Consider the following 115,343-nt stretch of genomic DNA (forward strand, 5'->3'; position numbering starts at 1 on the left):
CTTCTGTTGATGTGTTTCCAGTTTTGTCTGTTGCTTTTGCACTTACTTCTGTACCATCTTTTACTTTGTCTGCTGGAATTGTAATTACTCCTGTGGTTGGATCTACTGTTGCGTCTGATCCGTCTGGTACTGTCCAAGTGCCATCATCACCTTTTGTTGCTGTAACTGTCTTGTCGTTTCCATCGTTGTCTTTGTATTTTACAGTTACTGTCTTTGTATCTTCATCTGTTGGTGGTGTTACTGTTACGCTTCCATCGTCTTTTGCTTCTACTTTTGGTGCTCCTGGTGCTGTTGTGTCTTCTGCTTTCTTAACAGTTTGTGCTGGTGTTAATTTACCAATTTCTTTGCCATCTTTATCTGTTACAGTTACTGTTCCGTCATTGCCTACAGTTACTGTTGCATCTTTTGGTAGATTTGGATTTGCATCTTTAACTGCTTTCTTAACAGCTTCTTTTTCGTCATCTGTTAAGCTTGATGGATTTATTACTGGAACTGGTGCTTTTGGAGCTTTAATCTTTTCATAAACTGTATCATCTTTTGAAAGTTGTCCAAGTTTTTGATTTGCTCCTTCGCCTTGTGTTACTGTTACTGATCCGTCATTTGCTACTTGGATATCATAGCCAGTTGCTATGCTTGGATTAGCTTTGATAACAGCTTCTTTAACTTTATCTTTTTCATCTTGTGTTAAGTTTGTCTTATCTGCAACTTCTGTTTTTTCTGGTGCTTTTAATGGAATCATTTTATCATCATCTGTTGCTTGTTTAACTGTTTTATCAGCTGTAATAGTTTGATCTCCAGCTGTTCCCATTGGCACTGTTACTGTACCATCATCAGCAACTTGGATTTCGTCATCTTTGAAGTCTAAGTCTTTATTAGCTGCTTTTACTGCGTATTTTACAGCTTGTTTTTCTGCATCTGTAAGTTTAGCAAGATTTCCTACAGGTGTTTTTTCTGGGTCATTTAATGTTTTGCCAGCTCTGTCAAATGGTTTTACTGTATCTTTTCCTTCTAATTTACCAGTCTTCTTACCATCTGCAGTTGTAACTGTTACATTACCCTTGCTGTCAACTTCAATCTTATCGCCATCAGCAAGACTATTCTTTTCTTTAACTGCTGCTGCAACCTTTTCTCTTTCTTCTTGTGTTAAGTTTGCAGTGTCTTTTACTTCTGTTTTGTCTGGTGCTTGAAGATTAAGGATAGTATCTTTTTGTACAACTGTCTTGTCAGCTGGGATTGTTCCTGTCTTACCACCTTGATTGATCTTTACAGTACCGTCATTTTCTACAGTAATATCATCATCTGTAAAGTTTCTATCTGGGTTAGCATCTTTTACAGCTTGTTTAACTTTTGTTTTTTCGTCATCTGTTAGTGAGTTTTTATTTTCAACAGGTACTGGTTCTTTAGGTGGGTTGAATTCATTAGCAACTTCTTTTTGTTTTACAGTTTTTTCATGTGCTAATGTTCCAGTCTTGCCATCTTTAGTTTTTACTGTTACTGTACCGTCATCTGCTACTGTGATTTCATCCTTTGTTAAAGTTGGATTTGCTTTTATAACAGCATCTTTAACCTTGTCTTTTTCATCTGATGTTAATGATTTTAGATCTTTTACTTCAACAGGTGTTGGATCATTTAATGTTAATTTTTCAGCAGTCTTTTCCCAAACTGCATATACAGTTTTTGAATCAGTTACATTTTTCAATATATCAGCATCAGCTTTTGTAGCGTCCTTTGTTGCTGCCCAACCTAAGAATTTATATCCATCTCTTGAAGGCTTTTCAACATTTGCTAAATCGCTGCTTTGCTTAGTCATTTCATCTTTTCCGTCTGTAAATTTACCGCCATTAGCATCAAATGTTACTACCTTATCATTTGTATAGATAGCATATACAACTAAGTGTTTTGTAACAGGTGTAGTTGCTGTAAATACTTTATCCTTGCTAAGAGCATTAAATTGAGCAGTTGTTACTACTGCATTTCCTAAAGCTTTTTTACCTTCTTCAGTAACCCAACCTAAGAATGTTTTTGTTCCTGATTTTGGTGCGTCTGGGAATTTGTCTCCAGTGTTTGCTTCAACATTATCGCCTTCGAAGCCGTTAGCTGTGTAGCCTTTTTCTCCGTAGAACTTAACGTTGTCTGGTACAATCTTAACAGCTTTCTTTGTATTATCTGCAAATTGACCATCTGTTGTATCAAATAATACTCTTGCTCTAACTCTTGTTTCATATAGGTCAGATGGAAGTGATGAACCGTCTGATGCAGTTGAAACAAACTTCATATCCTTTTTAAGTTCAAGTTTTGTTTCAGTTTTATCATCTGAATGATAAGGAAGCATCTTTGTCAAATCTACCTTATATTCATAAACCTTATATGTTTTTTCTTCTTCATTAAATTGAGCATCGAAGATGTCTGCTTTTTTAATAGTTACATCTTTTCTTACATCGCTGCCGGCTAAATTACCATCTTTATCATATTCGTTTTCGTCAGCTTCAACTTTTGCGTAAAGTTTGCCAACTCTTCCTTCTTCATAAAGTGTTCTTACTTTACCGCCATCATATTTAGTGTAACCAACAATTTCTTTTGTGTCTTTCTTAAAGTCATCATTAGTTCCAGTAAATGCTCTTGGATCTCGGTAGAAATCATCAGTTCCTTCTGCATAGTCATTTGTAAATAAAACTTGATATGGAACATAAAGTGATTTGTTTATAGAAAGGATTGCTGACTTATCAGAGTGGTCAGTCCATGCTATTTTATTTGTATTTTCTATCTTATCTATATTTACATACTTAAACCATGATGTTTTAGAATCAATCTTATTGCCGTTATTATCATAAGCTTCTACAATAATGTCTTTTCCCGGCTCTAATTTTTTAGTGTTAATCCAGAAGTTACCACCAGAGTTTAAGATTGATCTGTTTGGTACTCCTGTCAAAACCTTATCACTGTCAGTATATTGCCATAAAGTTCCTACTTTAGGTGTAGTGAAAACTAATTCTTTTTGTTCAGTTGCATCTTTTAAAGTGTATTTTAATTTAAAGGATGCTCCTCTTGGAAGATCTGTATAAAGGTGCATATTGATATTTCTATCGTTTTGTAATGTTAATGTTGCTGCGCCTTCATTTAGCTTACTGCCATTGTGCGTTTCAAGAAAGTTTACAGGGCCGGTAAAGGTTGAATCATAAGGCATGTAAATCTTTAGACTTTGTCCAGCCTTTATTGTAGCACCTTCTCTAAGTGTAAATTTATATACACCTTCTGCAAATTTTGTGATGCTATCAACAGCGTCCTTGCCGGTAACGAAGCCATTGTAATAACCTTGTTGCTTTCTTGATATTGCTTGGTCACCACCGATGTGGATCATAATTTGATCTCCAGCAGGTTTAGAAGTTGTATCTATTAAGTATGATTCTCCCTCTGGAACTACATAATCATTAGCGTATTTCTTTTCAAATACAGTCCATCCTTTGTTGTTAGGGTTAGTCCAGCCAGACATCATTGAGTAGTTAAGTTTTCTTACTTTATCACTACTAAATGTATTTTCAAACTGACCCTTGTCTACTACATAATCAATAGCTGTGATGTAGAATCCAGATAACATGGTGTATTGGTCATGTTGAGGTACTTGTACTACTTTTACGTCACCTTTACTGAAATCACTTGTTCCAATAACTATATAAGCTAATTTCCCATCAGCAGAGTAGTTTATCTTATCTTTTGGTATTCCAACATTTTTAGTATATGGAGATAGTTCTCTAGCGACAGTCATAACATTGACATATCCAACATTTCCCTTAGAATCAGCTTTCAAATAATTAACAAGATTAGCATCAAAAACTTGTGTAAAAGCAATTGGTTCTTCACCAACTGTATTTCTTACAATAGTGTTTGTTTGACCCATGTATTGAGTTCTAATTATACCTAAGTTTGATGTGTCGCTATAGTTTTTCGGATTTGCAATAAATTCTGACATAAAAAACTCTTGATTTGTTGCATTATTACTATCTGCTTGCAAACCGCCCTTTAAAAATAAAGAGTTTACCTTATCAGCTATTGAAACACCTGTAGTCTTAGTATAAGTTGAGTAGTCCATAGAGGATTTACCCGGTGCATAAGCGTATACTTTCGAATAATCATCAGTTGTTAATCTCATTTGGACAATAAAGTTTTCTTGTCCTAGAGTATCAAGATTAACCCCTTCTTTTAAAACTAAGTTGATAGGTAGATTCTTTCTTTGGTTAGCTCTACCTCCAACAGCGGATGGCAAATCAAAAGACCTACCGACAATTCCGTTTACATTTTCAAGTTTGTATTGAGTCGTACCGTCTCTGCCTACAACACGTGATAAATCAAAGTCGACGAACTTTTCAAGATCCCCAAAATTAATTAAAGCCTTGTGCCAAACAACCGAAGCAGCTTGTGTCTTTTCTTTGTAAACAAGCCTAATTACGTATCTGCCGTTTGCATCAATGAACATACCATCATAGTCGATGTCGTTCATTTGAATTGGATCAGATGTAGTTACTCTAACTAATGTTTGAGAGTCCTCCACCTTCCAACGGGATTTGTCCTTGATTTTGTTTTCCCAGTTTGCCTTAGTGTAGTAGGTTGCACTTGAAATAGCATCTGCCGGTACACCTCCCCTCATGGGTTGCCAAGGTGCCATGTTATTTGCCGCGGGTTGTTCTATACGACTTGTCGGTTCATTTGCCATAACATTGTATGGTATTGATCCGAAAGCTAAAGACACTGCCATGGCCATGGCAACTGGCCTTACTAATTTTTTCTTCTTCATACCTTCTCCCCTCTCTAATCCATATGCTAAATTAAATTTTATATGTTGTAAATTTTACTAGGGTTTAGCATAAAATATTTCATTTCATATAGATTAAATTTAAATGTGAATTTAGGTTTAATGCTTATAAATACATAAGCATTATTGCTTTTATACCCCCCATAGCTAAAGGGTATTTTAATATATAGCTAGTACTATTATTATACCCCATCCAAAGGTTAAATTAACTATAAAAGTAATAAAATAATAATAGTTTCCTTATTTTCCAAATAATTAAAAGTGTATAGAAATTTATAAAAAAATACCAGAGAAAAATTATCTTCGGTATTTTTTAACTTTATATGTTACTCAATTTTAGTTTTTTATTTTATTTGAAAATCACTTTCTGCTATATCCACTTTCAAATTTTTAAATTCATTTAAAAGTAATTTTTTTAATTTTTCCAAAACAAATTTTTCGCTTGTATAATGACCCATATCCACAAGAGTAAGGTTATTCTCATAGGCTTTTTGTCCATCATGATATTTTACATCTCCTGTTATAAAGGCATCACACTTTTTTGCTTCTTCAAAAAAATCCATGCCGCTTCCTCCGCAGATGGCAACTTTTTTTATTTCTCTTGGTCTTCCATAAATTTTTACATTATATTTTTTTAGACTTTTTTTAAATTCTTCAAAGGATAAAGCTTTTTCATACTGGCAAATATATCCCATTGTATAGCCTGATTGGCCTTTCCCTAAGGGACTCATTATTTTTAACTTTAGTTCTTCACATAGGGCATCATTTACTCCCCCTTTTGCTGAGTCTAAAGAGGTGTGGGCTGAATAAATGGATATTCTATTAAAAATTGCTTTTATTATATTATCTGAAAGATACTGACCCTCTACAATGGATTTTAAGCCATCAAATATCATAGGGTGATGACTTAGTATTAATTTATAATTTTCTTTGATTGTAGCGTCTATTACACTGTCTGTAACGTCAAGTGTAAGCATGACTCCAGGGGTATCTTGATCAAAATATAATTGACTTCCAGAATTGTCCCAATCTTCTTGCATATATTCTGGTGCAATACTTTTTATAAACTCAATTATTTCTTTTACTTTTGTCATTTATAACCTCCTTAAAATAATTATTTTCTCCCTTAAGCTCCATGTATCTTATTAAGGGTTTTTTTGTGTTACCTTTTAAATTTTCCATAATTTTAAGGTTTTTTTCTATTTTAAATTTTACAAAGTTTATGGCTTCTTCCTTCTTTTTTTCTAGGGCTTTTAAGGGCAAGAAATTTTCATATTTTTTTAATTTTCTAATTTTTCCGTCATATTTTGCTACTATTATTTCAAAGTATCTTTTATCTTCAAATATTACTTCTTCATCAATTATTTCAAAGCCTCTTTCGCAAAGATAGGTTCTAAGTTCTTCGCTTGCTTGCATAGGTTGAAGAATAAGTCTTACATTTTTTGCAATTTCAGAGGATTCTTCCAATATTTTTGAAATTAAAATTCCTCCCATTCCTGCAATTATAATGGTGTCTACTTCATTTTTTTCTAAGATTTTTATTCCATCGCCCACTCTAAAATCTATGTCCTTTATATTTTTAATTTTTGCCAGTTCTATAGATTTCTCCAAGGATGCTTTTGAAATGTCTGTTGCTATTATTTTTTTTATTTTTGTATTTTCTCTTAAAAAAACAGGCACAAATCCGTGATCTGTGCCTATATCTGCAATATTTTCGCCTTCTACATATTTTGCAAGGCTCAAAAGTCTTTTTGATATCATTCTAAATAATCCTTTAATTTTCTGCTTCTGCTTGGGTGTCTTAATTTTCTTAATGCTTTTGCTTCTATTTGTCTTATTCTTTCTCTTGTTACATCAAATTCTTTTCCAACTTCTTCAAGAGTTCTGCTTCTTCCATCATTTAAACCGAAACGAAGGGTCAAGACTTTTTTCTCTCTGTCTGTTAAAGTTTCAAGAACTGATCCTAATTGTTCTTTTAAAAGTTGAAATGTTGCTGCGTCTGATGGAGATTGAATTTCTTCATCAGGTATAAAATCTCCAAGATGTGAGTCTTCTTCTTCTCCTATGGGAGTTTCAAGAGAAACTGGTTCTTGAGCGATTTTTTGTATTTCTCTTACTTTTTCAACTTCTATATTCATTTCTTTTGCTATTTCTTCTGGTTGTGGATCTCTTCCTAACTCTTGAACAAGTTGTCTTTGTACTCTTACAAGTTTATTTATTGTTTCTACCATGTGTACTGGTATTCTTATTGTTCTTGCTTGGTCTGCTATGGCTCTTGTTATTGCTTGTCTTATCCACCAAGTTGCATAAGTTGAAAATTTAAATCCCTTTGTATAATCAAACTTTTCAACTGCTTTCATAAGGCCCAAATTTCCTTCTTGAATTAAATCAAGAAAAGACATTCCTCTACCTACATATCTTTTTGCTATGGAAACTACAAGACGTAAGTTTGCTTCTGCCAGTTCTTTTTTTGCAAGAAATTCTCCCTCTTCCATTCTCTTTGCTATGGACACTTCTTCATCTGCTGTTAAAAGGGGAATTTTTCCAATTTCTTTTAAGTACATTCTTACTGGGTCATCTACACTTATGCCCTTGGGAACAGAAATTTCCTTTTCATCTTTCTTTTCATCTTCGTCTTCAAGTTTATCATCATCTAAAAGTTCAATTCCAGATTCTTCAAAGTTTTTATAAATGTTATCTATTTCATCGCTGTCCATTTGAACTTCATCAAGAGCATCTATTATTTCATCATAAGTGAGGTTGCCCTTTTTTTTACCACTTTGCATAAGTGTATCTATTATTGATTCTTTTGATTCGGGAATATCATCATATTCAATCTTATCAGTCATATAAGCCTCCCTTTAGTTTATTATTAAGCTCTGTAAGTTTCTTTGATAAATCTTCAAGAGAAGGACCCTTGGGGTCAAAATTTTTGATTTTATTCAAAATTTCATCTCTTTTTTGCTCTATTTTATTGATTTTAATTGCTTTTACTAAATCTTTTATAATTGCATCTGCATTATAAGTATCAATCATCACTTCATCAAGTTGTCTTTTGAAACTTTCAGAAATATACTTTTTCTCCAACAAGTATCCTATTTTATCATTTACTTTTTTTTCGTACAAGTCATCTAAATTTTCAAAAACCCTTTTTGCATCGGGATCTTCAAAATCTTCAAGATCCAATTTTGCCTTTAAATTATAATATAAGTCGCTACTATAGAGGGCGTATTTTATAAGTAGAAGCTCTCTTTGATTTTTCCCTGAAAATATTCTTTTAGGCTTTATAAATTTTTTTTCAGTTTTAAAGCTTCTTAACTTATTTTTTTTGCTTTCTCCATAATTTTTAGAATAAAGAGAAATATAATTCATTATGGCCTGTCTTGTAATTTTATACTCTGAAGAAATCTTTGTAATGTAGACGTCCCTTTCTATGGGATTTTTAAGACTTGAAATAAGTTTTGCCACTTCTGTTGTAAAATTACTTTTTCCAAGGGATGAATTTAAATCAAAATTTGCTTTTATATTTTCGATTTTATAATCCATAAAATTCTTGGCTTCTTTTAAACAAAGTTCAAAATTTATTTTTCCATACTTTTTAATATACTCGTCAGGGTCTAAATTGTTTGGCAAGCTTACAATTTTAGGCGCTATATCTTCGGATCTTAAAATTTCAATTGCTCTTTGAGTTGCCTTTATTCCTGCCGCATCTCCATCATAACAAATTAAAACTTCTTGTCCGTATCTTTTAATTATTTTCGCCTGATCACTTGTAAGAGCAGTACCAAGACTTGCTACACTATAATTTATACCACTTTTGTAAAGAGAAATAACATCCATATAGCCCTCAACAAGTAAAATTCTTTTTCTTTCGCTATTTTGTGAAACTAAATTTAAGTTGTAGAGATTTTTCCCCTTGTGAAAAACTATTGTATCTCTTGAGTTTAGGTATTTAGGTTCTGATTTATCCATTACTCTTCCGCCAAATCCTAGGACTCTTTTTTTTGTATCAATTATAGGAAACATTATTCTATTTCTAAATCTATCATAATATCTACCCTTATCCGACTTACTTATTAAGTTGTAGTCTGTAAGTTCTTCTTCGGTAAAGCCTTTTGATTTTAAAAAGTTTTTTAAACCGTCCCAAGAGTCATCTGCATAGCCTAAACCAAATGTGTTTATTGTTTTTTCTTGAATGTCCCTTTTTTCCAAATATGAAAGAGCTTCTTTATTTTGTTTTAGCTTATTCATAAAATAAAGGGCAGCAAGCTTATTTGCCTCATAGCATCTTTCTCTTTTATTAGTTTCTTCTTTGTAGTTTACGTTTTGTTTTGATTCTGCAAGTTCAATACCATACTTATCTGCAAGAAAAATACAGGCTTCTCTAAAATTCATGTTTTCTCTTTTCATTACAAAAGTAATGACATCTCCACCTGCATGGCAACCGAAGCAGTGAAAAATTTGTTTTGAGGGGCTCACTGAAAAAGATGGGGTTTTTTCACCATGAAAAGGGCACAATCCCATATAGTTTGCGCCCCTTTTTTTTAAGTTGACATATTCAGAAATTAAATCTACAATATCCGCTCTTGATCTTATTTCATCAAGAACGTCATCATTTATTATTAAGCTCACGATTATCCCATCCCTTAGGAATATATATTTCTGCAAATACATTTATAGCATAAGTATCTGTCATTCCTGCTATATAATCAGTTACTATATCATCGTCTGTATGATCTATATTTTCATAGATTTTTAAATGTTCTTTAGGAATTCTATTTAAATCTTTTTTATAAAAACGATATAAATTTTCCAAAAGTCTATTAACTTTTTCATCTTCTGCTTTTACAATTTTATCTAAATAGACCCTATTAAACATAAATTGTCTTAGTTTCATTGTTGCTTCATAGTAATCTCTATCCATTTCTATAAGAGCTTTGCCATAACTTTTTCTAATAATGGCTGTTATCATGGAGTTTATTCTTTTTGAGTGAGTGTCTCCCAAAATTTCTATTAATTCTTTAGGCAGATCTTCATTGGATAAAATTCCTGCTCTTATAGCATCGTCTATGTCATGATTTATATAAGCAATTCTGTCTGCATATTTAATAATTTGTCCTTCAAGACTTGAAGCTAAATTACTTCCACTGTGATTTAAAATTCCGTCCTTAACTTCTTCTGTAAGATTTAATCCTACTCTATCTATTTTATTTTCAAGAAGCTCTACTACTCTTAAACTTTGTTCATTGTGTCTAAATCCATTGGGATGAAGTTTATTAAGGACTGCCTCTCCACTATGACCGAAGGGTGTGTGGCCTAAGTCATGGCCAAGTGCTGTCGCTTCTACTAAATCTTCATTAAGTTCCAAAGCTCTTGCTATTGTTCTTCCAATTTGAGCAACTTCGAGGGTGTGAGTTAATCTTGTTCTAAAATGATCTTTTCCTGGAGATATAAAAACTTGAGTTTTATGTTTTAGCCTTCTGAAAGATTTTGAATGAATGATTCTATCTCTATCTCTTTGATATTCAGTTCTTATTAAATCCTTTTCTTCTTCTTTTTTCCTTTTTGTCCTGTCGGCAAAGGAGGCATAAGGTTTTAAAATTAAATGCTCAAGTTCTTCTCTTTTTTCTCTTAAATTCATTAAAGACCCTTTCTCTTAATGTGTTCAAGAATTATTTCTGCAGTTTCTTCAATAGCCTTGTCAGTTACATCTATAACTATACAGCCTATTTCTTCCATTATTTTTTTTGAATACTCAAGTTCTTCTCTGATTCTATCAAAATTTGCATATCTTGCTCCTGATGAAAGACCCAAAGACTTTAATCTTTCTTCTCTTATTGTTATAAGTTTTTCTGGTCTGCATATAAGTCCTATTACCCTATCTACATCTTTTTCAAAAACTTCTTTAGGAACTCCTACTTCCGGCACAAGAGGTATATTTGCAACTTTATAAAATTTATTTGCAAGATACATGGAAAGAGGAGTTTTTGATGTTCTGGAAATTCCTACAAGACAAATATCAGCTTTTCTTGCTCCTCTGGGATCTTTTCCGTCATCATATTTTACTGCAAATTCAATTGCTTCAACTTTCTTAAAATAATTTTCATCAAGTCGTCTTATTAATCCTGGTTCACGCAATGGAGGATAGCCGAAAATTTTTTCTATTTCAGCCATAGGCTGACCCATTACATCTACAATGTGTAAATTTAATTCTTTAGCTCTATTTTTTATAAAAGTTCTTGTTTCATCTACAACATTTGTGTAAAAAATAATAGATTTTTCATATTTTGCAGCTAAATCTAAAATCGGTCCTATTTGTTCAACGCTGTTATGGTAGGGAAATCTCTTTATCCTAAAGTTTGATGATTCAAATTGTTTTACTGCGGCTTTTGCTATTAATTCTCCTGTTTCTCCTACAGAATCAGAAATAACAAATATATTTAAAAAATTATCCATTACTTTTCCTCCATTTGTCCAAATTCTACAAATAAATCCAATATATTTGTCTTTGTCCACCTGCCAAGAACTTTTCCATCTTCATCGACTACAGGCATGCCGTCAAACTCGTGAACAAAAAGTTCTCTTGCGGCTTCATAAACATTCATTTTAGGATCTATTGTTATTATGTTGGGCATTCTCGTCATAATAATATCTATAGGAGTTTTAGTAAGTTCCATATTTCCAAGACTTGCTCTGATTAAATCTTTTCTTGAAACCACTCCCTTTATATAAGAATTTTCAACAATAAATAAAGTTCCTATATTATTTATAAACATTTCAACTATTGAATCATAAATACTAGTCCCGGTTTCAACAGCATAGGGAACGCTCATATAGTCTTCAACAAGATTATTTCTAACTCTATCACTAAATGATTTTAGCTCCACCATGCCCTTATAAAAATAGCCATACTTAGGTCTTGCTCCTAAAATATCAATCATTGTTAAAACTGCCAAATCAGGTCTTATAGTTGCTCTTGATAATTTTAATGTATCGGCAATTTCATCGCCTGTTATAGGCTGAGATTTTTTAACTATATCTACAATTTTTACCTGTCTTTTGGATAATTCCATTTTTCACCATCATTCCGTTATTTTTTCAATATTTAAAACTTCTTTCAGTGAATTGTCAATTTCTTTAAGCATTGCCAATCTATTATTTTTAAGTTCTTCGTCCTCTGTAAGAACCATAATATTGTCAAAATAGTTGTTTACTTCTTTTACAATAGTTTTAAAAATATCTAAAGCTTCAGTGTATTTCTTTGTTGCTATTGAGTCATTAAAGGAATCTTTTATATTTTCATAGGCTGAGAAAAATTCCTTTTCTTGTTCTTCTTTTAAAAGAGCACCATCAAATGTTCCCTCAGTATATTTTTTTGCTAAATTATGAATTCTCTTTATAGCGTCAACTAATTCCCCTTTATCTTCTTTAAAGTATTCTTGAAGTTTATCAGCTTTTATACTTACATCTACAATTGATTTTGAATCATCTATAACAGCATCAATTATGTCGTATCTTATGTTTCTTTCTTCAAGTATGTTTTTAAGTCTTCCCTTGAAAAATTCTATGATTTGTTCCTTTACTTTTTCATAATCAAAGGTTAAGTTGTTTTCTTGAACATAATTATAAAGTGCATAATCAGTAATTTCTTCTAAATTTACATCCCAATTTTTTTCAAGAATAATATTAATTACACCTATAGCAAGTCTTCTTAAGGCAAAGGGATCTTGAGAACCTGTTGGCACAAGACCTATGGCAAAAAGTCCCACTATGGTATCAATTTTATCTGCAATTGCAAGAATTGAACCTGTTGTTGATTTTGGCAATTCATCTCCTGCAAATCTTGGTAAATAATGTTCGTAAATTGCTTTTGAAACAATTTTTTCTTCCCCTGAAAGCTCTGCATAAATACTTCCCATAAGTCCTTGAAGTTCAGTAAATTCAGTAACCATATGAGTTGTTAAGTCAGCCTTTGCAAGTATCGAAGCCCTATCAAGAGCATCTATTGTTTCATCAGCTACTTTAAGGTATTCTCCTATTTGACCGCTTAGTTTTTTTATTCTTTGAGACTTTTCATACATTGTTCCAAGTTTATCTTGAAAAATCAAACCATGTAAAGCATCCACATAATCTTCAAGAGGTTTTGAGATGTCTTCCTTGTAGAAAAACTTTGCATCTTCAAGTCTTGCTCCTAAGACTTTTTCATTTCCTCTTGCTACAATTTCTTCATGATCTGATGTGCCGTTTCTAATTGTTATAAAATATGGAAGCAATTCTCCATCTTCAGCATATATAGGAATAAATCTTAAATGGTCTCTCATAGGAGTTGTTATTACCGCCTTAGGAAGAGATAGATATTCTTCTTTGACATTTCCTACAATAGGAGTTGGATATTCGTTTATGAAAGTAAGTTCTTCTAAAAGGTCTTCATCTTCATAAATTTCTCCGCCTAAAGATTTTGCCTTCTTTTTGGAGCCATATTTAATTATTTCTTTTCTTTCTTCTTGATTTAAAATAACATAGTTTTCTTTTAAAAGTTTTTCATAATTGTTGACATGATCTATAAGGATATTGTCTGAGCCCAAAAATCTGTGTCCTCTTGTTACATTTGAAACTTTAATGCCTTCAAAATCAAAGCCCCAAACTTCAGAATCGGCCATGGAAACAATCCATCTTATAGGTCTTGCAAATCTTATGTTTTTTCCGCCCCACCTCATGTTTTTAGGGAAATTTATAGATTTAATTAAATTAGCTATTTCTGTTTTAAATAAATCTTTTGTTAAAAGACCTTTTTTATGGATAAAACCATAGGCGTATTCAGTTCCTTTAAGATCTCTAAATTCTATATCATCAAGGCTTAATCCTTGTGATTTCATAAAACCTTTTAGGGGTTTACTTGGCTTATTTTCTTCATCAAAACATATTTTTTTAGAAGGTCCTTTAACCCACTCTTCAATATCTTCTTGATTATTATCTATATCATTTATAAAAAGAGTAAGTCTTCTTGGGCTTGCATAAACCTCAGTTGAACTAAATCCTATTAAATTTTCTTTAAGAAGTTTTTCAGCTTTTTCTTTTAATTGGCTAAGTGCCATTTTAACGTACCTTGCAGGTAATTCTTCAACTCCGATTTCAAGTAAATATCTCACTAAAATTCCTCCTTTAAGCTGTCCTTTAAAGGATATCCCATATCTTCTCTTTGTTTTAAATATCCTCTTGCAACTTTTGATGCCAAGTTTCTAACCCTTGAAATATATGAAGCCCTTTGAGATACAGATACGGCACCTCTTGCATCAAGTAAATTAAATGCATGGGAACATTTTAATACATAGTCATAGGCAGGCAAAACTAATCCAAGATCAATAACTCTTAAACTTTCTTTTTCATAAATGTCAAAAAGTGATTTTAACATTTCTACATCTGCCACTTCAAAACTGTATTTTGATTGTTCAAATTCATTTATTTTAAAAATATCTCCATAAGATATTTTTTCATTCCACATAATGTCATAAACAGTTTCCACATTTTGTAGATACATGGCTATTCTTTCAAGGCCATAAGTTAATTCAGCTGATTCCAATTGACAGGGAACTCCACCTACTTGTTGAAAATAAGTAAATTGAGTAACTTCCATTCCATCAAGCCAAACTTCCCAACCGAGGCCCCACGCTCCTACTGTAGGAGATTCCCAGTTGTCTTCAACAAACCTTATGTCATGAATTTTTGTATCTATTCCTATTGCTTCAAGGCTTCCTAAATAAAGTTCTTGAACATTTTCAGGAGATGGTTTTAAAATAACTTGAAGTTGGTGATGTTGATAAAGTCTATTTGGATTTTCTCCATATCTTCCATCTGCAGGTCTTCTTGAAGGCTCTACATAAACAACTCTCCATGGTTCCGGTCCAAGGGCCTTTAAAAAGGTATATGGATTCATAGTGCCTGCACCTTTTTCAGTGTCGTAGGCCTCCATAATAACCGCTCCTCTTTCCATCCAATAATTTTGTAATTTTTTAATTAAATCTTGAAAGTATAACATTTACTCCCCCTCTTTTATAACAATTTCAATGAATTAAAATCTTTTATCTCAAGATTATACTTTATATATTTTAGTACAATTTCAAACAAAAAGTCATCTGATAAATTTTTTTCGTATTCCCCGCTAAGATCGCTGTATAATAAAAATTTTAAATAATCTTTTTGTTCTTCCTTAAGTAAATATGAATCCAAACTTACATCACTTTCATTAACCATTCCCCCATTTTCAATGGAAAAATAATTTCCCACCATAGATGGACGAAAGCCCATGAAGCTAATGTATTTAAGAAAAAAAGCTGTTGTGATTGCCTTTTTATTTTTACTGTCCGGCAAAACTTTTAAATATTTTGCAAGTAAATCAAAAGTTTTTTTATTTATTTCAGATTCAAAATTACTTTTTTCGTAAAGCTCAACAATCATTGACCCATAAATAAAAGATTCATAATCTTTTCTTAAATCATAATTTAAGCTAATGATTGTTGCCTTTTGTATATAGAAAAAATTTCCTTGCTTTTTTAGTCTGTAACTGTTGTGAGAAAATATTTGAGATGAAGCTGTAAAAGGAGAAGATTTTCTTAAAGCACCTTTTGCGTAAATGGAAATAAGTCCCAGTTGCCTGGAATATACTTTTAAAATCTTCGAGCTTTCTTTTATTTTCAGCTCATTTAATACAATCCCTTCAGTTTCTATCATTTATAGCCAAGTCCTTTTAATCTTCTGTCATTATCTCGCCAATTTTTATCAACTTTTACCCAAAGTTTTAAATTAACTCTGCCTTCAATTAAATTTTCAATGTCAAGTCTTGCTTCAGTGCCGATTTTTTTCAACATAGAACCATTTTTTCCTATTAAAATTCCCTTGTGAGAATCCTTTTCACAATAGATAACAGCCTCTATTTCAGTTAAGCCTTTTTCATTTTCATGCATAGATTCTATTGTTACAGCCACTCCGTGAGGAACTTCTTCCTTTAAATTTAAAAGGGCTTTTTCTCTTATTATTTCAGATGCAATAAATTTAACTGGTCTGTCAGTTAAAATATCATCGGGATAATACTTGGGTCCCTCTGGCAATAAGTCTTTTAAAATTTTCATAAATTCTTCTATGCCGTCGCCCATCATTGCACTTATAGGGATTATCTCTTCAAAGTTAAGCTCATCTTTGTATAAATTTATAATGTCTAAGAGTTCTTCCTTCTTAACTTGGTCAATTTTATTTATAAGCAAAATAATTTTCAAATTTTTCGGTGCTTTTTTTAAAAGATCTATTATCATCCTGTCAAGCCTTCCGATTTTTGTTGAAGTATCTACAATATAAGTTACTATATCAACTTCATCTAAAGAACTTTCAGATTCTTTTTGCATAAATTTTCCAAGCTCATTTCCCGGTTTTTGCATTCCCGGTGTATCCAAAAATATTATTTGTGAATCTTCATCATTATAAATTATTGAAATTTTATTTCTTGTTGTCTGAGGTTTGCTAGAAACCGCAGAAATTTTTTCTCCAACTATTCTATTAAGCAGAGTGCTTTTCCCTACATTGGGTCTTCCAAGCACTCCCACATAACCTGATTTAAACATCATTACCTCTCTTTAAGTATTCTGGGCCAAAACTGTGGGGCAAAAGTTCTTCTAAAGTATAAACTTTATAATCGTCCACTGAATTTGCAACAACTATCATGGGATTTTCGGAAAATTCTCTAATAACTTGTCTGCACACTCCACATGGAAATGTGTTTTTTGCATCCCCTGTTATGACTATTTTTTTAATTTCACGCTTACCTTCGCTTACGGCTTTAAAAATTGCCGTTCTTTCAGCACAGTTAGTCGGAGAATAAGAAGCAATTTCTATATTGCCTCCGGTGTAAACACTTCCATCTTCCATTTCCACGGCTGCTCCTACTCTAAAGTGAGAATAGGGCGTGTATGTTGACCTATCTTTTGCTTCAAGGGCAAGCTCAATTAAATTTTTTAATTCCATAAGACCTCTAACTAAAAATTTTAAAGGCAAATATTGCAACACTTATGCCTACTATGGCACCAAATATAGCTTCACTTGCCTTATGTACTCCTGTTTCAACTCTGCTTTCAGCTACAAGAAGGGCAAGTCCTAAAGAACATGTTGTAATAAGACCCTTTTGAGCTACTAAACTTATTATAGTTGCAGCACAAAAGGCAATTGCCGAGTGACCGGAAATTGCTCCTCCCTGAAAATATGAACCACCATTTTTCTTTGCCATAATATATTTTCCTATTATGACAAGTATTAAAACTATTATTAAAGAAACCAAAGCAAGGTGATCTGAAGAGTTTCTTATTTTCATAAGACCTATTTCTCCAAGCTTTGATAATTTTTTATAAAATAAAAAATAAGCAACAACTATTGCATTTAAGGCAGAAATTAAAACTGCTCCTGCAGAAACGTCTTTTACATATTTTGCAATTGGATTGTAATCCTGAACAATTAAATCTACAGCTCTTTCAATAGCTGTATTTATCATTTCAGATACAATAACAAAACTTATTGCAAATAAAAGGATCATAAATTCAACCTTTGTAATATTAAAAAACAAAGAAAAAATTAAAATCCCAAGACAAGCTGAAAAATGAAATTTTAAATTTTTTTCAGTCTGTAAAGCGGAAATAATTCCCTGAACAGCATAGTTGAAAGAAGCTATAAATCTGTTTTTCTTCAAATTATCAACCTCAATTTTTATATATTTTAAGCTTATCCATTATTTCTTTTTCTTTTGCTCTCATTTCTATTTTATCTTCTTCATTTTCGTGGTCATAGCCAACTAAATGAAGAATTGAATGAACTGTTAAATAAGAAAGTTCCCTTTCTTTTGAATGACCGAACTCCTCAGCCTGAGATAAAACTCTTTTAGTGTTAATTACCACATCACCTAAAATGTTACTGAACTTATCATCTATGGGAAAAGATAAGACGTCCGTTACAGAATCAACCCCTCTGTAATCTCTATTAAGTTCTTGTATTTCATTATCATCCACAAAAGAAACTGATACTTCAGCATCATCGAAGCCTAAAATATTAAGGGCTTCTTCAATAGATTTTTTTACAATTTCAATCACACCATTATCTATTTCAAAATTTTCTTGTCTATCATCAAAATATATATCTATCATCTTTTGTTCTCTTTTTCATTTTTCTTATTTTCATATTTTTCATAAGCATCTATAATACGTTGAACTAAAGGATGTCTTACAATGTCATTTTTACTTAAATAAACAATTCCTATACCCTTAACATTTTGTAAAATTTTAAGAACTGTTTTTAAACCCGACTGCTTGCCCCTTGGCAAGTCTATTTGAGTTATATCCCCTGTTATAATAGCCTTTGAACCATATCCAAGCCTCGTTAAAAACATCTTCATTTGTTCATTTGTAGTATTTTGAGCTTCATCTAATATTACATAGGCACTGTCTAAGGTTCTTCCTCTCATGTAAGCAAGAGGAGCAACTTCAATAAGACCTTTTTCAAGATATTTAGTATAATTGTCATGACCCATTATTTCAAAAAGAGCATCATATAGAGGTCTTAAGTAGGGATCAACCTTCATTTGCAAATCCCCAGGTAAAAATCCTAAAGATTCACCAGCTTCAACTGCAGGTCTTGTTAAAATAATTCTATTTACTTCCTTATTTTTAAAAGCTCTTACAGCCATAGCCATTGCTAAATAAGTTTTTCCTGTTCCCGCAGGTCCAATTCCGAAAACAATATCATTGTCCTTTATAAGATCTATATATTGTTTTTGCCCAAGAGTTTTGGACTTTATTGGTTTTCCCATAGAGGTGTAAACTATAACTTCATTTAAAAGTTCATTAATAGGTCTTTTTTCTCCAAACTTTATTAGTTTTATGGAGTAGTCTAAATCTTTTCTTTCGATTCCTTTTTTTTCTCTTATGAGTTCCAATAAATTGCTGATTAATAAAATGGCATCTTCAGCATCATTTTCATTGCCTTTTACTATTATTTTATTGTCTCTTATATCAATTTTTACTGAAAATTCTTTTTCTATTTTTTTTATATTTTCATCTAAATTCCCACATAAGAGATCAATGTTGTATTCTTCTTTTATAGGAAGAATTTTTTCTTGGTTTTCTAACAAATAAATACCTCCTGATTTAGTTAATAATATCATATTAAGGTCTTTTTTTCCATAAAGCCGGTCTTATTAGAAAAATAAAAAAGCCTCAATTTGATGCTTTTTATAAATAATGTCTTAAATAAATATTTAATATTATCTTTCATACAAATAAAAAAAGCTCCGAAGAGCTTTTTTTTGAAAACTTATATTTTTTAAAATATGGTGATTGTTTTTTAAAAACCTTTTGTTTCTCCAAAGAAGTAATATCCAAGTGGTGTGTAGAATAGTCCTTCAATGTTAGGTTTAATCATGTGTGGACTTGTGTAGAAGTAAATTGGTGCAACTATTGCATCATCTTTAACAGCTATGTCTTCAGCTTTGTGAAGATCTTCAAATCTCTTTGCTGTGTCATCTGTAGTTTTTGCTTCTTTTACAAGTTTATCAAATTCAGGATTTGAATATTGTGCGTCATTATTTCCGCCGCCTGTCATCCACATATCAATAAATGACATAGGATCATTATAATCTGCTACCCATCCGTGACGAGCTATATTATAGTTACCTTCTTTTCTGTCTTTTAAGAATACATTCCAGTCAGAGTTTTGAAGTGTTATAGTAACTCCAAGTTCAGTTTGCCACATATTTTGAAGTGCTTCAGCTACTGCTTTGTGTCCTTCTGATGTGTTGTAAATATATTCAATTTGTGGGAAGCCTTTTCCATCTGGATAACCTGCTTCTTTAAGAAGTTTTTTTGCTTCTTCTACATTTTTAGTGTAATCGTCAGCGTTGATTGAATAGAAATCTCCACCTTTTGTTCTAAAGTCATCTCCACTTGCTCCATCTTTATCGCTTACTCCAGATGGAACAAATCCTGATGCCGGTTGTTGTCCTTTACCTGTTACTTGTTCAACTATAAAGTTTCTATCAATTACAAGACTGAAAGCTTTTCTAACCTTTGCATTATCAAATGGTGGTTTTGAAGTGTTAAAGCATACGAAATAAGTTCCTACTTGAGGATTGATTTTAAGTTCGCCGTTGTCTATTAACTTTTTAACTTCTTCTGTTGGGACACTTTCTATAAAGTCAAGTTCTTTTGCCCTATATGATGCATAAATTGCATTGTCATCATCTTTCAAGTGGAAGGCTAATTTTTCTGCAGTAATTTTATCTGCGTCATAGTATTCCGGATTCTTTTCCATATTTATTACTTGATTGTGTTCCCAAGAAGCAAGTTTGTATGGTCCATTTGAAATATAAGTTTCTGGCTTTAAAGTCCATTTGTCATTTCCTTCAACTATATCTTTTCTTACAGGATAAGTTGCTGCGAAAGCACAAATTTCTTCAAAATATGGAGTTGGTGTGTGAAGTTTAACTACAAAAGTTTTTTCATCTGGTGCTGAAATATTTAATTTTTTAGCATCATATCCATCAACCATATCAAGCATATATTCATAGTCTGCTCCTGTGTTAGGATCTACAAGTCTGTTCCATGAATATAAAAAGTCATTTGCTGTTACAGGTTTACCATCTGACCACTTTGCACCATCTCTTATGTGGAAAGTGTAGGTAAGTTTATCATCTGACACTTCCCATTTATCAGCTTGACCAGGTTTTAATACTGCATTTCCATTTCCATCATTTTCCCATTTAATTAAACCTTCAAACATGTGTTGAATCATAGTTGCCCCGTCAAGAGAAGTGTTTAATGCGGGGTCAATTGAATCCGGTTCAGATGCTATACAAATATCTAATATACCATCTTGTCTTCCGGGTTCTTCTTGTATTACTTTCTTTTCTTCTTTTCCTTTGTTTCCTTCTGCTTTTTTGTTATCGGTTTTTGAACCGCAAGCTGTTAATACTAATATTAACGTTAAGCAAAGAACTAATAATTTACCTTTCCTTTTCATAATCTCCTCCTAAATTTTATTTATATTATGACAACTTACATAATGACCTTGTTCATATTCACGAAATTCTGGTTCTTCTTCTTTACATATTTCTGTGGCATAAGGGCACCTTTCGTGAAATCTACATCCCTTGGGCGGATTAATTGCCGATGGGATTTCTCCTATTAATTTTATTCTCGATTTTTTTCTATTTATCTCAGGATCTGCAACTGGTATTGCCGATAGTAAGGACTTGGTGTATGGATGAAGAGGATTGTCATAAAGTTCATTTGCCTCTACAAGTTCTACAAGTTTTCCAAGATACATTACTCCTATCCTATCTGAAATATGTTTTACTACAGATAGGTCATGGGCTATAAATAAATATGTCAATCCAAATTCTTCTTGCATGTCTTGAAGCATATTTACAATTTGAGCCTGAATGGAAACATCCAAAGCTGATATGGGTTCGTCGCAAACTATAAATTCTGGTTTTACTGCAAGAGCTCTTGCAATTCCTATTCTTTGTTGTTGTCCGCCGCTAAATTCGTGGGGATATCTGTTTGCATGTTCTCTATTTAAGCCGACCCGATTTAATAGTTGACCGATTTTATCTTTTCTGTCTTCTTTATTTTCGTATAAATTATGAATATCAAGAGCCTCTCCTACAATTTCTCCAACTGTCATTCTTGGGTCAAGAGATGCTGAGGGGTCTTGAAATATTATTTGCATTTTTCTTCTTAAAGGAACCATGTCCTTTTTTATATTATTTTCAGAATCATAAATTACTTGTCCGTCATAGGTTATTTTTCCCCTTGTTGGTTCGTGTAATCTTAAAATTGTTCTTCCGAAGGTTGTTTTACCACAACCGGATTCACCTACAAGTCCTAGGGTCTCTCCTTTTTTTATAAATAGACTTACATTATCTACTGCATGGACAGTATTTATTTTTCCGAAACTTCCTTTAACTTTAAATTGCTTTACTATATTTTCACAAACAAGGAGTTTTTCATCTGTTTTTTTCATTTAATTCCCTCCCTGTTTAAATGTAGCCAACATTTTGAATAGTGATTTTCTGAAATTTCAAACATTGGCGGTTCTTTTCTAAGACAAATTTTCATGCAATGGTCACATCTTTGTCCAAATCCGCAACCTTCAGGAGGGTTTAACATGTCCACAGGGTTCCCTTCAATGCTTTTAAGTCTTTCATCTTCTTTTGAATCAATTCTGGGCATTGATTTTAAAAGTCCCTTTGTGTATGGATGATTAGGTTTATAAAAAATCTCATCAACACTTCCCTGTTCAACAATTTTTCCTGCATACATAACGCTTACCTTATCACAAATTGCAGCAACTACCCCCAAGTTATGAGTTATAAAAATAATACTCATTTTAGTTTTGTTTTGTATTTCTTTCATAAGTTCCAATATCTGAGCTTGAATTGTTACGTCTAAGGCCGTAGTAGGCTCGTCAGCGATTAAAAGTTTGGGCTCGCATATAAGACCCATACCTATCATTACTCTTTGTCTCATGCCCCCTGAGAGCTCGTGAGGATATTGTTTCATTCTCTTTTCCGGATTTGATATTCCAACAAGTTCAAGCATCTCTACTGCTTTTTTATAAGCTTCTTCTTTTGAAATTTTCTTATGGACTAAAACTGCTTCCATAAGTTGATTTCCAATTGTATATACGGGATTTAAGCAAGTCATTGGATTTTGAAAAATCATAGAGCATTTATTTCCTCTAAAATCTTCCATTTGTTTTTTGTCGTAATCTAAAATATTTTCATTTTCAAAAATAACTTTTCCGGATTTAACTTTTCCAGGTTCTTGAAGCAAGCCCATTATTGAATAGGCTTCAACACTTTTTCCACTTCCTGATTCTCCAACTATTCCCATTACTTCGTTGTAATTTAAATCATAATTTATTCCGTCAACGGCTTTTACTTCTCCTACAGGTGTATAAAAAGAAACTTTTAAATCTTCTACGCTTAATAATTTGTTTTCCATAATTCACCTACTTCTTCAATCTTGGGTCAAGAGCATCTCTTAAACCGTCACTAAATAAATTTAAACTTAAAATAATTAAACTTAATAAAATTGATGGAATAACAAGCCTGTAAGCATAGGAGTAAATACCTCCAAGAGCATCTGCCGCCATGGCACCAAGAGATGTCATAGGAGCTGAAACCCCAATTCCCAAGAAAGATAAAAAACTTTCAAGAAATATTGCCGATGGAATTTGCATAGCAGTCATTACAATTATTTGACCTATACAATTTGGAAAAATATGTCTTTTTATAATCCTTTTTTTACTTCCCCCCAAGGCTCTTACGGCTGTGATAAATTCCTGCTCTTTAAGCATAAGAACTTGTCCTCTTATTATTCTTGCCATACCTACCCAATATAAAAGTCCAAAGACTATAAATATTGAAATAAGTGCCGGCCCTAAAACTCCAATTTTTTTTGCAAATTGGCTTCCGCTATTGTTAACCCAATCTTTTAAAGGTTTGTTAATTGCTATTGAAATAAGGATTACTACAAGTACATCTGGCACCGAATAAATAAGGTCCAATATCCTCATCATTATTGAATCAACTTTTCCACCTAAGTATCCTGAAACAGCTCCATAAATACTGCCTATTACAAGTACTATAAGTGAGGCGAAGATGCCTACTATAAGAGAAACTCTTGTGCCGTACATAACTCTTGTTAAAATATTTCTTCCTAATTTATCTGTTCCGAAAGGATATTGCAAACAAGGAAATAAATTTTCGTCACCTCTAAACTGAGTTGTATAATCTCCTTTTACAAATAAAGGTCCTAAAAAGGCAAATATTACAACAAATATTAAAAATACCAAACTTACCATGGCAACTTTATTTGATTTTAGCCTTCTCCAGGCATCTTTCCAATAGGATACTGAAGGAGCTTTTGCATAAAAATCTTCTCTATCTTGTAAACTTGCAGGTTCAAAATCATCTGCTGCAAAAGTTATACCTAAATCTTCAGGATCTTGTTGTAAACTAAAAAATTTTTGCATCATTGAGTCTCCTTTGTAACATCAATTCTGGGATCTACAAATTTATATAAAATATCTACTATTAAATTCATAGTTATTACAAGAGCGGCAAAGAAAATTGTTGTCGCCATTATAATAGGATAATCTCTGTTTAAAATAGAATTTACAAAATATCTTCCAAGGCCTGGAAGAGAAAAAACAGATTCAATTACGAGAGATCCTGTAATAATTCCTGCCGTTAAGGGCCCTAAATAAGTGAGAACTGGTATAAAAGCATTTCTTAAAGCGTGCTTAAATAAAATCTTCCTTGATGGAACTCCCTTTGATTTTGCAGTTCTTATATAGTCTTGATTTATTGCATCAAGCATAGATGATCTTGAAAGTCTTGCTATATAACACATAGGATAAAACCCAAGAGCAAAACAAGGCATAATATAACTTCTTATATTGCTAAGACCCATAGTTGGTAAAATATGAAGTTTAACTCCGAAAAATACCAACAAGAGAGTAGCTGTAACAAAACCTGGTACTGATATACCTATGGTTGTTAAAACTCTTAAAAAATCATCAATTTTTTTCCCTCTGTTATAAGCTGCAAGACAACCTAAAGGAACTCCCACCAGGGTAGCCCAAATTACGGCTATAATCCCAAGTTTTGCAGAAGTGGGAAGCATTTCTTTAATAATGTCAATTACAGGTCTGTTTTTTTGCATTTTTAAAGAAACACCAAAATCCAGTTTAAGAGAATTTTTAATGTAATTTATAAGTTGAATATGTGTTGGCTTATCTAAACCGTATTTTTTATACAGGGCAGCCGTAACTTCAGGAGATTGTGCTTTTTCTCCTAAAAATGGACTTCCCGGTACACTTTTCATAAGCAGAAATGTTATACAAGTTACAACAAGCAAAACAAGAATCGATTGTAAAATTCTTTTAAAAATATACTTTGCCATTTTTTCTCCTTTATCTATTTATCTGTTTTTTGCTTTACTAAAATAAACTTTCATTAATTATACGCTTTAATGTTTTATATTGCAAATGATGTAAATCGTTATCTTGATAAATTTTAGTGAAAATTTTTTCATAAAATAGATAAAATAAAAAGGACCTTATTTAAATAAAGTCCTTTTATTGTTTTAAATAAAAAAACATTCCTAAAATATAAAACTTCAGGAATGTTTCTTGGTGCCCAGAGCCGGAATCGAACCAGCGACACGAGGATTTTCAGTCCTCTGCTCTACCGACTGAGCTATCTGGGCATAATGGTGGGCCTTCAGGGACTCGAACCCCGGACCTACCGGTTATGAGCCGGGCGCTCTAACCAACTGAGCTAAAGGCCCTCACCATTTAATATTTAATTGGCGGAGAAAGAGGGATTTGAACCCTCGCGACCCTAACGAGCCCTACTCCCTTAGCAGGGGAGCCTCTTCAGCCTCTTGAGTATTTCTCCAAAGTGTTCATAAATCCATCTCGGTTTATTTTTTCCGCATCACTCTTAACAGTATATAGGCGGAAAATAACTTTGTCAATAGATTTTTTTATAATAAATTTACCAAAACTTTAAATTGCTTACCCTTTCAAAAGTGTAAACAATTTAAAGTTTTTTTAATCTACACTATTTTTTTGTTGACACCCTTAACCCATAGATTGAATAAATTGAACAAAATCTTGATCTTCTTCAAAAAATGGCAACTGATTATCTTTATCCAAACTTTTTTGAATAATTACAAAACTTAAATCCTGCAAAATTAGAAAATCAAATTCATTTTTTATTTCTTTTCCATCTTTGTTTTTTATATCCAGTATTAATTTATCTTCCGATACAATATAAGTCCCTGAGTATTTGTTTATGTGTTCAAAATCTTTATCTGATATCTGATAAATTGCTATATTTCCATCATAACCTTTTAAATTTTTATCTTCAGTTAAATCCATATACCAGCCTTCGCTATTCCAGGTTGTATTTTTTAATTCATCCTTTTTAGCCTTTCTCCATCCACTGTCATATAAAAATCCCTTTTCTGCCTTAACTCCTTCATCTCCATATTGACTTAAATCTAAAAACTTAGACTTATGAGCTAACTCTTGTGAAACTAAATCCCACATTAACAATGGATCCCACCTTATGCTTTCTTTACCTTCCGGAACCAAATTTACCTCAACATCTGGAAATTCAAGGGAATCAGACACTAGGAGAAGGGGTTCTTCCGAAAAATCGCTTTTATATAGAATTTCATCAACTTTAAGTTCAGAATTATCCCCTAAAGTTAGTCTGTTTACGGCTATTGAACTTTTTGGATCAGCTGTTATGAAGAGAAAAACTTCTCCTCCGTTATTTTCCCTTGGAATTATATTTTCACATTTTAGATTTTCTATGAAGTTATATTTTTTATACAATTTAGGATTATTTTCTTTTATCCAATTTTTAAAGTTTTCCTTTAAAGATTCTTGAGAAATCCCAAGATAAGCAACTCCAAAATCTTTAGATTCCTTTTTTAAGCTTTCTCTTAAAGCTTCAAGAGAACCTTCTTTTTTTACCTCTTCTTCTTTTTTCTCTGAAATGTTTTTATTTTTTGTATTAAGCTCTTTTTTCTCAGTTATTTGATTTTTCTCAATTTTATTAGTATTTTCAGGCTTTTTATTACAAGAAATCAAGGAAAAGAAAAGCGGAATTACCATAAATATGTAAATAATTTTTTTCATTATGTATCCTCCTTTTTTCTTATTATATTACTTTTTTCTACTATTTAAAAATAAAAAAAGAGATCCTTTCAGATCTCTTAAAATTTTTTATTTTGTAATTGTTCCTTTTTTAATTGTGCCTTCAGAGCAATTCATTGTTATTATCTCGCCGCTTTTGATTTTTTTAATAGCATCTGCGACTCCAAATATTGTCGGTATTCCTAGGTTAAGACCAGTTATTGCCGATTGAGATGTAAAACCTGCTTCCTCAACAATTAAGCCCTTTGAACGCTCAATATATTTTACCATATCATTGGTAACTCCGTCAGTTACAATAATATCTCCATCTTCAAAGTATTTTACATAATCTTGGTCAGACTTCATCACAAGAGCTTTTCCTGTAACCTCAACATCTCCTATTCCTGTTCCCTTTGTCATAATTTCACCGACAGTTTGAACTTTTATTAAGTTTGTTGATCCTGCAAGTCCAACAGGAACTCCCGCTGTAATTATTACAGTATCTCCCGGTTTTATAAATCCGTTTTTTCTTGATTCTTCTTGAGCTACACTAATAACTTCATCAGTTTCAACGGCACTTTTTATTAATATGGATTTAACTCCCCATTCTATGTTTAGTTGTCTTTTTACTTTTTCTTTAGTTGTTGCCCCTATTATTAAGCATTTAGGTCTGAATTTTGAAATTGCCCTTGTAGTAAAACCTGAAGTTGTAGCTGTAATAATTGCTTTTGCATCTAAGTCTTCTGCAATTGTACAAGTTGATTTTCCTATGGCATTTGTTGTAGTCATAGAAATTTCATCAATTTTCTTTCTTAAAATTTCGTGAAAATCAATGGAGTTTTCTGTTACTTCAACAATTTTTCTCATAGTTGTTACTGCATTTACAGGATATTTACCACTGGCAGTTTCTCCTGAAAGCATAACACAACTTGTTCCGTCAAGAACTGCATTGGCAACATCATTAGCTTCAGCTCTTGTAGGTCTTGGATTTCTAATCATAGAATCCAACATTTGAGTGGCTGTAATAACAACTTTTCCCTTTTCATTACAAAGATTAATAATATCTTTTTGTGCTATAGGTACTTCTTCAGTTGCAATTTCAACTCCTAAATCTCCTCTTGCAATCATTATGCCATCAGATACATCAAGGATGTCTCTAACATTTTTAAGACCTTCCCTTGATTCTATTTTAGAAATTATTTTTATGTCATAATTGTTGTTTTCTTCAAGTATTCTTCTTATTTCAACAACATCTGCAGGAGTTCTTATAAAAGAAGCTGCTATAAAATCCATGTCATTTTCAATAGCAAATTTTATATCTTCCTTATCTTTTTCAGTAAGTGCCGGAAGTTTAACATGGGCATCAGGAACATTTACTCCCTTTTTAGATGAAATTTCTCCTCCGTTATAAACTGAGCAGTGAATTTCATTTCCTTCAATTTCTTTAACATGAAGTTCTACAAGACCATCATCAATTAAAATCCTGGAACCTATTTTTACGTCCTTAGGAAGATTTTTATAAGAAACGGAAACTTTTTTTTCATCTCCTATAATATCTTCTGTTGTTAAAGTAAATTCATCTCCTGGATTTAAATAAAGGCGCATGGAATCTTTAAAATCTCCAAGTCTTATTTCCGGACCTTTAGTGTCAAGAATAGTAGCAATTGGTAAATTTAGTTTTTCTCTTACTTTTTTAATTTTTTTAAGACGAGCAAGATGTTCTTCATGACTACCGTGAGAAAAATTCAAGCGGCAAACATCAAGACCTTCTTTAAAAAGTTTTTCTAAAACTTCTTCAGAATCACTTGCCGGTCCTATTGTGCAAATAATTTTTGTTCTTTTCATTTTTTTCCTCCATAAATAATACCTATGTGAATTATACCCTAAGTTCCCTTTAATAGTCTACAAAAATATGCTTTAATATATCTTGTGTTTTTTTATTATATCTATTGCTTTATTACACAATATATAGTATATTTATTTTAGTAAAAAATATATCTGAAAGGAAGAGTCCCATGATAACCGTTAGAAAAAGAAATGGAAATTCAGTAGCTTTTGATTCTGAAAAAATTAAAATTGCTATTGAAAAAGCTATGCATTCTCCAAATGGAATCTACATAGAAAATCAAGCACAAAAAATTGCTGATGAAATTTTTGATTATGCTCAAACTTTAAACAAAGAGCTGAGTATATATGATATTGAGGAACAAGTTTACTATAGACTTATTCATTACAATAATCCCGCCACTGCAAGAGCCTATGAATCTTACAAGTCCGTTCAAGCTTTTAAGCGTGAAGCAAACACAACAGACGATGAAATTCTCGGCCTTTTAAATCAAACTAACACTGAAGTTATTGATGAAAACTCAAATAAAAATGCAATAATAGCTTCTACTCAAAGGGACTTGATTGCGGGAGAAGTTTCAAAAGATATTGCAAAGAGAAAGATGATTCCAGCAGATTTAGTTGAAGCTCACGACAGCGGTGCAATTCACATACACGATTTAGATTATTTTATCCAACCTATCTTTAATTGCTGTCTTGTAAATATGAAAGATATGCTGGGAAAAGGAACTGTTGTAAATGGAAAGATGATTGAATCTCCAAAATCTTTTCAAGTTGCTTGTAATGTCATGACGCAGATAATAGCCCAAATTGCGTCAAATCAATATGGGGGCCAATCTATAGATATTTCTTGCTTAGGAAAATATTTAAGACGTTCCTATGAAAAAAATTTGAATTTAGCAGTTGAAATTATAGGTGATCTTGATCTTGCACAAAAAATGGCAGATGAAATGACTAAAAAAGATTTGCAAAGTGGAATTCAAACAATCCAATATCAAATCAACACCCTTATGACTTCAAACGGCCAAGCTCCTTTTGTAACTTTATTTATGCACATAAAAGACGGAGAAGCCTATGAAAATGAAATTGCTCAAATTATTGAAGAAATATTAAAACAAAGAATACAAGGTATTAAAAATGATGCAGGCGTTTATGTAACTCCGGCTTTTCCGAAACTTATTTATGTTCTTGATGAAAATAATGTAAATAAGGATTCCAAATACTATTATTTAACATCTCTTGCTATTAGATGCACTGCTAAGAGAATGTATCCTGACTATATTTCAGCAAAAAAAATGCGTCAAAATTATGAAGGCAATGTCTTTTCTCCTATGGGTTGTAGGGCCTTTTTGCCTCCTTATAAAAATGAAAATGGACAATATGTCTTTGATGGAAGGTTCAATGTAGGGGTTTGTACAATAAATCTTCCTCAAATAGGAATCCTTTCTCAAGGAGATGAAAATAAATTTTTTGAAATCTTAGAAAAGAGAATGGAACTTGTAAAAAGAGTGGGAATTTTAAGATATAAACATCTTAAAAATGTAACAAGTGATGTTTCTCCTATTCACTGGCAACATGGTGCCATTGCAAGACTTCCTAAACATGCAAAAATAGAAAGCCTTTTAAAGGGTGGCTACTCCACTTATACAATAGGTTATATAGGAATTTATGAAGCCTCAATGCTTGTTAAAGGCGTAAGCCACACAGACCCTAAAGGAACGGAATTTGCAAATAAAATTATGGACTTCTTAAACAAGAAAAAAGAAGAATGGACAAAGGAAACAGGCTTACAATTTGCAGTTTACGGAACTCCTGCAGAAAGTTTAACTCACAGATTTAATTCCATAGACAGAAACAGATTTGGAATAATTGAAAATATTACAGATAAGGGCTACTATACAAACTCTTTCCATGTTGATGTAAGAGAAAAAATTTCCGCTTTTGAAAAATTTGCTTTTGAAGCAAAATTCCAAGATAAATCTTCAGGCGGATGCATTTCTTACGTAGAGATACCAAACATGGAGCACAATCTGGAAGCTCTTGAAACAATGGTTAAATTTATTTACGATAACATTCAATATGCAGAGTTCAATACAAAAAGTGATTATTGTAGCGTTTGCGGTTATGACGGAGAAATTAAAGTAAATGAAAATAATGAATGGCAATGTCCTCAATGTGGAAACACCGATAAGGCTACTTTATCCGTCGTTCGAAGAACATGCGGTTACCTTGGTGAAAATTTCTGGAACGAAGGTAGAACTAAAGAAATAAAGGACAGAGTTCTTCACATATAATGAATTACGCACAAATAAGAAAATATGACATTGCCAACGGACCAGGAATAAGAAGTTCAATTTTTGTTACAGGTTGCAAAAATAACTGTCCCGGATGCTTCAATAAAGAATATCAGGACTTTGATTTTGGAAATAAATGGACTGAAAAGGAAACAAGAGAGATTATAGAATATTTAAAAGATCCTGAAATTGAAGGTCTTACTCTTTTAGGTGGAGAACCTATGGAACACCCTGTGGAACTTAGGGAAATTCTTCTACAAATAAAAAAAGAAGTTCAAAAAAATATCTGGGTTTACTCAGGTTTCACTTACGAAATAATTTTAAAAGACGAAAATAAATTCAATCTTTTAAAAGAATGTGACTTTCTTGTAGATGGACTTTTTAATGAAAATTTAAAGGATTTAAAATTAAGATTTAGAGGAAGCTCAAACCAAAGAATAATAGATATAAAAAAATCCTTAAAGGAAAATAAAGTTGTCCTTTGGGATCAAACAGTAAAAAATAATTTTCATTAATAAAAAAGGATGGAGTCTTAAAACTTCATCCTTTTATTTTTTATAATCTAAAATTTCCATAGACCTTTTATAATTATTGTCCAGTCTTACTTTTTCCCCTTCAGGTAAATCTCCCCTGTATTTACCTCCCTCAAGTAAATCTTTCATAGCGTAAACATAGTATCTGTAAATCCCGTCAACAATTCTTCTACTCGTGTAAGTGGGAATTAAGTCAACATCAAAATTAATTTTTTCGCTATCTTTTTTTAAATTAATACTTACAATAACTCCACACTCTGTATCATAAGTGCCCATCCACTCTTTTCTTTGATTGGCTATGGAATTTCCCATGGAATAAATTAAAAACTTATCTCTTCCGTCAACATTGAACTTTAAAGCTTTTTGTAAAACATGAGGATGGGAGCCTAAAATAATATCAGCACCAGCTTTAAAAATTTCATTTGCATAAAGCCTTTGTCTTTCAGCAAAGTCGGTATGGTATTCATCTCCCCAATGGCAATAGACAAGAATAATGTCTGCTCCAGCTTTCTTTGTATCTTCAATATCTTTTTTAACCATATTTAAATCAAGAGGGCTTACAACATAAGACTTATCCTTTAAAATTCCCTCCATGCCGTTAAACATTTCACTGTAAGATAAAAGTCCAACTTTTATCCCCTTTATGTCCACAACATTTATTCTGTCATTTTCTTCTTTTCTTGTGCCAAAAGGTAAAATATTGTTTTCTTTTATTGCATCAATAGTTGTCAAAACTCCTTCATAGCCTGTATCAAGGCAGTGGTTGTTGCAAGTTGAAAGAGCATCAAAACCAAAATCTTTTAAAAATTTTACAGCTTCTTTAGGAGCATTAAACATGGGATGACCTGCAATAGGTCTGTTGGGATTTATAGTTGCTTCAAAATTTCCAATTGCATAATCAGAAGAAGTAAGATATTCCTTTACCTTTTCATAGTAAGTGGAAAAATCATACTTACCCTCAGCATCTTTGGTTTTTATATAAAGAGGCTGATGAAACATTATATCTCCCGTTGCCATAATATTTGCCTGGATAAAACTTTTTTCAGATTTTTCTTCTTTAATAATTTTTTCTTTTTTATAATTTTCCTGATTTTTATTTGAAGGCAAAAAAAAGTTTGAATAAATAATTACCAGAAGGCTTGCAAGGATAAGCCAAACTAATGATATAAATCTCTTCATAAGCTCTTATTCCTATTTCTATTTTCTGCTTCAATTTTTGAAAATTTACATCCGCAGTAGTCTTGTCTGTATAAATTATATTGTTGAGAAAGTTCCACAGACCTTTTAAAGCCGTTTTTCTTTTTAAAATCACTCATTAAAAATTTTGCTCCCGTTTTTTTCTCAATAGCAAGTCCCATTTTATTTATAATTTGCGAATCCTTATGGGGGCTTATAGTAAGACTTGTTGTCCAAAAATCACAGTCCAAATCCCTTGCACAAAGACCTGTATATAAAAGTCTCAAGTAATAACATCTCATACATCTTTTGCCACCCTCAGGAGCCTTCTCTGTGCCTCTTATGACACTTAAAAATTCCTCTGGTATAAAGTCTGGAACAATTAAATTTATTTCTTCGTCTTTTTTTAAAGCATCAATAATTTTTCTTTGTTCTTTAATTCTTCTTTCCCATTCCATTTTTGAATCAAGGTTTGGGTTGTAAAATAAAATGTTAATTTGAAAATTTTCCATAAGTCTTTCAATAACTGCCGATGAACAAGGTCCACAGCAAGAATGAATTAAAAGCTTTGGCTTATAGTTTAATTTTTTAATTGTATTTTCCATTTCTAAATTGTAATTAATTTTCATGGAATAATTATAACACAATATTATTTTTAAAATAAAAAAGACGACTTTCGTCGTCTACTTTTATATTTTTTATAAGAAATTTAACCTTACATAAGAGGACCAAAAATTTTCATAAAGGCTCCAAAAAGCCTGTAATAAATTGGTAGAGCCTCATAGTCTTCCATGCTTACCTCTTTTGAAATCAAAAGAGTATTTCTAAAATCTTCCCCTATGTCAAATACACTTTCTTCTCCGCATATAAAAATTCCATTTTCATAATTTAAATGAAAAGAACGAAAATCCATGTTTACAGTTCCTACAGTTGCCACTTTTCCATCTACCATCATAACTTTTGAATGAATAAAACCAGGTCTGTATTCATAAATTCTTACGCCCTCTGGAAGTAAGTCTTTAAAATGGCTTCTTGCAACGGCGAAGGGAATTTTTTTATCTGGAATATGAGGGATTATAATCCTCACATCCACTCCCCTTTTTGCAGCAAAAGTTAAAGCTACAATCATTTCATTATCGAGTATAAGATAGGGACTCATAATGTGAATGTATTTTTTTGCAGAATATGCCATGTGCAAATAAACATTTTTAGCAAGACTTTCTCCATCTCCTGGAGCATCTGAATAGGGAATAATATAATCTTTGGAATAAATCTCTTCAAATTGGTCCTCTTGCAACCTTTTTTCGTAATCTTTATTTCCATCCTTAAAAATATTCCACATTTGCAAAAATATTGCCGTCATGGTTTTTACTGCAGGTCCTTTAATTTTTATAGCATTGTCCTTCCAATTTCCATAATAATTTACAAGGTTTGCATACTCGTCTGCAAAATTTATTCCTCCAGTGAAGGCCACTTTATTATCTATAACAAGGACCTTTCTGTGATCCCTGTTGTTTTGATAAGTTGAAAGTATTGGTGCAACGGGAGAAAATACTTTTACATCTATACCCGCTTCTGTTAAATCTTCCTCAAAATCCTTAGGCAAGTTAAACATTGTAATGGCATCAAACATAAATCTTACTTCAACACCCTCTCTTGCCTTTTCTTTTAAAATAGAAATGTATTGGTCTAAAATTTCTCCGGATTTTAAAATAAAATATTCAGAATAAATAAAATCCTTAGCCTTTCTAAGCTCAGCGAACATTTCATCAAAAGCATATCTGCCTTCGCTGTAATATTCCACTGGAGAATTGTCATAAACTGGATAAGGACCCAGATTATATAAATATTGTGCCAGTTCTTTAAAGTTTTCCTTTTCTTCTTCCATTTTTTTTAAAACTTTCTCATTTTGTTTTAAATAGGGTCTTGTCCTTTTTATATTTAATTTTAAATTTTCTATTGTAATTTTATTTCCCGGTATTGTGTGCAAAAATAAATATAAAAGAGATCCAAATATGGGAAAAACTGCAATAGGAATTAGCCAAGAAATTTTATATGCTGGATTCATATCCTTATCAACAATATGAACCGTCATAAAAATTGTAAGCAGAGCCATAAAAGGCGCTGAAAAATTAAGAAGTTTATCTTTAAACCAAATAAAAATTGCCATAACAACTAATATTTGAATTAAAAGTAAAATTCCTATTAAAACAATAGGTCTGTCCTTAAAATTTCTACTTAATTTTTTAGCCCTTTGCTCATATTTTTGTCTAAATTCCTTCTTTACCTTTTTAGGCAATAAATTACTCAATTACCTTCAGCTCCTTGGGATAATTGTTTAAAACTTTAACTCCATCTTCTGTTACCAAGACGAGGTCTTCAATCCTTACTCCACAAACTCCTGGTTTGTAAATTCCAGGCTCAATAGAAAAAATATTTCCAACTTTTGTAAAATTGTCATTTGTAGATGAAATATCGCCGCTTTCGTGACATTCCATACCTATAAAATGACCTGTCCTATGGGTAAAATATTGGCCATATCCTGCATCTTCAATAACTTTTCTAACAGCCTTATCTATGTCTGAAATTTTGACGTTGGGTTTTACCATGGATATGCCTTTTAAGTTTGCCTTTAAAACAGTGTTATAAATTTTTTTCTGTTCAGAACTTACAGACTTGTAAAAAAATGTCCTTGTCATATCTGAACAATATCCATTTTTAACACAGCCCATATCAATAACAATACTTTGGCCTTCTTCTTTTTTATTGTCATTTGTCATATGGTGGGGGTCCCATGAACCTTCCCCATATCCTACAATAGTTTCAAAAGATTTATCTTCTGCTCCAAGATCCTTATAAACTCTATCTAAAAAATCGCACATTTCAAGTTCACTTAAATCTTCAGAAAGTTTTTCTTCCATTTTGCCCATAGCTTCATCATTAAGTCTTGAAGCTTCTTCCATAAATTCTATTTCTTTTAAATCTTTTACAGCTCTTAAATCATCTATCATAAAGGAACCTAACTTATAAGTTTTATCCCCTTCCATAAGATTTAAGAGAAATCTTGCAGGCATATTTTTATCAATGCCTAGGATTTTTGCCTCTTTTATTAAATTTTTAAGACTTTCAATAGGCTTATCTGTGTCTGTATAGACAACAGGATTTAAATCTTCTTCAATTGGTGGAAATAATTTATTTGCAAAAACATTTATTTCTCCTTTAGAATTAATCCTTAAAGCATAAAATCTTTCCCCTGGTTCAATATAAATTGAAGTTAAATATTTTATAGCAAAGGGGTCTGTAATAATTATTTCATCAAAATTATTATCTTTTAATTTTTCTATTAGTTTTTGTATTTTTTCTTTTTTCATAATTTTTTATTAATCTCGCATTTCACTATAAGAGAATTTTTTGGAATTTCAATAGGAAATTCTTCCGGCATAACTTGGCATGAACCTTGAAATAAAATTCTCTTGTCATCTTTATCTTTAAAAGATATAAGTACATTTTTACATTTTTCTATCATCTCACAAATATTTTTTTTGTAGGGAATATAAAAATAAAGATAATCTCCTAAGAAAAATTCCATATCCAAATTTACAGGAGAATCTCCATCTAAGAAAGAAACTCTCAAACTTCTCATACTTTTTAAAAGTTCAGTATCCATGCTACCTCCTTATGTTTTTCTATATGCTATAATATCACAAGGAGGTAATTATGAAAAACTTTAATTTAATAGATGAAAAATATATAGAAGATGTTCATTCAAAAGTTTCTTATTATGAGCATATAAAAACAAAAGCAAAAATAGTAACTCTTGAAAATAATATGGATAATCTTGCCTTTGGAATAGGCTTTAGGACTCCTCCTAAAGATTCCAGCGGAGTTGCCCATATAATTGAACATTCTGTTCTTGGAACTTCAAGAAAATATAAAACAAGAGAACCTTTTTTCGACCTTGTTAAGGGAAGTCCCAACACTTTTTTAAATGCTATGACTTTCCCGGACAAGACAATTTATCCATTTTCAAGTAAAAATAAAAAAGATTTTTATAATCTTTTAGATGTTTACTTAGACTGCGTTTTATATCCTGGAATTTATGAAACCGATAAAATCTTTAAAAGAGAAGGCTGGCACTATGAACTTAGAGATAAAAATGATCCTATTATAATAAATGGAATTGTCTACAATGAAATGAAGGGTGCCTATGCTTCAGAAGATGAGCAAGTTTTTGATGCCTTAAACACTAGCTTATTTAAAGGCACAACTTATGGGGTTGATTCTGGTGGAAATCCTCAAGATATTCCAAATTTAACTTATGAGGCCTTTTTAAATTTCCATAAAACTTATTATCATCCTTCCAATTCTTATATTTACCTTTCAGGTAACCTTAATATGGAGGAAGCTTTAAGTTTTATAGACGAAAATTATCTTTCTCATTTTGAATACAAAAAAATAGATTCTCAAATAAAAACAAGAGAACCTATAAATGAAATTCGCCAAATTAATTTTGAATATCCAGCCTTAGAAATTTCTAAAAATAAAGATTATCTTGGCCTTGCCATTCTTACGGGAAAATATGACTCTGCCTTTGATTGTATAATTAATCAATTTTTAGTTGAGCTTCTTTTAAACACTGATGCCTCTCCTTTAAAAAATGCTCTTTATAAAAAAGGACTTGGCCTTGATGTTTATGGCACAAATATTGATAATTATGAACTTGCTATAAGCATTATGGCAAAATATGTTGACGGAAATAGAAAAGATGAATTTTTAAATACCATAAATGAAACTTTAGAAGATTTAGTTAAAAATGGAATTGATAAGGATCTTTTAAGGGCAACTTTAAATAAGTTTGAATTTACCATTAGAAATGGTGGCGGTGCCAATGCACAAATTTATCGTTTTATTTGGGCAATGAGCAGATGGCTCTATGATGGAAGCCCCTTTGAAGGTTTAAATTTTTCCAAGGAATTTAAAAAACTTAGAAATTATATAGATGGAGATTTCTTTGAAAAATATATAGAGGAAAAATATTTAAAAAATCAGGATAAGGTCCTTTTAATTGCAAAACCTTCCACAGAAAAAAATAAAATTATTGAAGAAAAGCTAAGAAAAAAACTTGAACTTTACAAAAATTCTTTAAGCGAAGAAGAAATTGAAAATTTAATAAATTCAACCCTATCTTTTGATGAGTTTTTATCTAAGGAAGATAGTCCCGAAGCAAAGGCTAGCATGCCAAGACTTTCTTTAGATGATATTTCAAAGGATGTGGAAGAAATAAAAAGGTCTGTGGAAATTTATAAAGACTCTGAAATTTTAAAACACGATCAAGCTACTAACGGAATTACCTACGCCAATTTTTATTTTGACTCCTCTTTTATAGGAAATGAAGATTTATTTATTTATTCTGTAATGGATCTTTTAATAGGAAAACTTGACACCGAAAATTATTCTTATAAAGATTTGGATAATGAAATTTATAAAGTTCTTGGTAGTTTTTCTACAAGTCCCATGGTAACTTTAAAAAATAAAAGTAATGACCTTATTAGAAAATTCTTAGTTTCCTTCCCATTTTTAAGTGATAATGTTTCAAATGTTTTTAAAATTGTTGAAGAAATTATTTACAGAACAAAATTTGAGGATCTTAAGAGGATCAAGGATGTTTTAAATGAAGCTAAAAGCAAAATGGAAGATGACTTTATAAGCAAGGGACACCTTAAAGCTTCAGGTCTTGTTTCTTCTTATTACAGTAGGGTAGGAAAATATAATGAAATTATTAATGGCATTGAATTTTATCACAATCTTTGTGATTTAATTGAAAATATAGATAGGGATTTTGAAAAAATAAAATTAAAAATTCAAAAACTTTATGGAGAAATTTTTAACTCCAAAAATTTAATCCTAAATATTACCTGCGAAGAAAAATATTTAGAAGATTTAAGTCCCTTTAAAAAATTTATAGATGGACTAACTAACAAAAAAATTTCACCAGTTCCCTTTGAATTTAAGGAAGAAGCAAAAAATATTGCCTACACTTCCAGCAGTGATGTTAATTTTGTTGCTAAGGGTTATAACTACAAGGCCTTCTCAGAGGACTTAGACGGCTCTGTGGCAGTTCTAAAAAATATTTTGAGTAATGAGTACCTCTATAACGAAATTCGTGCTAAGGGAGGAGCTTACGGTCAAGGAATGTTAATTAACGATCAGGGTGATATGATTGCCTTATCTTATAGGGATCCTCAACTAAGTAGAACTTTAAAAGTTTATGATGAAATTCCAAATTATTTAAGAAATTTAAAAATGGATAAGCAAGATTTAATAAATGCAATTATAGGAGGAAGCATCTCTTATGATCCCAACCTTGCACCTGAAGATAAGGGTTTAGTTTCTGGTCTTAGATATATTAGAGGAATTGAAATCTCTGAAATTAAAAAGAAAAAAGCAGAAGCCCTTGCTACAAATCTTGAAAAATTAAAATCCTATGCTGATTTAATTGAAAAAGTTATGAATAAAAATTATTTAGGAGTTATAGGTAATAAAAATATTATTGAAGAAAATAAAAACATCTTTAAAAATATAAAAAGTCTTAAAAAATAAAAATATTAAAAAAGCTGATCGAACTTAAATCGGTCAGCTTTTTAAATATCAAATTTATATACAGGCCTTATTTTAAAATCTGTAAATTTTTCAGCATTTGTATAAAAATCTTTCCTATTTTCGCTTACTATATATTTTATATTTCCATTTAAAAATTTGAGAGTCCATTTTTTGTCCTCCATGTATTTTATAAAATAATTTTCAGCTAAATCATTAAGACTAATAACTTCTCCACTAACATGTTTTTTAAATCTATCTTTTATAAGAGAAAGACCTGTGTCAAATAAAAAAACATCTTTTTTGCCTCCTACAAGACTTTCAATTATCTTGTCACTTATATAAAGATTTCCTCCATCATTAACTGCGTTTATTAAAAGTTGCCCATCTACAAAATCATCTATTGAATAAAAATTTTTTAAGTTGCTCGCTCCTATAACTGTGTGACTTTTTAGCAAGTCTTTATAACTTTCAAAAGCCGTTACAACTTTTTGAATGCCATTTAAATAGTAAGCAAGAGTTGGATTGACAACTAAAATCACCTTGGGATTTTGATCTAAAAAATAATTTGCCCGAGCAAGGGCAATTGTCGATGCGGATTTTCTTCTTAATGCCATGGGATAAGATATGGTATCTGCAAAAAATACAAAAGATTCCCTATATAAATTTTTTCTTAAATTTTTTACCATTCCAATAGAGCCTATGGAATCATCATAGATGAAAATTTTATACATCTTCTCCTCCAAACCCATATACTTTATCATAAATATCCTTAAAATAATTATAGGCCCTTTTAAGATCTTCCTTATTCATAAAAATTCCAAAAAGACTCGAACCGCTTCCGCTTAATAGTCCTGCGGCATTAAAACTTGAAATTTTTTCTTTTAAATCATAAAGGTCCGGATGTTTTTCAAAAACCGGCTCTTCCATTTTATTTATTAGATTTTCCCTAAGACCATCCAAGTCCTTTGATAAAATAGAGGACCTTATTTTATTAAAATCAACCCTCTTATTATCTATCCTTATTTTTTCATAAACCTCTTTAGTAGAAATTTCATATCCAGGATTAATAAGTAGGATATTAAGCTTAGGTATTTGAATTTTTTGTAAAATATCGCCTATGCCCTCAGCTAAGAAAACTCCTCCATTTAAGCAGTAGGGAAAATCTGCCCCAATGTTTTTACCTATTTTTTCCAGTTCCTTTAAAGATAGATCTAAATCATAGGCAGAGTTTAAAAATTTTAAAGTATTTGCTCCGTTAAAAGTCCCCCCTGCAAGCCCTGCTCCATAGGGAACATTTTTTATAACCTTACAAGTAAAGGGTAAATCTTTATTGGTAAAATTTTTAAGAGCCAAATATGATTTATAAATAATATTATCTTCCAAACTTAGATTTTCTATACCCACCATTTCAATTTTAAGTTCAGTGGATTTTTCGAAAAACATTTCTTCAAATAAGGGAATTTGATACATTATTGTTTTTATATTATGATAGCCGTCTTGTCTTTTATTTATAATGTCAAGACCTATATTTATTTTAGCTTGAGAATAAACTTTCATAAGATGATTTTAACATAAATTTTACAATAAAAAAAAGAAGGCTCAGCCTTCTTAAGAAATTTTTTCTCTATATTCTTCTAAATCTATATCATCTTCAATAACAGAAATCATAACTGTTGAAGTGAGTACATCAGAATAGGTGTAAGATGAAGTTGTCATTTCAATTCCATTTTCAACTTCAACTACAAACAAACTGGGATACACCGCTTTAATTTTCCCAAATCTTGTGACATATTTCTTCCTACCTTTATTGGCTTTTAAGACAACTTTCTTACCAATATGTTGCGTAAGCTCTCTCTTGATCATTTCCATCTGGTTCATCCTATATCCCCTCTACTCTCTTTATTTTGTTTAAGTATACTATATTTAGTGGTCTATGTCAAGTAAAACTTTATATTGTACTATCTTCATTTTTGCTTGTCAATACGTTTTCACAAAATTTTTACAATTTATAAGTTTAAATTTTTTTCTTAAAATTTATAAAAATTTTAATCTTATAAATAATCCTTATGCTCTTTTAAAGCTCTCTTTTATAATATAAAATATGTTATAATTGTTTTAGTAAGAAGGTGATAATTTGTATTGCCCAAATTGTGGTCATATAGTAAATGCAGAAGACAATTATTGTAAAAACTGCGGAAAAAATCTCAGAAATGTCAAAGTTACCATAAAATCAAATGACAAAGACCAAATTGATATGGAAGAAACGAGAATCTTTAAGCCCCTTAGAAATGATGGTATTGATTCAACTTCACAAATCAAAGATATTATTAATGCAGTTGACAAAAAAGTCAAATCAAATATAGAAAATTACAAAAAAAACATAAATCTGAAACCTGAAAATCCCACTAAATTAGACAAAGAGATAAATGATTTATCAAAAGTTTTTGAAGAAGACATAAAAAAAGAAAAGAAGTCGGATACTAAAGTTGATTTTAATAAAGAAGACTTAACTTCAAAAATTTTAGAGGAAGAAAAAAAACCTATTTTAAAAGATTCAAAGGATATTAAAAATTCAGAAAATTTTAAGGAGAAAAGAGAAGAAATCGTAAAAAATCCTGAAAAACCTGAGGTTTCTCAGGAAAAAACAGATTTTTCCAAAAAGCCTGAAAAGAAAAAGAAATCCTTTAAAGAGCTTTTTAAAGATTTTATAAATGAAGAAGATGATGAATTCTCTATTTTTTCAGGTTTAGATAAAAAAAATAAAAACACTGACCATCTTCAAAATCAAAATATGAATGAAACTTTAACTGATCTTAATCCTATCAGCATGGAAAACACCATGAGCATTCCTAAGGTTGATTTGGAAGAAGAGTTAAAGAAAGCGGAAAAATTTCATCCTGATAAAAGTGATTTGATTTCTGATGATTTTAAAAATGTAGAAAATTTTATTAAAAAAGAATCTTCAAAAAATCTAAATAAAATTAAGCGTCACAATGAAGATATTACAGAAATCTCTCAAAATTTTGTAATAGATAAAGATGATACAAGTCAAGATTTTCTTTATAAGGACAAAGAAAAGAAAAAAAGTTCCTCTTCAAATACCAATAAGCCTTTAGACCAAAAGGAAGATTCAAAAAAAGTTTACCATTCAGATGCAAAAACTTTTTTTGAGCAGGTTAATGAAGCTTTAAAGGAAGAGGAAATTAAAAAAGCTGAAATCGAAAGAAACAAACCTATTAATAAAATTAAATCTTTTTTTGGAGATGCTGTTTCAAAAAATAAAGATAATTCTAAAAAACCAAAGAATTCTTTCCAAGAAAAGGAAACAATCATTTCTAAAGACAAATTTAAACATTCTAAAAGTGAGAAAACTAAAAAAAATTTAGAATTTAAAAATTTAGATTTGGAAAATATGGGAAATAAAATTTCTCTTGTTGATGAAAAAATTGCAAAAAAAGATAAAAATGCAAAAATTGCAATGATAATCATAATGTTTATCTTAGATCTTATTGCTGTGAGTCTTGCTTACAAAAAATTTTTTATAGGAATAATTTTCATTCCTATTTTAAAAATTGTAATTAGTTTATTTGACCACTATCTTGCCTTTTCCATTGCCAGTGACAAAGTTTGGATAAAGGCAAACAAGGATACAATTTTAGACAAGGCTTTCTTTAATTGGTTTGTTTGCAGAGTTTTTATTTTTATATTATTTTTAATAAATCCCTTTGATGGAATTTTAAATTGGAGACCTATAGAAGCGATGACTCCAGGGCTTATCTCAACTGTACTTTTGTTTTTGCTTACTATTTTTATTGCTCTTAACCAATATAAACAAGAGCTCGAGTCTGCAGATAGAATCAATTTTATTGGTTGGTATATAGTTCCCTTTATAATAATAGAAATTGTTTCAAAATTATTTTTTATGCTTATTAATTTCATAATAATTTAAATTAAAATTGCTTTTTTTCTGCAATTTATAAAAAAAGAGATCTCTTTTCGAGATCTCTTTTTATTTATAAAATTATTTTTGTTCCAGTGTTCCTGCTTCATCATAACGAATATAGTTTTCGTATCTTTCTTTAGCATTCTTTTCTGCAATTTCATATAAAGTTTCTGCTCTTTCAGGGAATTTCTTCTTAAGTGAAGTGTATCTAACTTCTCCGTCAAGGAATTCTCTATATGGTCTTGTAGGTGCTTTAGAATCAAGAGTGAATGGGTTCTTTCCTTCTTCTTTAAGAGTTGGATTGTATCTGTATAGATGCCAATATCCTGTTTCAACTGCTTTCTTTTCTTCTTCAATTGAAACTCCCATGCCCTTTCTAATACCATGGTTGATACATGGAGCATAAGCAATTATTAGAGATGGTCCCTTATAAGCTTCTGCTTCTTTTATTGCCTTTAGTGCATGGTTTTTGTCTGCGCCTATTGCTATTTGAGCAACATATACATAACCGTAAGTTGTTGCCATAAGTCCTAAGTCTTTCTTTCTAACTTCCTTACCTGCTGCTGCAAATTGTGCAACTGCTGCAGTTGGTGTTGCTTTAGAAGATTGACCGCCTGTATTTGAATAAACTTCAGTATCTACAACAAGTACATTGATATCTTCTCCAGATGCAAGAACGTGGTCAAGTCCGCCATATCCAATATCATATGCCCAGCCGTCTCCACCTAATATCCATTGGCTCTTCTTGATTAAGAATCTCTTTAGACCCTTTAGATCATAGATAATGTCGTCTGCTTCTTTATTTCCATAAGTTTTATCTAAAGCTTCTTCAACTTTTACTGCTGCTGCTTTAGAAGCCTTATAGTCATCCATTCCTTCAATCCATGCCTTAAATGCTTCGTTAGCTTGATTATCAACATTTAATTCAATGAATTTTTCCATGTTAACTTTTATTAATTCTCTTGTTTGAGTTTGAGATACTGCCATTCCATATCCATATTCAGCATTATCTTCAAATAGTGAGTTTGCCCATGATGGTCCACAGCCATTTGAATCTTGGCAATATGGCATTGATGGTGCTGATCCACCCCAAATTGAAGTACAACCTGTTGCGTTTGCTATACTCATTCTATCTCCAAATAGTTGAGTTACAAGTTTTACATATGGAGTTTCTCCACAACCTGCACATGCTCCTGAGAATTCAAGGTGAGGCATAAAGAATTGTGAATTTTTAACATTGTTAGGTTCAAAGTTTTCTTGTTTAGAAGTTACGCTCATAGCGTAATCCCAATTTTTAGCTTGAACTTCAAGTTCACCTTCATATGGAACCATAACTAAAGCTTTTTCCTTTGCAGGACATACTTGAGCACAGTTTCCACATCCTGTACAGTCAAGAGGTGAGATTTGAATTCTATATTCAAAATCGCTTGCTCCCTTACCCATACCTTTTTTAGTTTCAAAAGTTTCAGGTGCGTTTGCCTTTTCTTCTGAATCAAGTAAGAAAGGTCTTATAACTGCGTGAGGACATACAAATGAACATTGGTTACATTGTATACAATTTTCAATTTGCCATTGTGGTACATTTACTGCAATTCCACGTTTTTCATAACGTGATGTGCCTGCTGGGAATGTTCCGTCTTCCATGCCTAGGAAAGCTGAAACAGGAAGTAAGTTACCTTCTTGTCTGTTTACAGGAATTAAAATCTTGTTTATGAATTCAGGAGCGCCTTCAATTTTGTGGCCTTCTTCAACTTCAGAGTTTTTCCAAGATTCAGGAACGCTTACTTGATGAAGAGCATCAATTCCTGATTCTACGGCTTTATAGTTCATGTTAACTATATCGTCACCCTTAGCACCGTAGTCTTTAACAATAGCTTTCTTTAATAGATCTACTGCTTGGTCAATTGGAAGTACTTCAGAAAGTTTAAAGAATGCAGATTGCATTACCATGTTTGTTCTTCCGCCTAATCCTATTTCAGCAGCGATTTTTGTTGCATTTATTGTATAGAATTTAATTTGATTTTCAGCAATATATTTCTTCATTGAGCCTGGTAGATGTTCTTCAAGAGAAGCATCATCCCAAGTAGTATTCATTAAGAATGTACCACCTTTTTTAAGGCCTCTTAAAAGATTGTATTGATATACATAAGATTGTTTTGAGCAAGAAATAAAGTCCATTTCACTTAATAAATAAGTTGATGTGATTCTATTTTTACCAAATCTTAAGTGAGACATTGTAACACCACCGGATTTCTTTGAGTCATAGTCAAAGTAACCTTGAGCGTACATATCAGTGTTGTCACCAATAATTTTAATTGCAGACTTGTTGGCACCTACAGTACCGTCTGAACCGAATCCCCAGAATTTACATCTGATTGTTCCTTTTGGTTCTGTTGTAATAACTTCATCAACAGGAAGTGAAAGATTTGTAACATCATCTTCTATGCCGATTGTAAAGTTATGTCTCGGATTTTCTTTGTTAAGATGTTTATAAACTGCAAGAATATGAGATGGGTTGGTGTCTTTTGAACCAAGTCCGTATCTTCCGCCTATAATAAGAGGTCTTTCTTTTTCATCATAATAAATATCTCTTACATCAAGGTAAAGAGGTTCTCCAATTGATCCCTTTTCCTTTGTTCTGTCAAGAACTGCTATCTTCTTTACAGTCTTAGGCATAGCATTCATGAAGTGTTCTTTAGAGAATGGTCTGTAAAGATGAACTTTTAATAGACCTACTTTTTCGCCTTTATCCATTAAATAGTCAACTACTTCTTCTATACATTCAGTAACTGAACCCATAGCTACTATGACTCTTTCAGCGTCTTCTGCTCCGTAGTAGTTAAATAGACCGTATTTTCTTCCGGTTAAATCAGAAATTTTATTTAAATAATCTTCTGTAATTCCAACTACATTTTCATAAAATCTATTTGAAGCTTCAACTTCTTGGAAATAGATGTCTGGGTTTTGTGCAGTACCACGAATTTGTGAACCATTAGGATTTAAAGCTCTTTCTCTAAATTCTCTTAGAGCTTTTTTGTCTACTAATTTTGCAAGATCATCGTAATCTAAAACTTCAATCTTTTGTACTTCGTGTGAAGTTCTAAATCCGTCAAAGAAGTGACAGAAAGGAACTCTTGATTTAATTGCAGATAAGTGAGCAACTCCTCCAAGATCCATAGCTTCTTGAACTGAACCTGAACAAAGAAGGGCAAATCCTGTAGCTCTTGCTGCCATAACGTCTTGGTGATCACCAAAAATTGATAGGGCATGTGAAGCTAAAGCTCTTGCTGCAACGTGAAATACGCCTGGTAAAAGTTCTCCTGCGATCTTATACATATTTGGAATCATTAAAAGAAGTCCTTGTGATGCTGTATAAGTAGATGTTAGTGAGCCTGCTTGTAAAGCACCATGAACTGCTCCTGCAGCTCCTGCTTCTGATTGAAGTTCTTTAACTAAAACTTCTTGTCCGAATATGTTTTTTCTTCCCTGTGAAGCCCAAGCATCAATGTGCTCAGCCATAGGTGAAGATGGTGTAATAGGATAGATACATGAAACATCGCTAAAGGCATATGCCACGTGAGCAGCTGCTTCATTACCATCCATGGTTTTAAATTTTTTTGCCATAATAACCTCCCATAAATATACACATAACTACAAAATAATTATAAAGCTAATAAATTATTTTTGCAATTTTTAGGTTTTAACAATCGATTTCATCGCGTATAAAAAAATTATATACTTTAAATTTTTTCTTTTATGTGACATGTATCACATTTGCTGATATTCACATTATCCTTTGAAAAATTTGTGAAATTTAAAAGATTTTATTTTAATAAATAAAAAAGGAGGATAAAATCCTCCTAATAAATTTATTAAATTTTTAAATTTCTCTAAGCTTATTTAAAATCATTCTTTGTTCAACAGATGCAATAAGCCTTCTTGTATATTCAACAGTGTCTGGATTTACTGAAATTGAAGTTATTCCACACTCAACTAAAAATTCCGCAAGTTCAGGATATTGACTTGGACCTTGTCCGCAAATAGAACAGGTTATTCCTTTTTTCTTTGCAGCATTTATAAGAATTTTTAAGGCTCTTTTAACGGATTCATTTCTTTCATCAAAATATCCCATATTATTAAGAACACCGTTATCTCTATCGGCTCCCATAACAAGTTGAGTTAAATCGTTGCTTCCTATGGAAAATCCGTCAACTAATTCTGCAAATTCTTCAGCTTGGAAAACTACTGCAGGAACTTCTGCCATTATCCAAATTTTAAAATTCTTAGATTGTTTTAGACCTTCTTCAGCCATGATTTCTTTAACTTTAATAAGTTCTTCTGGAGTTCTTACAAAGGGAAGCATTGCTGTTACATTTGTAAGACCGTATTCTTCTCTTACTTTTTTTATTGCACGACATTCAAGTCTGAAACCTTCTTCATATTCAGGTGAAATATATCTTGAAACTCCTCTCCATCCTATCATAGGATTTTCTTCAATGGGTTCAACTTCTTCTCCACCTTTTAAACCTCTAAACTCATTAGTCCTGAAATCACTCATTCTTACAGTTAAATTTCTTGGGAAGATTGCCTGAGCAACTTTTGAAATTCCCTCAGATAGTTTTTCAATCATTAAGTCGCCCTGACCAGTCTTTACTAAATACATAGGATGGGCTCCTATCATATTTGTAAAAATAAATTCAGTCCTCATAAGTCCTATGCCATCAAAGGGTAAATTTTTATACTTATTTATTAAACCTGGTTCTCCCAAATTCATATAAATTTTTGTAGCTGTAATAGGAGCACTCATTATTTGAACTGGAGAAACTTTAGTTTCTTCTGTTTTTTCTTCTTTTAAAACATCTCCCTCGTAAACAACTCCCCTTGTTGCATCAACAGTAACTGACATTTTATCTTTTAAAACATCAGTTGCATTTCTTGTGCCAACAATACATGGAATTTGAAGTTCCCTTGAAACAATTGCAGCGTGGCAAGTTCTTCCACCTTCATCCGTTACAACTGCTGCAGCTTTTTTCATAGCTGGAACCATATCTGGGTTTGTCATTTCAGTTACAAGTATGTCCCCTTGACTAACTTGATCTATTTCTTTTAAATTTTTAATATTTCTGACTTTTCCCCTTCCTATGCCGGGGCTTGCAGGTAAACCTTTAATAAGGGCTTTTAATTTTTCTTGACTTATGCCTTCATTATTTTCTTCTTTTTTATTTTGAATAGTTGTAATAGGTCTTGATTGTAAAAAATAAAATTCATCAGTATCGCTGTCAAAAGCCCATTCTGTATCTTGAACTTTGCCATAAATTTTTTCAATTTTTAAGCCCATTTCAATAAGTTTGTTAAGCTCTTTTTCAGTCAAACATTCTTTTTCAACATATTCGCTACCTAAATAATTTTTTACATCTACATATTCAGTGCCCACAGTTTCTTTTTTCTTAACAACCATGGTAATTTTTGAAGCTATATTTTTTTCTATAACCTCTTTTGTCTTTTTATTTATAATATATTCATCAGGAGTTACAGATCCTGAAACAACTGCTTCTCCCAATCCCCAAGATGCGTTTATCATCATTTCGTCAGTATTGTTGTTTATAGGATTTGCAGTAAACATTACACCTGCTTTTTTTGCATTGACCATTTTTTGAACTACTGCTGAAAGTTTTACATCAAAATGATCATAATGTTGTTTTTCTCTGTAATAAATTGCTCTTGAAGTCCATAGAGAAGCCCAGCACATTTTAACGTGTTTAATTAATTCTTCTTCTCCTCTTATGTGTAAGTAAGTATCTTGTTGGCCTGCAAAAGATGCATCAGGTAAATCCTCTGCTGTTGCCGAGCTTCTAACTGCAACTTCCGGATCCGTCATAGATATGCTTTTTGAAAATTCTCTATAAGCTGATCTTATTTCTTCTTCAAGTTCCGGTTTAATTTCAGCAGACATTATTTTATTTCTGATTTCCATGGAAATTTCATTCAAGGCATCAACATTGTCAACATCTAAAGATTCAATTAAAAATTGAACTACATCATCAAGTTCACCGTAATCTATAAATTCTCCATATCCTTCTGCAGTTACACAAAATCCAGGAGGAACAGGCAAACCATTAATTGTCATTTCTCCTAAATTTGCTCCCTTTCCACCCACTATTGACACATCATCTTTTTTAATTTCTTTAAAAAATTTAATAAATTTGTAATTCATTAGAGCCTCCTTAATAATATTATAACACTTTCAAATAATATGTCATCATATTTATTCTAAACCCAAATCTTTTCTAAGCTCTGCAATGGATTTTGTTGTAATATTTTTTTTGTCAATTTTGAATTCTTTTAAAAGGTCCTCCAAATCATTTTTATCTTTTAATTCAATTTCAAGATAAGGGCTTGGATATGAGTTTTTGTCCCATGTATCGAAATCAAATCTGGCATTTTTATAGGAGTAGGACTTCCTTATTTTATAGCCTCTATTAAAAATATTAAAACCTATAAGTTTTAAAATACTCATCATTTCTTCTAAGTTATCAAATTGTATTGTGTGTTCCAAACTTTGTCTTACCTTTAAATCTTTAACCTGTTCCTTAAAAGTAAGTTGGTAAATAGTTTTATTTGTTATACTGTTTAAACTTTTTCTAATTCTAAAGTAACCTTTTTCGCTTTTTATCTTTAATTTTTCCGAATTAATTCTAATATTTTCCTGTTCTTCTCTGCCTAAAAATTTAGCACCTGAAGATTTAAGTTTTTCTTCAAGTGCATCAAAATCAATTCCCAATACTTTTACTTCTAATTCTCGCTCCATATTTTTACCGCCTTAAAATCAATAAAATCACTGGAAACACATATAAATTGTGTTTCTTCAAATTTTCCTTCTACAACTTCGCTATGGCCCTCTCCATGGAGGTGCCCATAAATACAAATAAAGGGTTTGTACTTCACAATTAATTTTCCCATTTCATTTAATTCTTTATCTGCATTAAAGGGCGGATAGTGAACCATAGCAATAATTTTTTCCCCGGTTCTAGATTTAAAAGAATTTTCCATTCTTAAAAGTTCCCTGTTAAATATTTTTAAATCTTTACCCTGAAAATCTCTTGAGCTTTTATCAATCCAACCCCTTGTCCCGCAAATTGAAATATCTTTCCAATTAATACTGTTATTATTTATAAATTCTATAGTCTTATAGCCAAGTCCCTTTAATTTATTATTTGATGCCCACCAATAATCATGATTCCCCTTTGAAATAATTTTCTTTCCCTTTAATTTTTCAATTTTATCTAAATCATGGGTTACATCTTCTAAGTGTAGAGCCCAAGAAATATCTCCAGGTAATAAAATTAAATCATCCTCTTTTATATTTTCTTTCCAAAATTCAAAAATTTTTTCTTCATGGTTTATCCACTTAGGACCAAATACATCCATGGGTTTTTCTCCACTATTATCCATGTGAAGATCTCCTATTGCCCAAATATTCATAATTCTATCCTCTTTATGTTAAATTCAACTGCCTTTTCATAATCCCTTTTTGATGACGAAAATATAATTACTTGCCTTTCTTTTGAAATTTCTTTTAAGGTTTCATAAGTAAATTTTAATCTGTCATCATCAAAGGTTCCAAAAACATTATCTATAAAAAGGGGTAAGTTTTTTTTGGAAATAAATTTACAAAGGGCGATTCTAAATACAAAATACACCTGGTCGCAAGTTCCCTTTGAAAGAGAACTCAGTTCAACACTTCGTCCATTTTCCCTGTCAAAAACACTTAAATTTAAATTATCATCAAGATTTAAATTCTTATATTTTCCCCCGCTTATAGTTTCAAATAACTTTGATGTTTCTTCAATAAGTCTTGGAAGATAATTACTTTTATTTTTTTCCAAAACTCCCTCTAAAGCTTCAAGAGTTAAAGAATATACATTTAATTTTTCTTCCCTATCCTCTAAATCTTTTTCTAAAACTTCCAAATCTTCAGAAAGTTTCTGAGCTCTATCTAAATATTTTTCAAGATAGTTTATATCCCTATTAAGTTCTGAAAGTTTTAAGTTTAAATTGTTGAGTTTTTCTTTTAAAAGAGGTCCATCAAAATCTAAGTTTAAATCTTTCTTATTTAAACTTTCAAAATTCCTTCCCCTTAATTTTATATCAATTAAATTTTTAAGATCTTCTCTTCTTTTTCTTATGCCCTTTTCAGAATCGCTTTCTGAAAAAGCATTTTTAAGCTCATAAATATTGTCGAAACCCAAGTCATTTAGATAAATCTCAAGGTTTTTTAAAGATTCATCTCTTTGAGATTTTAATTGTAATAATTCCTCTTCATAATCTCTTTTTTCTTTTTTTGCAGTTTCAATTTTATATTCCTCAAGTTTTTTTTCTGCAACTTTATCCCTAAAGATATTTTCTAAATCTTCAATATTATCTGCCCCATACTTTTCAAACATGGATATAAAAAATGTATCCATATTTTTCTTTTCTGCTTGCTTTTCACGACTTTTTTGGGACATGATTTCAATTCTATCCCTTAATCTTTTATATACATCTCTTGAAACCCTGTATTTTATAATTCTAAGATAAATATAAATTCCCGACGGTAAAGTTAAAATAAGAAGAGGGTAAATTTTAAAAATTATACTTAAAATTATTAAAGCTAAAATTATAATTCCCTGTAAAGACATAAGGCTTATCATAGATTTTTGCTTAGTTTCCAAGTTTGAAACATCATTTTTAAGAGCAATGATTTCTTGGGAATAGTTTCTTGAGTTAAGTTGTCTTAGTCTGTCGAAAAGTTTTTGAGCTTTTTCATAATCATCTTGAAAATCTTTTTCCGGAAAATTTTCTTCAAGATTTTCTATGGATTTCTCCTGTAAAAAATCCATGCGATTTTCCAAATCATGAATCTTTTTATTTAAAAGAATTACCTTTTCATATTTTTCCCTGTCAATGGTTTTTATTTCTTTTAAATTTTCTAATTCTTTTTTAAGTTCTTTTACCCTATTAAAAGTTTCAAATTCTTCTTGTAGGTCGGCTTTTTCTATTTTTTCTGACAGATTCCCTATTTCTTCTTCTAACTCATTTAAGTTTTTTAAGCTTTCCCTATAGAGCTTTAACTTATCTTCTAAGTTTAGAAGCTCAGTTTTTTTATCATTTATTTGAGAATAAATTTTCCCGATTTCCGAAGATCTTAAAGACCTGTCTCCTAGTTTTTTTATCTGATCTTTTAAGATTTTAACTGCATTTATTCCTCTATCGCTGTTTTTTAAACTTGAACTTTGATTTATTATTTTTTTGCCAATAAATTCTTTTGCATTTTGATTTATAAGAAGGCTGTCTTCATTGATAAAAAGGGTATTTCTAAAAACTTCCGAATTTATATCCAAAAAAATTTGTCCCGGTTGAGATACTTTTGAATCTTTAAATAAGTTTTTATCCTCAGATAAATTTTGGCCTCTAGTAAGATTTAAAATCTTTGTTTCATCTCTTGCAAAGTCCCTTTCAATTCTAAAAAGATCTCCATCTTCTATTTCTATATAACCCCTATAAATTTCACTGTTCCAGGGTCTATACTTATCTAATTTTTCCGTATAAAGCCTTCTTTTTAAAGAGTCTTTTGAAAATCCATAGAGAACCCCTTCTATAAAGCTGTGGATTGTTGATTTTCCATCTTCATTTTTCCCATATATTAAATTTATATTTTCATCTAAATTTATTTCTTTTTCTTTAAATTTTCCAAAGGATAATAAGTTTATTTTTTTTATTATCATATTAATCTCCCAGCAAAAGTTTCACTGCAAGGTCAAGGGCCTTATCCTTATAGGGACTTTGAGAATTTTTAAGATCTTTAAAAACATTTTCTATATAGGTGTTTTTATTTTCTTCAATTAATTTATCTATTTCATAATATTTTTCTGTTTTATCTATAATTTCAAAGTCAAATCTACTTTTTATAGTTTTTATATAAAAGTCTTTTTCAGAATTTTTGCCTAAAAGTTCCAATCTGTATATTGTATCTTTATTAAGACCACTAAGCTCTTCCAATATTTCATTTATATTTTTTTCACTAATGTCAACCTTATAATTTTCAAGTTTTTTTATTTGGCATTCAACTTGTTTTGTAGTTAAAGTTTTATCTTTTAAATTTCCATAAATGTAATATCTGGGCCCTGTTTCTTTAAAGCTTAAGCCTTCAGGAGAACCTGGATAAAATATTTTTTCATTGATTTTCATAAATTTGTGAATATGTCCTAAGGCTACATAATCAAAGTCTCTTATTTTTTCAATATTTATTGGCAAATAGTCATCAAGACCATCAACTGTTCCATGCATAACTAAAATATTGTTATAATTTTTATCTAAATCAAAATTTAAGTCATAATCCTTATAAAGATCTTTTTCCCATGAAAAACCATAAATTCTAAGATTAAATTCATCAAATTGAAAATATTTTTTATAGGGCGGAAATACAAATACATTTTCAGGAAGTTTTATATTTTTAAAAACCGAATCCTCTTTATAATGGTCATGATTTCCAAAGGCTATAATAATCCTTGCCTTTGTATTTTTAAAGGCCTCTGAGAGCCTATGAATGTCTGAGAGAGTAAAATATTCCCTTTCATATAAGTCGCCACTTATCATTAAAAAATCAACTTCATTTGAAGCTTCAATTATTTTTTCAAGACATTTCCATTGATCTTCTCGTCTCAAATTTTTATCTATATTTATATTTTTAAAAATTCTCTTTAAATGTAAGTCTGCAGTATGTATAAATTTCATCATATCACCAAAATAATTATAACATAGTAAACAAAAAAATAAGTGTAGGGCTTTTACCTACACTAATTTTTCTTTTTTATTTAAATTATAAAATTTTATTCTAAGGGAAGCAAAATAGCTGCAATAACATAAACCCACAAACTTAAACCGCCGAACATAAATAAAATGACTGCTATAAGTCTTACTGTTGATGAGCTTATTCCTAAATATTCAGCAAGTCCTCCGCAAACTCCTGCAATTATCCTATCTGATGATGAACGATGTAACTTATCCATATTATTCCTCCATATAAGTATCATTGATATTTTTATTATACCCAAATTTTTTTGCTATAAGCAAAGCTTCTTTACTATTATTATTAAATACTTAGATTAAGAACTTATTAATTAATTCTAAAAATTTTCTAAAAAAAACTCGGACTGAATCCGAGTTAATTTTTTTATTTTATTTTACAATTCTTGTTGCGTTTGTATAACATGATGCATAATAATCTTCTGTTAAATTATTTATTGTTACTTGTTTTTTTCCTGTAGAAGAGTGAACGAAATCTCCGTTTCCTATATACATACCAACATGGGATACTCTTGATGTGCCTGTTGTTGCAAAGAAAACTAAATCTCCTGCTCTTAAATCATTTTTATCAACTTGCATTCCATATTGAGACATATCTGATGATGTTCTTGGTAGATTTACTCCTAAAGTATTTTTATAAACACTGTATATAAGTCCAGAACAATCATATCCTTCTTTTCCTACATCTCCCCATACATAAGGTGATCCTATTTTATCAAGAGCAAGTTCAACTGCTCTTTTACCTGTTTCAGATCCCTTTAAATCTTTAGATTCAAAAGAATTTGCATTTGAAGCAAGTTTTCTTAAAGTATCTTCATCTTTTTTAAGAGTTTCTTCTGTTACAAGATTTACTTCTCTGTTGATTTTTTCTCCACTCTTTAAGCTTAATTTATCTGCTTTTACTGTATAAAGTATATTATTTAAATTTATTATAAATTTACTGTCTTTGTAATCAACTATGTTTACATTTAAATCTTTATCAAGCTTTACAGATTTCTTTCCATCAGTTGAATTTGCATTTGTAGCTGAAAGTATAGAGGCCGGTGTTAAAACAGGTCTATTTCCTTGAGATTTTAATTGTACAAACTCTTTGGAAATTGTTCCCGTTTCATTGTCAAGGCTTCTTACTTTTAAAGTTTGGCCTAAATCTTCAACAAGAACAACATCTTCGCCTACAAATAAATTCCTAATAAGGGCGTCTCCATCTTTTAAAGCTGTAGCTTTCGTTACTGTATATGTAACAACATTTACATTCTTTAAAAGAATTTTTGACTTAGGCACAGTTACTTTAGCCTTGCCTTTTTGAACTATGTAGCCATCGTCAACAGCTTTTATTATGTTTGCCTCTTCTTCCAATTCAAAATAAATTTTATTACCTGAATAAGTCGGCTGAACGTGTTCATTAATAAAAATCCCTGTATCTTTAAGGCCTAATAATGATACTGCACAAAGTGCTATGACCCCAAGGGGAAACTTTCTATTCATCTTAAACATTACAACTCCTTATTAATTTAATAATTTTGCTTAATTAAGTATAACAAACTGGTTACAAAAATTCAAGAAAAAGTAACAAAAAGGTTAAAATTTCACAATTGAAATTTTAACCTTTTCAAAAAAACTTCTATAAAGCTTGAAAATTGGAGATTCTTTAAAAAACTATTTTTTAATATTTTTTTAAAATTTCACAATTCTCCCTATGTATTAAAAACCGACTTGCGGTTTTTAAGTAAATCTATAAGCTGCGTTCTGTCTGTTCGACCATCTATCTAATCTTATAGTTGCCTATAAGCTCAAGCGACCTACCTACCGGGAGATACGAGCAGCATCTCTATTCCTATTTGGTCTTGCTCCGAGTGGGGTTTACAGGGCATCTATATCACTATAGATCCGGTGAGCTCTTACCTCGCCTTTCCATCCTTACCTTTTCAGGCGGTTTATTTCTGTTGCACTTGCCTTGGAGTCGCCTCCACCTGTCGTTAACAGGCACTCTTGCTCTGTGGAGCGCAGACTTTCCTCGCTTACGCGCGGTCGATCGATTTACTTTTAAAGTATAACAAAAAATTCTAATTTAAACAATTTTCAAATTCTAATTTTCGTCTTTTAAGGAAAGAGGTTTATCTATAATTTGACTGAAAATAAATCCTTTTACAAAATTTTCTCTCATGTTTTCTTTGTAATTATTTTCTTCAAACATTTCTTTTTCTTTTATAATTTGTTGATTTAAAGCTTCTTTTTGTTTTTGGTCTTCTTCTTCTTTTTTTACCTTATACTCAGCCAATCTCTTATTAAGAGGCTTATCTAAGTCAAGACCAGATTTTTCGCTTTTTTTATTTAAGTATGGATCAGTATTTCTGAGGGAGCCTTGAAAATAATCATCATCAACTTCGTCAAATTTTTTATAAACATCGCTTCCTTCACATTCATCATCGGATTTATAAATATTTTGAGAAAATTGGGAAGATTTTTCCTTTATATTCTTTTTATTTTTATTTATATTTCCAATTACTTTTCCAAGTTCGATTTGTTCTTCATTAAGGGCAAAAGATTCTAAAATTTGATCTACAAAGGTAGAATTTTTTTTATTCCCCTTTGCTCTTGTTTTATTAATATCACTAATATCCTGAGATTTTCTCATTTGATTCGTTTTTTTATTTTTAACATTTCTTTTTTTCTTTTTTTTGTTTATTAATGAATAAAGATCATACCCTAAAACAAAAATGAATACTAATAATCCAAAACTCATAAAATCTCACTCCTACAACTTTAAAAACTTATTTTTCAAGAACTTCAATAGCCTTTTTTAGTTGATTATCTGTGTCTAAATGTTCTATTCCTATTCCCTTTACATTTTCAGGCAACTTTACTTCAATGTCAGGCTTTATACCTTTTTTGTGAATATTTTCTCCACTTGGTGTGAAATATTCAGAGGTTGTTATTTTTAAACCACTTCCATCTGGAAATGGGAATACAGACTGAACAATTCCCTTACCAAAACTTTTTTCCCCTATTAATGTACCCATTTTAAAATCTCTTATAGCACCTGCAAGAATTTCAGAAGCTGATGCACTTCCTCCGTTAATTAAGACTGCCATGGGTAAATTTACATATTCTTTGTCGCTCTTGTAATCAAAAACTACTTGACCATCTCTATTCTTAGCGGAAACAATGGTTCCTTCCGGTAGAAGTTCGTTGGCAATTTTTTCAACACTGTCAACGGTTCCCCCTGGATTTCCCCTAAGATCAATTATAAGTCCCTTTACGTTTTTTTCTTTTAAGTTATTAAGAGCTTTTGTAAATTCATCATAAGTGTTGTCATTAAATTGAGTTATACCTATATAGCCTAAATCTTTAATTGTATTTGAAATTACCGTTTCCAGTTTAATTTCATCTCTTTTTACGTCAATATCTTTTGTTTCTTTTGTAGAGGGTCTATAAATAGTAATCTTTACACTTGTACCCTTATCTCCTTTTATTTTAGCAACTGCAGCTTGCAGGTCATTTCCCGAAACAGGTTCTCCATTTACTTTTAAAATAAGATCTCCTGTTTTTATGCCAACCTTTTCAGCCGGTGTATCTTTAATAGGAGCAATTACTAAAATCTGACCTTCTTCATTAGATGAAACGGAAACTCCTATTCCAAAAAATTTTCCATTTGTCTGTTCAGCAAGAGCATCAAAGTCTTCTAAAGTTAAATATTCAGAATAAGGATCTCCTAAGGATGCAACCATACCTTTTAACTCTCCCTGGCGAAGTTTTTCCTTATCAACCTTATATAAAAAATCATCTTCTACTTTTTTTTCTAAAAATTTCATTTTTTGAAGATGCATTTTTTCTTCATCTTTTGTTAAATTATAAAAATATCCTGAACTTGCTAATTTAAAAGTTCCATAGTTTGTAAAAACAAGAAGAATTAAAACAATAATAATATTTCTAATTTTTTTCATTTATTCCACCTATACATAATTTACGGGATTTTGAGGTATCCCGTTAACTCTAACTTCAAAATGTAAATGAGGGCCTGTAGAAAGACCTGTAGAGCCTACTAATCCTATAACTTGTCCTTTTGCAACTGAACTTCCCACTGATGTTTTTATTGCAGATAAATGGGCATAAACTGTAACACAATTTCCATGATTAACCATAACCACATTTCCATATCCACTCATATGTCGAGCAACAATAACTGTTCCTCCTTCAGCAGAAACTGCAGGAGTTCCCGAAGGTGCAGGAATATCAATTCCCGTATGCATCCTTTGTATTTTTAAAATAGGGTGCATCATAACCCCAAAACCTCTTGATAGTCTTGTATGTCCCGGGACAGGCCAGCCAAGTTTTTTTCCAACTCTGTTACCGGTTCCTAAAATTGCTCCATTTGAAGCTTCAAGTTTTTTTGCAGTTTTAATATCTTTTGTAAGCTTTTCAATTTCTCCAGATAATTTATTCCACTCATCTTCAGCCTTTTGATACTCTGCTCTATACTTTTCCACATCTTTCATAAGGCTTGCCATATAAGCTGACTTTTGATTACTTGCAAGATTTAAGGCATTTCTTTGAACTATAACTTGATCCTGAGATTTTTGTAACCTATCTTTGTCTGTAACAAGTCTTACTTTTGTTATCCTTATGGTGTCTATTTGACTTGCAATGTACTCTATAAGCTTATTATCTTCATCGGCAATTGTCTTTGCAAGCTCAAGATTGTACATCATATCCTCTATGTTTTTAGAATTTAAAATTACTTCCAAATATCCCACTTTGCCATTCATATAAATAGCTCTTATCCTATTTTCAAACTCAGCCTTATTTTTATCCAAATTATTTTGGGCTTCTTGTAATTTTTTTTCAGACTCTTCTATTTCTTTTTGTAAAGCTGAAATTTGATTATTTAAAGAATAGATTTTGTTATCGGCAGCGGAAATTTTCTCATCAAGGATATCTATTTCATTTTTAACGGTCTTAGCCTGATTTTCTTTTTCATTTGCCTTTTGTTTTTTTTCTTTAATTTGTTCAGTTATCTTTTTTTGTTGACTTTCTTTTTTCTTTTTTTTCTCTTCCAAAGACTTTGAACTTGCAAATACACAAGTAAAAATTGTAGAGATTATTAAAAGAAAAGAGATAAATTTTTTAAAATTCATATTAAACATCCATAAACTTCTTTGTACTCATTAAACTTCCTAAATAGCCTATGCCTACACCAATTGACAAAAATATTGTAAGTAAATCAAAAGCAATTAATTTAGGATTGGCAAGTTTTAAATCCATAGAGGAAATCTCCCTCATTATAATAGTATAAAGTTTAGAATATCCAGTATTTATAACTAAAAAAGCTAAAATTGCACCTAAAATTCCAAAAGTTATACCTTCAATTAAAAAGGGCCCTCTTATATAAGAATTACTTGCTCCTACATACTTCATAATACTTATTTCTTTTTTTCTGTTTGATACTGCAACTTTAATAGTGTTATTTATAATTACAATGGAAACAAAAACAAGGACTGCAACTATACCTGCGCCTAAAAATTTCACTCCTCTTTTTATGCTTGCCATTTTGTCAACTAAATCTCCCATAAAGCTGTACTTATCTATGCCTTCAAAATTTTTAACCTTTTCAATTAAATCTCTTGATTTTTCAAGGCTTTTCATTTCAACAACTAAAGATGCTGGCAATTTATTTATATCAAAATTATCAAAAACAGAGCTTTTATCTTTAAACTGTTCTTTTAAAGAATCCATGGCCATTTCTTTTGACACATAGGAAATATTTCTCACATTTTCTTCTTTTCCTATGTTTTGAATAATATCATTTACTTGATCAGCGCCCATATTATCCTTTAAATAAAAAATTACCTTATCAACTTTTCCTGTTGTCTGATATACAATTGTATTTAAATTTAAAACCATAAGAGAAATAAATCCGAAAAGTATAAGCATGGCAGCAATGGAAATTGTAGATGCAAATCCCATGGCTTTATTTCTCCAAAGACTTTTTAAGCCCTCTTTAAGGACATTTATGCACTGTCTAAGAAACTTCATAATAGCCCCCTTCTTTTACATCGGAACTTATTTTTCCGTCATTTAAAGTTATAACTCTCTTTTTCATTTTATCTACAATTTGAGTTGCATGAGTTGCCATTATGACTGTTGTTCCTTCTTTATTAATTTTCTCCAAAGCTTCCATAATTCCCATGGCAGTTTCTAAATCCAAATTACCTGTAGGCTCATCGCAAACTAAAATCGGAGCTTTATTTACTATAGCTCTTGCAATGGAAACTCTTTGGCTTTCTCCGCCTGACAATTGATCGGGATAAGAATTTTCTTTTCCTTCAAGTCCCACAAGGGCAACTGCCCTTTTTACATTTTCCCTTATAAAATCTTTGGACATGCCTTGAATTTCAAGAGCATATGCAATATTTTCCGCAACAGTTTTTTGCGAAATAAGTCTAAAATCTTGAAATACAACTGATATTAAACGTCTTAATTTAGGAATTTTGCTTTTTCTTAATCTTGTAATATCGGTCCCGTTTATAATTATTTTTCCCCTTGTGGCTTCCTCTTCTCTTATAAGAAGTTTTAAAAGAGTTGATTTTCCAGCTCCTGATGAGCCCACCAAAAAAACAAACTCTCCATCTTCTATTTGCAAATTTAAACTTTGAAGAGCAAGAGAACCATTAGGATATTCTTTAAATACATTTTCAAAAGTTATCATACTATTCTCCTTTAATTACTTTATTATAACTTAATTGACCTTTAAATACCAAATATCAAAAAGTAATTGATATTAATATTTGAAATTTTTTTCTGATTTTTTCTAACTTTTAATTTTTTATTGCTAACTTATAATAAATTATGTAGAATAAACTGTAAGTATATTGTTGTTAGTTATTAACGGGAGGTACTATGGATAGATTAGTAGGTACAGTAGTTAGAGGTATTAGAACACCCATCGTAAAAAAAGGTGATGATGTTGCAAAAATAGTAGTTGATTCTCTTTTAGCAGCAGCTGAAGCTGAAAATATTACTTTTAAAGATAAAGATGTAGTTTGCGTTACGGAAAGTCTTTGTGCAAGAGCTCAAAATAACTATGCAAGTATTGATGCAATTGCAGAAGATGTAAGAAATAAATTTGATGGAGAAATAGGAATAGTTTTCCCAATTTTATCTCGTAACAGATTTTCTGTTCTTTTAAGAGGAATTGCAAAATCAGGCAGAAAACTTCATTTATTACTTTCATATCCTTCTGATGAAGTGGGAAATCACCTAATGGATGAAAGAAAACTTTACGACAAAAAAATCAATCCCTATAGTGATGTTTTGGAAGAAAGTGATTATAGAAGACTATTTGGACAAGAAGTTGCCCATCCTTTTACAGGAATTGATTATGTAAAACTTTATAAAGAAATTGCTGAAGGTTGCGATATTCATTTTTCAAATGATCCAAAAACAATCCTTAAATATACGGATCAAGTTTTAGTATGCTCTACTCACACAAGATTTTTAATAAAAGATGAACTTAAAGATGCAGGAGCAAAAATTGTTTTAGGTCTTGATGATATTTTAAACGAATCTGTAAATGGGTCAGGATACAATGAAGAATACGGCCTTTTAGGTTCCAACTTAGCAGACCTTGATATGGTAAAACTTTTCCCAAGAGACGGATCAATACTTGTTAGAAAAATTCAAAAGGATTTAATCGAAAAAACCGGTAAACAAATTGAAGTTATGATTTACGGCGATGGAGCTTTTAAAGATCCTGTAGGAAAAATTTGGGAACTTGCAGACCCTGTTGTAAGCCCTGCCCACACTGACGGTCTTGTAGGAGAACCTAACGAACTTAAGATAAAATATATTGCCGACACTGAGTTTAAAGACCTATCAGGTCAAGAATTAACAGATGCCATGGCTAAAAAAATTGCAGAAAAAGAAAATAATCTAAAAGGAAAAAATGAAACTTTAGGAACTACACCAAGAAAAATTACAGACCTTTTAGGATCTCTTGCAGATTTAACTTCTGGCTCTGGAGATAAGGGAACCCCAGTTGTTTTCATTCAAGGATATTTCGACAATTATTCAACAAAATAAAAAATTTACCCATCCTAAATCAGGATGGGTTTTTTTTACATATTTTTGTAATAAGCATTTCCATTAAAAGCATTTGGTCAAGGTCTGTTGATTTTAATTTCAAATCAATATCCTCCATAAAAGAATAAATTTCCTTAAGCTCTTCAAGTTCAAAATTTTTTTGGAAATTTGAAACTTTTGTAAATTCATAATTTTTAATCTCCATTATATTCATAATTGAACTAGGACTATATTCAGCTTTCTGTAAAATCTTATAAGCTAAAAGAAGCCTTATCTGTCTTTGGATAATTACAAAAGTTTTTTGAACTGGCTCATTTATCTTGTATAAGTTGTGAAGTTCTTTAAAAGATATATCTAAATTTCTATCACCTATTGCATCAGTAAGAGCAAAGACATTTGTATCAATATTATCGGTCATTAAACTGTCAATTTTTTCCTTAGTAATTTCTCCCAAAGCAATAAGTTTGTCCATTTCATTTTTTAAATCATAAAGAGTCATATCAAGATTTCTTGAATTGTAACCTGATTTTTCAATCATATAACTTGTTAGAGCCTTTGAAACTTTAATCCCCTTTCTTAAAAAATATCCATCAACAAAGGAATTTACCATACTCCCCTTTAATTTTGAAAACTCAACATTTCTATTTTGCCCTTGAAAATATCTGTAAAATTTTTTTGTCTTGTTAAAAGGATTTTGCCCTTCCATAATAATTAAAATATTATAAGGAAAAAAATTATCCAAAAAATCTTTAAATTTTTCAAAATCTTCCAGTTCTGATTCAAACATGGCTCCATCATCAATTAATATAAGTTTTTTTTCACTCATAACAGGAAGGGTCCAAGCAGACTTGTAAAGCTCATTAAAATTGTTTACCCTGCTTAAATTAAAAGCATAAGTCCCCTTGGGAATATACTTATTTATAATATATTTAAGAGTATTTTCCATTAAAAGTTTTTCGCAACCGAAAAACAAATAAAAACCACTCAAATCTTTTTTATACAATTCTCTATAATCCATACTACCTCAACTTTAAATTTACTTGTCCCTTGCTTGTTAATTTCACTATAGCTCCCTCCACCTCGAGAGCTTTTATAACTTCTTGAGAAGGCATGCCATAATTATTTTTCCCAACACTTATAACTGCAAGATCTGGTCTTAATTTTTTGTAAAAACTTTTTGAAAGAGAATTTACAGATCCATGGTGGGGAACTTTTAAAACATCAACTTTTTCTTGTTCTATTTTATCACAGATATTTTTTGAAATATCCCCTGTAAATAAAAAGGTCTTTTTTCTTAAAGTGACTAATAAAACCATAGACCTATCATTAGGACTCTGACCACAGGGATAATAAATTCTTTTAATCTTTAAATCTCCCTCTTCATATGGAGTCTCAAAAATTTCATTTTTATAATTTTCCTTAATATATCTATAAAACTGATTCTTTTCCTCAACCCCTGACAAATAAACTTTATCAACTTTTATATTTTTAAAATGCCTTATGCCCTCCACATGATCAGCATCCATATGAGAAATAAAAATACCCTTTATCCTATTAATTCCCTTACTTTTTAAATAGGGTATTAAATATTTTTTAGAAAGACTGTTTTCCACACTTCCACCTGTATCAATTAAATAGTAGGAATTTTTATTTTTTATAAGGCAAGAATCTCCTTGACCTATAAAATTAAAACTTACCTGATAAAGAGGATTTTCCTTTATATAAGCAAAACTTGTGATTAAATACAAAATCCCTATAAAGCATAAAAATTCTTTTTTATATTTTTTTAAATAATCTTTTAAAAATAAAATTTCTCCCAATAGGAAATAATAAGTTGCCATTGTTATAGGAAGTGGTCTTCCTAAAATAAATGGATTTATTATGGAGTTTAGATAAATTCCTATTTCTCTTCCCAAGTCAAAAATTAAATCTAAGCTTCCAGCAAAAACATAATTTGGAATTATTAAAAGAAGACTTGCAAAACAAAGACCCAAGCTATAAAGAGGTATTAAAATTAAATTTGCAATTATAGAAATTATGTTTACTTGATAAAAAAAGTAAAGCTGTATAGGAAGCGTTCCTATAAAAATACTTAAACTTATATCTAGGCCCTTTCCCAAAAAAGTCTTCCCCGTATAAAGTTTTAATTTAGGATAAATTATTACAAGAGAAAGGACAGAGGAATAAGATAAAATAAAACTTGGAGAAAAAATATTGTAGGGATTTATTCCTAAATTTATAAGGGCTGAAAGTATTAAGGCAGTGGAGGTTTTATATTTTAAGCCTATAAAAAATGACAAATTTAAAAATAAGATCATTAAAAAAGCTCTCACTGCTGATATGGGAAAGCCTATTAAATATATATAAAAGAAAGTTAAAAAAAGGCTTAGTACTTTTTTAATTTTCTTAGGTAAAAAAAATAAGGCTTTTGAAATAAATAAAAATATAAGACCTATATGAAGCCCTGAAACTGCAAAAATATGAGCAAGTCCAAAGTTTAAAAATTCTTCCTTATCTTCACTTATGGAACCGTCACTTAAAAGAATACTTTTAAAAAGTTCTCCATTCTTTTTATTTAAAAGTAGAGATGTTTTTTCAATCCTATTTCTGAAATCATCTTTTATATTTTTCTTAAAACTTATTTTTTCTAAATTTTTTATGTAAAATTTTCCCTGTAAATTTTTTGTTTTATAATAAAGTCTTTCGTTAAAACCATTTTCATTTAAGGGAAGACTCCCCTTGTTAAGGCTACCTTCAATCTCAATTTTTTCTCCTATTCTTAAGGGTTCTTCATAGTAAAACAAAATTTTATAGGGTCTTTTAAATTTTCCCCTTGAAATATTTATTGTATAGGCTCCATTTTTTATATCTGCTATTTTCCCTCTAAGTATATAGTCTCCCTCTCTGAGATTTTCTTTAAAATTATTTATTAAAAGAGCAAAAAATATTGAAAAAATTAAAAAATAAAGAGCCTTTTGACTTTTCTTTTTTAAAAAAATATAAATTCCAAAAAAAATTATAAATACTGAAAATATGTAAGTCATAGATTAATTATAAATCTTCTTCTTTAAGAAAAATAGTTATGTTACAATTTAAATAAAGAGAGGTAATTAGATGAAATATATTGATAATCCTTACGCTAAAGAATTTCAGAGTGAATTTTCTCACATTTTTGAAATTGAGGGAGAAAAATTTGGCTTACTTAATGATATTTTTTCAGGCACAGATAAGGTTGAAGCTGATGAATTTACTATAAATCTTCATGAATCTTATAAAAAAATTAAAAATGGAAAAGTTTTTTATAAAATTCAGGATTCAGAAAAAGTAAAAATAAATATTGATTTTGAAAAAAGAATGGACCTTGGAGAAAGAGTCTTATCAAATGCAATTGTAAGACTTCTTCTTAAAAAGACCTTTAATATTGAAAGTGATTTTTATATTTTTGAAGACAATAAAATAATAATTTCCCAAACAGACATTGCTTTTTCAACTTTGGAAAAACTTGAAGAACTTGCAAATCAAATTGTAAGAAGTAATATCTCAACTAAATTTTCAGAAAATTTTTTGTCTTTAACAGGCCTGGGAAAAATTTATTTTGAGGGTCCCCTTCTTAAAAGAACCGGTGAACTTGCCCTTATTAAGATTTTGCCGCCTGAAAAAATTGAAAATAAAATTGTCTTAAATATTCTTTCAGGAAAAAGAGCTTTTGATGATTATAAAAATAAGTCAAAAATTTTTGATAATATGATAAAAACTTTTAATGTTGATTCAGAAGACCAGCTTTTTAAAAAATTAAAAGTTCTAAAGGCTTCAAAGCAAAGTCTTGTTGCTCAGAATAAAAAAATGGAAATGGAGCTGGGATATGAAGCTGTAAAAGATTTTAAAAATGTCGCCACAAATTTTAATGGAATAAATTATATTTATAAAATTTTAAACAATGTTAATTTTAAAGAGCTTAAGCTTATTTCTTCTAAAATTATGGATGAAGCTGATTATGTTCAAATTTATGGAATTCCCAATGGAAATATGGGACAAGTTTTAATTTACAGAAGTAGAAATTTAAATATAGATCTTAAAGGCATTTTAGATAGGGATTTTTCAAACTTAAATGGTAGCGGCAATATGTTATCTATAAAATTAAATTGTTCCATCAATGAACTTTCCAATGTTATGGAAAAATTTTTATTAAAAATAAAAAATTCTTTAGAAAAGGGCGGTAAAAATGTATAAAATTAAGAAAAAATTAAACCTTGCTCCCAACATCTATTTATTTGATGTGGAAGCACCTCGCATTGCAGCTTCTGCAAAGCCCGGACAATTTATAATTGTAATAGCCGATGACTATGCTGAAAGGATTCCTCTTACAATTTCAGATTATGATTTAAAAACTGGTTGTGTTGAAATAGTCGTACAGGCTTCAGGAGACTCTACAAAAAAGATTTGCTCTTTTGATGAGGGAGAATCCTTTAAAGATTTTGTCGGCCCTCTTGGACGCCCCAGTGACTTCTTAAGCATGGATTTAGAAGAACTTAAGAGTAAAAAATATCTTTTTGTTGCAGGCGGTGTTGGAACAGCTCCCGTCTATCCTCAAGCAAAATGGTTTAAAGATCATGGACTTTCCTGTGACATAATAGTTGGTGCAAAATCAAAAGAATTTGTTATTTTAGAAGATAAATTAAAAAGTGTTTGCGATAATCTTTACATCTGTACCGATGATGGTTCTTACGGTTTTAAAGGCTTGGTTACCGATAAAATTGTAGATCTTATTGAAAATGAAAATAAAAAATATGATCAATGTGTTTCCATAGGACCTATGATCATGATGAAGTTTGTATGCCTTACTAACAAAAAGTTTAATCTTCCAACAATAGTTTCATTAAACCCCATAATGGTTGACGGTACAGGAATGTGCGGAGCTTGTCGTGTTTCCATTGACGGAGTTACAAAATTTGCCTGTGTTGACGGTCCTGAGTTTGACGGATATAAAGTTGATTTTGATGCAGCTATAAAAAGGCAAATGCAATATAAAAATAAGGCCTCTGCAAGAAAAGTAAAAGATCACGCCTGCAACATTGATTTTGAAATAGAAAGACAAAATCACGAATTAGACCTAAATGGCGTTGAGGCTCCTAAAAATAGATTTACAAAAGTTCCTGTAAGAGAACAAAAACCTGATATAAGAAATAAAAACTTTGAAGAAGTTTGTTACGGTTATAATGAAGAAGAGGCAGTTTTAGAGGCAAAAAGATGTTTAAATTGTAAGGTTCCAAAATGTAGACAGGGTTGCCCCGTTAATATTGACATACCTGGTTTTATAAAAGAAATTTCAAATAAAAACTTTGAACAATCTGCAAAAGTTCTTTCTCTTTACACTGCTCTGCCGGCAGTTTGCGGAAGGGTATGTCCTCAAGAAAGTCAATGTGAAAAATATTGTGTTTTAAATGCAAAGGGAGATTCTGTCTCCATAGGTAAACTTGAGAGATTTTCAGCTGACTATGCAAGAAATCATAAGGTTAAATTATTTGAAAGTCCTGAAAAAAACGGCAAAAAAGTTGCAGTTATAGGAGCCGGTCCTGCAGGCCTTACTTGTGCAGGAGAGCTGGCAAAAATGGGTTATGAAGTTACAATATTTGAAGCTCTTCAAATGTCCGGTGGGGTTTTAGTCTATGGTATACCTGAATTTAGACTTCCTGATGAAATTGTTGAAGCTGAAATAAATAATCTAAAGAGTCTTGGCGTAAAAATTGAAAATAATGTAGTAATTGGTAGAACTTTAACAATTGATGAGATTTTAAATAAAGGATACGAAGCTGTATTTATCGGTTCCGGAGCTGGTCTACCTATGTTTATGGGAATACCTGGTGAAAATTTAAATGGAGTTTATTCTGCCAATGAATTTTTAACAAGAAACAACTTAATGAGAAGTTTCGATGAAAAATTTGACACCCCTATAAATGTTGGAGATAAAGTTGCAGTTATAGGCGGTGGAAATGTTGCCATGGACGCTGCAAGAGTAGCAAAAAGGCTGGGTGCTAAGGTTTCAATTTTATACAGGCGTACTCAAAAAGAACTTCCCGCAAGAATTGAAGAAGTCCATCACGCTATTGAAGAAGGCATAGAATTTCAAATGCTCACTGCTCCAATTGAAATAAAGGGAGATGAAAATGGCTGGGTAAAATCTTTAATTTGCGTTAAGAATGAACTTGGAGAACCTGATGAATCTGGAAGAAGACGCCCTGTAAAAATTGAAGGCTCAGATTATGAAGAAGCTTTTGATACGGTTATAATGGCCCTGGGAACAAGCCCAAATCCCCTTATTGCCCATACAACAAAAAACCTTGAAGTTAATAGAAAAGGTGGAATTGTTGCAGATGAAGATGCTCAAACTTCAAGAGAAAATATTTTTGCAGGAGGAGATGCAGTTACAGGGTCTGCAACTGTAATTCTTGCAATGGGAGCCGGAAAAACAGCCGCAACTTCCATCGACAAATATATAAGAGAAAAAAATAATAAATAAATTTTAAATTAATTTATTAAAAAAACTCCACAATTTATAAAAAATAACGGAGTCTCTAAAAATTGACATAAAAAAAGTTGAGGAAAAAACCTCAACTTTTTTTATTATGAAATTTTATATTCCTGCATATTTTCAAGAGCCATTACAACTGTAGAAGAATTATGAAGGAAAGATGAGCCTGTATTTGGAAGAATTTGGTAAAAACCAAGTAAAATCAAAAGAGAATTGAAAGAAATAATCTTTCTATAATCATCTTTTATTCTTTCCTGAAGCTCTCTTGCAATCTTTATAGTATATATAATAGATTTTAAATCATCATTCCCAATGGAAATATCAGCTATTTCCCTTGCAATATCAGCACCCTCGTGCATAGATATACCTACATCAGCATTTGAAAGGGCAACGGAATCATTTATACCATCGCCTATCATAATGACTTTTCTTCCACGCTTTTTCTCTGATAGAACATATTTTGCCTTATCTTCAGGAAGAACTCCGGATTTGTAATAATCAATATCTAATTGCTCAGCCACATATCTTGCTGCATTTTCAGCATCACCTGTGAGCATAGCTATATTTTTAAAGCCTAATTTTCTAAGTTCTTTTATAGTATACTTTGCATCTTCCCTAATAGGATCTGAAATGCAAATAACTGCAATAAGTTCTCCATCATACGCTAAATATAAAAGAGAATAATTTTCCTTAAGTTTGTCAATCATTGTTTTCTTTTTCTTAGGCAAATTTACTTTTTCATCTTCAAAAATAAAATGCTCAGAGCCTATTAAAGCAGGCTTGCCTGCAATCTTGGAAGAAATACCGTGGGCAACAATATATTCAGTTTCAGAGTGCATTTCCTTATGGTGCAAATTCTTTTCAAGGGCAGCATTAACAACTGCATTTGCTATAGAATGAGGGAAATGTTCCTCAAGACAAGCTGCAATTCTTAAAGCTTCATCTTCGCTATAACCTTCAAAAGCTATAACCTTTTTAACTGTCGGTTGAGATTTTGTCAAAGTTCCTGTCTTGTCAAAAATAATAGAATCTGCCTCAGCTATATTTTCAAGATATTTTCCACCCTTAACTAAAATTCCATTTCTTCCCGCTTGACTCATTGCCTTCATAACGGAAATAGGAATAGTAAGTTTTAAAGCACAAGAAAAATCAACCATCAAAAAGGCCTTTGCCCTTGTGAAATTTCTTGTGAAAGCATAAGCTAAAATTGAACCTAAAAATGAATATTTAACTAAAGAATCGGCGGCGTTTTCTGCACGTTTCTGAGCTAGTGATTTATTCTTTTCACTTTGTGCAATCAATTCTATTATTTTTTTAATTCTCGAATCATTGTAAAGTTTTTCAGTCTCTACTACTAAAATACCTTCCTCAAGCACAGTTCCTGCAAAAACAGTACTGTTTTCAATCTTTTCTACAGGAATACTTTCCCCTGTAAAAGAAGACTGATTAACCATGCCCATACCTTTAACAACTTTTCCGTCAACAGGAATAGTTGTTCCCATAGTTACTTCAATTAAATCTCCAATTTCAACATCTTTTAGATCTTTTACATATTTTTCATTGCCATTAACTACAAATACCTTATCAACATTAAGTTCCATAGTTCTGGCAAGATCTCCTTGAGATTTCTTTAATGTCCATTCCTCTAAATCTTCGCCTAAGTTTAGTAAAAACATTATTGAAGATGCAGAAGCATAATCCCTTGAAACAAGAGAAACAAAAATAGCACTTGCATCTAAAAGATTAACATCTATTCTTCTATTAAAAATCGAATCTATTCCCTTTTTAATAAATTTATAGGCACGACAAATAGTTACGATTTCTCTAAAAGGAGAAGGAATAAAAGTTTTAAAAACAAACCTCATTTCAAAAGCATCTCTTAAAATATGAAAAAGACCATTTTCATCAAGAGGTATGAAAGACTTATCTTCAATTTCAAAACTTTCTAAACTTTTAAGATCTATCTCCAAAAGTTTTTTTGCAAGTTTCGACAGGGAGCTTTCCTCATAATCCAATATAATACTTGAAGAAAGAGTTGAAACTTTACAAGAATGAACTCCTTCAACCTTTTCAAGTATATATTTAAGCTTATTAGCTGTGTCATAATTTAATTTTTTCTTAGAGGAGACTCTCATTCTCCCTCTTGTTCTGTGTAATATTTTAACTTGCATAATTAATTATTTTTCTTCTGCTAATTTTTCTATAGTTTCTTCTTTTTCTTCCCTTGCTTTTTCTTCACTTTCATTCTTTACTTTTGCTTCAGCGACTATATCTTCAGTGCTTTCTTTTACTTTTTCAATAGTCTTATCAAGACTTTCCTTAGCCTTTAAACCACCTGCTACTGTTGATACGGCAACTTTTTTAACTGCGTTAGATTTTAAAATTTTATCTCCAAGAACTCCTATTAAAATTCCTGCTCCCATACTTAATAATTTTTTCTTCATAATATCACCTCATAAAAATTTAATATATTATCAATAAGTCTTAGCTTCAAATAGCAAGGAAACTTTAAAGCTAATCTATGTATAGTAATATAGCCTGTTTTAGCTTTAATTGCAATAGCGAAAGTTAATTTTTTGCAATAATAGCATTATCATTTATCATAATCTTATTAAAAATATCATTATCATTTACCCTAATCTTATTAAAAAAAGGCCATTCATAACGGCCTTTTTTTAATCTCCACCTATAGCTATCTGCTATAAGCGCTTTGTAAGTTAAGTAAATAAATAGTTAATGGAAGAGATTATAGCTTTTAATTTTCATCTTATAATTTTAAAATAAAAAAGCTTAATCAAAAAGAGCAAGCATAGTAATTTAACCTGCTTCTAAAAGTATTGGACCATATTTTCTTATCTATTTCTTATTAAGAATATGAAAAAAGAAAAATTTCCTTACTTTCAAATTAATATTAACACAATTTATTGATAATATCAATCATTTTTAAAAAAAGTTTTTATATCACTTTACCAATGTGCTATACTTTATCTAAGCAATGTAAGCTTATAAAAATATCACAAAAGAAAGGAATGATTTTATGAGTAAAAAGAAAGGTTTAAGTTTACCGCTCCAAATTTTAATTGGTTTAATAGTGGGCGTAATCGTTGGAATTATGATGCAAGGAAATCCTGATGCGGCAAATAAATTTATAAAACCAATAGGAACCTTATTTCTTAATTTAATCAAACTTGTTATTGTACCTTTAGTATTTTCTTCACTTCTTATTGGAGTTGCGGACTTAAAAGATGCAAAACAAATAGGAAAAATCGGTGCAAAAACCTTTGTCTACTTCTTTGCAACAACAGCAATTGCAATTGTTATCGGACTTGGGCTTGCAAACTTATTAAATGTAGGAGGTAACTTCGTATTACCTGCAGATCAACTTACTTATGAAGCAAAAGAAGCTCCTCAATTTATTGACACACTCATCAATATTGTTCCGTCAAATCCGCTTAAATCATTAGTAAACGGTGAAATGTTACAAATTATTGTATTTGCCCTATTTGTCGGCGGCGGACTTCTTGCTGCAGGAGAAAAAGGACAAGCAGTATTTAATTTCTTTGATGGTATGACAGATGCAATGATCCATATTACAAATGGAATTATGAAAACTGCACCAATAGGTGTATTCGGACTTATCGTTCCTGTTATAGCAGCAAATGGACCTAAGGTTTTACTTCCTTTAATAAGAGTTGTCGGAATAGTATACTTAGGATGTTTCTTACACGCAATAATAGTTTATGCAACATCTATAAAAATCTTTGCAAAATTACCTGTAGGAACATTTTTTAAAAAAGTTTTTGAACCATGGGCTCTTGCTTTTACAACTTCATCATCTTCAGGAACACTTCCAGTTTCTCTTGAAGTTGCACAAAAAGAACTTGGAGTATCAAAGCCAATAGCAAGTTTTGTACTTCCCCTTGGTGCAACAGTAAATATGGATGGTACTGCAATTTATCAAGGTGTATGTGCCCTATTTATAGCTCAAGTATACGGTTTATCACTAACTCCTTCTCAACAACTTACAATAGTTTTAACAACAGTTCTCGCATCAGTAGGAACAGCAGGAGTTCCAGGCGCAGGTATGATAATGCTTGCCATGGTACTTCAAGGAGTAGGAATTCCTGTAGAAGGTATAGCCCTAGTAGCAGGAATAGACAGAATATTTGATATGATAAGAACTTCAATAAACGTTCTTGGTGATATAGCTTGTTCAGTAATAGTAGCAAAGAGCGAAGGACAACTTGACGAATCAGTTTACAGAACAGAAAAAAAAGAATTAAAGAAAGCATAAATTTAATGGAAAAATTAGCAATACTTGGTGGCATGGGACCTCTTGCCACCAAAGTTTTTTATGAAAAAATAATAGCCCACGAAGATGCAAAATCAGACAATGAACACTTGGACATTTTAATATCTTCCCACGCAAGTATGCCTGATAGAACTCAAGTAATCTTAAAAGGTCTTCATAAAAGCTTAGTATTAAAGGAAGTAGAAAAAGATTTAAAAATTTTTGAAGCCTATGGAGCAAAAAATTTAGCAATTCCCTGCAACACCTTCCACTATTTTTATGAAGATGTAAAAAAACTTACAAAAATAAACATCATAAACATGCCCTATGAAACCTTAAAAGAATTGTCAAAAAGAGGAAAAAAATTTATAGTCTTGGGAACAGACGGAACGAAAAAAGGAAAAGTCTATAAAAAATTTAACGCAGAATTTCAAATGGAAGAAATAGAAACCGACCAAAAAACCCAAGAAAAAATAATGGAAATCATCTACAAAATAAAAGAAACAAACATGACAAAAAGTAAAGAACTAAACGACATAATAAGAACATATAAAAAGCTTGGAGCAATCTCCATCCTTGCCTGCACGGAACTATCCTGCATAGAAATAGAAGATGACCTAAAAGACACAATAATAGATCCTCTTGAAATTTTGACAAAAAAATCCATAGAATTATCCGGACAAAAATATAAATAGGAGGAAAAAATGAAAAAAATATTATTAATATTAAGTCTTATTCTTACATTTTTAGGAGTTTACGCAAAAGAAAACTCTAACGTAACACTTTATGTAAACGGAGAATTGGTAGGCTATAACAGATTTGGAAGTATAGAAGAAAGGGACTCTCCAGCAATCTTAAAATACGGAAAAACCTATATAGAACTAAAAACTCTTTTAAGAAGAATGCCTTACTTAAAATATGAAAAAGAAAAACTAAGCTACAAAGAAAGTGAATATCAAAAAATAGAAAGCATAGAAATTAAAGGCAAAAAATATTTACCAATAAGAAAATTAGCAGACACATTTGGAATCAAAATAAATTGGGACGCCAAAACAAAAACAGCAATGTTGGGTCAATATTTAAATTCTCCTCTTGAATTATTAAAATCATCAGGAGAAAAAATCAACTTTGAAAAAATAAAAGCAAGCTTTATCTTGCCAAAAGATTTCAAAGACAATGTAGAGATAAAAGAAATAAAAGACGCAGTGGAATTTAAAGATAAAAAGAATTTAAAAGCAGGAGGCCGTCTCTTCACCATATCATGGAACAAAGGTCCAATATCCAGCATGGTGCCAGGAGTAATCTTAGACTATAAGGACGGAAAATTTTTAGAAGCCTACTTTTCATCAGACGTTCAAGTAGACACAAGTAAAAAAGAATTAGAAGAATCCTATGTGAAATTAAGAGAAATGTCCTTCGACGTTTTACAAACTTATGAAGAAATAAAATAATAAAAAAAGTGTTTGGAAAATTCCAAACACTTTTTTTATTATTTTATCTTTTTAAATACTCATTAATAAGATTAGAAAATTTATTTCCTAATAATACCAATGCTATCAAATTTGGTATAACAATAAACCCAACTGCCATATCAGCCATATCCCATATTTTTTCTATTTCCATTGTTACAGCTATCAAAGGCATTATAAAAAATATCCACTTTAAATATTTTTCGGTTTTTTCACCAAATAAGTAGGCGACGCTTGTTCTAAATTCAACATAAAATCCCAAATATGATGAATATGTAAATAAAATTACAGCGATTCCTAAGACATAAATACCTATTGAACCCCACGCACTTCTAAAAGCATCAAAGGTTAGTATAGCTCCAGTATTTCCATTGCTCCAAACACCACTTGCAAGTATAGATAAAGACGTTAATGAGCATATAATTATTGTATCAATAAATACCTCTAATATTCCAAACATTGATTGATGTATTGGATGATCTGTTATAGCAGTAGCGTGTACGGTTGCTGCAGTTCCTTCTCCTGCTTCATTAGAGAAAATACCTCTTGATGCTCCCCTGGCCATTGCTAAAGTTATTGTTGCACCAGCAAAACCACCTATCGCAGGAGCAGGCTGAAAAGCATATTTAAAAATAGATGAAATTGCTGATGGAACATTAGAAATATTAGTAAATATTACATACAAGCTTCCAATTATATATACTATTATCATAGGTGGAACAATTTTTCCGCAAAAAGCTCCAATCTTATTTATTCCTCCTGTCAATACTACTGCTAAGCTAATAGCAACTAATAAAACTCCAGATAATATTAAGGGAATATTAAAAACATCTTTAGCAGTTGTTGCAAGAGTATTAGCTTGTACAAAACAAGCATCTGTTAAAACTAAAATTAAAAGACCTATAGCATAAATTGAGGCTAATATACTTCCAGTTTTTCCTAAAGCTTTTTTCATATAATACATAGGGCCACCATAATATTCACCGTTTAATCCTTTTACCCTATATTTTACAGATAAAGAAACCTCTGCCATTTTTGTAGCCATGCCAAAAATAGCTATCAGCCACATCCAAAAAACTGATCCTGGACCTCCAACAGCAATTGCTGCTGCAACTCCTGCAATATTTCCACTCCCTACAGTGCCTGCTAATACTGCACTTAAGGCTTGATAAGAGTTCAATTGTCCATCCCCTTCAACTTTTTTTGTTTTGTTGAAAAGTTGACCAAGTGTAAGTTTAATCCACATTTTAATATGCAATATCTGAAAAAATTTTGCTTTAAATGTTAAATATATCCCTACTCCTATAACTAAAATCATTAGTGGGATTCCCCATAAAAAGTCCGTAATACTATAAATCTTTGACCAAATTAATTCAAACATACTAATTTCTCCTTATTATAAATTTGGATATTTTCCATTCCATACAATATTTTGGAAATTCTCTTTATCAGTATCTCCCTCAGTGCTAAAAAATAAAATTATGCTATCTTCATCAATTTTTAGTTTTTCTTTTATGGAAGATAGAGATTTGTCTTCTAAAATTTTCATTACAGTTCCAAATGGAGCCGCTCCACTTTCTCCTGAAATTATTCGTACATCGCCTGATAAAGGCGCATTTAAAACTCTCATCCCATGTGCTGCTATTTCATCAGACACACTTATAAAATTTTCTGCATAAGACATTAAGACTTTTAGACCTACGGTATTTGGCTCTCCACATGCTAATCCAGCCATTATTGTTTGCATATCTCCATCAACGCAAATTCTTTTATTTTCTTCAATACTTCTAAAAATACAATTTGCATTTTTAGGTTCTACTATTGTAATTATTGGTTTTTCATCTTTATATATGTTAGAAAAAAATCCTGTAACTGCAGCTGCAAGAGAACCAACTCCTGCTTGTAAAAATACATGACTCGGCTTTAAATTTTTTTGTTTTAGATCTTCATAAGATTCAAACGCCATTGTCATATAGCCTTGCATTATCCACTTAGGTATATCTTCATATCCATCCCAAGCAGTATCTTGGATCATCACCCAACCATTTTTTTTGGCATTTTCATCTGCAAGTCTTACACACTCATCATAATTCAAATCTTGAACAGTTACTTCAGCCCCTTCTAACGCTATATTTTCTACTCTTTCTTTTGCACTTCCCTTAGGCATATATACAATACATTTTTGTTTTAGTTGATTAGCTGTCCAAGCAACACCTCTTCCATGATTTCCATCAGTTGCAGTTATAAAAGTTATATCTCCTAATTTGTTTTTTACTTCATCACTAATTAGATAATCAAAGGTTATTTCAGATATATCTTTACCTAATTTTTTAGCAATATACCTGCCTATTGCATAACTGCCACCAAGAACTTTGAAAGCATTCAAGCCAAATCTATAAGATTCATCCTTCACATAAATATCTTTTACTTTGTATTTTTCTGCTAAATTTTTAAGTTCAACTAATGGAGTTTTTTTATATTGTGGAAAAGATTTATGAAATTTAATTATTTTATTAACCTCTTCATAATTTAAAAAATCAATATTAATTTTTTCTTCATTTTTTCTTCTTTTGCCTATAAATTTTATTTTGTCATCCATAATAATTCCTCCTCAAAAAATAAATTTATATTTATACTGGTATGTAATATATTACATACCAGTATAAAGCTTTTTTTATTATTGTCAAGCGTTTCCCATGAAATTTTTTTATTTTTGTTGTAAAATGATTATTATGATAAAGAAAGAGAGTGTTGATTTTGTTAAAGAATAATGTAATTAACAGAACTTTTATAAAGGATGAAGTTTATAAAATTTTATTGCATCTGATTGTGACTGGTAAGCTAAAACAAAATGAAAAAATTAATATTAATGATATTGCTGATGAACTTAATGTAAGCAGGACTCCTGTGAGGGAAGCTGTTTTAATGCTGGAAAATGACGGATTTATTATTTCCAATGCTAACAAATCAACTGTCATTGCTCCTGTTAATATAAAGCAAGCTGAAGAAATTTATCCTTTGGTTTTTACTCTTGAAATTTTAGCTCTTAAGGAGGGTTTTAAAAATATAGGAGATCAGGAAATTTCTTTACTTAAAAAATATAATGATGAACTTATGAATACTATAAGCTCTAATGATTTTGAAAAATTTGTAGATTGTGATTATATGTTTCATAAAATCATTATTGATTCTGCTAAAAATTCTGAACTTTCAAATATTTTAGATGGTTTAAAGAAAAAAATACAAAGAATTGAATTTTGTTATTACGAAAAGGTGGAACATAAGATGACTTCATTTGGTGGTCATGAAAAGATCATTGAAAGTCTTGAAAAAAGAGATTTGGAACAAAGTCTTATTAATCTTAAAAATAATTGGCAAGATTCTTTAGAATCTTTAAAGGCTATAAAAAATCTTGAAAAATAATGTTTTATGTAAAAAATAAAAGGACAAGCTCTAAAATTTTGAGTTTGTCCTTTTTTTATTTTATATTATCTTTTCTTTTTCTTTTTCTAAGTTTAAAGAAAATTCTTTTGCGGCTTTTACTATTTCTTCAGGATAGTCATTTATTTTTAAAATTTCTATGGCGTTTCTTGTTTTTGCGTAGTCTTCTTTGAGTTTGTAGTCAAAGAAAATATCTCCATCTTTTATATTTTCTTCAAAATGATAGTTTTTAAAGCCTTCTGCAAGCCTTGTAAGCTCAATGTCGTGAGTGGCCGCTATTACAAAACCTCTTTTGGATAAATATTTTAAGGTGAAAAGAGCCGCCGAAATTCTGTCAATGGTGTTTGTTCCTTTAAAAATTTCATCTAAAATGTAAATTCCGTCTTCATTATCTATCATCCTTTTTATGGCGCTGGTTTCAGCCATAAAATATGATTTACCACTTTCTATGGAATCTTTTATGTCTATTGCCGAATAAATATTTTTCTTTGGCAGGGTAAATTTTTCTCCAAAGGCAAAACCTAAGGACATGGCAAGGATTAAATTAATACCAAAAGTCCTCAAAAAAGTGCTCTTCCCCGATGCGTTAGAACCCGTTAAGAGTATTGATTCTTTAAAATCAAAGGAGTTTGCCACGCTATTTCCCCTATAATATAAAATGGGATTATGGATTTTTTCTCCTATAAATTCATATTTATCTGTAAATTCCACAATGCATTTATCTTTAAGATCTTCGTAGGCTATGGCTATCCCCAGTTCCATGTCTATTTTTGCAAGGCTTTTATATAATTCATTTATTTCATTTATTTTTTCATTTATTAATTTTGTGGTTTTGTATAGAAGTCTTGCTTTAAATAAAAATAAAGAATTTAATATTATATATGCTATGTCCGAATCGGAACCGGTTTTAACATAAAATTTTCCCATTTTGCTTTTTATCTGCTTTGAAACTTGTTCATAGTTTTTTAAATTTTCTATTAAGCCGCCCATTTTCAGGTCAGATTTTAATATTTGTTCTCTTAAACTTACTAAATTTCTTATGTAAGAAAAAGATTTTGTCTTTCCCGCAACCAGGTCTTCTATTTTCATGTTTAAAAAAATATTTGTCAAAACTATTGCAAATAAAAACATAATAGCAAAGCCTTTGTTTATAAAAAATATGGGAATTGACATAAGTGGACCAATAGACAAAAGATAAATTGGAATTTTTAGGGGCAAAATCTTACTTGCATCCGTTCCGTTTTTTAATAGGTCGAAGAAGTCTTCCCTGTCAAGCCTTCCATATTTTAAAAATAATTTGCCCAGTTTCGATGCTTTGTCTTTGTTATTTATTATTTCATCTCTAATGTTTTTTTCTTCTTGATTATAATTTAGTTCATGGAGCTTTTTATAGAGGGCCTGTCTACCTAAGATTGAAAATGATCTGTCAAAATAGGAAAAAAATTTATCCATTTCCAAATCATTCCAGCTTATACTGTCAACTTTTTCTTTATTGTCTATTAAAAAGTTTATGGTTTTAAAATTTCTTTTTATTTCTCTTTTTTTATTCCAGGAATCTTTTGCAATTTGATTAAGGGCTTTGTCATATGTTTGAGATTGATAAAAGTTGTATAGGTACATTGCCAAAATTATTCCAGATATAAGTATTAATAGCATTAAAAATTCTTGTTCCATTTTTCACCTCTTGTTTAATTCTATCATAATAATAATAGAGGTTGTAAATTTTTGCGGTTATGCATGGGGCGGTCCGCGTGTTTAATGTTGGAGAACAAATTCAATTTTTTATAAATTATTTTTTTACGCTTTACGTGGAGCATTTTTATTTTAAAATTTTTTCAACATACATTTTTTCTCCATTTATTCTTTCTCATTTTTTATTTTACATATGTAACGCGAGGGGGACTAATGGACTTGCGATTGTCCCTAACGTCCCCCTCGCGGCTCCCCCTCCTTACCCCTCGAAACGCTTTTTATTGGTGGAAAAGCTTACGCTTTTCATTCCTATTGCCTTCATGGAGGTTTAATCTATCTTTATTCTTTTTCATTTTTTTATTTTGTTTTAAATCGCTCGGCTTACGCCGCCGGACCAATAGCAGATATTTGCAGCCAAATCAAAGATTTGGGCAAATAGTTGCATGAGACCTACCACGATTTTTTTTTCAAAAATCGGGTTAGGTCTTCAAAGTTGGTCCCTACATTCGCTTGCAAGGGTTTAATTTTGTAAAATCTCTTCGCACAAACAAACCCAACATTCCCATGTGTCTTCCATGTTTGGATAAAATTATAATAAATTTGTGTGTGGGTTTTTGTGGGCTGTGTTTTTTGTGGGAGAACAAAATAAATATTTGATTTAAAATTTATTTTAAATTTTTTATGCTCTACGTGAAGCATTTTATTTTAAATTTTTCCAATAAATCTTTTTTCTGAATTTATTCTTTTTCATTTTTTTATTTATTTTAAATCGCTCGGCTTCGCCGCCGGACCAATAAATTGGTCCCTACATTCGGTTGTAAGGGTTTATTCTTTTGAAACCTCTTCGCACAAATTTACCCCACATTCCTGCGTGGATTCAAAATTACAATAAATTTATACGTGGGATTTTGTGGGTTGTAGGGACCGGTTTACCGGTCCGCGTGTTTAATGTTGGAGAACAAATTCAATTTTTTTATAAATTATTTTTTTACGCTTCACGTGAAGCATTTTTATTTTAATTTTTTCCCATATCGTAAGTTATTTCTAAGTTCTTCTACATATTTATCTACTCTATCGAGTTCTTTTAATACTTTAAGTTCTTCATCTTCTCTTTCTATTACTTGTTGCACTGCTCCGTTATTTATTACGATTCTTCTTTTTGCCATTAGGGCAAGGGTTGGATCATGGGTTGCCATTAAAACTATTTTGTCTTTTGATATTAAAAGTTTTACTGCTTCTTTTCTATCTATTCCTGCATTTTCTATTTCGTCTATTAAGACAATAGGGCTTTCTGATAAGTTTGCTGTATCACTTATCATCAATGCTCTTGATTGGCCCCCTGATAAGGATGTTAAATATGTGTTTAGGCTAAATTTTTCTCCTGCAAGTTTATTTGCGTCTTCTATTATTTTATCTATTACATTTTCTGCTTCTATAAATCTTGCTTTTGCATGAAGTTCTATAAATTCTTTTACTGTCAAATCCATTATAAAGTTCATGTTTTGGGAAAGTTGAGCTACTAATTTATGGTTTCCATGAAACCTGTCTTCTTCATCTGCTTCTTTTCCGTCTATTAGTATTGTTCTTTTTGTTGGTGTGTCTTTTTTCGCCATCCATTCTATGTCTGCTAAGAATCTGGATTTGCCCGATCCTGTTGGTCCTACTATGGCAACTATATCTGATGACCTTAAAACTATTTTTTCAAATTTTTCTGGCTTTTTATCCTTATCAATTCCTGGCAAAATTATTAGTTCTCTTACTTTTTCTTTTATGCCTAAAAATTCGTTCATAGATTTGATGAAATCATTTAAAGATTCAAATATGCTTTCTCCCAAAAGACCAAGGTCTTCTCTTTTTTCTTGGTCTAAGTTTTCTACATTTTCTCTTAGGGATAAATTTTTATTTAATTCTAATTGATTTGCCTCAAAATATTCTCCTACATATGGGAATTCTTCTTCTAAGTCTTTTATTTTTATATTTTCGTATTTCATAATTTTTAATTTATTTTCTTTACATTACCAAGTTGATATTTCTCTCCTACTCTCATTTCTCCTAAACAATAGGAGCATAGAGCTGTGGGCATAGGATATCTAAGTTTCATTTCTTCTTCCTTTACATTGGAGTCTGTGTTTGCAATAAGTCTTGCAAGTTCAAAGCTTCCTTGTCCTGTCAAGCCATTTACGTTTAAAATTTTTGCTTTTGGATTTACTATATGGACTTTTGATGCAAAGACTTCTCTTTCTCCCTGAGATACTATATCTCCTTTTGTTATTAGGACAAGGTCTGCCATTCTTAACATAGGTCCTATTTTCATGGGAGTATTTATTCCTGAAAGATTATCTATTACGCAAACTCCCATAATGTCTTTTAAATAGGGTGAACACCTATTACACAGACCTGCTGATTCACTTATTAGTATGTCTAAGTTTTTTTCTTTTCCCCATTTTATTATTTCTTCTATATTTGAAACAAAAAAATGATCTGGGCAAAGTCCTCCTGACAGACCTTTTTTTACTTCTATTCCATTGCTTTCATAGGTTTTGTCATCATCTGTCCAGAGGCAGTCAAATTTTATTACTCCTACTTTTAATTTTTGTTTTTGTAATTCTTTTATTGTTTTTATAATTATAGAAGTTTTTCCTGTTGATGGAGGTCCACTTACTGTTATAAATTTCATATTTACTCCTATAATTTAAAAATTTCTTCTATTTTTTCAATTTTTTTGTCTATGTTTTTGTTTAAAAAGTCCCAGCCGGGAAACATTAATTTTTGGTCTGAACTTATGCCTAAGTCAGTATTTGGGTTTGTTGAGGGAAATTTTCCATTGGCTGAAAATATTTTGGCTACTTTTTCGCTTAAAAAGATACCTATAATTTCTTTTAATTTTTCTAATTTATCTTTTTTTGCCGTCATAAATATAGGTGAAACTATGGCTCCATCTTTAGGCCAAACCATTTGTAAATCTTGAGATTGTACCATTGCTGCAAAAAAGTAGGGTGCCACTGAAATTGCTGCAAGTTCTTTTTCTTTTACCATTTGAGCTGGATGTGCCGATGTATAGATTGCATCTTTTAATTTTTTCAGTCCGTCACTTCCATATCTTTCATAAATGGAAATTACAAGGGCATTGTATAAGTCCAAGTCTGACATGGGTATTGCCAGTGAATTTTTGTAATCTCCACTTAAAAGTTCTTCCCAAGATTCTGGTATTTTTTTATTTCCTAAGACCCTTTTATTTACAATAAAAACTGCTGGCACTATGCCTATTATATGAAATGTATTTTCTCCATCTTTAAGGTCTGCTCCTCTTTCTATAAATCCTTTATTTATTTCAGCTTGGGGACTTATATAATCTCTTTTTAAAATCTTTCTATAATTTTCATTTGTTATCATTTCATAACCTGCACTTATAATAAGATCTGGATTTTCATCTTTTTCAAAGCTTTCTTTCACATGATCAAGTCCTAAGTTTGCACTCTTTAGATTAAAAGAAAAATTTTTAAGATTATTTTTATTAAGTTCATCTACCAATGGAATTCTTATGGGACAGGGCAAAACTCCCGCCACTTTTAATTTTCCAAATTTTTTTAATTCTTCTTCGTTTTTTATGCTTTCTCTATATTCATCAAATGCTTTTATAAAAACTTCTTCAGCTATGTTTTTTGCCTTTAGTGCTGATTTTAAACTTATAAATTTACCCATTGTTGAAAGTTCTTTTTTGTCAAATCCTATTAGGACAAGATAGTCTGAAAGATTATTTTCTTCTTCTATAAGTTCTGCGATTTTTTTATTTAAGTCCATATTAGCCTCCTAATTCATTTCTATTTGATATTATATATTATTATTCTTCTTATTTCAGTAATTTATTTTGCAAATAAAAAAACCACCGTATAAAACGATGGTTTTGAAAATTTTTTTATCAACCTATTCCGCCAAGCATTGCTCCTGCTATTAAAGCAGTAATAGCTGCTAATACGTAAACGTATTTTGCAAGAGGATAATACCATCCTCCTATTGGTTTTATTGTTCCTTCATTTACTCCATTAAGGGCAAATTCTTTGTCTGCTACCCATAGGAACATTATAGCTGCAAGAGCTGCTCCCAATGGACAAATGTAAATTGAAATAACGTCCATCCATTGTGATACTATTGCTTGAATTAAAATTGCAATTACACATCCTATTACATGTATAGCCCCTGTTGCAAGAGGTCTTGAAAAATTAAATTTTTCTTGTAAATATGCAACTGGTGTTTCATAAAGATTGATTATTGAGCTTACTCCTGCAAAAAGAACGCAAACGTAGAAAATAATTCCTACTATTCTTCCTGCTGGCATTCCGTTTAATACGTTAACCAAGAATATAAACATAAGTCCCGGTCCTCCTGTATCAAGAGGTGCCTTGGCTGCTGCCATTGCAGGGATAATTACAAAGGCTGCAAGAAGAGCTGCTATTGTATCAAATACTGCTACGTTTCTTGCTGAAGATGGTATTGATTCTTTTTTGCTTAAATATGATCCGTATATTACAGTTCCACTTCCTGCTACAGAAAGGGAAAAAAATGCTTGTCCAAAGGCAAATACCCATACTTTAGGATTTTTTATTCCTTCAGGATCTACTGTAAATATATATTTGTAGCCTTCGCTTGATCCTGGAAGAGTAAAGATATAAATTCCAAGTCCTACAAAAAGTATAAAAAGTACAGGCATCATTATTTTGTTTGCCTTTTCAATACCGTTTGAAACTCCCAGTACCATTATTATAAAACTTACAATAATTGCTACAACAATCCATAAATTCGCTCCACCTGCAGTGGCTGTGGCTCCGAAAGTGGATCCTATTACATCCATATCTTGTCCCATTTTAGCAAGATCTCCTGTAAAGGACATAAAAGTATATTTAAATACCCATGACATTACGCAGGTATATCCTATTGCAAGGGCAAGAGATCCAAGCACTGGTATAAGTCCTATAGTTTCTCCTATTGTTTTATTTCCAGTTCTAAGCTCTGTACATTTTCCAAAAGCTACTACTGAACCTGCTTGAGTACTACGGCCTAAGGCCATTTCAGTTATTACACCTGTAGAACCTATTAGTACTACAAATATAAAATAAGGTATTAAGAAAGTCATTCCACCGTATGTAGAAACCAATATGGGGAATCTCCAAATATTTCCCATTCCAACTGCGGAACCTATACAAGCTAAAATAAAACCCCATTTAGTTTGAAATCCATCTCTCTTTTTTACTGTATTATTTTCCATAAGGCTCTCCTTATTTAATATAGAGCCTCCCCTTTTAAGGGGAGACTAATTTTATTCATTTTTTACTTTTCTTCTTCACTTGGTGCATATGGTTCCAAGAATGCGTGGAAGTGACGCATTGGTAGATTATGACCTTTAACAATTTTTATGTTTGGAATTGAAGCTCTGTCTTCATAAAGAGCTTTTACAGCTGCTATTACATAATCCATATGTTCCTTGCTAAGTTGACTTCTGTTTATTGCAAATCTTACTACGTTAGCTACTTCTTTTTGTTGTTCCGGTGTCTTTAAATCATATTCCATTGAATAATTTCCAAGTTCAGCTGTTCTTATGCCATATCTACGAATCAATTCAACTGAAAAACCTTGACCTGCAAAAGTAAGAGGTCCACGTTTGTTGTCAAAGAATTCATCCATGTTTATATAAACTCCATGTCCACCTGCTGGAAGTACAACTCCCTTTACTCCTGCTTTATAAAGACCTTGAGCAAGATATTCACATTGTTTAACACGAGCGTCTAAATATTCAAATTTTGATGCTTCATAAAGTCCTGCTGCTAATGCCATTATATCACGACCGCTCATTCCACCGTAAGAGTCATTACCATAGCATGAAATTTGTTTAACTTTAAGTAGAATACCTACGTCTGTTTTTACTGATCCATCTTCATTAAAGTCTGAAAATTTCTTCCAGAATAATCCCTTATCTCTAAAAGCTAAAACTCCGCCCATGTTTGCGTGACCATCTTTTTTAAGAGAAGCTGTGAAACCGTCACAATATGAGAACATTTCTTTAGCTATTTCGTTTATAGATTTATCTTGGTAGCCTTCTTCATTTACTTTAATAAAGTAAGCATTTTCAGCCCATCTTGCTGCATCAAACATATAAGGAATGTCATATTTGTGAGCTATTCTTGAACATTCACGAAGGTTTGCCATTGATACAGGTTGACCACAAATTGTGTTGTTTGTAATAGTTGTATAAACTAAAGGCACATTTTCAGGTCCAAGCTTTGTAATTAACTCTTCAAGTTTTTCTGTATCCATGTTTCCTTTGAAAGGATTTCTTTCGTATTTTCCACCTTCTGGAACATCCCATAGTAACTCTTTATTATAAAGGTTTCTTGGAATAGAACCCATTTGTTTAATATTTCCTTCTGTTGTGTCAAAGTGACCGTTTGATGGAATTGTATATGTCTTTCCCGGTTCTCTTTTATTTAAAATATTTCTAACAAGTTCAAAAAGTACTGATTCTGCAGCACGACCTTGTTGAATGATAAATGTGTTTGGTCTTTCCATTTGAGCGGAACCTCCGTTGAAAAGTCCCCCTTCATATTCGCAAAGATAAACTTCATCCATCATTTTTTCTACATCTTCACAATCGGTTCTAACAAGGTCTATTATTCTTTTTTGGTCGTTTCCTCTTTCAAATACATCTCTGAAAGTGTCTAAAAGAACATAGTAACCCTTATTTCTACCATATGATTCATCTCCTAAGAACATTGCAGACCATTGTACATCAGTCATGGCAGTTGTTCCTGAGTCTGAAAGCATATCAATTGTAAGCATTCCTGCAGGAAATGCAAATTCATTGTAGTGAGTTGCTTTTAAAGCTCTTTCTCTTTGTTCAACAGTAACTTCCGGTATGTTCTTAGTAACATATGTATAAGAACGTGGTGTTGGTACATTTAATTGGTACTTCATTATCTAACCTCCATATAATTAAAATAATGTAACTTTTGTACAGAGGACCCCGGTTAAAAATTTGATACAATTTTGATTAATTTTTTGATACGGGAAAATTTTAATAAAATTTATTTCAAATTAATGAGCGGACAGTACCCTAAGATAAATATTTTAAATTTACCTTTACAAAAAGGTTACCTCTTAAGCATTTATTTGTCAATGCAAATTATTTTTATTAATTTGATAGATTTTTTATTAAATTTATCTTTTATGTAAAGTTATTATAAATATTTAAATAAAAAACCCCAGCTTAAGCTAGGGTTTAATTACCAAAATTTAAAAATACTGAATTTGTCTAAGGCAAATATTGTTCCTAAAGTGTAGGCAATCAAAGCAAATGGTTTTAAAAATATTAAAATCAAAGCAAAAGTTTTGATCTTCATCTTAGTAAGCCCCGCAAAAAGACACAATATGTCGTCCGGTGCTACTGGTGAAAAAATTGCAAGAGCAAATAAAGTGTTGAAATTTTTCTTTTCCAAAAAATCACCATATTTGTCAAAGTTTTTATCTCCTATAATTTTTCTTACCATAGAGCTACCAAAATGTCTTGCAAGGAAAAAGTTTATAAAGCTTCCTATTAAAATGCCTATATAATTATAAAATGTTCCCTTTAAGGCTCCAAAGATTATTACTCCAACTATTGATGTTATTCCGCCTGGTATTATGGGAATTACAACTTGTACAATTTGTACAATAATAAATATAATAGATCCCCAAACTCCAGTTGAATTTATATATTTTATAAGGTCTGATTTAGAGTTAAAAATTCCGGATTTATATCCCCAAACTCCAAAACCTATTATAAACAATAAACTTAGATAAAATAAAATCTTTAATATTAAACTTTCTCTTTTTATATTTTTCACAGGGTTTTCTACCTTTGTTATAATTTTCTTAGCTTTTTTTACTTTAGGTGTTTCTTTTAAAACTTCCATAATTCACCTCAGTATTTATTATATCCAAGAAAAATAAACTATATTTAAAGTAATAATTAAGATTTTATAAAGATTTTATGAAAAATATAAAAATTTATTATTTTCCTGTTGCTTCTAATATTTCATAGTAGGCCCAATTGGATTTTTTAACATCCTTAAATGGATTTTCAGAAAATTTATCTATAAATGCCCTATCCGGTCTTCTTCCTTCCATTCTATTTATTACACTGGCAACTTCTTCACGTTTTATTCCTTGATCTGGTGCAAATTTCTTATCTGACCTGCCTGACATAAAGCCCCATTTAGCAACTGAATTTATTGCATTATAAGCCCAATGGTCTTCTTTTACATCACTAAAAGTCTTATCTGAAATTTGGTTAAGCTTTTTAAAATTCATTACTATTTGTGCAAACTCTGCCCTTGTAAGTTTTTTATTCGGTTTAAATGTTGAGTCTTTATAGCCTGCCATTATTCCATTTTTTTCCACATAGGCAACGGCATCAGCATACCACATTTCTTGAGATACATCTTTAAAGTCAGAATAATCTCCACTTGGCATAGTTTTGTTGCTTAAAAGGGCAAAAACTGCTGCAGCTTGAGCTCTTGTCATAGGTGCATATCCTTTAAACTCATTTTTACTTACACCGTTCATATAAGGTTTCCTAAAAAAATTAATTGTTTCCAGAAGATCGTTTGAAATTTTGTTAATTTCTTCCGGATTTTTGTCAGTTTTTACAAGTAAATATTCTCCTGTTGCAACTAAGGCTTTTATTTTAGCAAAGTTTTCCCTTGAAGCATCTTGAGGATTTAAATTTTTACCAGCATTTACAAGAATTTGTAAATTTTCAAGATCTCCCAAGTTTTGATTTTTTTTCATATTTACATTTTGAGGATCTTTTTTGTTTTTTTCATTTTCCTCACTTAATAAAAGATCTTTATCTAAAGATTTTTCTCTTGCAACTACAAGAGCTTTGGCATTTGCCTTTTTTTCTACTTTATTTTCGTTCCAAGTTGCAAGGATGTTTATACTTGTGTTTTCTGTTTGTCTTGGAATATTTATTTTAAAATTTCCATCTTTATCAGAAAAGCCCTGACCTATTTTTTCTTTTGTTGATATATCTATTTTAGCCATGGGATTTGTAGTTCCTACAACAAAGTCAGAATCTGTATAGATGGTTTCAACTTTTATGCTTCCGTCTTCAACTTTTGTTTGAGATTGAAAGTTTTTTTGGTCTGTGTTTTCTTTTCCATCATTGTTTACACTTGTAACTATAATTGAGTTTTTAAAGTTTTCTACATTTGAAACGTTAGATTTTACCCTTGTTTTTATACCAACTTTAAGATTTTTTACTCCCTTTAAATAGCCTAAGTCATTTACTGAAAGAGTGGTTAAATATTGGGTGTTGTTTTTTACGGAGCTTGTTTTTAAATCAATTTTACCTTTTTCCCTTTGAGCTCCTCTCAAACTTATATCCTCTACGCTTAAATTTTTATCTGTTAGAACCGTTACTACAAAAGATTTATATATAGTTTCGTAGTTTTCCGGAAGATTTACATCTATATAATAATATAAATCCTCTCCTGCTTTTGCTGAAAGTTTTGCCGGTTGTTCAAGTATTACCTGAATTTCTTCTTTAGCAAATAGGTTTACCGGAAAACTTAAAATTATAAAAGCTAAACATATACAAAGTATTTTTTTAATTTTCATAGGAAGCCTCCTTTTATTATTATTATAATATCTTTTTAAACAAAAATCCCCTTTTCAGGGGACTTTTATATTTTTTTGTCTATAATATCCATAAGTTGGCAAATAACTTCTTCTCTTGTAAGAGTTTTTTCCGGATAAAATTTTCCTTTAGAAAGGGCAAATATTTTTTCTTCCACTGTATTTTCTACAGAAATTTTTGCAAAATCATTTAATTTTGAAATGTCTTTAATTTTATTTTTACTTTTTAAATTTTCTTTTAAGTTAAGGATTTTACTATAAACAATGGCTCCTTCATATTTTTTAAGTTTCTTATTTGGATAAAATTTATTGTTATAGCCCTTTAATAAATCCAATTCATTTGCTGCATTTGCCCACTTTGAATCACAGTCTGAAAATGGGCTTTCCTTTTTGTGAACATGAATCCAATCCTTTTTTTCATATATTTTTACAAGAAGTTCTGCAAATTCTTCTCTTGTAATTTCTTTTTTCATATCACTTCTTACCTTGTCAGAAAGTATGCCCAGTTTTTGAGCTTTATCTAATTTTGCTTTTGCCCAATCACTGTAATTATTATATATTGGCACTTCTCCAAGGGTTATGGAGTTTGAATATTGACTTTTGTTTTTTCCTATAAGATATCTTATTTTAATTTCATAGGCTTTGGCTTTTATTGAACTTTCAATTTCTGCCTTTTTTATTTCAATTTTTTCTTTTTCATTTCCTTCTAACGCTTTTTTTAAATTCACACATTTTTTTGAATTTAAATCTTTTATATTTATTTCTAAATAAATTTCTTCTTTTTTTTCGTTTTTTATAATCTTTTCATTGTTTTCAAAAGAAATAATATATGAGTCTTCTTCAGTTTCTCCTGAAAGTTTTTTCGGTCCTTCTATTTTTTCGCCTGCAAAGGCGTTTGTGAATAAAAAAAGGACTGAAAAAATAAATATTAATTTTTTCAATCTTTTCACCTCAGGTTAATATTAACATAAATTCATTAATTAAAACTATTTGTAACCATTTTGTAATCTAATTGTAAACTATCTAACACATAAATTTTTCCAATAAAAAAAGCGCATCGAGCGCTTATTTTTCTCGTGCGCAATTAGTCCATTGCAATAACTTCTTTTCCGTCGTAGAATCCACAGCTTGGACACACTCTGTGTGGAAGTTTTGCCTCATGGCAGTTAGGACATTCAACTACAGTTACTTTGTTTAATCTGTATGAAGAAGCACGTCTTTTGTTTCTTCTTTGTTTTGAAGTTTTCCTCTTTGGTACAGCCATTCTCACACCTCCTCATTAAAGAGATTTAATAAATTCTTAAATCTGGGATCTACTTGGCTCTCATCCTTGCAATCACATGGTCCTTGATTTAAATCTTTACCACATTTCGGGCAAAGTCCTTTGCAATCTTCTTTGCATAAAACTTTTCCTGGCATTGATGTGATTACTTGAGAAATAATGAGATCATCTAAAAAAATCCCCTCATCATTCATTGTAAAATATTCGGTCATTGCATCATCATCTATATTTCTTAAATCTTTTATAAAATAAGCTTCAAGTTTTGTTTTTACATGATTTTGCATTTCTTTTAAACATCTGTCGCATTTTGTATTATACTCATATTCAATAAGTAAATCAAGTTTTAATTCATCATCTAAATTATACAGATGTCCCTTATATGAAATCGGAAAATTTATTCCAAGTCCATCTATATTATAGTCGCTTTCGTTTTCTTTAAGGTCTCCTTCAAAGTTTAATATTCTATCTGAACTTTGCAAAAAATCCTTTATACTGAGTATCATAAATATCACCTCTAGAAAAGCGCAATATACATTTTATCTTTTTTTAAAAAAAATGTCAAGATTACTATATAAAAAATCCCGTCTTAAACGGGATTTTAATTAGCTTTAATTAGCATTCAGCAATCATTTCAATTTCAATCATTGCATCCTTAGGAATTGCTGCAACTTGTACACAGCTTCTTGCAGGTTTATGTTCATTAAAATATTCTGCATATACTCCGTTTACCTTAGCAAAATCGTTAATGTCTTTTAAGAAAATATTTACTTTAATTACCTTATTTAAACTTGATCCTGCATTTTCAAGAATTGCCTTATTGTTTTCAAGACTTCTCTTTGTTGCTTTTTCTATTGATTCACTTACAAGTTCACCTGTTTCTGGGCAAAGTGGAATTTGTCCTGATGTAAAAATAAAATTACCTACTTGAATTGCTTGTGAATAAGGTCCTACTGCTGCAGGTGCCTTGTCTGTGTGTAAAGTTTTAACGCTCATTGTTTTCCTCCTGATTTTTTTTAATTTCACCATTTTCCCAGAGCCTTTCAAGATTATAATATTCTCTTTCATCTCTGTGGAATACATGTACTATTATATCACCGTAATCTAAAAGAATCCACCTCATGGAATTTCTACCTTCCTGATTGTCGGTGTCATAGCCGTTTTCACTCATTTTTTCTTCAATTTCATCTGCAAGGGATTTTACCTGAGCTGATGAATTTCCACTTACGATTACAAAATAATCTGCAATTGAGCTTAAATTTTTTATGTCTAAAACTTTTATGTTTATACCTTTTTTCTCTTCACAGGAATCCGTAATAATTTTCAATTTTTCTTTAACGTCCAAATGAACCTCCTATTTTATTCCTATTGTTCTTAACAAGTCATCAGTTTTTTCTTCATCCATTAGAAAATAAGAAATTTTGCCTATATATTTAGGGCTTCCTTCTATTGTGTCTGAAGAAATATCTGATAAATCCAACTTTCTTGCAGCAAGTCCAAGTTTCACAACTTCTGAAAATTCCATATTTGTATCTGCATGTTTTTTGTAAGTGTTTATGATTGCAGGGATTCCCAAAACTCCTCTTGGGCTTTTTATTTTATTGGCAAGAGCTTTTACAAAATTCCTTTGAGCTTTAACTCTGTCTAAATCATTTTCTTTGTAGCCATGTCTAAACCTTAAAAATTTTATCGCATCATTTCCGTTTAATTTTTGCAGGCCCTGTTTAAAGTGAATGTGAAGAGGCGGTTTGTCCCATTCATCATCATAGTCCATGTCTATAGGAATATCAACTTTTACTCCTCCTACGGAATTTACTACCCCTTTTATAAAACTATAATCAACAGTAATATAATTTTTAATATCTGTGCCCAGTAAATTGTTTACGGTTTTTAAAGTTAATTCGCTTCCACCATAAGCAAAGGAATGATTTATTTTTTCTTTTCTTTTTCTTCCTGCTATTATTGTTCTTGTGTCTCTTGGAATTGAAATAAGATGAATTTTTCCCTGATCAAAGTTTAAATTTCCAATCATAATTACATCTGATCTTGTGCTTTCAGCGTGTTTTTGGTCGAGAGAATCCACTCCCAAAAGTAAAAATGAATAAGAGCCATTTTGTCCTTTTAATCCTTCCAATATTTTTGAAGAATCTTGGTCCTTATTTATAAATATAAAATATCCTACAAATCCAATTCCCAAAATAATAAGAATAAGAAGTGTGGTAAAAAAACCTTTTAAAAATTTAATCATAATTTCTCCAATAAGTTATTTCTTGCTTTAATTGTTTCTAAGTCTATTACTTTTTTTTCTTTTATTAAAAATTTAATTGTTGAATCAAATTTATATAGGCAGGCAAGATTTAAGTCCTCTTCTGAAAGCCTACGAGCTTCACAGACCCCTTCAAAATCTCTTCCCGGTTCTATATAGTCTGCAATAAAAATAATCTTGTCTAAAGGGCTCATATTAATTTTGCCCGTCGTATGAGATTTTATAGCTTCAAGAATTTCTTCATCATTTATTTGATAATCTCTTTTTGCCTTAAAAGGAGCAAGGTAACAGTGTATAAGCTGAGGAGATTCTATTAAATTTTGACTCAATTTAAAATTAAATTCTTCAGCAAGTTCAAAAGGATCTCTATTGTACTTTGCACTATCGTGAATAAGCCCTGCTAAATATGCCTTATCCTTATCCACTCCATAAATTTTTGCAAGTTTTTTTGCAGTGTCGGCAACTCTTAGGGAGTGCTCATATCTTGATTTTTTTAAATTTTTTTTAAGATCTTCTTTAATAAATTCAATAGTTTTCATAAAGACCCTCGTCCTCTATATATTTAATTACATTGTCAGGCACTAAGTATTTTATGGATTTTCCCTCTTTTATTCTCTTTCTTATATCAGTAGAAGAAATTTCATACTGAGGAAGATCCTTTAAAAGATAAATCTCCGCCCCGTAATTTTTTTTCAAATAAGCTATTTCATTTTTAAGTTCATCAATCTTTTCATATCCAGGACGAATTGAAGCGACAAACTTACAATTCTTTGCAACTTGGTCAAAATTTTTCCAAAGTTTTAAAAGAAAAACAGTGTCACTTCCTAAGAAAAAATAAAAATCTCCCCTATAAAGACTTTTAAGCTCATTTAAAGTGTCAACAGTATAAGAAAATCCAGTTCTTATAGTTTCGATGTCAGAAATTATAAACTTAGGATTATCCTTAATTGCAAGATAAGTCATATTAAACCTGTGAAAGGCATCAGCTTTTAGGTGATCCTTGTGAGGAGGGTTCCCTGTAGGTAAAAATATAACCTTATCTATATTCATTTGTTCAGACAGATACTCTGCTATCATAAGATGTCCAAGATGAATAGGATTGAAAGTCCCTCCCATTATTCCATATTTCATAACTCTATTTTTTTATTCTCTTTTGATTCTCTATAAATTGTTAATTTGCTTCCTATTTGCTGAACAAATTCAGCGCCCATTTCAGCTAAAATTTCATCAGCAACTTCTTTTGCTTCAACTGGAGAATTTTGTAAAAAATTTATTTTTACAAGTTCATGGTCCTCAAGAAGCTTGTCAAGTTGACTGTAAGCCATGTCGCTAAGACCTGACTTTCCAATTTGCATACAAGGTCTTAAATTGTGAGCTAAGCTCTTTAAATATGACCTTTGTCTTCCATTTATCATTTAATCACCTATTCAAAAAATTCAAATTCATATCCGTCAATAAAAACGGAATCTTTTTCTTCTATTCCCAATTTTTTAAGTTTATCTATTACACCATTTTTTCTTAAATTTTCTTGGAAATATCTCAAAGAATCCCTATCTTCAAAGTTTGTGGACTTAACTAACTTTTCAATATAGGGTCCATCAACAACAAAGCTATTTGATTCATCAAGATATACATTTATACCTTCTTCTTTTTGAGAAACTTCTACAAATTTTTCATCGTAAGTTTCTTCTTCCAATTCCGTTTCATTTACAAGTTTAAAAGCTCTAAACATAAGGTCCTTTAAGTTTTTTCCACTTGCTGCAGACCCTTCATATATTTCATACTTATTTTGAAACTCTTTTTTAAGTTTTTCAAGGCCTTCTTCGCTGCCTGGAATATCCATTTTATTGGCAAAGATAATCATAGGTTTATGAAGAAGCTTTTCATTGTAATCTTTCAGCTCATCCATAATTTTATAAAAATCACTTACAGGATCTCTTCCTTCACTTCCTGAAACATCAATAACATGGATTAAAACCTTAGTCCTTTCAATGTGTCTTAAAAACTCATCTCCAAGGCCCTGTCCTTGAGCAGCACCCTCTATAAGACCAGGTATATCTGCAATTACAAAACTTTCTTCTGGTCCAAGATTAACAAGTCCTAAATTAGGTTTTAAAGTTGTAAAATGATAGTTTGCAATTTTAGGTCTTGCATTTGATACAACTGAAAGAAGAGTTGACTTTCCTACATTTGGAAAGCCTACAAGGCCAACATCAGCAAGAAGCTTAAGCTCTAAAGTAATTTCTTTTTCTTCTCCGCGAGTTCCTGCTTCTGCAAAAGTAGGAGCTTGTCTTGTAGAATTTTTAAATTTTGCATTACCCTTGCCGCCACGACCACCTTTTGCAATTACATATTCCATGTCCTTTTTATTTAAATCAACAATAACTCCTCCTGAATCCTTATCTTTAACAAGGGTTCCTACAGGAACTTTAAGGACTATATCTTTTCCCTGAGCTCCAAATTTTAATTTGCTCATTCCATTTTCGCCATTTTCGGCTTTATATTCTCTTTTGTATCTAAAATCAAGTAGAGTATGAATTCCAGTATCCGTTTTTAAAATTATATCGCCGCCGCGACCTCCATCTCCTCCGGCAGGTCCTCCGGCAGGTTCATATTTTTCTCTTCTCCAAGCAACGGCACCATCTCCGCCTTTACCTGCTTTAACTTTTATATTTGCTATATCTATAAACATAATTTCACCTTTTTTTAATTATATCACATGAAATTAAAGGCACTTTTAAGAAAAAGTTAAATATTAATAAAAAAATAAGGTCGCAATACTGCGACCATTATGCTAATTCAGCTTCAGGATAAACACTTGCGTATTTTTTGTTTCCTCTGCCTTTAGTTTCAAATTTTACTCTGCCGTTTTCAGTTGCAAAAAGAGTATCATCTTTGCCTCTCATAACATTTAGACCTGGATGAATTCTTGTTCCCCTTTGTCTAACTATTATGTTTCCTGCAAGAACGAATTGTCCATCACCTTTTTTAACTCCAAGTCTTTTTGATTGAGAGTCTCTACCGTTTTTAGATGAACCTGCTCCCTTTTTAGATGAAAACAGTTGAAGATTAAATTTAATCATTCTGCACCTCCTGTATTTCGATCTTTAAGTTTTCAGAAAATTGCATTCTTATTAAATCAAGTCCAAGCTTAAGTGAATTAAATAAAAGTTGAACCTTTTCATTATCTGCCAATTTTCTATTTACTCTTATCATTAAATATCCGTCAGTTTGCTTATCATAAATATCGCTTTCGTCAAAATTTAATAACTCAAGCAAAGAAAAATAAAATGTTTGAGTTAATGCTGAAATCCCTGCACACACAATTTCTTCACTATCATTGTCTGCATAGGCATGGCCTTTTGCTTCAAAGCCAAGAAAAATATTATTCGACGAAAAAAATACAATCTCAGTCATTATGCAATACTTAAAATTTCAACAAATGTGTAAGGTTGACGATGTCCTTTTTTTGTTCTCTCATTCTTTTTAGATTTATACTTGTAAGTAATAACTTTTTTATCTTTGCCTTGAGCTAAAACCTTAGCTTCAACCTTGGCACCTTCAACTAAAGGTTTACCGATTTTAATGTCATCGCCTCCAAGAACTAAAACTCTGTCGAATACAAGAGTTTGACCTTCTGCAACATCAAGTTTTTCAACTTTGATTTTATCTCCAACGCTAACTTGATATTGCTTTCCGCCTGTTTCAATAACAGCGTACATTGTAGCACCTCCTCATAAATAAGACTCGCCATTGTAGGCGTCTAAGACTTAATACCTACTCTGTGCGGTTACATTTAAGTATAATAGCATATATAAGCTTCTTTTTCAAGTAATTATATATTAGTATTAATAAAAAATTTTTACTAAAAAAATAAAAATAGCAAACCTCTAATATTTGCTATTTATGAAATCTATTTGATTAAAATGTTATAAAATTTTCACAGTATCTTTTTATAAAAAGTCACCTTTCGGCGGCAATTTATTATTCAGCCTTAGCTTCTTCAAGCATTTTGCTTACAAGTTCAACATAAGCAGCATGAGTATGGGTTGCCCCTGTTACTGAATCAACTTTAGTAATGTCTTGTTTTTCAACAAGTTGCTTTGGATAATCTTTAGCTCCTTCAAGAGATGCTTGAGCTTTATCGTAGGTTTCTTGATTTTTAATTTCTCCGTTTTCTTTTCCGTAGTTTTCGTCCTTTTCGCTTCCATCACCGTTGTAAAGAACAAGTCCTGCGTCTGTAATCTTACCATCTTTTACAGTAACTGTTGCTGTCATATATCCACCATGTTCGTCGGGTTCGCTGTCTTTTGTATATTCACCGTCTTTATAAGCCATTTCAGTTGCTGCTGGTTTAGCATTTCCATTTGCTTCTTTACTGTTCTTAGGTGCTGCATTTTTATTTCCGCAACCACTAAGAAGAAGTGTAGCTATTAATGATACTGTAACTAATTTTTTAAACATAATCTTCCTCCTTATTTATGTTTTGTCGTTATTTTACAAAAATTCTTTTTATTTTTCAAGATACCCTTACTAAAGCTTTATTGCGTGAAGTCCATTAAAATAAAAAGGGAGGTGCCGAGGCACCCCTATGAAAAAATTGAGAAACTAATCTTCTATTCTTTTTGAATCTACTTCTTCTTGTAGATCTCTTACAAAATCATCAAACTTAACATCTTTTATTTCTTGACCATTTCTCTTTCTTACTGAAAGAAGACCTGATTCCATTTCTTGTTCACCTACAACTAACATATAATTAATTTTTTTAAGTTGAGCTTGGCGAATCTTATATCCAACTTTTTCAGCTCTTTCGTCTATTTCAACTCTAAAGCCTTTTTCTTTAAATTTTTTCCTTAAATCTTCAGCATATTCATAAAATTTTTCAGAAACAGGAATAATTTGAATTTGAACAGGACTTAACCAAAGAGGGAATTTTCCTGCAAAGTGTTCAATTAAAATACCCATAAATCTTTCAATAGATCCCAGCAAAGCCCTGTGAAGCATTACCGGTCTTGCCTTTTCGCCATTTTCATTAATATAGGAAAGTTCAAAGTTTTGAGGCATTTGGAAATCAAGTTGGATAGTTCCACATTGCCATGTTCTTCCTATAGCATCTTCAAGATGGAAATCTATTTTAGGACCGTAAAAGGCTCCGTCTCCTTCATTAATTTCATACTTAAGACCCTTTTCTTCAAGAGCGTCTTTTAAATTCTTTTCAGCAATGTTCCAATCTTCAATTTTTCCCATAAAATCGTCAGGTCTTGTAGAAAGTTCAATTTTATACTTAAAGCCGAAAGTTGAATAAAGAAGATCTGCAAGGTCTATCATTTTGAAAACTTCATCTTTTACTTGTGAAGGAAGACAATATACGTGAGCATCATCTTGAGTAAAAGTCCTTACTCTAAATAATCCGTGAAGAGCTCCTGAAAGTTCATGTCTATGAACTTGACCAAATTCAGAAAGTCTTATAGGAAGATCTCTGTAAGAATGAGTGTTTTCTTCATAAACAAGTATTGAACCTGGGCAGTTCATCGGTTTTACAGCATAGTCTTCATTATCTATTTTTGTAAAATACATATTGTCCTTATAGTGATCCCAGTGACCTGATCTGTGCCATAAAGCTTCATTTAAGATAATAGGAGTTTGAATTTCTCCATATCCTCTTTCAAGTAAAATATTTCTCCACCAGTTTAAAAGATTGTTTTTCAAAATCATACCGTGAGGTAAGAAGAATGGAAATCCAGGTCCTTCATCTCTCATTATAAATAAATCCAACTCTTTACCAATTTTCCTGTGATCTCTTTTTTCAGCTTCTTCTATTCTTTGAAGATATTCATCAAGTTGTTTTTTCTTCATGAAACTGATTCCATAGATTCTTTGAAGCATTTTATTGTCGGAATCTCCTCTCCAATATGCACCTGCAACGGAAAGAAGTTTTATAGCCTTTATAGATTTTATATTTTCAATGTGAGGTCCCTTGCAAAGGTCTACAAAATCTCCAATTTTATAAATATAAACTTCTTCATCATCAAGATCTTTTATAAGTTCAACCTTATAATCTTGGCCTTCTTTTTCAAAATATTCAATAGCTTCTTGTCTTTTCATTTTTGAAGCTTCTACATCGTAAGCTTTTTTAACAATTTCAGCCATTTTTTCTTCAATTTTTTGTAAATCTTCCGGTGTTATTCTTTCTTCCAAGTCAATGTCATAATAAAAACCGTTGTCTATAGCAGGTCCTATAGCAAACTTTGTTTCAGGCCATAATTCTTTAATAGCATATGCCATAAGATGAGAGCTTGTATGCCAAAAAATCTTCTTACCTTCAATATCATCAAAAGTAACAATTTTAACATGGGCATCCTTTTCAACTAACTCTCCCATACCTAAAATTTCTCCATTAACAACAGCTCCTAGAGCATTTCTCTTTAAACCTTCAGAAATCTTTCCGGCTATGTCCATAACCTTAACCGGTCCGTCAAATTCAAGTTCTGAATTGTCAGGTAAATAAATCTTCATCCTTTTCCTCCTAAATTAAAAAATAAATAAAAAAAGCCATCATCCAAAAGGACGATGACCGTGGTTCCACCTTAATTAAACTCTAAGAATTTATCGCATATCTTACGCCTTGCATTACCAAGGAGCTCCGGGTTAGTTTTCAAATAAATGAAATTTGAAGCATTCTCAGCCTTTCTTAGCTTCTCTCTGTCTAATTTCTTAGATATTTTACTCTTCCCTTCAACCAATGGAGATATACTAACACATTTTTTATAATTTGTCAAATTTTTTAAAAAACACACATGTCAAGGATCCCACCATAATCCACTAATTTTTCAGATAAAACTTGAGGCTTAAATTTTTCTAAAATCTCCTTAGAAGGATGATCCTTGTAGGGACCGCTTATAAAAAACTTATCTAAAACTTGTCCTGTGGCTCCGCCTATAAACCCATAATTATAATTTTTAAGCTCTATAAAACCTTTTTCAATTAAATATATATTTGTAATATCTTTAAGCTTCTTGTAGATACCCATGTCTGAAGTAATTAAAAAATTTGAACCCAAAGCTAAATTACACTTTGTATAACCTTGGTTTACATTAATTAAAGTATATCCATGCCTTTTATAATAATTTAAGATAATTTCATCTGTAAGCTCTAAATTATGAATAAAATAATTCGCAAAACTAAGACAATTAAGACTTACATAGTCCCTATAAGTTGACCCGAAAGATTTAGAAGCCTTTATAACTTTTCTTTCTGGAAAAATCTCGCAGTAATAGTCATAATTATCCCTATCAACTATAAGACTTCCGTCGGGAAATTTATGGACTAAAATATCTGGATGAGTGTTCAAGGGAAATGGAATGTTTTTATTCTCGCAAGTTTTTAAAACTTTATAACCAAATTTTTTTAAATTTTTTTCAATATTTTCATCGGCTCTTTTATCTATTAAAACAATCTTTTTCATTTAGTCATCTCATACATTAAAATTGATGCGGCAACATTGGCATTTAAAGAGTCCACTTGTCTACTAATGGGAATCACTATATTGTCGTCACTTAACTTCATAAGGTCCTCTCCTATACCGTGAGCTTCGTTTCCTATTATTAAAATTGTATTTTTTTCAAATTTATATTCCCTTGAAGAAGTAGAATTATTTAAACTTGTAGTTACAATTTTGAAATTATCCCTGTTTTTATAGAGAATATCCCCGCCTACATCTTGATAAATTGGAATTCTAAAAATAGAAGCCATGGAAGATCTCACTGTTTTAGGATTATATAAATCAACTGTCTCTTTTGAGAGGATCACCCCATTAAGGTTAAAGGCATCGGCACTTCTTATTATGCCTCCTAAATTTCCCGGGTCTTTTATTCCGTCAAGATAAATATATTTTCCCTCTTTTTCTTTAAACTCTCTTTCAAATTTTTTGAAATATGCAATTATACCCTGAGAATTTACTGTTGAGCTTAAAGATGAAAAAAGACTTTTACTATAATAGTCGTGAGAAATTTTTTCTATATCTTTTTTTAGATTCTCAAATTGTTTTTCCTCTTCAATGGCCATATAAATTGGTTTGTAAATTTTAAGGGCTTCTTCTAAAACAATAGGTCCTTCAACTAAAAAGATTTTTTCTTTATCTCTGTACTTTTTTTCCAATAAGGATTTATAAAATTTGAATTTATTATTTGAACTACTTTTTATTAATGTCATAAAAATATTATACCTTAAGAAATAAAATATTCAAAAATTAAAACTTTTTTCACTTTTTTATAAAAGTTCATTTTAAAGAAATAAATACTTAAAAAACAACTTGTAATTTTTTGTAAAAATCTGATAAAATTAGGCGTAAGCTATTTTTATGAGAATCTTATTTTAGGAGGCTATTTTGAACCAAGGATTTTTAGAAAATCAATTTCACCTAAGTGAAAGAGGAACAAATGTAAGAACCGAAATTATGGCAGGTCTTACTACCTTTATGACTATGAGCTACATTCTAATTGTAAACCCCAGTCTACTTTCCCAAGCAGGCATGGACCAAGGAGGAGTATTTACAGCTACGATTGTATCCTCAATTATCGCAATTATATTAATGGCATTTCTTGCCAACCTACCCTTTGCACTTGCTCCCGGTATGGGATTAAATGCATTTTTTGTTTTTACGGTAGTTTTACAAATGGGACATCCCTGGCAATACGCTCTTACTGCAGTGTTTATTGAAGGTGTCCTTTTTTTATTGTTATCAATTTTTAAAGTTCGTGAAGCCCTTTTCGATGCTATACCTATAGTTTTAAAAAAGGCTGTTTCTGTAGGAATAGGACTTTTTATAGCCCTTATAGGTCTTTCTTCAGCAGGAATTGTTTCCTCAGGAGATGGAGTAATCTTAACTATGGGAAATTTAATTTCAAAAAATTCTGCAGTATTTTTCTTTGGCCTAGTTTTAATGGCATTTTTAACTGCAAAAAATGTAAGAGGAGCCCTCTTATATGGAATAGTTGGATCCACAATTCTTGCCCTTATTTTAGGAGTAACAAGTTTCCCACAAGGCACAATTTTTTCTTTACCTCCAAGTTTAGGACCTGTTGCTTTTAAAATTCAATGGAATAATATTTTTACCCTTGAAATGTTCAGTGTAATGTTCACATTTTTATTTGTTGATATTTTTGACACTGTGGGAACTCTTACAGGAGTTGCAACGAAAGCAAAACTTCTTGATGAAAATGGAAAACTTCCTAAAATAGGACAAGCTCTTTTGGCCGATGCAGTAGGTACTGCCTGTGGAGCTTTACTTGGAACAAGTACCGTAACAACTTTTGTAGAAAGTGCATCCGGTGTTGCTGATGGAGGAAGAACTGGACTTACTTCTCTCTCAACAGCATTTTTCTTTTTCCTTTCCCTATTTTTCTTCCCAATTATTTCCATTATACCTGGAGCTGCAACAGCACCTGCCCTTGTAATGGTTGGACTTTTTATGATGAGTCCTATAGTTGATATTAATTTTGATGATTTCACTGAAAGTATTCCTGCCTTTTTAACAATTGCCATGATGCCTTTTGCCTACAGCATCGCAGAAGGAATCTCCTTCGGAATGATTTCATATGTATTTTTAAAAGTTTTAACAGGAAAGCAAAAAGAAGTTTCACCCTTAATGTATCTTCTTGCTTTAGTCTTTATTTTAAGATATTTAAAACCCCTCTTCGGTTTTTAAATTTAAGGTAAAATAAAAACAGGCCGAATTTTTTCATCGGTCTGTTTTTATTTGCCTAAAATAGGCATATATATGATTTAATTTGGAGAATTACTATTTTAACTGATCTATTATTTTTTCAGCTTCAGATTTATTAATTAAACTTTTATTTTTATTTATAACTATTGAATTAAGACTTTCTTCCTTATCTTTAAAAATTATTTTTTTATCTTTAATAAAAATCTCAGCTTTTTTGGAATCTTTTTCCAATTCCACTGAATACTTTTTTGCTTGCCACCTTACAGTAAAGCCCTTATCTTCAAAAAATTTTCTAAGATTTATTAAATTTTCAGAAAGGTCAATAACTTTTTCAGGACTTGTTTGTGGTGGGTCTGACCTTGTTGCAGTTTTATAAAAAACCAGAAATTCATTTTCTTTTTCTTTTAGAGGAACTTCCTTTCCTTGTAAGTCTAAAATTTTAAGTCCTTCTAAATTTAAAATCAGCCTTTGACTCATGCCTCTACCACTTTTATCGTAAAAATCTATGTCCACTGCAAATTCATATTTTTCTTTTGAATTATATTTCACTATAAAATTCGGTGAAATTTGTGGTGGTTCGCTTAATAAAATAGGTGTGTCATTTTTATAATAAACATCAACCAAGTCACCTTTTTTTAGATTCATTTTTTTTACAAGAGAAGAAGTTTTTAAATCTACAAATCTAGTATTTTCTAAATGTAAAATATATTTTTGTCCTTCATTATCCTCTATTCTTGCACTTTTTGAATCTGCAGATAAAACTTTTGCGGAAATTTTTTCATAGGATTTGGTGATTTCTTCTTGTGAGTTTTTTTCTCCGGCAAAGACGTTAAGTCCTAGTATAAGCGTAAGTACAATGCAAAATATTGTTTTTTTCATTTTTTCCTCCTTTATAAAAACAAAAAAGTTTAAATAATTTATCTTTAAATAAATTATACAAAACCCAGTGTAAAATTCTTGTTAAGAAAATAAAGAAAATTAAAAAAACAAAAAAAAATAAGCCCCACAATTACCTGGTGGTCGTAAAACAGTAAAATCAAAAAATGGTGAAAACCTTGTGTTTTCAAGGGGCGACGTGACGAAAGTCACGCCGTTTCCTTTTTCATCAGCTCATTCAGAGGAATAAAGCCCAGTCCGTCGTACTTGATATGGATGTGCTGTGCCCGCTTGTGCCGATCACCTTTTTCGTAGTAGGTGATGCGGTTTTCAAGCTGCTGTTTTTTGTGTTGGAGCTGCGAGAACTTGCGTTCATTTTCCGCTTTCTCCGCTTCCAGTTGGGGTATGGTTTTCTGTTTTGCCATAGTACATGACCTCCTTGTTTTTGATGTGGGGATATAAAAAGACCGCCTACCGAAAGTCGGCAAACGGTCATGGGTATATATACAAAACTTTGTGAGTGGTGCTGTTTGCGTCAGCAAATTGCGCCACTCACAAAGCACGCAGGGATAGCCGCAAAGCGGCGCAAGGGGTGCAGCCCCTTGTACGGAACAACATGACGCAAAACAGCCCGGACTTCCAAGTGTCCGGGTTGTCTGCCTCGCAGAGCGCACGTATACAGGCGTCAGCCTGTATAGAAGTGCGCCCTTTGTTCCAAAGGGATTTTTGACTTAATCAGCAATGTGCAAAATGCGTCTCACATATTCCTCATTGCCCAAAAAGTATTGCTCGATTAACTCCCAGCGCTCATCGTCATTCATGTCGGCAGAAAAGAATGCCGTGAGAAGTCGCTCGTTATTACGATGATGTTCTTGAATGCTTTGCAGCACACCATTGGTATATTTTCCGCTTGTTGCCAGCCGCTCAAGTTTTTCAGGATCGTTAATACGAATAAATACTTCTGCTTTTTCTCCGCCTCGGATTTCATAGGTTGCCAGCCCAAGCAATTCCATAAAACGCAGCAATGGCATGATCTCAATTTGCTTATTTTGAACCAACGGGTAAAATCGGAAGAACGAATTATCTTCTGTATTAACCACGCACTGCCCAATTTGGTGAATAAAGAAGTTGGGAAGTCGCGCGTATGCGGCACTGCTGACAAAATATCCTGTCTCGTCCGCTCCGGGCATTTTCCTACTACGAAGAACCCGGACACGGCTTCGACTCTGGCTGTATGCTGCATACTCATTTACGCTTTCGGTGAATATGTCAAGCAGCATGCCTGCTTTGTCATGAGGAATCACTTTTTCGCCAAGCATTTCAGCAAGTTCTGCTTCAAACTGCTTTCGAGAAAACTGCTTTGTCTCGCCGTTTTTATACTTCTCAAATATTTGCGTAATTGCAGTAATAACAGTCTCGACGCGCTGTGATACGGCAACATAGTCATCAGAGTAACGTATCTCTACTCTGACGCGCGGTGCAACAGTATAGTTTTTTCCACTCACGGAAATTCCCCGCTCAAAAAATTCCTTTTTGAACATGCCGAATGACCGGTCTGGGTAACAATTTTCCCAAATCCCCGCCATATCTACAAGGAAGGTTTTCCCAGAACTGTATACTGTAATATCGGATGCACGGCTCTGATTCTTTGTAGGAACAGTGCGAGGTGCAATGCCTTGCTGGAATGTGCAGTATGATCCAAATAACTTCAAAAACTCATTTTCTATCTCGTGTGGAACATTGACATAGTTTTTTGAAAGCATTGCTTTGGGACGTACAATTAAAACGGGGAATGTGTATTTGTTGCTCAAGTCTTTTGAAAGAAGCAACAAGCCTGATTTTGTCCGATTTTCGACATCTTTTTCCTTAAAAAGGTACTCGAATGTTTCCGCCGAAATCAACAGATTCCGCCTTTTCTTTGCTCGTTGAATTGCACATATCTTTTTCAGCATTTCACGCAGCTGATACTGCCGCATTTCAGAAATTCCGTTTAAGGATCGAACATATCGAAGATCACTGGGAAAGTAGTCAATATGAGCTACACCTTGAATCTCAGTATTGCGGGCGGCTCTTCCGATTTCCTGAACATAATCAGATAGTGTGCCGGTCGGGGCAAAGTGAATAACGTGTTTAATATCGCCAACATCGATACCCATGCCGAAGGCTTTGGTGCAGAACAGCCCCATAGCCGTTCCCGCCTTGTAGTCTCGCTCCACCATCTTGCGTTCCGCCGAAGGTATTTGCGCGTGGTATCTCCGAATCTTCACATGGTCTGTGGCATTAACCAGATTATAAATCTGATCGACTTGACTCCGATAGGGAAAATAAGTAAGTACCTTCTCGCCTCTGGCAATATATTCACGCATTCTCTTCAATGTCAAATCCAGTTTGGCATTTTCGATTCGTCCCTCAACTTCGGCGGGGTTATGGCGTTGAATATCGAAAGAAATATTACTTCGCTTTACATTCCCGAGATGGATAATAGTCTTTCCCAAACCGAGTTCGTGAATTATATCATTTACAACATCGTCATCACCAGAATATACAGCCGTGGCTGTCAGACACAGTACGGGGAACGATAATCCATCACGAGCCGTCTGTTTCAAGAAATCGCCAAGGAACCAATAATCTGATCGAAAATCGCGTCCCCAACTTGTGACAGTATGGGCTTCGTCAATGACAACCATGCCTACTTGCCGACCGCCCAAAAACGATTGCAAATGAGTTGTCAATAGCAGCTCAGGGGCAAGGTATAGCAAGGACTTTTTTCCTGCATGTATCTGGTCGATAACATCACTACGTTCCTCTATGCTCATGCTTGAGTTAATGCAGGCAGCAATAGAAATTCCTCGTTCACGTTGCAGTTGGTCAACCTGATCGTTCATAAGAGCTATCAGCGGGGATACGACAATCGTAACAAGATTGTACTTTTCGGCAAGATAGATCGCAGGAATCTGGAAAAGAATCGACTTTCCAGAACCAGTCGGTGCAGTTATAAATATATTGCTGAATATATCTCCATCTTGGGCAGCTTCACACTGATCTACGATTTCAGCGATAATTTGCCCCTGGGTTATTATTTCTGTTTCCTGTGAACGGTCGGGATCTTTGTAAAAGAGTAATGGTCGAAATTGAGCCGCATTGCCCCAGTACTTTTGAAGCACATGAACAAATTGGCTATCATTATACTCTATTTTTTCTTGATACAGCTCAAGTTCATCAAGAAATACTTCCAGATTAAGCAGATTTGCCGCACTAAAAATTGCGCTGGTTCGAGCAGAAAGGCTATCTCCGCTTTGTAAGAAAAGCGCAGATGAAAGCACACCATTGGTCATATTAAGACAATACTCCCAATCTTCTATGCTACCAACTTCAATATGCTTGATGTCATCTGTAAGCGGTTCTTTCTCTACCACACAGCCTTGCCAAAATGGAACGATTTCAATGCGTTCGTCATCGAGAGTAGCTGGTAAGAGTAACGCTTTTTCCTTCTTCAGCAGCTTAACATCTCCGTACATTTTGACGAGTTGGGCCAAGGGACTCCCAGCAGGAGGTTCATGCTCGGTCTGCCAATAATCAAAAAGCTTTTCAGCATAACTGTATGGGAAATAGCAGGGAACCCAAGGTGAAAGGATATTATTTTCTATGACTACAATATTATCGATCTTCATACGGGGAAGGAGTTGTCTAATCGCCAAAAGCTCCTCATAAAAGCCCACCATCGGTTTTGTTGCACTTTTGATAGATGCTGCAAGATCGAGCCATCTATCGTCTATTGCTTTCAAATCAAGGAACCCCTCGTGTAGCAGAGAGGCATCATCCAACAATGAATTGGGATGTGTAATCAAAAACCGAATCTGTTCCAATCCAAATCCTTTGAAGAATATCAAAGTATGCCCTGTGAACTCGGAAATCAGTTCTTCAACGCGATTAGAAAAATACTGTCCGATGGTTGAAGTAGACATTGTGGTGCCCTCTCTTTCTATCCATGCTAAATTTCAGACTTAGCATGGGGTAATTTAATGCTTTAATTATATCGCAAATTCGCCTAATTTACAATTATTGCTGGTCGTTTTTTCGTCTTTTCTGCCACACAATGTCATATCCCAGCACATCCGCCAGCTCCACCGCCTCGCCGTAGCGGAGCGAGCCGCGCTTGATCTTGCCGGAGAGATTGGGAACGCTGCGGCTCCAGCCGTATTCATCGGAGAGGTAGTCCACCACCTCGGTCATGGTCATGCCGGTGCGGACAATGTAGGACTTGATCTCATTGCGGTAGGTTTCGGATTTTCTCATATTCAAACTTTCCTCCTGTTTTTTCGGTGCGCTCTATGGTAAAATGGGTTTGTCAAATCGTGACACCCGTTCGCCATAGGGCGCTGGTTTTTGATGTACGGCTTTCGGCTGGAAATACTGCCAATGATACGTTGGTCACGGGCAACACCCGCAGCTTTTGCCGTTTGGTGTGTCTTTGTGTGAAACGTCGAAACATCATTCTGAATGGCAAACGTCGTTCGCTGCCGGGTAGCGCTCTGTTCCATGCAGACAACCGCACAGAGCAGAAAACTATTTCGCCGTTTTCACTTGCTTTGATTTTTACGTTTGATTTTGCCGCTCCTTCCGAACGTCGTTCCTGCCCGGAGGATCGCTCCCAGCGTTTCGTCCCCGTTGGTACGCTCACGCTTTCGCGGTCATAGCGGTTACTTCGCTGGGGGACATATCCCGTTCGGACGGTCATGCAATTTTCAAGGTTCAGGTGCGATTGCAAGACCATTTTAGCGAAAAATATAGCTCTCTCCCGTATATCCAAGAGGTCGGAAAACGCGCCGAAAAACGCAGATTTCCACGCTTATGGACAAGACCGGAAAGGGCAGAAATTTGAAGGGAGGACACCGCCATGCAGCCGAAGCTCACCATTCAGGAGCGTCTCAAAGACCTGCGCGTGGAGCGCGGTCTGACGTTGGAACAGCTATCTGAGAAGACAGGCATCTCCAAGTCTGCGCTGGGAAAATACGAAGCCGATGATTTTAAGGACATCAGCCCGTTCAGCATGGTGGAGCTTGCAAAGTTCTACGGCGTGTCTACCGATTACCTGTTGGGGCTGACAGAGCAAAAAAATCACCCAAACACAGAGCTGGATGCGCTGCATTTGGGTGATGATGCAATCGAAGTATTGAGAACGAGCAAGTTCAATCACCGACTGCTGTCGGAGCTGATTTGCCATAAGGATTTCCTGCGTTTCATGCTGGACGCCGAGATTTACGTTGACCGGATCGCGGATATGCGCATCAATGATATGAACTCCGTGCTGGAAGCAGTCCGGCAGATGGCTTTGATGAAGAACGGTGACAATGAAAATGATCTGCATCTGCGGACGCTGGAAGTCGCGCAGATCAGAGAGGACGAGTATTTCGGAAGCCTGATTGCAGACGATCTGAAAGGCATTCTCCGTGACATTCGGAGCGAACACCGCCCCGACACCATGACGGCAGATGAAAGTTCCCTCGTAGCAACTGTACGGGGTCAGTTGCAGGATGCGATGAACTTTGAGGGTAGCTCCGAAGAAAAGCAAATTCGGTCGTTCCTCGCTACCTTTGGCATTGATTATGACAAGCTCACCAAAGAGCAGTTTGTCTCGCTGATTGAAATACTAAAGCTGTCCAAATACTTGAAAAGCCCAATCAACCAGCGCGGAAAAACGACCATGACCCACGGCAAGGGAAAACGGAAACGGAAATAGGAGAAAGCCGCGATATCCAGTAAAAATCTGGATATCGCGGCTTTTCGTTGCCCAATCCCGCCTGACAGATGCTCATTTCGTAATTTTGGTCTAAACCTGTTTTACGAACACCTGTCTATATAGTGGAGCTTTTTTTCGACTATTCTTCTTCAGCCACTTCTTGACCTTCTTCGTTTTCAAGTTCTTTGTACTTTTCAAAAACGATTCTTTCAATTTCCGCTCTTGCTTCTGCATTAATCGGATGTGCAACATCTCTAAATTCTCCATTAGGAAGTCTTCTTGAAGGCATTGCAATAAATAGGGAATCATTTCCTTGGATAATCTTAATGTCGTGAATAACTATTGCATCATCAAAAGTTACTGAAACTATAGCTTTCATTTTACCAACGTCTGTTAATTTTCTAATACGTACGTCTGTAATGTTCATCTGTGTCACCGCCTTAATTTATATACACTTATTATACTATAATAAATGAAAAAAAACTTAAAAATTTTTAAAATATTGACAAATTTATAGGTTTTATATTATCTTCTGAAAAAATAAGATTAATTTATGATATAATTTTTATGTTAGAGGTGGATATATGTTTAAATTTAATCTTAATGAAAAAAAATATAAGCATGTTCACTTTATAGGAATTGGCGGAATTTCTATGAGCGGACTTGCAGAAATATTAAATAAATACGGATACAAGGTTACAGGCAGTGACAGTAAACAATCCGATACAACTGATAAGCTTAAAAGTCATGGTATTGATGTAATAATAGGACAAAAAAAAGAAAATATTAAGGGAGCTGATCTAATAATTTATACAGATGCCATTTCCCTTGACAACGAAGAACTTGCTCAAGCAATAAAAACTAAAGTTGATTTAATAGACAGAGCTTCTTTCTTAGGTGCTCTAATGGAAAATTATAAAGTTTCCATAGCAATTTCAGGAACTCATGGAAAAACTACAACAACTTCCATGGTAGCTGAAATAATTAAAAATCTTCCAACTGAACCTACTATAATAGTTGGAGGAAAACTTGATGATATAAATGGAAATGTCCTTGTTGGAAAAGAAGAAATGATTTTAACTGAAGCCTGTGAATATAAGGCCAATGTTTTAAAATATTTCCCTACTACAGCTTTAGTTTTAAATATTGACGAAGATCATCTTGACTATTTCGATAATATTGACCACATTATAAATACTTTTAAAGGCTATGGAGATAACTTAGGAAAAGATGACAAGCTTATTTTAAATATTGACGATGAAAATACAAGAAATCTTCTTGAAAGAGATAACACTCAAATAATTACCATTGCCGTTGACAGATATGCTGACTATAGAGCAAAAAATATAGAATTTAATGACCTTGGCTATCCCCAATACGATTTATATTACAAGGACAAATACATTGATAAAGTTTTTCTTTCCATAATGGGCGTCCACAATGTATATAATTCTTTAGGGGCAATTGCCGCAGCCCATGAAAACAATATATCTTTTAAAGAAGCTATTGATGGAATTCATAATTACCATGGAGTTCATAGAAGACTTGAATACAAGGGTAACTATAAGGGAGCCCTAGTTATGGATGATTATGCCCACCACCCAACAGAAATAAAAGCTTCTCTTAACGCTTTAAGAAAGGGCTGCAAGAAAAATTTATATTGTATTTTTCAACCCCATACTTATACCAGGACAAAATTGCTTTTGGACAGCTTTAGCAAGAGTTTTTCTCAAACGGATTATACAATAATTACTGATATTTATGCTGCAAGGGAAAAAGATTATGGAGATATTCATTCAAAAACTTTAGTTGATGCAATAAATAACAACGGAAACTCTGCATTTTATATGGAAACTTTCGACGAAATTGTAAAATTTTTACAAGACAATCTTCGCCCCAATGACATGGTTGTTACCATGGGAGCCGGTGATGTATATAAAATAGGACAAATGCTTTTAAATTCTCAAAAATAAAATATACACAAGAAAACAAAAAATATTTTAAATTTATAACTTACTTTATAAAAATACCCTCTCTACTTTATTAGTAAAGAGGGTAAAATTTTTTTAATTTATCAAGTGTCCCACTCCAAAAATAAAATCTCGCCCCTATTCTCATCAATTATAAATGCAATGAAATTACCATAAATGTTTTCAAAAACATTTTCTGAAGTTGCTTTAAAGTAGACTTCCTTATTCAAGTCAATAGAAGTTTTAAAACCTCTTTTTTTAACTGCATTAAGACAAGTATTAATTTGAGAAATTTTATTTTCATCATCTTGAACCTTATAAGCTTTAAGTTCTTTTTTTAATTCTTCAATATCATTTTTATCTATAGAAAATAAAATTGCAGCCTGACCATCTCCGTGAAAATCCGGCTCTTTATAAAGCTCTCTTACTCTCTTCACGCTTTTAGGAAGGTTTATTCCAAATTCATTTTCCACTTCCTTTACAGCCTCTTCTCTCTTATCTGAAAGTAAAAACAAAAGGGGAATTGCTGCAAGAAAAATTATAAACATAATAATCAAAACTCTTTTAAATTTTTTATCACTCATCTTCATCACCCTGATACCTTAAAATATCCCCAACATTACAATTTAAAACTCTACAAATTTCTGAAAGAGTGGAAAATCTTATGGCCTTAGCTTTATTTGTTTTTAAAATAGAAAGATTTGCAAGGGTTATGCCAACTCGCTCAGATAATTCCGTTAAAGACATTTTATTTTTTGCAAGCTCCACATCTAAATCAACAATTATTTTTCCCATAGTCCACCTCAAATCGTTAGATCATTTTCTTCTTTTAATGTAATTCCTTCTTTTATCAAATCACATAGTAAAAGAAAAATTTGTCCAATTAAGATGGAAACAATTGCCGCTCCAATAAAAATTAAATTTGTAATTGAACCATCTAAGTTAAAATTTGTGTAAATTATAGAAAGAATTGATAAAAAAAATATCCCTATAAAAGAAAGTGCAATAACTTGAAGATCAAAAAGCATTCCATATTCAAAAATTTTGTCTTCACCATATTTTTTAAGGGCAAAAAGTCCAAATGAAACTGCAACAATTAAGGCAATTACTATCCCCTGACACAAAAATAACATGGGATATCTCATATTCATAAACATGGGATAAATATCTGCCATAATTTTTGAAAATTTAAAAATTTCATAAAATGAAAAAAGCAAAATTATAATTGCAATAATTAAAAGCCCACCAATAAATTTAACTCTAAGTGATTTCATAGTAACCTCCCTTTATTTTTAATATACCACTTTATTTTATGATTTACAATAATTATTTATTGTTTATCGATAATTTTTTAAGTTATGAGATTTAAAAAATACCCTCCTTACACTTTGCTAGTAAAGAGGGTATTTTTTCTATAAATTTTTCAAAATAAAACTTCTTCTATTAATTCTTTATTTTTTAATTTTTCAATCCATTCTTTTGGAATTTGGTCATAGCCATAAATAATGCCTGCAAGACCTCCTGTTACAGCTCCTGTCGTATCCGTATCATCTCCAAGATTAATAGCCTTTAAGACTGCATCCCTATAAGAATTTGTATTTAAAATACACCAAATACTTGCCTCTAAAGTGTCAAGAACAAATCCACTGGATCTTATTTCATCTTCCCTTTTATTTTTAATTTCATCACAAATAAATTTTTCCTTTTTTATTAATTTTCTTGCAATTTTAACATATTCCTTGCAAGAATCTAAAGAAATTTTGTGACCATGAGTTATAGCAGAAACTTTTTCAATTTCCTCATCATCAGCATCAGTAAAAGCCAAAGGCAAAATTCTCATTAAAGATCCATTTCCATTAGAATAATAATCATCTAAGCCATGACCCTGTGAAATGGCCATCCGAGTTGTATTGCCCACACCAAAAGTTTTCCCGTCCGCAGTAAACTCATCATTGTAAACCCAAGACTCAAAATTTTTTCTAATATCAATAATATTTATTTTCCCGCCATTGTCTTTAATAGCCTTACAAGTGGCAAGAGTCATACTTGTATCATCAGACCAAGTTCCCGGCTCCCTATTCCAAGTCCCATTTCCCACCATACTTTGGCACTTAAAGGTATTTCTTCCTTTAAATTCATAAGGAACTCCCAGAGCATCGCCAACTGCAAATCCGTAAATAGCATCTCTTAACATTTTTTCCTCCTAAGTTTTAATTTAGATTTTTTACTTGCAAATAAAAGGGAATTGATAAAATTTGAGCTGAAATTGAAATAGCAATCATAAGAGGAATTGAAACTTCATACATTGTTCCAAGAAGCCAACTTCCCAAAAACCAAAAAACTCCGAAAGAACACTCAAAAATCCCATAACCCGTTGCACGATTTTTTTTATCCACCATTGATGTAACTGCAGCCTTTAATATTGATTCTTGAGCTCCCATTCCTATTCCCCAAAGGATCAATCCGAAAATAAGAGCCGGAATGCTTTTCATACCAAAGATAAAAAATGAAAAAGGAGCAGAAATAATTGTTGAAATTACCAAAGCCTTAAGGCCATTTTTATCATACATATGTCCGAAAACAAGAGCTGCTATGGCGTCAATTAACATTGCCCCGGCATATAAAAGAGGTATAGTTCCACTATTAATTAAATTTGAAGTTTCATAAAAGTTTCCCGCAATTTCTGTATAATTTTTAGAAATATGCATAATTACTATTGAATAATCAATAAAACCGAAAGCAAAAAAAGAAATTCCCGCAATATAAAAAATAAATGATTTTTTCATTTTAAAAGGTTGAGCTTTTTTTATTTCAGGTTCAAAAGCTTCAGGATTTGGAAATTTTTTCTTTGTATAAAACAATAAAAAAATAGTAATCATACCTGGAATAAATAAAAAGGCAAAACATCTTCTATAAATTTCAAAAGCACTTCCATCAGTTTTAAAAAGCATTACTAAATAAAGAAGGACCGGTCCCAAAAAAGCTCCGATTTGATCCAACATCTCTTGAATTCCAAAAGACTTTCCAACCCCTTCTTGGCTTGCTGCAAAAGACATAATTGTATCCTTAGCAGGTTTTTTTATTGCCTTTCCCATTCTTTGAAATATTAATAAAGCTGACGCAGCCACCCAACCATTTTCTCCCACAAGAGCAAGAGCAGGCACTGCTATAATATCTAAAATATAACCGAAAATTACCATGGGCCAATATTTTTTCGTTCTGTCGGTAATTTTTCCAAATACATATCTCATGGAATATCCAACTAATTCACCAAGCCCCGAAACAAATCCTATAGTTCCTGCAGATGCACCTAAAATTGTAAGATAGGCTCCCCTTATACTGGAGGCGCCTTCATGAGTCATATCTGAAAATAAACTTACAATTCCAAATAAAATAATAAATAACATTGCCTTTGAAATTCTTTTTTCTTTCAAATTTATCTCCCCGCTATTTTTATAAAATTTAAAAATTTTATTTAGATAATGCTTATGTGCTTTTTTACATATTATCCTTTACCCCCACAGCAATAATTTTTGCTTTAGCACGAACTAGGCCCTCAGCTTCCATTTCCATATTTACAATTACTTTTCTTTCGCCGATTTCTTCCGGCCATGAAGTAACTTTTATCTCCTTATTCATAGGCAGGGGCTTTTTAAAATCAATCTCAAGCCTTGCAGTAATAAAACGACCTATAATAGTGTCTTCATTAAAATCGAGACCCCTTTTATGGTGGTTAAACCAAGCAGCAGATGCAGTCCCATGGCAATCAAAAATCATGGCAATCATTCCTCCAAATAAATTTGCAGGAACTCCCCCTGTAAAATGCTCATCAGGTGTAATTTTACAAATACAAGTTTCCCCATCCACTGAAGGGTAAGATTTTAAATGAAGACCCTCTTTATTTTTAGGACCACAGCCCCAACAATATTGAAATCTTTCCCCATAAGTGTCCTGAATAGCCAAAGCCTTGTTTTCCTTTTCCATATTTATTCCTCCACATTAAATTTATAAAATCCAACTTTATTTTCAACTTAAACTTTTCTAATTGACTAGTATTTTAACACTTTTAAATTTTTAAAAAAAGTTGGCAAAAAAATTGCCTCCCTTTTAAGGAGGCAATCATAAGATTTTACTTTACCATGTCTTCTATTAAACGAATCCAGTTTTCGACAATACCATTTTCGTTTCTTCTGATATATTCATGGGAATTTGCAGCTTCCATAATTTCATAGTAAGCCCAATGATTTTCATTTAAGTCTGTAAAATGCTTTAAAAGTCCTAGGTTTTCTATGCCTTCAAGACTTTTTGCATCAGCCTTTCTATCATAAAAATTATTCAAGATAGTTACAATTTCAGCTCTTGTAATAGGAGCATCAGGACGGAAAGTTCCATCAGGATAACCTGCTATACGATTATTTCCGTAAGCTTGATTAATCGCATCTTCATAAATGTGTCCTTTTACATCAGCAAAAGGTGCAATAGAATTATTTTTCTTATCTATAAACTCTATTAATTTTGCAAATTCAGC

General features: G+C 31.7%; 102 protein-coding genes, 3 tRNA genes, 1 other RNA gene and 1 other annotated feature (1 of these 107 running past the window's edge). Of the genes, 15 read left to right on the forward strand and 91 right to left on the reverse strand.

Features of this window, described 5'->3' with window-relative positions:
* The 26 genes from J2S72_RS04020 to pyk form a co-directional block, all read right to left on the reverse strand.
* Positions 1-4,789, reverse strand: a 4,789-nt coding sequence (locus J2S72_RS04020; protein ID WP_307495017.1) for an InlB B-repeat-containing protein, incomplete at its 3' end; no start/stop codon positions are given.
* A gap of 362 nt (positions 4,790-5,151) precedes the next feature.
* On the reverse strand, positions 5,152-5,901 hold the full coding sequence (locus J2S72_RS04025; RefSeq protein ID WP_307495019.1) for a Nif3-like dinuclear metal center hexameric protein: 750 nt from the start codon (positions 5,899-5,901) through the stop codon (positions 5,152-5,154).
* Positions 5,876-6,568 carry a tRNA (adenine(22)-N(1))-methyltransferase gene (locus tag J2S72_RS04030; protein WP_307495021.1) on the reverse strand — a complete coding sequence of 231 codons (693 nt, stop codon included), beginning with the start codon at positions 6,566-6,568 and terminating at the stop codon, positions 5,876-5,878. The genes J2S72_RS04025 and J2S72_RS04030 overlap by 26 nt, the downstream gene beginning before the upstream one ends.
* A complete protein-coding gene (gene rpoD, locus J2S72_RS04035; protein ID WP_307495022.1) occupies positions 6,565-7,656 on the reverse strand; it encodes an RNA polymerase sigma factor RpoD in 1,092 nt (363 codons plus the stop codon). Before rpoD ends, J2S72_RS04030 begins: the two co-directional genes overlap by 4 nt.
* Positions 7,649-9,439 (reverse strand): DNA primase, encoded by a 1,791-nt coding sequence (dnaG, locus tag J2S72_RS04040; protein ID WP_307495023.1) that lies wholly within the window; start codon positions 9,437-9,439, stop codon positions 7,649-7,651. The genes rpoD and dnaG overlap by 8 nt, the downstream gene beginning before the upstream one ends.
* Entirely contained in the window at positions 9,420-10,448 is a 1,029-nt protein-coding gene (locus J2S72_RS04045; protein WP_023054764.1) for a deoxyguanosinetriphosphate triphosphohydrolase, read from the reverse strand. Before J2S72_RS04045 ends, dnaG begins: the two co-directional genes overlap by 20 nt.
* Positions 10,448-11,263 carry a pyruvate, water dikinase regulatory protein gene (locus J2S72_RS04050; RefSeq protein ID WP_023054757.1) on the reverse strand — a complete coding sequence of 272 codons (816 nt, stop codon included), beginning with the start codon at positions 11,261-11,263 and terminating at the stop codon, positions 10,448-10,450. Before J2S72_RS04050 ends, J2S72_RS04045 begins: the two co-directional genes overlap by 1 nt.
* On the reverse strand, positions 11,263-11,880 hold the full coding sequence (locus J2S72_RS04055; RefSeq protein ID WP_023054758.1) for a helix-turn-helix transcriptional regulator: 618 nt from the start codon (positions 11,878-11,880) through the stop codon (positions 11,263-11,265). Before J2S72_RS04055 ends, J2S72_RS04050 begins: the two co-directional genes overlap by 1 nt.
* 9 nt (positions 11,881-11,889) lie before the next feature.
* Positions 11,890-13,956: a glycine--tRNA ligase subunit beta gene (gene glyS, locus J2S72_RS04060; RefSeq protein ID WP_023054745.1), complete on the reverse strand. Its 2,067-nt coding sequence runs from the start codon at positions 13,954-13,956 to the stop codon at positions 11,890-11,892.
* Entirely contained in the window at positions 13,956-14,843 is an 888-nt protein-coding gene (glyQ, locus tag J2S72_RS04065; protein ID WP_023054767.1) for a glycine--tRNA ligase subunit alpha, read from the reverse strand. The genes glyS and glyQ overlap by 1 nt, the downstream gene beginning before the upstream one ends.
* Positions 14,844-14,857: 14 nt before the next feature.
* Complete coding sequence (gene recO / locus J2S72_RS04070; protein WP_023054742.1) at positions 14,858-15,535, reverse strand: DNA repair protein RecO; 678 nt, start codon at positions 15,533-15,535, stop codon at positions 14,858-14,860.
* Positions 15,532-16,419 (reverse strand): GTPase Era, encoded by an 888-nt coding sequence (era, locus tag J2S72_RS04075; protein ID WP_023054740.1) that lies wholly within the window; start codon positions 16,417-16,419, stop codon positions 15,532-15,534. The genes recO and era overlap by 4 nt, the downstream gene beginning before the upstream one ends.
* On the reverse strand, positions 16,412-16,819 hold the full coding sequence (locus tag J2S72_RS04080; RefSeq protein ID WP_023054765.1) for a cytidine deaminase: 408 nt from the start codon (positions 16,817-16,819) through the stop codon (positions 16,412-16,414). The genes era and J2S72_RS04080 overlap by 8 nt, the downstream gene beginning before the upstream one ends.
* A gap of 7 nt (positions 16,820-16,826) precedes the next feature.
* A complete protein-coding gene (locus J2S72_RS04085) occupies positions 16,827-17,534 on the reverse strand; it encodes a diacylglycerol kinase (protein ID WP_023054762.1) in 708 nt (235 codons plus the stop codon).
* 10 nt (positions 17,535-17,544) lie between these two features.
* Positions 17,545-17,985: an rRNA maturation RNase YbeY gene (ybeY, locus tag J2S72_RS04090; RefSeq protein WP_023054749.1), complete on the reverse strand. Its 441-nt coding sequence runs from the start codon at positions 17,983-17,985 to the stop codon at positions 17,545-17,547.
* Complete coding sequence (locus tag J2S72_RS04095; protein ID WP_307495024.1) at positions 17,982-18,968, reverse strand: PhoH family protein; 987 nt, start codon at positions 18,966-18,968, stop codon at positions 17,982-17,984. Before J2S72_RS04095 ends, ybeY begins: the two co-directional genes overlap by 4 nt.
* 212 nt (positions 18,969-19,180) lie before the next feature.
* Positions 19,181-20,854 (reverse strand): peptide ABC transporter substrate-binding protein, encoded by a 1,674-nt coding sequence (locus tag J2S72_RS04100; protein WP_023054746.1) that lies wholly within the window; start codon positions 20,852-20,854, stop codon positions 19,181-19,183.
* Between the two features lie 9 nt (positions 20,855-20,863).
* Positions 20,864-21,859, reverse strand: coding sequence for an ABC transporter ATP-binding protein (locus tag J2S72_RS04105; RefSeq protein WP_023054743.1), 996 nt, complete (start codon positions 21,857-21,859; stop codon positions 20,864-20,866).
* A complete protein-coding gene (locus tag J2S72_RS04110) occupies positions 21,856-22,842 on the reverse strand; it encodes an ABC transporter ATP-binding protein (RefSeq protein WP_023054744.1) in 987 nt (328 codons plus the stop codon). Before J2S72_RS04110 ends, J2S72_RS04105 begins: the two co-directional genes overlap by 4 nt.
* A 7-nt stretch (positions 22,843-22,849) precedes the next feature.
* Positions 22,850-23,875 carry an ABC transporter permease gene (locus J2S72_RS04115; protein ID WP_023054766.1) on the reverse strand — a complete coding sequence of 342 codons (1,026 nt, stop codon included), beginning with the start codon at positions 23,873-23,875 and terminating at the stop codon, positions 22,850-22,852.
* On the reverse strand, positions 23,875-24,807 hold the full coding sequence (locus J2S72_RS04120; RefSeq protein ID WP_023054754.1) for an ABC transporter permease: 933 nt from the start codon (positions 24,805-24,807) through the stop codon (positions 23,875-23,877). The genes J2S72_RS04115 and J2S72_RS04120 overlap by 1 nt, the downstream gene beginning before the upstream one ends.
* A gap of 230 nt (positions 24,808-25,037) precedes the next feature.
* Positions 25,038-25,113, reverse strand: a tRNA-Phe gene (locus tag J2S72_RS04125).
* 4 nt (positions 25,114-25,117) lie between these two features.
* A tRNA-Ile gene (locus J2S72_RS04130) sits at positions 25,118-25,194 on the reverse strand.
* 19 nt (positions 25,195-25,213) lie between these two features.
* Positions 25,214-25,304, reverse strand: a tRNA-Ser gene (locus tag J2S72_RS04135).
* 185 nt (positions 25,305-25,489) lie between these two features.
* Positions 25,490-26,557, reverse strand: a complete 1,068-nt coding sequence (locus tag J2S72_RS04140; RefSeq protein ID WP_023054755.1) for a hypothetical protein — start codon at positions 26,555-26,557, stop codon at positions 25,490-25,492.
* An 87-nt stretch (positions 26,558-26,644) separates the two neighbouring features.
* Positions 26,645-28,399: a pyruvate kinase gene (gene pyk / locus J2S72_RS04145; RefSeq protein WP_307495025.1), complete on the reverse strand. Its 1,755-nt coding sequence runs from the start codon at positions 28,397-28,399 to the stop codon at positions 26,645-26,647.
* Between the two features lie 170 nt (positions 28,400-28,569).
* On the opposite strand from pyk, the gene nrdD reads away from it, so the two are divergent.
* On the forward strand, positions 28,570-30,693 hold the full coding sequence (gene nrdD, locus J2S72_RS04150) for an anaerobic ribonucleoside-triphosphate reductase (RefSeq protein WP_307495026.1): 2,124 nt from the start codon (positions 28,570-28,572) through the stop codon (positions 30,691-30,693).
* Positions 30,693-31,208: an anaerobic ribonucleoside-triphosphate reductase activating protein gene (nrdG, locus tag J2S72_RS04155; protein WP_307495027.1), complete on the forward strand. Its 516-nt coding sequence runs from the start codon at positions 30,693-30,695 to the stop codon at positions 31,206-31,208. Before nrdD ends, nrdG begins: the two co-directional genes overlap by 1 nt.
* Before the next feature lie 33 nt (positions 31,209-31,241).
* Here nrdG and J2S72_RS04160 read toward each other — a convergent pair whose 3' ends face one another.
* The 5 genes from J2S72_RS04160 to J2S72_RS04180 all read right to left on the reverse strand — a co-directional run bounded on the left by J2S72_RS04160 (position 31,242) and on the right by J2S72_RS04180 (position 36,069).
* A complete protein-coding gene (locus J2S72_RS04160) occupies positions 31,242-32,405 on the reverse strand; it encodes a CapA family protein (RefSeq protein WP_307495028.1) in 1,164 nt (387 codons plus the stop codon).
* Positions 32,402-33,031, reverse strand: a complete 630-nt coding sequence (locus J2S72_RS04165) for an epoxyqueuosine reductase QueH (protein ID WP_307495029.1) — start codon at positions 33,029-33,031, stop codon at positions 32,402-32,404. The genes J2S72_RS04160 and J2S72_RS04165 overlap by 4 nt, the downstream gene beginning before the upstream one ends.
* Before the next feature lie 86 nt (positions 33,032-33,117).
* Positions 33,118-34,713 (reverse strand): cardiolipin synthase, encoded by a 1,596-nt coding sequence (gene cls, locus J2S72_RS04170; protein ID WP_307495030.1) that lies wholly within the window; start codon positions 34,711-34,713, stop codon positions 33,118-33,120.
* Positions 34,706-35,773 (reverse strand): M24 family metallopeptidase, encoded by a 1,068-nt coding sequence (locus J2S72_RS04175; RefSeq protein WP_307495031.1) that lies wholly within the window; start codon positions 35,771-35,773, stop codon positions 34,706-34,708. Before J2S72_RS04175 ends, cls begins: the two co-directional genes overlap by 8 nt.
* Positions 35,770-36,069 (reverse strand): hypothetical protein, encoded by a 300-nt coding sequence (locus J2S72_RS04180; protein ID WP_307495032.1) that lies wholly within the window; start codon positions 36,067-36,069, stop codon positions 35,770-35,772. Before J2S72_RS04180 ends, J2S72_RS04175 begins: the two co-directional genes overlap by 4 nt.
* Positions 36,070-36,119: 50 nt before the next feature.
* On the opposite strand from J2S72_RS04180, the gene J2S72_RS04185 reads away from it, so the two are divergent.
* Positions 36,120-39,002, forward strand: coding sequence for an insulinase family protein (locus J2S72_RS04185; protein WP_307495033.1), 2,883 nt, complete (start codon positions 36,120-36,122; stop codon positions 39,000-39,002).
* A 41-nt stretch (positions 39,003-39,043) separates the two neighbouring features.
* Here J2S72_RS04185 and J2S72_RS04190 read toward each other — a convergent pair whose 3' ends face one another.
* From J2S72_RS04190 to J2S72_RS04200, 3 genes are read right to left on the reverse strand one after another with little or no spacing between them, the layout of a single operon-like run.
* Positions 39,044-39,733, reverse strand: a complete 690-nt coding sequence (locus J2S72_RS04190; RefSeq protein WP_307495034.1) for a hypothetical protein — start codon at positions 39,731-39,733, stop codon at positions 39,044-39,046.
* The gene (gene ispE / locus J2S72_RS04195; protein ID WP_307495035.1) at positions 39,726-40,559 is read right to left on the reverse strand and encodes a 4-(cytidine 5'-diphospho)-2-C-methyl-D-erythritol kinase; all 834 of its coding nucleotides are present in this window, start codon (positions 40,557-40,559) and stop codon (positions 39,726-39,728) included. The genes J2S72_RS04190 and ispE overlap by 8 nt, the downstream gene beginning before the upstream one ends.
* 51 nt (positions 40,560-40,610) lie before the next feature.
* Positions 40,611-40,880, reverse strand: a complete 270-nt coding sequence (locus tag J2S72_RS04200) for a Veg family protein (protein WP_036739912.1) — start codon at positions 40,878-40,880, stop codon at positions 40,611-40,613.
* A 256-nt stretch (positions 40,881-41,136) separates the two neighbouring features.
* On the opposite strand from J2S72_RS04200, the gene J2S72_RS04205 reads away from it, so the two are divergent.
* Positions 41,137-42,951 (forward strand): zinc ribbon domain-containing protein, encoded by a 1,815-nt coding sequence (locus J2S72_RS04205; protein ID WP_307495036.1) that lies wholly within the window; start codon positions 41,137-41,139, stop codon positions 42,949-42,951.
* A 72-nt stretch (positions 42,952-43,023) separates the two neighbouring features.
* On the opposite strand, the gene nifJ is transcribed toward J2S72_RS04205, so the two are convergent.
* From nifJ to ftsE, 14 genes are all read right to left on the reverse strand, one after another.
* Complete coding sequence (nifJ, locus tag J2S72_RS04210) at positions 43,024-46,569, reverse strand: pyruvate:ferredoxin (flavodoxin) oxidoreductase (protein WP_307495037.1); 3,546 nt, start codon at positions 46,567-46,569, stop codon at positions 43,024-43,026.
* 256 nt (positions 46,570-46,825) lie between these two features.
* The gene (ppsA, locus tag J2S72_RS04215; protein ID WP_023055740.1) at positions 46,826-49,159 is read right to left on the reverse strand and encodes a phosphoenolpyruvate synthase; all 2,334 of its coding nucleotides are present in this window, start codon (positions 49,157-49,159) and stop codon (positions 46,826-46,828) included.
* Between the two features lie 51 nt (positions 49,160-49,210).
* Complete coding sequence (locus J2S72_RS04220; RefSeq protein WP_023055750.1) at positions 49,211-49,753, reverse strand: class IV adenylate cyclase; 543 nt, start codon at positions 49,751-49,753, stop codon at positions 49,211-49,213.
* The gene (locus tag J2S72_RS04225) at positions 49,738-50,427 is read right to left on the reverse strand and encodes a metallophosphoesterase (protein WP_307495038.1); all 690 of its coding nucleotides are present in this window, start codon (positions 50,425-50,427) and stop codon (positions 49,738-49,740) included. The genes J2S72_RS04220 and J2S72_RS04225 overlap by 16 nt, the downstream gene beginning before the upstream one ends.
* Positions 50,424-52,709, reverse strand: a complete 2,286-nt coding sequence (locus J2S72_RS04230; protein WP_307495039.1) for an ATP-binding protein — start codon at positions 52,707-52,709, stop codon at positions 50,424-50,426. The genes J2S72_RS04225 and J2S72_RS04230 overlap by 4 nt, the downstream gene beginning before the upstream one ends.
* Before the next feature lies 1 nt (position 52,710).
* Positions 52,711-53,718 (reverse strand): metallophosphoesterase family protein, encoded by a 1,008-nt coding sequence (locus tag J2S72_RS04235; RefSeq protein WP_307495040.1) that lies wholly within the window; start codon positions 53,716-53,718, stop codon positions 52,711-52,713.
* Positions 53,719-53,813: 95 nt separating this feature from the next.
* Positions 53,814-53,993 carry a PspC domain-containing protein gene (locus J2S72_RS04240; protein WP_023055741.1) on the reverse strand — a complete coding sequence of 60 codons (180 nt, stop codon included), beginning with the start codon at positions 53,991-53,993 and terminating at the stop codon, positions 53,814-53,816.
* 169 nt (positions 53,994-54,162) lie between these two features.
* The gene (locus J2S72_RS04245) at positions 54,163-55,284 is read right to left on the reverse strand and encodes a C40 family peptidase (protein WP_023055739.1); all 1,122 of its coding nucleotides are present in this window, start codon (positions 55,282-55,284) and stop codon (positions 54,163-54,165) included.
* A gap of 225 nt (positions 55,285-55,509) precedes the next feature.
* An RNA gene (gene rnpB / locus J2S72_RS04250) (RNase P RNA component class A) lies at positions 55,510-55,834 on the reverse strand.
* A gap of 42 nt (positions 55,835-55,876) precedes the next feature.
* Complete coding sequence (locus tag J2S72_RS04255; protein WP_307495041.1) at positions 55,877-56,533, reverse strand: hypothetical protein; 657 nt, start codon at positions 56,531-56,533, stop codon at positions 55,877-55,879.
* 28 nt (positions 56,534-56,561) lie between these two features.
* Positions 56,562-57,734, reverse strand: a complete 1,173-nt coding sequence (locus J2S72_RS04260; RefSeq protein ID WP_307495043.1) for a S41 family peptidase — start codon at positions 57,732-57,734, stop codon at positions 56,562-56,564.
* Between the two features lie 9 nt (positions 57,735-57,743).
* Positions 57,744-58,925, reverse strand: coding sequence for a murein hydrolase activator EnvC family protein (locus tag J2S72_RS04265; protein ID WP_307495044.1), 1,182 nt, complete (start codon positions 58,923-58,925; stop codon positions 57,744-57,746).
* A gap of 1 nt (position 58,926) precedes the next feature.
* A complete protein-coding gene (gene ftsX / locus J2S72_RS04270; protein WP_023055751.1) occupies positions 58,927-59,823 on the reverse strand; it encodes a permease-like cell division protein FtsX in 897 nt (298 codons plus the stop codon).
* Positions 59,810-60,496 carry a cell division ATP-binding protein FtsE gene (ftsE, locus tag J2S72_RS04275; protein ID WP_023055735.1) on the reverse strand — a complete coding sequence of 229 codons (687 nt, stop codon included), beginning with the start codon at positions 60,494-60,496 and terminating at the stop codon, positions 59,810-59,812. Before ftsE ends, ftsX begins: the two co-directional genes overlap by 14 nt.
* Before the next feature lie 191 nt (positions 60,497-60,687).
* Here ftsE and J2S72_RS04280 point away from each other — a divergent pair, with 191 nt between their 5' ends.
* Positions 60,688-61,869 carry a coenzyme F420-0:L-glutamate ligase gene (locus J2S72_RS04280; protein WP_023055754.1) on the forward strand — a complete coding sequence of 394 codons (1,182 nt, stop codon included), beginning with the start codon at positions 60,688-60,690 and terminating at the stop codon, positions 61,867-61,869.
* A 19-nt stretch (positions 61,870-61,888) separates the two neighbouring features.
* On the opposite strand, the gene holA is transcribed toward J2S72_RS04280, so the two are convergent.
* Both holA and J2S72_RS04290 read right to left on the reverse strand, forming a co-directional pair.
* Entirely contained in the window at positions 61,889-62,887 is a 999-nt protein-coding gene (gene holA / locus J2S72_RS04285) for a DNA polymerase III subunit delta (RefSeq protein ID WP_023055749.1), read from the reverse strand.
* 1 nt (position 62,888) lies between these two features.
* Positions 62,889-64,913, reverse strand: coding sequence for a DNA internalization-related competence protein ComEC/Rec2 (locus J2S72_RS04290; protein ID WP_307495045.1), 2,025 nt, complete (start codon positions 64,911-64,913; stop codon positions 62,889-62,891).
* 70 nt (positions 64,914-64,983) lie between these two features.
* Here J2S72_RS04290 and J2S72_RS04295 point away from each other — a divergent pair, with 70 nt between their 5' ends.
* Both J2S72_RS04295 and J2S72_RS04300 read left to right on the forward strand, forming a co-directional pair.
* Positions 64,984-66,099 carry an alanyl-tRNA editing protein gene (locus J2S72_RS04295; protein WP_307495046.1) on the forward strand — a complete coding sequence of 372 codons (1,116 nt, stop codon included), beginning with the start codon at positions 64,984-64,986 and terminating at the stop codon, positions 66,097-66,099.
* Positions 66,092-68,386, forward strand: a complete 2,295-nt coding sequence (locus J2S72_RS04300; RefSeq protein ID WP_023055744.1) for a bifunctional dihydroorotate dehydrogenase B NAD binding subunit/NADPH-dependent glutamate synthase — start codon at positions 66,092-66,094, stop codon at positions 68,384-68,386. Before J2S72_RS04295 ends, J2S72_RS04300 begins: the two co-directional genes overlap by 8 nt.
* A 104-nt stretch (positions 68,387-68,490) precedes the next feature.
* Here J2S72_RS04300 and J2S72_RS04305 read toward each other — a convergent pair whose 3' ends face one another.
* Positions 68,491-70,569, reverse strand: coding sequence for a heavy metal translocating P-type ATPase (locus tag J2S72_RS04305; RefSeq protein WP_023056460.1), 2,079 nt, complete (start codon positions 70,567-70,569; stop codon positions 68,491-68,493).
* Between the two features lie 6 nt (positions 70,570-70,575).
* Positions 70,576-70,842 carry a DUF6110 family protein gene (locus J2S72_RS04310; RefSeq protein WP_023056459.1) on the reverse strand — a complete coding sequence of 89 codons (267 nt, stop codon included), beginning with the start codon at positions 70,840-70,842 and terminating at the stop codon, positions 70,576-70,578.
* Between the two features lie 593 nt (positions 70,843-71,435).
* On the opposite strand from J2S72_RS04310, the gene J2S72_RS04315 reads away from it, so the two are divergent.
* The 3 genes from J2S72_RS04315 to J2S72_RS04325 are packed head-to-tail and all read left to right on the forward strand — an operon-like array spanning position 71,436 to position 74,140.
* Positions 71,436-72,692: a dicarboxylate/amino acid:cation symporter gene (locus tag J2S72_RS04315; protein ID WP_023056457.1), complete on the forward strand. Its 1,257-nt coding sequence runs from the start codon at positions 71,436-71,438 to the stop codon at positions 72,690-72,692.
* 5 nt (positions 72,693-72,697) lie between these two features.
* On the forward strand, positions 72,698-73,384 hold the full coding sequence (locus J2S72_RS04320) for an aspartate/glutamate racemase family protein (protein ID WP_023056456.1): 687 nt from the start codon (positions 72,698-72,700) through the stop codon (positions 73,382-73,384).
* A gap of 9 nt (positions 73,385-73,393) precedes the next feature.
* Positions 73,394-74,140: a stalk domain-containing protein gene (locus tag J2S72_RS04325; RefSeq protein WP_307495047.1), complete on the forward strand. Its 747-nt coding sequence runs from the start codon at positions 73,394-73,396 to the stop codon at positions 74,138-74,140.
* Positions 74,141-74,183: 43 nt separating this feature from the next.
* Here the strand turns inward: J2S72_RS04325 and J2S72_RS04330 are convergent, their stop codons facing one another.
* The gene (locus J2S72_RS04330) at positions 74,184-75,539 is read right to left on the reverse strand and encodes an alanine/glycine:cation symporter family protein (RefSeq protein ID WP_023055282.1); all 1,356 of its coding nucleotides are present in this window, start codon (positions 75,537-75,539) and stop codon (positions 74,184-74,186) included.
* 15 nt (positions 75,540-75,554) lie between these two features.
* Complete coding sequence (gene dpaL / locus J2S72_RS04335) at positions 75,555-76,757, reverse strand: diaminopropionate ammonia-lyase (protein ID WP_023055280.1); 1,203 nt, start codon at positions 76,755-76,757, stop codon at positions 75,555-75,557.
* A 158-nt stretch (positions 76,758-76,915) separates the two neighbouring features.
* On the opposite strand from dpaL, the gene J2S72_RS04340 reads away from it, so the two are divergent.
* Complete coding sequence (locus tag J2S72_RS04340) at positions 76,916-77,581, forward strand: GntR family transcriptional regulator (protein ID WP_023055281.1); 666 nt, start codon at positions 76,916-76,918, stop codon at positions 77,579-77,581.
* Positions 77,582-77,641: 60 nt separating this feature from the next.
* Here the strand turns inward: J2S72_RS04340 and J2S72_RS04345 are convergent, their stop codons facing one another.
* The 25 genes from J2S72_RS04345 to J2S72_RS04465 form a co-directional block, all read right to left on the reverse strand.
* On the reverse strand, positions 77,642-79,273 hold the full coding sequence (locus tag J2S72_RS04345) for a MutS-related protein (protein WP_023055283.1): 1,632 nt from the start codon (positions 79,271-79,273) through the stop codon (positions 77,642-77,644).
* Between the two features lie 1,028 nt (positions 79,274-80,301).
* Positions 80,302-81,282 (reverse strand): ATP-binding cassette domain-containing protein, encoded by a 981-nt coding sequence (locus J2S72_RS04350; protein ID WP_023055732.1) that lies wholly within the window; start codon positions 81,280-81,282, stop codon positions 80,302-80,304.
* Positions 81,283-81,287: 5 nt separating this feature from the next.
* The gene (locus tag J2S72_RS04355) at positions 81,288-81,968 is read right to left on the reverse strand and encodes a GTP-binding protein (RefSeq protein ID WP_023055731.1); all 681 of its coding nucleotides are present in this window, start codon (positions 81,966-81,968) and stop codon (positions 81,288-81,290) included.
* Between the two features lie 8 nt (positions 81,969-81,976).
* The gene (locus tag J2S72_RS04360) at positions 81,977-83,092 is read right to left on the reverse strand and encodes an ABC transporter substrate-binding protein (RefSeq protein ID WP_023055733.1); all 1,116 of its coding nucleotides are present in this window, start codon (positions 83,090-83,092) and stop codon (positions 81,977-81,979) included.
* A 118-nt stretch (positions 83,093-83,210) separates the two neighbouring features.
* Positions 83,211-84,554 (reverse strand): sodium-dependent transporter, encoded by a 1,344-nt coding sequence (locus J2S72_RS04365; RefSeq protein WP_023056162.1) that lies wholly within the window; start codon positions 84,552-84,554, stop codon positions 83,211-83,213.
* Between the two features lie 62 nt (positions 84,555-84,616).
* A complete protein-coding gene (locus J2S72_RS04370) occupies positions 84,617-86,260 on the reverse strand; it encodes a tryptophanase (RefSeq protein ID WP_307495092.1) in 1,644 nt (547 codons plus the stop codon).
* A 305-nt stretch (positions 86,261-86,565) separates the two neighbouring features.
* On the reverse strand, positions 86,566-87,234 hold the full coding sequence (locus J2S72_RS04375; RefSeq protein WP_307495050.1) for a TVP38/TMEM64 family protein: 669 nt from the start codon (positions 87,232-87,234) through the stop codon (positions 86,566-86,568).
* A 97-nt stretch (positions 87,235-87,331) separates the two neighbouring features.
* The gene (locus J2S72_RS04380; RefSeq protein WP_307495051.1) at positions 87,332-88,942 is read right to left on the reverse strand and encodes an S-layer homology domain-containing protein; all 1,611 of its coding nucleotides are present in this window, start codon (positions 88,940-88,942) and stop codon (positions 87,332-87,334) included.
* A 65-nt stretch (positions 88,943-89,007) separates the two neighbouring features.
* Positions 89,008-89,901, reverse strand: coding sequence for an S-layer homology domain-containing protein (locus J2S72_RS04385; protein WP_307495052.1), 894 nt, complete (start codon positions 89,899-89,901; stop codon positions 89,008-89,010).
* Positions 89,902-90,044: 143 nt separating this feature from the next.
* Positions 90,045-90,224: a 50S ribosomal protein L32 gene (rpmF, locus tag J2S72_RS04390; RefSeq protein ID WP_023056165.1), complete on the reverse strand. Its 180-nt coding sequence runs from the start codon at positions 90,222-90,224 to the stop codon at positions 90,045-90,047.
* 2 nt (positions 90,225-90,226) lie between these two features.
* Positions 90,227-90,745, reverse strand: coding sequence for a YceD family protein (locus tag J2S72_RS04395; protein WP_023056145.1), 519 nt, complete (start codon positions 90,743-90,745; stop codon positions 90,227-90,229).
* Positions 90,746-90,854: 109 nt separating this feature from the next.
* A complete protein-coding gene (locus J2S72_RS04400) occupies positions 90,855-91,235 on the reverse strand; it encodes a RidA family protein (protein WP_023056148.1) in 381 nt (126 codons plus the stop codon).
* Entirely contained in the window at positions 91,225-91,584 is a 360-nt protein-coding gene (rsfS, locus tag J2S72_RS04405; protein ID WP_023056173.1) for a ribosome silencing factor, read from the reverse strand. Before rsfS ends, J2S72_RS04400 begins: the two co-directional genes overlap by 11 nt.
* Positions 91,585-91,593: 9 nt before the next feature.
* Positions 91,594-92,487, reverse strand: coding sequence for an LCP family protein (locus J2S72_RS04410; RefSeq protein ID WP_307495054.1), 894 nt, complete (start codon positions 92,485-92,487; stop codon positions 91,594-91,596).
* Positions 92,484-93,044, reverse strand: a complete 561-nt coding sequence (yqeK, locus tag J2S72_RS04415; protein ID WP_307495055.1) for a bis(5'-nucleosyl)-tetraphosphatase (symmetrical) YqeK — start codon at positions 93,042-93,044, stop codon at positions 92,484-92,486. The genes J2S72_RS04410 and yqeK overlap by 4 nt, the downstream gene beginning before the upstream one ends.
* Positions 93,031-93,636, reverse strand: a complete 606-nt coding sequence (nadD, locus tag J2S72_RS04420) for a nicotinate-nucleotide adenylyltransferase (protein ID WP_307495056.1) — start codon at positions 93,634-93,636, stop codon at positions 93,031-93,033. Before nadD ends, yqeK begins: the two co-directional genes overlap by 14 nt.
* Positions 93,633-93,920 carry a ribosome assembly RNA-binding protein YhbY gene (yhbY, locus tag J2S72_RS04425; protein ID WP_023056198.1) on the reverse strand — a complete coding sequence of 96 codons (288 nt, stop codon included), beginning with the start codon at positions 93,918-93,920 and terminating at the stop codon, positions 93,633-93,635. Before yhbY ends, nadD begins: the two co-directional genes overlap by 4 nt.
* Before the next feature lie 8 nt (positions 93,921-93,928).
* Positions 93,929-95,197 carry a GTPase ObgE gene (obgE, locus tag J2S72_RS04430; RefSeq protein ID WP_307495057.1) on the reverse strand — a complete coding sequence of 423 codons (1,269 nt, stop codon included), beginning with the start codon at positions 95,195-95,197 and terminating at the stop codon, positions 93,929-93,931.
* A gap of 97 nt (positions 95,198-95,294) precedes the next feature.
* A complete protein-coding gene (gene rpmA, locus J2S72_RS04435) occupies positions 95,295-95,588 on the reverse strand; it encodes a 50S ribosomal protein L27 (protein WP_023056160.1) in 294 nt (97 codons plus the stop codon).
* Positions 95,581-95,922, reverse strand: coding sequence for a ribosomal-processing cysteine protease Prp (locus J2S72_RS04440; protein WP_023056154.1), 342 nt, complete (start codon positions 95,920-95,922; stop codon positions 95,581-95,583). The genes rpmA and J2S72_RS04440 overlap by 8 nt, the downstream gene beginning before the upstream one ends.
* The gene (gene rplU, locus J2S72_RS04445) at positions 95,922-96,227 is read right to left on the reverse strand and encodes a 50S ribosomal protein L21 (RefSeq protein WP_023056190.1); all 306 of its coding nucleotides are present in this window, start codon (positions 96,225-96,227) and stop codon (positions 95,922-95,924) included. The genes J2S72_RS04440 and rplU overlap by 1 nt, the downstream gene beginning before the upstream one ends.
* 11 nt (positions 96,228-96,238) lie before the next feature.
* Positions 96,239-96,307 (reverse strand) — a sequence feature (ribosomal protein L21 leader region).
* A 182-nt stretch (positions 96,308-96,489) separates the two neighbouring features.
* Positions 96,490-96,969 (reverse strand): FMN-binding protein, encoded by a 480-nt coding sequence (locus tag J2S72_RS04450; protein ID WP_023056204.1) that lies wholly within the window; start codon positions 96,967-96,969, stop codon positions 96,490-96,492.
* 144 nt (positions 96,970-97,113) lie between these two features.
* Positions 97,114-99,021 carry a threonine--tRNA ligase gene (thrS, locus tag J2S72_RS04455; RefSeq protein WP_307495058.1) on the reverse strand — a complete coding sequence of 636 codons (1,908 nt, stop codon included), beginning with the start codon at positions 99,019-99,021 and terminating at the stop codon, positions 97,114-97,116.
* A 268-nt stretch (positions 99,022-99,289) separates the two neighbouring features.
* Positions 99,290-99,970, reverse strand: a complete 681-nt coding sequence (locus J2S72_RS04460) for a DUF6873 family GME fold protein (protein WP_023056144.1) — start codon at positions 99,968-99,970, stop codon at positions 99,290-99,292.
* Entirely contained in the window at positions 99,967-100,716 is a 750-nt protein-coding gene (locus J2S72_RS04465) for a TrmH family RNA methyltransferase (protein ID WP_023056185.1), read from the reverse strand. Before J2S72_RS04465 ends, J2S72_RS04460 begins: the two co-directional genes overlap by 4 nt.
* A gap of 175 nt (positions 100,717-100,891) precedes the next feature.
* Between J2S72_RS04465 and J2S72_RS04470 the strand changes: the two genes are divergently transcribed.
* Entirely contained in the window at positions 100,892-102,211 is a 1,320-nt protein-coding gene (locus J2S72_RS04470) for an NCS2 family permease (protein WP_023056177.1), read from the forward strand.
* A gap of 93 nt (positions 102,212-102,304) precedes the next feature.
* On the opposite strand, the gene J2S72_RS04475 is transcribed toward J2S72_RS04470, so the two are convergent.
* The 4 genes from J2S72_RS04475 to J2S72_RS04490 all read right to left on the reverse strand — a co-directional run bounded on the left by J2S72_RS04475 (position 102,305) and on the right by J2S72_RS04490 (position 107,407).
* On the reverse strand, positions 102,305-103,108 hold the full coding sequence (locus tag J2S72_RS04475; protein WP_023056199.1) for a stalk domain-containing protein: 804 nt from the start codon (positions 103,106-103,108) through the stop codon (positions 102,305-102,307).
* Between the two features lie 206 nt (positions 103,109-103,314).
* Complete coding sequence (locus J2S72_RS04480) at positions 103,315-103,530, reverse strand: hypothetical protein (RefSeq protein WP_023056171.1); 216 nt, start codon at positions 103,528-103,530, stop codon at positions 103,315-103,317.
* A gap of 306 nt (positions 103,531-103,836) precedes the next feature.
* Entirely contained in the window at positions 103,837-107,070 is a 3,234-nt protein-coding gene (locus J2S72_RS04485) for a helicase-related protein (protein WP_023056142.1), read from the reverse strand.
* Between the two features lie 94 nt (positions 107,071-107,164).
* On the reverse strand, positions 107,165-107,407 hold the full coding sequence (locus J2S72_RS04490; protein WP_442417713.1) for a hypothetical protein: 243 nt from the start codon (positions 107,405-107,407) through the stop codon (positions 107,165-107,167).
* Positions 107,408-107,436: 29 nt separating this feature from the next.
* Here J2S72_RS04490 and J2S72_RS04495 point away from each other — a divergent pair, with 29 nt between their 5' ends.
* Together J2S72_RS04495 and J2S72_RS04500 are read left to right on the forward strand one after the other, a co-directional pair.
* Positions 107,437-107,802, forward strand: coding sequence for a hypothetical protein (locus J2S72_RS04495; RefSeq protein ID WP_155803755.1), 366 nt, complete (start codon positions 107,437-107,439; stop codon positions 107,800-107,802).
* Positions 107,803-108,002: 200 nt separating this feature from the next.
* Entirely contained in the window at positions 108,003-108,845 is an 843-nt protein-coding gene (locus J2S72_RS04500) for a helix-turn-helix domain-containing protein (protein ID WP_023056210.1), read from the forward strand.
* A 139-nt stretch (positions 108,846-108,984) separates the two neighbouring features.
* On the opposite strand, the gene spoVG is transcribed toward J2S72_RS04500, so the two are convergent.
* Complete coding sequence (spoVG, locus tag J2S72_RS04505) at positions 108,985-109,272, reverse strand: septation regulator SpoVG (RefSeq protein ID WP_023056187.1); 288 nt, start codon at positions 109,270-109,272, stop codon at positions 108,985-108,987.
* A 157-nt stretch (positions 109,273-109,429) separates the two neighbouring features.
* On the opposite strand from spoVG, the gene murC reads away from it, so the two are divergent.
* The gene (gene murC / locus J2S72_RS04510) at positions 109,430-110,818 is read left to right on the forward strand and encodes a UDP-N-acetylmuramate--L-alanine ligase (protein WP_023056170.1); all 1,389 of its coding nucleotides are present in this window, start codon (positions 109,430-109,432) and stop codon (positions 110,816-110,818) included.
* Between the two features lie 101 nt (positions 110,819-110,919).
* Here the strand turns inward: murC and J2S72_RS04515 are convergent, their stop codons facing one another.
* The 7 genes from J2S72_RS04515 to J2S72_RS04545 form a co-directional block, all read right to left on the reverse strand.
* A complete protein-coding gene (locus J2S72_RS04515; RefSeq protein WP_307495059.1) occupies positions 110,920-111,399 on the reverse strand; it encodes a hypothetical protein in 480 nt (159 codons plus the stop codon).
* Positions 111,392-111,610 (reverse strand): helix-turn-helix domain-containing protein, encoded by a 219-nt coding sequence (locus J2S72_RS04520; RefSeq protein WP_023056188.1) that lies wholly within the window; start codon positions 111,608-111,610, stop codon positions 111,392-111,394. Before J2S72_RS04520 ends, J2S72_RS04515 begins: the two co-directional genes overlap by 8 nt.
* A gap of 8 nt (positions 111,611-111,618) precedes the next feature.
* The gene (locus tag J2S72_RS04525; protein WP_023056195.1) at positions 111,619-112,089 is read right to left on the reverse strand and encodes a DUF2975 domain-containing protein; all 471 of its coding nucleotides are present in this window, start codon (positions 112,087-112,089) and stop codon (positions 111,619-111,621) included.
* A 149-nt stretch (positions 112,090-112,238) separates the two neighbouring features.
* Complete coding sequence (locus J2S72_RS04530) at positions 112,239-113,009, reverse strand: ADP-ribosylglycohydrolase family protein (protein ID WP_023056200.1); 771 nt, start codon at positions 113,007-113,009, stop codon at positions 112,239-112,241.
* Between the two features lie 16 nt (positions 113,010-113,025).
* Positions 113,026-114,249, reverse strand: a complete 1,224-nt coding sequence (locus tag J2S72_RS04535; protein WP_023056140.1) for an MFS transporter — start codon at positions 114,247-114,249, stop codon at positions 113,026-113,028.
* 64 nt (positions 114,250-114,313) lie between these two features.
* Positions 114,314-114,799 (reverse strand): hotdog domain-containing protein, encoded by a 486-nt coding sequence (locus J2S72_RS04540; RefSeq protein WP_023056167.1) that lies wholly within the window; start codon positions 114,797-114,799, stop codon positions 114,314-114,316.
* A 145-nt stretch (positions 114,800-114,944) separates the two neighbouring features.
* On the reverse strand, positions 114,945-115,343 hold the 3' portion of the coding sequence (locus J2S72_RS04545; RefSeq protein ID WP_307495060.1) for an S-layer homology domain-containing protein. Its footprint extends 2,529 nt past the window's final position; 399 of the gene's 2,928 nt are visible here — the last part of the coding sequence; its start codon lies beyond the right edge, outside the window; it ends in the stop codon at positions 114,945-114,947.

This window comes from Peptoniphilus koenoeneniae (genome assembly GCF_030812875.1).
GTDB classification, from domain to species: domain Bacteria; phylum Bacillota; class Clostridia; order Tissierellales; family Peptoniphilaceae; genus Peptoniphilus_B; species Peptoniphilus_B koenoeneniae.

What these genes read in the sequence shown, in the direction of transcription:
- J2S72_RS04025 (WP_307495019.1), bottom strand. Translation starts at nt 5,901, where the DNA reads ATGACAAAAGTAAAAGAAATAATTGAGTTTATAAAAAGTATTGCACCA.
- J2S72_RS04030 (WP_307495021.1), bottom strand. Translation starts at nt 6,568, where the DNA reads ATGATATCAAAAAGACTTTTGAGCCTTGCAAAATATGTAGAAGGCGAA.
- rpoD (WP_307495022.1), bottom strand. Translation starts at nt 7,656, where the DNA reads ATGACTGATAAGATTGAATATGATGATATTCCCGAATCAAAAGAATCA.
- J2S72_RS04045 (WP_023054764.1), bottom strand. Translation starts at nt 10,448, where the DNA reads ATGAATTTAAGAGAAAAAAGAGAAGAACTTGAGCATTTAATTTTAAAA.
- J2S72_RS04050 (WP_023054757.1), bottom strand. Translation starts at nt 11,263, where the DNA reads ATGGATAATTTTTTAAATATATTTGTTATTTCTGATTCTGTAGGAGAA.
- J2S72_RS04055 (WP_023054758.1), bottom strand. Translation starts at nt 11,880, where the DNA reads ATGGAATTATCCAAAAGACAGGTAAAAATTGTAGATATAGTTAAAAAA.
- glyQ (WP_023054767.1), bottom strand. Translation starts at nt 14,843, where the DNA reads ATGTTATACTTTCAAGATTTAATTAAAAAATTACAAAATTATTGGATG.
- recO (WP_023054742.1), bottom strand. Translation starts at nt 15,535, where the DNA reads ATGATAGAAACTGAAGGGATTGTATTAAATGAGCTGAAAATAAAAGAA.
- era (WP_023054740.1), bottom strand. Translation starts at nt 16,419, where the DNA reads ATGTTTAAATCAGGTTATGTGGGAGTGCTTGGAAGACCCAATGTAGGG.
- J2S72_RS04080 (WP_023054765.1), bottom strand. Translation starts at nt 16,819, where the DNA reads ATGGAATTAAAAAATTTAATTGAGCTTGCCCTTGAAGCAAAAGATAGG.
- ybeY (WP_023054749.1), bottom strand. Translation starts at nt 17,985, where the DNA reads ATGATAGATATATATTTTGATGATAGACAAGAAAATTTTGAAATAGAT.
- J2S72_RS04100 (WP_023054746.1), bottom strand. Translation starts at nt 20,854, where the DNA reads ATGAAAAGGAAAGGTAAATTATTAGTTCTTTGCTTAACGTTAATATTA.
- J2S72_RS04105 (WP_023054743.1), bottom strand. Translation starts at nt 21,859, where the DNA reads ATGAAAAAAACAGATGAAAAACTCCTTGTTTGTGAAAATATAGTAAAG.
- J2S72_RS04110 (WP_023054744.1), bottom strand. Translation starts at nt 22,842, where the DNA reads ATGGAAAACAAATTATTAAGCGTAGAAGATTTAAAAGTTTCTTTTTAT.
- J2S72_RS04115 (WP_023054766.1), bottom strand. Translation starts at nt 23,875, where the DNA reads ATGCAAAAATTTTTTAGTTTACAACAAGATCCTGAAGATTTAGGTATA.
- J2S72_RS04120 (WP_023054754.1), bottom strand. Translation starts at nt 24,807, where the DNA reads ATGGCAAAGTATATTTTTAAAAGAATTTTACAATCGATTCTTGTTTTG.
- J2S72_RS04140 (WP_023054755.1), bottom strand. Translation starts at nt 26,557, where the DNA reads ATGAAAAAAATTATTTACATATTTATGGTAATTCCGCTTTTCTTTTCC.
- pyk (WP_307495025.1), bottom strand. Translation starts at nt 28,399, where the DNA reads ATGAAAAGAACAAAAATTATTTGCACAATAGGACCGGCAAGTGATTCT.
- nrdD (WP_307495026.1), top strand. Translation starts at nt 28,570, where the DNA reads ATGATAACCGTTAGAAAAAGAAATGGAAATTCAGTAGCTTTTGATTCT.
- nrdG (WP_307495027.1), top strand. Translation starts at nt 30,693, where the DNA reads ATGAATTACGCACAAATAAGAAAATATGACATTGCCAACGGACCAGGA.
- J2S72_RS04160 (WP_307495028.1), bottom strand. Translation starts at nt 32,405, where the DNA reads ATGAAGAGATTTATATCATTAGTTTGGCTTATCCTTGCAAGCCTTCTG.
- J2S72_RS04165 (WP_307495029.1), bottom strand. Translation starts at nt 33,031, where the DNA reads ATGAAAATTAATTACAATTTAGAAATGGAAAATACAATTAAAAAATTA.
- J2S72_RS04175 (WP_307495031.1), bottom strand. Translation starts at nt 35,773, where the DNA reads ATGAAAAAAGAAAAAATACAAAAACTAATAGAAAAATTAAAAGATAAT.
- J2S72_RS04180 (WP_307495032.1), bottom strand. Translation starts at nt 36,069, where the DNA reads ATGGATACTGAACTTTTAAAAAGTATGAGAAGTTTGAGAGTTTCTTTC.
- J2S72_RS04185 (WP_307495033.1), top strand. Translation starts at nt 36,120, where the DNA reads ATGAAAAACTTTAATTTAATAGATGAAAAATATATAGAAGATGTTCAT.
- J2S72_RS04190 (WP_307495034.1), bottom strand. Translation starts at nt 39,733, where the DNA reads ATGTATAAAATTTTCATCTATGATGATTCCATAGGCTCTATTGGAATG.
- ispE (WP_307495035.1), bottom strand. Translation starts at nt 40,559, where the DNA reads ATGAAAGTTTATTCTCAAGCTAAAATAAATATAGGTCTTGACATTATA.
- J2S72_RS04200 (WP_036739912.1), bottom strand. Translation starts at nt 40,880, where the DNA reads ATGAACCAGATGGAAATGATCAAGAGAGAGCTTACGCAACATATTGGT.
- nifJ (WP_307495037.1), bottom strand. Translation starts at nt 46,569, where the DNA reads ATGGCAAAAAAATTTAAAACCATGGATGGTAATGAAGCAGCTGCTCAC.
- ppsA (WP_023055740.1), bottom strand. Translation starts at nt 49,159, where the DNA reads ATGAATTACAAATTTATTAAATTTTTTAAAGAAATTAAAAAAGATGAT.
- J2S72_RS04220 (WP_023055750.1), bottom strand. Translation starts at nt 49,753, where the DNA reads ATGGAGCGAGAATTAGAAGTAAAAGTATTGGGAATTGATTTTGATGCA.
- J2S72_RS04225 (WP_307495038.1), bottom strand. Translation starts at nt 50,427, where the DNA reads ATGAATATTTGGGCAATAGGAGATCTTCACATGGATAATAGTGGAGAA.
- J2S72_RS04230 (WP_307495039.1), bottom strand. Translation starts at nt 52,709, where the DNA reads ATGATAATAAAAAAAATAAACTTATTATCCTTTGGAAAATTTAAAGAA.
- J2S72_RS04235 (WP_307495040.1), bottom strand. Translation starts at nt 53,718, where the DNA reads ATGAAATTTATACATACTGCAGACTTACATTTAAAGAGAATTTTTAAA.
- J2S72_RS04240 (WP_023055741.1), bottom strand. Translation starts at nt 53,993, where the DNA reads ATGGATAAGTTACATCGTTCATCATCAGATAGGATAATTGCAGGAGTT.
- J2S72_RS04245 (WP_023055739.1), bottom strand. Translation starts at nt 55,284, where the DNA reads ATGTTTAAGATGAATAGAAAGTTTCCCCTTGGGGTCATAGCACTTTGT.
- J2S72_RS04255 (WP_307495041.1), bottom strand. Translation starts at nt 56,533, where the DNA reads ATGAGTTTTGGATTATTAGTATTCATTTTTGTTTTAGGGTATGATCTT.
- J2S72_RS04260 (WP_307495043.1), bottom strand. Translation starts at nt 57,734, where the DNA reads ATGAAAAAAATTAGAAATATTATTATTGTTTTAATTCTTCTTGTTTTT.
- J2S72_RS04265 (WP_307495044.1), bottom strand. Translation starts at nt 58,925, where the DNA reads ATGAATTTTAAAAAATTTATCTCTTTTCTTTTAATAATCTCTACAATT.
- ftsX (WP_023055751.1), bottom strand. Translation starts at nt 59,823, where the DNA reads ATGAAGTTTCTTAGACAGTGCATAAATGTCCTTAAAGAGGGCTTAAAA.
- ftsE (WP_023055735.1), bottom strand. Translation starts at nt 60,496, where the DNA reads ATGATAACTTTTGAAAATGTATTTAAAGAATATCCTAATGGTTCTCTT.
- J2S72_RS04280 (WP_023055754.1), top strand. Translation starts at nt 60,688, where the DNA reads ATGGATAGATTAGTAGGTACAGTAGTTAGAGGTATTAGAACACCCATC.
- holA (WP_023055749.1), bottom strand. Translation starts at nt 62,887, where the DNA reads ATGGATTATAGAGAATTGTATAAAAAAGATTTGAGTGGTTTTTATTTG.
- J2S72_RS04290 (WP_307495045.1), bottom strand. Translation starts at nt 64,913, where the DNA reads ATGACTTACATATTTTCAGTATTTATAATTTTTTTTGGAATTTATATT.
- J2S72_RS04295 (WP_307495046.1), top strand. Translation starts at nt 64,984, where the DNA reads ATGAAATATATTGATAATCCTTACGCTAAAGAATTTCAGAGTGAATTT.
- J2S72_RS04300 (WP_023055744.1), top strand. Translation starts at nt 66,092, where the DNA reads ATGTATAAAATTAAGAAAAAATTAAACCTTGCTCCCAACATCTATTTA.
- J2S72_RS04305 (WP_023056460.1), bottom strand. Translation starts at nt 70,569, where the DNA reads ATGCAAGTTAAAATATTACACAGAACAAGAGGGAGAATGAGAGTCTCC.
- J2S72_RS04310 (WP_023056459.1), bottom strand. Translation starts at nt 70,842, where the DNA reads ATGAAGAAAAAATTATTAAGTATGGGAGCAGGAATTTTAATAGGAGTT.
- J2S72_RS04315 (WP_023056457.1), top strand. Translation starts at nt 71,436, where the DNA reads ATGAGTAAAAAGAAAGGTTTAAGTTTACCGCTCCAAATTTTAATTGGT.
- J2S72_RS04320 (WP_023056456.1), top strand. Translation starts at nt 72,698, where the DNA reads ATGGAAAAATTAGCAATACTTGGTGGCATGGGACCTCTTGCCACCAAA.
- J2S72_RS04325 (WP_307495047.1), top strand. Translation starts at nt 73,394, where the DNA reads ATGAAAAAAATATTATTAATATTAAGTCTTATTCTTACATTTTTAGGA.
- J2S72_RS04330 (WP_023055282.1), bottom strand. Translation starts at nt 75,539, where the DNA reads ATGTTTGAATTAATTTGGTCAAAGATTTATAGTATTACGGACTTTTTA.
- dpaL (WP_023055280.1), bottom strand. Translation starts at nt 76,757, where the DNA reads ATGGATGACAAAATAAAATTTATAGGCAAAAGAAGAAAAAATGAAGAA.
- J2S72_RS04345 (WP_023055283.1), bottom strand. Translation starts at nt 79,273, where the DNA reads ATGGAACAAGAATTTTTAATGCTATTAATACTTATATCTGGAATAATT.
- J2S72_RS04350 (WP_023055732.1), bottom strand. Translation starts at nt 81,282, where the DNA reads ATGAAATACGAAAATATAAAAATAAAAGACTTAGAAGAAGAATTCCCA.
- J2S72_RS04355 (WP_023055731.1), bottom strand. Translation starts at nt 81,968, where the DNA reads ATGAAATTTATAACAGTAAGTGGACCTCCATCAACAGGAAAAACTTCT.
- J2S72_RS04360 (WP_023055733.1), bottom strand. Translation starts at nt 83,092, where the DNA reads ATGGACTTAAATAAAAAAATCGCAGAACTTATAGAAGAAGAAAATAAT.
- J2S72_RS04365 (WP_023056162.1), bottom strand. Translation starts at nt 84,554, where the DNA reads ATGGAAAATAATACAGTAAAAAAGAGAGATGGATTTCAAACTAAATGG.
- J2S72_RS04375 (WP_307495050.1), bottom strand. Translation starts at nt 87,234, where the DNA reads ATGGAAGTTTTAAAAGAAACACCTAAAGTAAAAAAAGCTAAGAAAATT.
- J2S72_RS04380 (WP_307495051.1), bottom strand. Translation starts at nt 88,942, where the DNA reads ATGAAAATTAAAAAAATACTTTGTATATGTTTAGCTTTTATAATTTTA.
- rpmF (WP_023056165.1), bottom strand. Translation starts at nt 90,224, where the DNA reads ATGGCTGTACCAAAGAGGAAAACTTCAAAACAAAGAAGAAACAAAAGA.
- J2S72_RS04395 (WP_023056145.1), bottom strand. Translation starts at nt 90,745, where the DNA reads ATGATACTCAGTATAAAGGATTTTTTGCAAAGTTCAGATAGAATATTA.
- J2S72_RS04400 (WP_023056148.1), bottom strand. Translation starts at nt 91,235, where the DNA reads ATGAGCGTTAAAACTTTACACACAGACAAGGCACCTGCAGCAGTAGGA.
- J2S72_RS04410 (WP_307495054.1), bottom strand. Translation starts at nt 92,487, where the DNA reads ATGATTAAATTTTTAAAAGGTTTTTTTACCACACTTCTTATTCTTATT.
- yqeK (WP_307495055.1), bottom strand. Translation starts at nt 93,044, where the DNA reads ATGAAAACTATTGAATTTATTAAAGAAGATCTTAAAAAAAATTTAAAA.
- nadD (WP_307495056.1), bottom strand. Translation starts at nt 93,636, where the DNA reads ATGAAATATGGAATAATGGGAGGGACTTTCAATCCTATTCATCTTGGA.
- yhbY (WP_023056198.1), bottom strand. Translation starts at nt 93,920, where the DNA reads ATGATAAATGGAAGACAAAGGTCATATTTAAAGAGCTTAGCTCACAAT.
- obgE (WP_307495057.1), bottom strand. Translation starts at nt 95,197, where the DNA reads ATGTTTATAGATATAGCAAATATAAAAGTTAAAGCAGGTAAAGGCGGA.
- rpmA (WP_023056160.1), bottom strand. Translation starts at nt 95,588, where the DNA reads ATGATTAAATTTAATCTTCAACTGTTTTCATCTAAAAAGGGAGCAGGT.
- J2S72_RS04440 (WP_023056154.1), bottom strand. Translation starts at nt 95,922, where the DNA reads ATGACTGAGATTGTATTTTTTTCGTCGAATAATATTTTTCTTGGCTTT.
- rplU (WP_023056190.1), bottom strand. Translation starts at nt 96,227, where the DNA reads ATGTACGCTGTTATTGAAACAGGCGGAAAGCAATATCAAGTTAGCGTT.
- J2S72_RS04450 (WP_023056204.1), bottom strand. Translation starts at nt 96,969, where the DNA reads ATGTTTAAAAAATTAGTTACAGTATCATTAATAGCTACACTTCTTCTT.
- thrS (WP_307495058.1), bottom strand. Translation starts at nt 99,021, where the DNA reads ATGAAGATTTATTTACCTGACAATTCAGAACTTGAATTTGACGGACCG.
- J2S72_RS04460 (WP_023056144.1), bottom strand. Translation starts at nt 99,970, where the DNA reads ATGAAAAAGATTGTTTTAATAGATAAAAGAGCCGATGAAAATATTGAA.
- J2S72_RS04465 (WP_023056185.1), bottom strand. Translation starts at nt 100,716, where the DNA reads ATGACATTAATAAAAAGTAGTTCAAATAATAAATTCAAATTTTATAAA.
- J2S72_RS04475 (WP_023056199.1), bottom strand. Translation starts at nt 103,108, where the DNA reads ATGAAAAAAACAATATTTTGCATTGTACTTACGCTTATACTAGGACTT.
- J2S72_RS04480 (WP_023056171.1), bottom strand. Translation starts at nt 103,530, where the DNA reads ATGGCAAAACAGAAAACCATACCCCAACTGGAAGCGGAGAAAGCGGAA.
- J2S72_RS04485 (WP_023056142.1), bottom strand. Translation starts at nt 107,070, where the DNA reads ATGTCTACTTCAACCATCGGACAGTATTTTTCTAATCGCGTTGAAGAA.
- J2S72_RS04495 (WP_155803755.1), top strand. Translation starts at nt 107,437, where the DNA reads ATGGTAAAATGGGTTTGTCAAATCGTGACACCCGTTCGCCATAGGGCG.
- J2S72_RS04500 (WP_023056210.1), top strand. Translation starts at nt 108,003, where the DNA reads ATGCAGCCGAAGCTCACCATTCAGGAGCGTCTCAAAGACCTGCGCGTG.
- spoVG (WP_023056187.1), bottom strand. Translation starts at nt 109,272, where the DNA reads ATGAACATTACAGACGTACGTATTAGAAAATTAACAGACGTTGGTAAA.
- murC (WP_023056170.1), top strand. Translation starts at nt 109,430, where the DNA reads ATGTTTAAATTTAATCTTAATGAAAAAAAATATAAGCATGTTCACTTT.
- J2S72_RS04515 (WP_307495059.1), bottom strand. Translation starts at nt 111,399, where the DNA reads ATGAGTGATAAAAAATTTAAAAGAGTTTTGATTATTATGTTTATAATT.
- J2S72_RS04520 (WP_023056188.1), bottom strand. Translation starts at nt 111,610, where the DNA reads ATGGGAAAAATAATTGTTGATTTAGATGTGGAGCTTGCAAAAAATAAA.
- J2S72_RS04525 (WP_023056195.1), bottom strand. Translation starts at nt 112,089, where the DNA reads ATGAAATCACTTAGAGTTAAATTTATTGGTGGGCTTTTAATTATTGCA.
- J2S72_RS04530 (WP_023056200.1), bottom strand. Translation starts at nt 113,009, where the DNA reads ATGTTAAGAGATGCTATTTACGGATTTGCAGTTGGCGATGCTCTGGGA.
- J2S72_RS04540 (WP_023056167.1), bottom strand. Translation starts at nt 114,799, where the DNA reads ATGGAAAAGGAAAACAAGGCTTTGGCTATTCAGGACACTTATGGGGAA.